The sequence below is a fragment of the Dokdonia sp. R78006 genome, assembly GCF_042466145.1.
Lineage (GTDB): Bacteria > Bacteroidota > Bacteroidia > Flavobacteriales > Flavobacteriaceae > Dokdonia.
Map to the genome: position 1 here is coordinate 871,030 of NZ_JAXHBU010000001.1, position 115,343 is coordinate 986,372.

At 37.9% G+C, this 115,343-nt stretch carries 111 protein-coding genes, 2 tRNA genes and 1 riboswitch (2 of these 114 only partly in view); of the genes, 55 read left to right on the forward strand and 58 right to left on the reverse strand.

From position 1 onward, the window contains the following. The 6 genes in view from SJY37_RS03895 to msrA are tightly spaced (at most 37 nt apart) and all read left to right on the forward strand, a layout consistent with a single transcriptional unit that may run on beyond the window. A protein-coding gene (locus SJY37_RS03895) for a DASH family cryptochrome (protein ID WP_298323755.1) crosses the window boundary here: on the forward strand, positions 1-220 show its 3' end. It extends 1,079 nt beyond the left edge of the window; only the last 220 of its 1,299 coding nucleotides appear in the window; its start codon lies beyond the left edge, outside the window; its stop codon occupies positions 218-220. Further along, on the forward strand, positions 221-1,756 hold the full coding sequence (locus tag SJY37_RS03900; protein ID WP_298323753.1) for a cryptochrome/photolyase family protein: 1,536 nt from the start codon (positions 221-223) through the stop codon (positions 1,754-1,756). Continuing rightward, the gene (locus SJY37_RS03905; RefSeq protein ID WP_298323865.1) at positions 1,710-3,251 is read left to right on the forward strand and encodes a cryptochrome/deoxyribodipyrimidine photo-lyase family protein; all 1,542 of its coding nucleotides are present in this window, start codon (positions 1,710-1,712) and stop codon (positions 3,249-3,251) included. The genes SJY37_RS03900 and SJY37_RS03905 overlap by 47 nt, the downstream gene beginning before the upstream one ends. A gap of 6 nt (positions 3,252-3,257) precedes the next feature. Further along, complete coding sequence (locus tag SJY37_RS03910; RefSeq protein ID WP_108877294.1) at positions 3,258-3,557, forward strand: TIGR03643 family protein; 300 nt, start codon at positions 3,258-3,260, stop codon at positions 3,555-3,557. 37 nt (positions 3,558-3,594) lie between these two features. Further along, a complete protein-coding gene (locus SJY37_RS03915; protein ID WP_035335400.1) occupies positions 3,595-4,029 on the forward strand; it encodes a DUF2452 domain-containing protein in 435 nt (144 codons plus the stop codon). Beyond that, on the forward strand, positions 4,019-4,558 hold the full coding sequence (msrA, locus tag SJY37_RS03920; RefSeq protein ID WP_298323747.1) for a peptide-methionine (S)-S-oxide reductase MsrA: 540 nt from the start codon (positions 4,019-4,021) through the stop codon (positions 4,556-4,558). Before SJY37_RS03915 ends, msrA begins: the two co-directional genes overlap by 11 nt. Positions 4,559-4,665: 107 nt before the next feature. Here the strand turns inward: msrA and SJY37_RS03925 are convergent, their stop codons facing one another. Next, positions 4,666-5,997 (reverse strand): M20/M25/M40 family metallo-hydrolase, encoded by a 1,332-nt coding sequence (locus SJY37_RS03925; RefSeq protein WP_298323745.1) that lies wholly within the window; start codon positions 5,995-5,997, stop codon positions 4,666-4,668. Between the two features lie 446 nt (positions 5,998-6,443). Between SJY37_RS03925 and SJY37_RS03930 the strand changes: the two genes are divergently transcribed. Together SJY37_RS03930 and SJY37_RS03935 are read left to right on the forward strand one after the other, a co-directional pair. Beyond that, positions 6,444-6,517: transfer RNA gene (locus tag SJY37_RS03930), tRNA-Asn, on the forward strand. 80 nt (positions 6,518-6,597) lie between these two features. Beyond that, positions 6,598-6,762, forward strand: coding sequence for a hypothetical protein (locus SJY37_RS03935; protein ID WP_298323743.1), 165 nt, complete (start codon positions 6,598-6,600; stop codon positions 6,760-6,762). Positions 6,763-7,012: 250 nt separating this feature from the next. Here SJY37_RS03935 and SJY37_RS03940 read toward each other — a convergent pair. The 8 genes from SJY37_RS03940 to SJY37_RS03975 all read right to left on the reverse strand — a co-directional run bounded on the left by SJY37_RS03940 (position 7,013) and on the right by SJY37_RS03975 (position 14,988). Beyond that, positions 7,013-7,086 (reverse strand) — tRNA-Asp (locus SJY37_RS03940). Between the two features lie 152 nt (positions 7,087-7,238). Beyond that, the gene (locus SJY37_RS03945; RefSeq protein ID WP_298323741.1) at positions 7,239-8,174 is read right to left on the reverse strand and encodes a DUF58 domain-containing protein; all 936 of its coding nucleotides are present in this window, start codon (positions 8,172-8,174) and stop codon (positions 7,239-7,241) included. Positions 8,175-8,277: 103 nt separating this feature from the next. Next, positions 8,278-8,826 (reverse strand): ClpP family protease, encoded by a 549-nt coding sequence (locus SJY37_RS03950; RefSeq protein ID WP_298323739.1) that lies wholly within the window; start codon positions 8,824-8,826, stop codon positions 8,278-8,280. A gap of 200 nt (positions 8,827-9,026) precedes the next feature. Continuing rightward, positions 9,027-9,344, reverse strand: coding sequence for a thioredoxin (gene trxA / locus SJY37_RS03955; RefSeq protein WP_035335387.1), 318 nt, complete (start codon positions 9,342-9,344; stop codon positions 9,027-9,029). Positions 9,345-9,490: 146 nt separating this feature from the next. Continuing rightward, a complete protein-coding gene (locus SJY37_RS03960) occupies positions 9,491-10,192 on the reverse strand; it encodes a zinc metallopeptidase (protein ID WP_013750843.1) in 702 nt (233 codons plus the stop codon). A gap of 189 nt (positions 10,193-10,381) precedes the next feature. Next, on the reverse strand, positions 10,382-11,488 hold the full coding sequence (ald, locus tag SJY37_RS03965; RefSeq protein WP_298323733.1) for an alanine dehydrogenase: 1,107 nt from the start codon (positions 11,486-11,488) through the stop codon (positions 10,382-10,384). Between the two features lie 125 nt (positions 11,489-11,613). Beyond that, positions 11,614-11,883, reverse strand: a complete 270-nt coding sequence (locus tag SJY37_RS03970; protein ID WP_298323731.1) for a SemiSWEET family sugar transporter — start codon at positions 11,881-11,883, stop codon at positions 11,614-11,616. Positions 11,884-11,973: 90 nt separating this feature from the next. Continuing rightward, a complete protein-coding gene (locus SJY37_RS03975; RefSeq protein WP_298323729.1) occupies positions 11,974-14,988 on the reverse strand; it encodes a leucine--tRNA ligase in 3,015 nt (1,004 codons plus the stop codon). A gap of 266 nt (positions 14,989-15,254) precedes the next feature. Here SJY37_RS03975 and SJY37_RS03980 point away from each other — a divergent pair, with 266 nt between their 5' ends. Continuing rightward, a complete protein-coding gene (locus SJY37_RS03980; protein WP_298323726.1) occupies positions 15,255-21,758 on the forward strand; it encodes a M36 family metallopeptidase in 6,504 nt (2,167 codons plus the stop codon). Positions 21,759-21,838: 80 nt separating this feature from the next. On the opposite strand, the gene SJY37_RS03985 is transcribed toward SJY37_RS03980, so the two are convergent. Further along, positions 21,839-22,762 carry a ketopantoate reductase family protein gene (locus SJY37_RS03985; RefSeq protein ID WP_298323724.1) on the reverse strand — a complete coding sequence of 308 codons (924 nt, stop codon included), beginning with the start codon at positions 22,760-22,762 and terminating at the stop codon, positions 21,839-21,841. Between the two features lie 110 nt (positions 22,763-22,872). Then, a riboswitch (TPP riboswitch) is annotated at positions 22,873-22,964 on the forward strand. A 159-nt stretch (positions 22,965-23,123) separates the two neighbouring features. Between SJY37_RS03985 and SJY37_RS03990 the strand changes: the two genes are divergently transcribed. Further along, positions 23,124-25,301, forward strand: a complete 2,178-nt coding sequence (locus SJY37_RS03990; RefSeq protein WP_298323722.1) for a TonB-dependent receptor — start codon at positions 23,124-23,126, stop codon at positions 25,299-25,301. A gap of 134 nt (positions 25,302-25,435) precedes the next feature. Here SJY37_RS03990 and SJY37_RS03995 read toward each other — a convergent pair whose 3' ends face one another. After that, entirely contained in the window at positions 25,436-25,858 is a 423-nt protein-coding gene (locus SJY37_RS03995) for a hypothetical protein (RefSeq protein ID WP_013750837.1), read from the reverse strand. Between the two features lie 189 nt (positions 25,859-26,047). On the opposite strand from SJY37_RS03995, the gene greA reads away from it, so the two are divergent. Continuing rightward, positions 26,048-26,524, forward strand: coding sequence for a transcription elongation factor GreA (greA, locus tag SJY37_RS04000; RefSeq protein WP_013750836.1), 477 nt, complete (start codon positions 26,048-26,050; stop codon positions 26,522-26,524). A gap of 145 nt (positions 26,525-26,669) precedes the next feature. Then, complete coding sequence (locus tag SJY37_RS04005; RefSeq protein ID WP_298323716.1) at positions 26,670-27,059, forward strand: HIT family protein; 390 nt, start codon at positions 26,670-26,672, stop codon at positions 27,057-27,059. A gap of 6 nt (positions 27,060-27,065) precedes the next feature. Here SJY37_RS04005 and SJY37_RS04010 read toward each other — a convergent pair whose 3' ends face one another. From SJY37_RS04010 to SJY37_RS04035, 6 genes are all read right to left on the reverse strand, one after another. After that, a complete protein-coding gene (locus SJY37_RS04010) occupies positions 27,066-27,410 on the reverse strand; it encodes a hypothetical protein (protein WP_298323714.1) in 345 nt (114 codons plus the stop codon). 22 nt (positions 27,411-27,432) lie between these two features. After that, complete coding sequence (locus tag SJY37_RS04015) at positions 27,433-28,020, reverse strand: NUDIX domain-containing protein (RefSeq protein ID WP_379952836.1); 588 nt, start codon at positions 28,018-28,020, stop codon at positions 27,433-27,435. Then, positions 28,017-29,210, reverse strand: a complete 1,194-nt coding sequence (locus SJY37_RS04020) for a PAS domain-containing sensor histidine kinase (protein WP_298323712.1) — start codon at positions 29,208-29,210, stop codon at positions 28,017-28,019. The genes SJY37_RS04015 and SJY37_RS04020 overlap by 4 nt, the downstream gene beginning before the upstream one ends. An 81-nt stretch (positions 29,211-29,291) precedes the next feature. After that, on the reverse strand, positions 29,292-30,020 hold the full coding sequence (locus SJY37_RS04025; protein WP_298323710.1) for a metallophosphoesterase family protein: 729 nt from the start codon (positions 30,018-30,020) through the stop codon (positions 29,292-29,294). Positions 30,021-30,046: 26 nt separating this feature from the next. Next, positions 30,047-31,183: an ATP-binding protein gene (locus SJY37_RS04030; RefSeq protein ID WP_298323708.1), complete on the reverse strand. Its 1,137-nt coding sequence runs from the start codon at positions 31,181-31,183 to the stop codon at positions 30,047-30,049. Positions 31,184-31,210: 27 nt separating this feature from the next. Next, complete coding sequence (locus SJY37_RS04035; protein WP_298323706.1) at positions 31,211-31,957, reverse strand: SDR family NAD(P)-dependent oxidoreductase; 747 nt, start codon at positions 31,955-31,957, stop codon at positions 31,211-31,213. Positions 31,958-32,105: 148 nt separating this feature from the next. Here SJY37_RS04035 and SJY37_RS04040 point away from each other — a divergent pair, with 148 nt between their 5' ends. Beyond that, a complete protein-coding gene (locus SJY37_RS04040; RefSeq protein WP_298323705.1) occupies positions 32,106-32,900 on the forward strand; it encodes a DUF4382 domain-containing protein in 795 nt (264 codons plus the stop codon). A gap of 71 nt (positions 32,901-32,971) precedes the next feature. Here SJY37_RS04040 and SJY37_RS04045 read toward each other — a convergent pair whose 3' ends face one another. After that, positions 32,972-33,838 carry an aldo/keto reductase family oxidoreductase gene (locus tag SJY37_RS04045; RefSeq protein WP_298323703.1) on the reverse strand — a complete coding sequence of 289 codons (867 nt, stop codon included), beginning with the start codon at positions 33,836-33,838 and terminating at the stop codon, positions 32,972-32,974. A 168-nt stretch (positions 33,839-34,006) separates the two neighbouring features. Between SJY37_RS04045 and SJY37_RS04050 the strand changes: the two genes are divergently transcribed. The 12 genes from SJY37_RS04050 (at position 34,007) to SJY37_RS04105 (ending at position 48,143) form a co-directional block, all read left to right on the forward strand. Further along, the gene (locus tag SJY37_RS04050) at positions 34,007-35,011 is read left to right on the forward strand and encodes a MoxR family ATPase (RefSeq protein ID WP_108877319.1); all 1,005 of its coding nucleotides are present in this window, start codon (positions 34,007-34,009) and stop codon (positions 35,009-35,011) included. 61 nt (positions 35,012-35,072) lie between these two features. Then, the gene (locus tag SJY37_RS04055; protein WP_108877320.1) at positions 35,073-35,939 is read left to right on the forward strand and encodes a DUF58 domain-containing protein; all 867 of its coding nucleotides are present in this window, start codon (positions 35,073-35,075) and stop codon (positions 35,937-35,939) included. A gap of 54 nt (positions 35,940-35,993) precedes the next feature. Continuing rightward, positions 35,994-37,658, forward strand: coding sequence for a hypothetical protein (locus SJY37_RS04060; RefSeq protein WP_298323698.1), 1,665 nt, complete (start codon positions 35,994-35,996; stop codon positions 37,656-37,658). Next, on the forward strand, positions 37,658-38,662 hold the full coding sequence (locus tag SJY37_RS04065) for a VWA domain-containing protein (protein ID WP_298323696.1): 1,005 nt from the start codon (positions 37,658-37,660) through the stop codon (positions 38,660-38,662). Before SJY37_RS04060 ends, SJY37_RS04065 begins: the two co-directional genes overlap by 1 nt. Positions 38,663-38,690: 28 nt before the next feature. Beyond that, complete coding sequence (locus SJY37_RS04070) at positions 38,691-39,725, forward strand: VWA domain-containing protein (protein WP_298323693.1); 1,035 nt, start codon at positions 38,691-38,693, stop codon at positions 39,723-39,725. A 53-nt stretch (positions 39,726-39,778) separates the two neighbouring features. Next, entirely contained in the window at positions 39,779-40,717 is a 939-nt protein-coding gene (locus tag SJY37_RS04075) for a tetratricopeptide repeat protein (protein WP_379952837.1), read from the forward strand. After that, positions 40,717-42,480: a BatD family protein gene (locus SJY37_RS04080; RefSeq protein WP_298323687.1), complete on the forward strand. Its 1,764-nt coding sequence runs from the start codon at positions 40,717-40,719 to the stop codon at positions 42,478-42,480. The genes SJY37_RS04075 and SJY37_RS04080 overlap by 1 nt, the downstream gene beginning before the upstream one ends. 1 nt (position 42,481) lies before the next feature. Further along, complete coding sequence (locus SJY37_RS04085) at positions 42,482-43,246, forward strand: tetratricopeptide repeat protein (protein ID WP_298323685.1); 765 nt, start codon at positions 42,482-42,484, stop codon at positions 43,244-43,246. A 256-nt stretch (positions 43,247-43,502) separates the two neighbouring features. After that, positions 43,503-43,802: a hypothetical protein gene (locus SJY37_RS04090; protein ID WP_298323683.1), complete on the forward strand. Its 300-nt coding sequence runs from the start codon at positions 43,503-43,505 to the stop codon at positions 43,800-43,802. Between the two features lie 124 nt (positions 43,803-43,926). Beyond that, a complete protein-coding gene (locus SJY37_RS04095) occupies positions 43,927-45,504 on the forward strand; it encodes a SulP family inorganic anion transporter (protein ID WP_298323681.1) in 1,578 nt (525 codons plus the stop codon). Positions 45,505-45,507: 3 nt separating this feature from the next. Beyond that, positions 45,508-46,134: a carbonic anhydrase family protein gene (locus SJY37_RS04100; RefSeq protein WP_298323679.1), complete on the forward strand. Its 627-nt coding sequence runs from the start codon at positions 45,508-45,510 to the stop codon at positions 46,132-46,134. Positions 46,135-46,265: 131 nt separating this feature from the next. Further along, complete coding sequence (locus SJY37_RS04105; protein ID WP_298323677.1) at positions 46,266-48,143, forward strand: SulP family inorganic anion transporter; 1,878 nt, start codon at positions 46,266-46,268, stop codon at positions 48,141-48,143. 56 nt (positions 48,144-48,199) lie between these two features. On the opposite strand, the gene SJY37_RS04110 is transcribed toward SJY37_RS04105, so the two are convergent. Beyond that, positions 48,200-48,754 (reverse strand): CvpA family protein, encoded by a 555-nt coding sequence (locus SJY37_RS04110; protein WP_298323675.1) that lies wholly within the window; start codon positions 48,752-48,754, stop codon positions 48,200-48,202. Positions 48,755-48,896: 142 nt separating this feature from the next. Here SJY37_RS04110 and SJY37_RS04115 point away from each other — a divergent pair, with 142 nt between their 5' ends. From SJY37_RS04115 to SJY37_RS04125, 3 genes are all read left to right on the forward strand, one after another. Further along, positions 48,897-49,259 (forward strand): hypothetical protein, encoded by a 363-nt coding sequence (locus SJY37_RS04115; protein ID WP_013750813.1) that lies wholly within the window; start codon positions 48,897-48,899, stop codon positions 49,257-49,259. A gap of 117 nt (positions 49,260-49,376) precedes the next feature. Next, the gene (gene pheS, locus SJY37_RS04120; RefSeq protein ID WP_298323672.1) at positions 49,377-50,393 is read left to right on the forward strand and encodes a phenylalanine--tRNA ligase subunit alpha; all 1,017 of its coding nucleotides are present in this window, start codon (positions 49,377-49,379) and stop codon (positions 50,391-50,393) included. A gap of 86 nt (positions 50,394-50,479) precedes the next feature. Further along, a complete protein-coding gene (locus tag SJY37_RS04125) occupies positions 50,480-50,875 on the forward strand; it encodes a hypothetical protein (RefSeq protein ID WP_298323670.1) in 396 nt (131 codons plus the stop codon). A 74-nt stretch (positions 50,876-50,949) separates the two neighbouring features. Here the strand turns inward: SJY37_RS04125 and SJY37_RS04130 are convergent, their stop codons facing one another. The 8 genes from SJY37_RS04130 to SJY37_RS04165 form a co-directional block, all read right to left on the reverse strand. After that, positions 50,950-51,951 (reverse strand): NAD(P)H-dependent glycerol-3-phosphate dehydrogenase, encoded by a 1,002-nt coding sequence (locus SJY37_RS04130; protein ID WP_298323667.1) that lies wholly within the window; start codon positions 51,949-51,951, stop codon positions 50,950-50,952. A 27-nt stretch (positions 51,952-51,978) separates the two neighbouring features. Beyond that, positions 51,979-54,147: a prolyl oligopeptidase family protein gene (locus SJY37_RS04135; RefSeq protein WP_379952838.1), complete on the reverse strand. Its 2,169-nt coding sequence runs from the start codon at positions 54,145-54,147 to the stop codon at positions 51,979-51,981. 109 nt (positions 54,148-54,256) lie between these two features. Next, positions 54,257-54,634 carry a DoxX family membrane protein gene (locus SJY37_RS04140; RefSeq protein ID WP_298323664.1) on the reverse strand — a complete coding sequence of 126 codons (378 nt, stop codon included), beginning with the start codon at positions 54,632-54,634 and terminating at the stop codon, positions 54,257-54,259. 58 nt (positions 54,635-54,692) lie between these two features. Next, positions 54,693-55,325, reverse strand: coding sequence for a CatA-like O-acetyltransferase (locus SJY37_RS04145; protein ID WP_298323662.1), 633 nt, complete (start codon positions 55,323-55,325; stop codon positions 54,693-54,695). Between the two features lie 90 nt (positions 55,326-55,415). Continuing rightward, positions 55,416-56,405: an aspartate-semialdehyde dehydrogenase gene (locus SJY37_RS04150; protein ID WP_298323660.1), complete on the reverse strand. Its 990-nt coding sequence runs from the start codon at positions 56,403-56,405 to the stop codon at positions 55,416-55,418. A gap of 230 nt (positions 56,406-56,635) precedes the next feature. Further along, positions 56,636-57,040: a large conductance mechanosensitive channel protein MscL gene (gene mscL, locus SJY37_RS04155; protein ID WP_298323659.1), complete on the reverse strand. Its 405-nt coding sequence runs from the start codon at positions 57,038-57,040 to the stop codon at positions 56,636-56,638. An 83-nt stretch (positions 57,041-57,123) separates the two neighbouring features. Beyond that, a complete protein-coding gene (gene alr, locus SJY37_RS04160) occupies positions 57,124-58,221 on the reverse strand; it encodes an alanine racemase (protein ID WP_298323657.1) in 1,098 nt (365 codons plus the stop codon). Further along, positions 58,221-58,880: a thymidine kinase gene (locus SJY37_RS04165; protein ID WP_298323655.1), complete on the reverse strand. Its 660-nt coding sequence runs from the start codon at positions 58,878-58,880 to the stop codon at positions 58,221-58,223. Before SJY37_RS04165 ends, alr begins: the two co-directional genes overlap by 1 nt. A gap of 113 nt (positions 58,881-58,993) precedes the next feature. Here SJY37_RS04165 and SJY37_RS04170 point away from each other — a divergent pair, with 113 nt between their 5' ends. The 3 genes from SJY37_RS04170 to rsmI all read left to right on the forward strand — a co-directional run bounded on the left by SJY37_RS04170 (position 58,994) and on the right by rsmI (position 61,293). Beyond that, a complete protein-coding gene (locus SJY37_RS04170; protein WP_298323654.1) occupies positions 58,994-59,842 on the forward strand; it encodes a hypothetical protein in 849 nt (282 codons plus the stop codon). Positions 59,843-60,214: 372 nt separating this feature from the next. After that, a complete protein-coding gene (locus tag SJY37_RS04175; RefSeq protein WP_298323651.1) occupies positions 60,215-60,577 on the forward strand; it encodes a DoxX family protein in 363 nt (120 codons plus the stop codon). Between the two features lie 41 nt (positions 60,578-60,618). Continuing rightward, on the forward strand, positions 60,619-61,293 hold the full coding sequence (rsmI, locus tag SJY37_RS04180) for a 16S rRNA (cytidine(1402)-2'-O)-methyltransferase (RefSeq protein ID WP_013750800.1): 675 nt from the start codon (positions 60,619-60,621) through the stop codon (positions 61,291-61,293). Positions 61,294-61,343: 50 nt separating this feature from the next. Here rsmI and SJY37_RS04185 read toward each other — a convergent pair whose 3' ends face one another. The 4 genes from SJY37_RS04185 to gdhA all read right to left on the reverse strand — a co-directional run bounded on the left by SJY37_RS04185 (position 61,344) and on the right by gdhA (position 68,273). After that, a complete protein-coding gene (locus SJY37_RS04185) occupies positions 61,344-63,755 on the reverse strand; it encodes a TonB-dependent siderophore receptor (RefSeq protein ID WP_298323648.1) in 2,412 nt (803 codons plus the stop codon). 1 nt (position 63,756) lies between these two features. After that, the gene (recO, locus tag SJY37_RS04190; RefSeq protein WP_298323646.1) at positions 63,757-64,476 is read right to left on the reverse strand and encodes a DNA repair protein RecO; all 720 of its coding nucleotides are present in this window, start codon (positions 64,474-64,476) and stop codon (positions 63,757-63,759) included. Beyond that, positions 64,476-66,755, reverse strand: coding sequence for a two-component regulator propeller domain-containing protein (locus SJY37_RS04195; protein WP_298323644.1), 2,280 nt, complete (start codon positions 66,753-66,755; stop codon positions 64,476-64,478). The genes recO and SJY37_RS04195 overlap by 1 nt, the downstream gene beginning before the upstream one ends. Before the next feature lie 174 nt (positions 66,756-66,929). Beyond that, positions 66,930-68,273, reverse strand: coding sequence for an NADP-specific glutamate dehydrogenase (gene gdhA, locus SJY37_RS04200; protein WP_298323642.1), 1,344 nt, complete (start codon positions 68,271-68,273; stop codon positions 66,930-66,932). Positions 68,274-68,483: 210 nt separating this feature from the next. On the opposite strand from gdhA, the gene SJY37_RS04205 reads away from it, so the two are divergent. Further along, positions 68,484-69,326 carry a glutamate dehydrogenase gene (locus SJY37_RS04205; RefSeq protein WP_298323640.1) on the forward strand — a complete coding sequence of 281 codons (843 nt, stop codon included), beginning with the start codon at positions 68,484-68,486 and terminating at the stop codon, positions 69,324-69,326. A gap of 67 nt (positions 69,327-69,393) precedes the next feature. On the opposite strand, the gene SJY37_RS04210 is transcribed toward SJY37_RS04205, so the two are convergent. Then, on the reverse strand, positions 69,394-70,536 hold the full coding sequence (locus SJY37_RS04210; RefSeq protein ID WP_298323638.1) for a cystathionine gamma-synthase: 1,143 nt from the start codon (positions 70,534-70,536) through the stop codon (positions 69,394-69,396). A 155-nt stretch (positions 70,537-70,691) separates the two neighbouring features. Here SJY37_RS04210 and SJY37_RS04215 point away from each other — a divergent pair, with 155 nt between their 5' ends. Then, positions 70,692-71,414 carry a hypothetical protein gene (locus tag SJY37_RS04215; RefSeq protein WP_298323636.1) on the forward strand — a complete coding sequence of 241 codons (723 nt, stop codon included), beginning with the start codon at positions 70,692-70,694 and terminating at the stop codon, positions 71,412-71,414. On the opposite strand, the gene SJY37_RS04220 is transcribed toward SJY37_RS04215, so the two are convergent. Next, a complete protein-coding gene (locus tag SJY37_RS04220; protein ID WP_298323633.1) occupies positions 71,404-71,868 on the reverse strand; it encodes a DinB family protein in 465 nt (154 codons plus the stop codon). The genes SJY37_RS04215 and SJY37_RS04220 overlap by 11 nt on opposite strands. An 84-nt stretch (positions 71,869-71,952) precedes the next feature. On the opposite strand from SJY37_RS04220, the gene SJY37_RS04225 reads away from it, so the two are divergent. The 4 genes from SJY37_RS04225 (at position 71,953) to SJY37_RS04240 (ending at position 74,983) form a co-directional block, all read left to right on the forward strand. Next, positions 71,953-72,306 (forward strand): arsenate reductase family protein, encoded by a 354-nt coding sequence (locus SJY37_RS04225; RefSeq protein WP_298323631.1) that lies wholly within the window; start codon positions 71,953-71,955, stop codon positions 72,304-72,306. 6 nt (positions 72,307-72,312) lie between these two features. After that, complete coding sequence (locus tag SJY37_RS04230) at positions 72,313-73,206, forward strand: DMT family transporter (protein WP_298323629.1); 894 nt, start codon at positions 72,313-72,315, stop codon at positions 73,204-73,206. Further along, the gene (locus tag SJY37_RS04235) at positions 73,199-74,329 is read left to right on the forward strand and encodes a peptidogalycan biosysnthesis protein (protein WP_298323628.1); all 1,131 of its coding nucleotides are present in this window, start codon (positions 73,199-73,201) and stop codon (positions 74,327-74,329) included. The genes SJY37_RS04230 and SJY37_RS04235 overlap by 8 nt, the downstream gene beginning before the upstream one ends. A 285-nt stretch (positions 74,330-74,614) precedes the next feature. Next, positions 74,615-74,983 carry a nuclear transport factor 2 family protein gene (locus SJY37_RS04240; protein WP_013750788.1) on the forward strand — a complete coding sequence of 123 codons (369 nt, stop codon included), beginning with the start codon at positions 74,615-74,617 and terminating at the stop codon, positions 74,981-74,983. 69 nt (positions 74,984-75,052) lie between these two features. Here the strand turns inward: SJY37_RS04240 and SJY37_RS04245 are convergent, their stop codons facing one another. Together SJY37_RS04245 and SJY37_RS04250 are read right to left on the reverse strand one after the other, a co-directional pair. After that, positions 75,053-75,526: a thioesterase family protein gene (locus SJY37_RS04245; protein ID WP_298323624.1), complete on the reverse strand. Its 474-nt coding sequence runs from the start codon at positions 75,524-75,526 to the stop codon at positions 75,053-75,055. A 93-nt stretch (positions 75,527-75,619) separates the two neighbouring features. Beyond that, positions 75,620-76,210 carry a TetR/AcrR family transcriptional regulator gene (locus SJY37_RS04250; protein ID WP_298323622.1) on the reverse strand — a complete coding sequence of 197 codons (591 nt, stop codon included), beginning with the start codon at positions 76,208-76,210 and terminating at the stop codon, positions 75,620-75,622. A 172-nt stretch (positions 76,211-76,382) separates the two neighbouring features. Between SJY37_RS04250 and SJY37_RS04255 the strand changes: the two genes are divergently transcribed. After that, on the forward strand, positions 76,383-77,357 hold the full coding sequence (locus tag SJY37_RS04255; protein WP_298323620.1) for a YheT family hydrolase: 975 nt from the start codon (positions 76,383-76,385) through the stop codon (positions 77,355-77,357). Positions 77,358-77,404: 47 nt separating this feature from the next. Continuing rightward, the gene (gene azu, locus SJY37_RS04260) at positions 77,405-77,920 is read left to right on the forward strand and encodes an azurin (RefSeq protein WP_298323618.1); all 516 of its coding nucleotides are present in this window, start codon (positions 77,405-77,407) and stop codon (positions 77,918-77,920) included. A 98-nt stretch (positions 77,921-78,018) separates the two neighbouring features. Here the strand turns inward: azu and arfB are convergent, their stop codons facing one another. From arfB to SJY37_RS04275, 3 genes are read right to left on the reverse strand one after another with little or no spacing between them, the layout of a single operon-like run. Then, a complete protein-coding gene (gene arfB / locus SJY37_RS04265; RefSeq protein WP_298323615.1) occupies positions 78,019-78,420 on the reverse strand; it encodes an alternative ribosome rescue aminoacyl-tRNA hydrolase ArfB in 402 nt (133 codons plus the stop codon). Further along, the gene (locus SJY37_RS04270) at positions 78,417-78,551 is read right to left on the reverse strand and encodes a DUF2256 domain-containing protein (protein WP_081804642.1); all 135 of its coding nucleotides are present in this window, start codon (positions 78,549-78,551) and stop codon (positions 78,417-78,419) included. Before SJY37_RS04270 ends, arfB begins: the two co-directional genes overlap by 4 nt. Positions 78,552-78,560: 9 nt before the next feature. Then, positions 78,561-79,511, reverse strand: coding sequence for an NAD-dependent epimerase/dehydratase family protein (locus SJY37_RS04275; protein WP_298323611.1), 951 nt, complete (start codon positions 79,509-79,511; stop codon positions 78,561-78,563). A 113-nt stretch (positions 79,512-79,624) separates the two neighbouring features. Between SJY37_RS04275 and SJY37_RS04280 the strand changes: the two genes are divergently transcribed. From SJY37_RS04280 to SJY37_RS04295, 4 genes are all read left to right on the forward strand, one after another. Next, positions 79,625-80,224 carry a hypothetical protein gene (locus SJY37_RS04280; protein WP_298323608.1) on the forward strand — a complete coding sequence of 200 codons (600 nt, stop codon included), beginning with the start codon at positions 79,625-79,627 and terminating at the stop codon, positions 80,222-80,224. Between the two features lies 1 nt (position 80,225). After that, positions 80,226-80,729, forward strand: coding sequence for a nuclear transport factor 2 family protein (locus tag SJY37_RS04285; protein WP_298323606.1), 504 nt, complete (start codon positions 80,226-80,228; stop codon positions 80,727-80,729). 142 nt (positions 80,730-80,871) lie between these two features. Continuing rightward, positions 80,872-84,267, forward strand: a complete 3,396-nt coding sequence (locus tag SJY37_RS04290; protein WP_298323604.1) for a T9SS type A sorting domain-containing protein — start codon at positions 80,872-80,874, stop codon at positions 84,265-84,267. 98 nt (positions 84,268-84,365) lie between these two features. After that, positions 84,366-86,426, forward strand: coding sequence for a M13 family metallopeptidase (locus SJY37_RS04295; protein ID WP_379952840.1), 2,061 nt, complete (start codon positions 84,366-84,368; stop codon positions 86,424-86,426). A 75-nt stretch (positions 86,427-86,501) separates the two neighbouring features. On the opposite strand, the gene SJY37_RS04300 is transcribed toward SJY37_RS04295, so the two are convergent. Continuing rightward, a complete protein-coding gene (locus tag SJY37_RS04300) occupies positions 86,502-87,305 on the reverse strand; it encodes an NAD(P)H-binding protein (protein ID WP_379952841.1) in 804 nt (267 codons plus the stop codon). A 91-nt stretch (positions 87,306-87,396) separates the two neighbouring features. Further along, entirely contained in the window at positions 87,397-89,766 is a 2,370-nt protein-coding gene (locus tag SJY37_RS04305; protein ID WP_379952842.1) for a M28 family peptidase, read from the reverse strand. Positions 89,767-89,895: 129 nt separating this feature from the next. Between SJY37_RS04305 and SJY37_RS04310 the strand changes: the two genes are divergently transcribed. Beyond that, positions 89,896-90,360 carry a CBS domain-containing protein gene (locus tag SJY37_RS04310; RefSeq protein ID WP_035335234.1) on the forward strand — a complete coding sequence of 155 codons (465 nt, stop codon included), beginning with the start codon at positions 89,896-89,898 and terminating at the stop codon, positions 90,358-90,360. 4 nt (positions 90,361-90,364) lie between these two features. Here the strand turns inward: SJY37_RS04310 and SJY37_RS04315 are convergent, their stop codons facing one another. Genes SJY37_RS04315 through SJY37_RS04325 form a run of 3 tightly spaced genes read right to left on the reverse strand, consistent with a single transcriptional unit; the run spans position 90,365 to position 92,400 of the window. Continuing rightward, positions 90,365-90,892: a GNAT family N-acetyltransferase gene (locus SJY37_RS04315; RefSeq protein ID WP_298323595.1), complete on the reverse strand. Its 528-nt coding sequence runs from the start codon at positions 90,890-90,892 to the stop codon at positions 90,365-90,367. Between the two features lie 30 nt (positions 90,893-90,922). Then, positions 90,923-91,270, reverse strand: coding sequence for a hypothetical protein (locus SJY37_RS04320; protein ID WP_298323593.1), 348 nt, complete (start codon positions 91,268-91,270; stop codon positions 90,923-90,925). A gap of 59 nt (positions 91,271-91,329) precedes the next feature. Beyond that, complete coding sequence (locus SJY37_RS04325; RefSeq protein WP_298323591.1) at positions 91,330-92,400, reverse strand: isoaspartyl peptidase/L-asparaginase family protein; 1,071 nt, start codon at positions 92,398-92,400, stop codon at positions 91,330-91,332. A 216-nt stretch (positions 92,401-92,616) separates the two neighbouring features. Between SJY37_RS04325 and SJY37_RS04330 the strand changes: the two genes are divergently transcribed. The 5 genes from SJY37_RS04330 (at position 92,617) to SJY37_RS04350 (ending at position 97,454) form a co-directional block, all read left to right on the forward strand. Beyond that, complete coding sequence (locus SJY37_RS04330; RefSeq protein ID WP_298323589.1) at positions 92,617-93,111, forward strand: CAP domain-containing protein; 495 nt, start codon at positions 92,617-92,619, stop codon at positions 93,109-93,111. A 122-nt stretch (positions 93,112-93,233) separates the two neighbouring features. Next, on the forward strand, positions 93,234-93,770 hold the full coding sequence (locus SJY37_RS04335; protein WP_298323587.1) for a 3-hydroxyanthranilate 3,4-dioxygenase: 537 nt from the start codon (positions 93,234-93,236) through the stop codon (positions 93,768-93,770). Between the two features lie 184 nt (positions 93,771-93,954). After that, positions 93,955-95,508 carry an aldehyde dehydrogenase family protein gene (locus tag SJY37_RS04340; RefSeq protein ID WP_298323585.1) on the forward strand — a complete coding sequence of 518 codons (1,554 nt, stop codon included), beginning with the start codon at positions 93,955-93,957 and terminating at the stop codon, positions 95,506-95,508. Positions 95,509-95,798: 290 nt separating this feature from the next. Next, a complete protein-coding gene (locus tag SJY37_RS04345; protein ID WP_298323583.1) occupies positions 95,799-96,749 on the forward strand; it encodes an OmpA family protein in 951 nt (316 codons plus the stop codon). A gap of 21 nt (positions 96,750-96,770) precedes the next feature. Beyond that, positions 96,771-97,454: a hypothetical protein gene (locus tag SJY37_RS04350; protein ID WP_298323581.1), complete on the forward strand. Its 684-nt coding sequence runs from the start codon at positions 96,771-96,773 to the stop codon at positions 97,452-97,454. An 80-nt stretch (positions 97,455-97,534) separates the two neighbouring features. Here SJY37_RS04350 and SJY37_RS04355 read toward each other — a convergent pair whose 3' ends face one another. From SJY37_RS04355 to SJY37_RS04380, 6 genes are all read right to left on the reverse strand, one after another. Next, positions 97,535-97,951, reverse strand: a complete 417-nt coding sequence (locus SJY37_RS04355) for an OsmC family protein (RefSeq protein ID WP_298323579.1) — start codon at positions 97,949-97,951, stop codon at positions 97,535-97,537. A gap of 177 nt (positions 97,952-98,128) precedes the next feature. Further along, positions 98,129-98,479, reverse strand: coding sequence for a tRNA-binding protein (locus tag SJY37_RS04360; RefSeq protein ID WP_298323577.1), 351 nt, complete (start codon positions 98,477-98,479; stop codon positions 98,129-98,131). A gap of 57 nt (positions 98,480-98,536) precedes the next feature. Further along, the gene (locus SJY37_RS04365) at positions 98,537-99,637 is read right to left on the reverse strand and encodes a DNA helicase PriA (RefSeq protein WP_298323576.1); all 1,101 of its coding nucleotides are present in this window, start codon (positions 99,635-99,637) and stop codon (positions 98,537-98,539) included. A 63-nt stretch (positions 99,638-99,700) separates the two neighbouring features. Beyond that, complete coding sequence (locus tag SJY37_RS04370) at positions 99,701-100,840, reverse strand: SPFH domain-containing protein (RefSeq protein ID WP_298323575.1); 1,140 nt, start codon at positions 100,838-100,840, stop codon at positions 99,701-99,703. 214 nt (positions 100,841-101,054) lie between these two features. Further along, positions 101,055-101,855 (reverse strand): hypothetical protein, encoded by an 801-nt coding sequence (locus SJY37_RS04375; RefSeq protein WP_298323573.1) that lies wholly within the window; start codon positions 101,853-101,855, stop codon positions 101,055-101,057. Between the two features lie 3 nt (positions 101,856-101,858). Next, positions 101,859-102,749 (reverse strand): hypothetical protein, encoded by an 891-nt coding sequence (locus tag SJY37_RS04380; RefSeq protein WP_298323570.1) that lies wholly within the window; start codon positions 102,747-102,749, stop codon positions 101,859-101,861. A gap of 584 nt (positions 102,750-103,333) precedes the next feature. Here SJY37_RS04380 and SJY37_RS04385 point away from each other — a divergent pair. The 4 genes from SJY37_RS04385 (at position 103,334) to aat (ending at position 105,767) form a co-directional block, all read left to right on the forward strand. After that, positions 103,334-104,209 (forward strand): flavin reductase family protein, encoded by an 876-nt coding sequence (locus SJY37_RS04385; protein WP_298323568.1) that lies wholly within the window; start codon positions 103,334-103,336, stop codon positions 104,207-104,209. Positions 104,210-104,245: 36 nt separating this feature from the next. Beyond that, positions 104,246-104,629 carry a DUF3127 domain-containing protein gene (locus SJY37_RS04390; RefSeq protein ID WP_298323566.1) on the forward strand — a complete coding sequence of 128 codons (384 nt, stop codon included), beginning with the start codon at positions 104,246-104,248 and terminating at the stop codon, positions 104,627-104,629. A gap of 84 nt (positions 104,630-104,713) precedes the next feature. Further along, positions 104,714-105,079: a hypothetical protein gene (locus tag SJY37_RS04395; RefSeq protein WP_298323565.1), complete on the forward strand. Its 366-nt coding sequence runs from the start codon at positions 104,714-104,716 to the stop codon at positions 105,077-105,079. A 31-nt stretch (positions 105,080-105,110) separates the two neighbouring features. Continuing rightward, the gene (gene aat, locus SJY37_RS04400) at positions 105,111-105,767 is read left to right on the forward strand and encodes a leucyl/phenylalanyl-tRNA--protein transferase (RefSeq protein ID WP_298323564.1); all 657 of its coding nucleotides are present in this window, start codon (positions 105,111-105,113) and stop codon (positions 105,765-105,767) included. Between the two features lie 20 nt (positions 105,768-105,787). On the opposite strand, the gene SJY37_RS04405 is transcribed toward aat, so the two are convergent. Beyond that, positions 105,788-106,354, reverse strand: coding sequence for a DNA-3-methyladenine glycosylase I (locus tag SJY37_RS04405; RefSeq protein WP_298323863.1), 567 nt, complete (start codon positions 106,352-106,354; stop codon positions 105,788-105,790). A 67-nt stretch (positions 106,355-106,421) separates the two neighbouring features. Here SJY37_RS04405 and SJY37_RS04410 point away from each other — a divergent pair, with 67 nt between their 5' ends. Further along, positions 106,422-107,036, forward strand: coding sequence for a thioredoxin family protein (locus SJY37_RS04410; RefSeq protein WP_298323563.1), 615 nt, complete (start codon positions 106,422-106,424; stop codon positions 107,034-107,036). Between the two features lie 4 nt (positions 107,037-107,040). On the opposite strand, the gene SJY37_RS04415 is transcribed toward SJY37_RS04410, so the two are convergent. Both SJY37_RS04415 and truB read right to left on the reverse strand, forming a co-directional pair. After that, on the reverse strand, positions 107,041-107,766 hold the full coding sequence (locus SJY37_RS04415; RefSeq protein WP_298323562.1) for a hypothetical protein: 726 nt from the start codon (positions 107,764-107,766) through the stop codon (positions 107,041-107,043). Between the two features lie 59 nt (positions 107,767-107,825). Continuing rightward, positions 107,826-108,533, reverse strand: a complete 708-nt coding sequence (truB, locus tag SJY37_RS04420) for a tRNA pseudouridine(55) synthase TruB (protein ID WP_298323561.1) — start codon at positions 108,531-108,533, stop codon at positions 107,826-107,828. Between the two features lie 210 nt (positions 108,534-108,743). Between truB and SJY37_RS04425 the strand changes: the two genes are divergently transcribed. After that, positions 108,744-109,616 (forward strand): hypothetical protein, encoded by an 873-nt coding sequence (locus SJY37_RS04425; RefSeq protein ID WP_298323560.1) that lies wholly within the window; start codon positions 108,744-108,746, stop codon positions 109,614-109,616. Positions 109,617-109,628: 12 nt separating this feature from the next. On the opposite strand, the gene SJY37_RS04430 is transcribed toward SJY37_RS04425, so the two are convergent. The 6 genes from SJY37_RS04430 to SJY37_RS04455 form a co-directional block, all read right to left on the reverse strand. Continuing rightward, entirely contained in the window at positions 109,629-110,429 is an 801-nt protein-coding gene (locus tag SJY37_RS04430) for an undecaprenyl-diphosphate phosphatase (protein ID WP_298323559.1), read from the reverse strand. A 38-nt stretch (positions 110,430-110,467) separates the two neighbouring features. Next, a complete protein-coding gene (locus tag SJY37_RS04435) occupies positions 110,468-110,731 on the reverse strand; it encodes a DUF3098 domain-containing protein (protein ID WP_013750750.1) in 264 nt (87 codons plus the stop codon). Between the two features lie 18 nt (positions 110,732-110,749). Then, on the reverse strand, positions 110,750-111,628 hold the full coding sequence (locus SJY37_RS04440; RefSeq protein WP_298323557.1) for an ABC transporter permease: 879 nt from the start codon (positions 111,626-111,628) through the stop codon (positions 110,750-110,752). Between the two features lie 190 nt (positions 111,629-111,818). Then, positions 111,819-113,993 carry a TonB-dependent receptor plug domain-containing protein gene (locus SJY37_RS04445; protein ID WP_298323555.1) on the reverse strand — a complete coding sequence of 725 codons (2,175 nt, stop codon included), beginning with the start codon at positions 113,991-113,993 and terminating at the stop codon, positions 111,819-111,821. Between the two features lie 56 nt (positions 113,994-114,049). Next, positions 114,050-115,000 carry a hydroxypyruvate isomerase family protein gene (locus SJY37_RS04450; protein WP_298323553.1) on the reverse strand — a complete coding sequence of 317 codons (951 nt, stop codon included), beginning with the start codon at positions 114,998-115,000 and terminating at the stop codon, positions 114,050-114,052. Between the two features lie 67 nt (positions 115,001-115,067). Next, positions 115,068-115,343, reverse strand: partial view of a gluconate 2-dehydrogenase subunit 3 family protein gene (locus SJY37_RS04455; protein ID WP_035335199.1) — the final stretch only. Its footprint extends 369 nt past the window's final position; 276 of the gene's 645 nt are visible here — the last part of the coding sequence; the start codon falls outside the window, past its right edge — the gene reads right to left on this strand; it ends in the stop codon at positions 115,068-115,070.

The window sequence follows — 115,343 nt, forward strand, 5'->3', positions numbered from 1 at the left end:
TTGGGCAAAAGAGCAACAGCAAGACTGGCGCGTAGGTGCTGCTTACTTTGAAAGTATGCTCATAGATTATGACGTACATAGCAACTGGGCAAACTGGATGTACAACGCAGGCGTAGGAAACGATCCTAGAGACAGAAAATTCAATATCAAAAGGCAGCAGGAAATGTATGACGGGAATGGCAAGTTTGTAAGACTGTGGACTCAAAATGAATTATTTTAAATGAGCACATTACGACTTATTCTGGGCGATCAGCTCAATCACAAGCACTCCTGGTATCAAGAGCAATCTGACGATGTTATTTATTTCATGGCAGAAATGCGCCAAGAAACAGATTATGCAACCCATCATATTCAAAAAGTTGTCGCCTTTTTTAAAGCAATGCGCGAGTTCTCTGATTGGCTTACATCCCAAGGACACAAGGTCATTTATTACACACTAGATGCTCTTGAAAATACCCAAAGTCTCATTGACAACGTTGAAAAACTTATTAATGAAAAAAATATATCACTATTTGAGTACCAACTTCCAGATGAATACCGCCTGCACGAAATGTTATCACGCTTTCGCGAAAGCGTAACAATCGAAGTAAAGTCATACGATACAGAGCATTTTATGACTTCTCGTACCGACTTGTCTTCTTTTTTTGAAGGTAAAAAGCTCTTTACTATGGAATATTTTTACCGCATGATGCGCAAGAAATATGACATCATGATGATTAATGATAAAGATCCAGAGGGTGGTAAGTGGAACTTTGATCACAGTAACCGCAACAAATGGAAGGGAGACACTTTAATCCCTATTGAAAAGACATTTGACACCAACGTATCATCTATTGTAAAGCTCATTGAAAGTGCTGGAGTTAAAACCATAGGACGCATAGACGAAAAGAATTTTGCTTGGCCTACTACACGCACTGAATCACTTGAAGTGCTCAATTATTTTTGTGAGCACTTGTTAGTTCATTTTGGCGACTATCAAGATGCCATGGATCCAGATCAAGCCTATTTATATCATAGCAGATTAAGCTTTGCTATGAATAGTAAGATTCTAGATCCTCAAGAAGTAATTGAAAAGGTTATTAACTACTGGAGAGCGCATCAAGAAGAAATAAATATAAGTCAGGTAGAAGGTTTTGTAAGGCAAATTTTAGGATGGAGAGAGTACATGCGAGGCATGTATTGGAAAGAGATGCCAACATTTGCAACGACTAACCATCTTGAGAATCATAATGCGTTGCCTGATTTTTATTGGACTGGAAAGACTAAGATGAACTGCCTTAAGTGCAGTATCAATAATAGTCTCGATAACGCTTATGCACATCACATACAGCGATTAATGATTACTGGCAACTACGCGCTTCTCACCATGTGTGATCCAGCACAAGTAGATGAGTGGTATTTGGGCATTTATATAGATGCCATAGAATGGGTTGAAATCACAAACACTCGCGGGATGTCTCAATGGGCAGATGGTGGTAAGATTGCGACAAAACCCTATGTGTCTAGCGGAAGTTACATCAACAAGATGTCTAATTACTGTAAAGGATGTCATTATAAAGTGAGTAAAAAAACAGGCGAAGATGCATGTCCTTTTAACTCCTTGTATTGGAACTTCTTAAATGAAAAACAAGAATATTTTAAAGGAAACAATCGCATGAGTATGATGCTTAGTCTTTTAAATAAAATGGATAAGAAGACATTACAAGCTCATCAAGAACGCGCAGAAGACATCATTAAAAATCCAGCAAATTATTAAAAAAGAGGTAAACATAATATGGTTTAAGAGGGACTTGCGCTTGCATGACCACCTACCCTTATACAATGCTGTGCAAGAGGGTAAGCCGCTGCTTTTACTTTACATTTTAGAACCTTCACTAGAAGCAGATCCTCATTACAGTGATCGTCACTTTAACTTTATTAAAGAGTCATTGCAAAATTTACAGCGTGAATTAACGGCCTTCGATTCTAAGGTTTTGATTGTCCATGACGAAGTAGTCTCTACTTTTAAAGAACTCATTAAACATTATAAAATTCACACCGTTTTCTCACATCAAGAAACTGGACTGCGTATTACCTATGATAGAGATCTTGCCCTAGAAGCATATGCAAATAATCTAAAAATAGCGTCACCAGAAAATAAATTTGGCTGGGTAGAATTTGCAAACAACGGAGTGCAACGTAAACTAAGAAATCGTGTAGGATGGAGCGAAGACTGGGAGTGGTTTATGAAACAACCACAGATTCCTTTTCAGCCAAGAAAAGATCAATTACTATCAATAGAAGATATTAATGCTCTAGAAGACAATTTTAAAAAAGTCTCTTTACAAACACCTGCATCTAGTCCTTTTCAAAAGGGAGGGACAACGATGGCGATGCGATACCTAGCGTCATTTTTGCACGATAATCGATACCTAAATTATGCAAAACATATTTCAAAACCTAGCCTAGCTAGAAAGAGCTGCTCTAGATTGTCACCTTACATCGCTTGGGGAAATGTGAGCATACGCCAAGTATATCAAGAAGCAAAACATTTTCGCGAAAGCTCTAAAAATAAACGTGCCATCGATGGGTTTACTTCACGATTGCGATGGCAAGCACATTTCATTCAGAAGTTTGAAATGGAGGACTCGATGGAATTTGTGAGTGTAAACAAAGGATATCACAAGCTCTCAAAAAATGTGAATGTTAAGTATCAAAAAGCTTGGAAAGAAGGCAAAACAGGATATCCTCTAGTAGACGCATGTATGCGATGTCTGTGTGAGACCGGCTATCTCAACTTTAGAATGCGTGCTATGACGCTATCTTTTTTTACACATAACTTATGGCAACCTTGGCAAGATGCCACGTATCACCTAGCTCAGCAGTTTCTTGATTTTGAACCAGGTATTCACTACCCTCAAATACAAATGCAAGCGGGTGAGACGGGAATCAATATGCTGCGCATATACAATCCGGTTAAAAATAGTTACGAGCATGACGAAAATGGTGAGTTTATAAAAAAATGGATTCCAGAATTGGTAAACGTACCTGTTGCATACATCCATGAACCGTGGACGATGAGTGCTCTTGAACAACAATTTTGCAATACAGTAATAGGTGAAAATTATCCTGCGCCTATAATTGACATAAAAAAAACGGCAAAACATGCGGGAGACGTATTGTGGAAGCTTAAGGAAGATAATATTGTAAAGCGAGATGCGTATCGTATCTTAAGACGACACACGCTCGCAAACAGAAATAATTTTGATTAAAAGACTATGAAAAAGCAAGAAATACCAGAATTTACAGAACGCGAACTAGACCGTATCATAGAAATGGCTTGGGAAGATAGAACTACCTTTGACGCAATAGAAATGCAGTTTGGGATCAAGGAACAACTTGTAATCGAAGTAATGCGTCGTGAGATGAAGGAAAGTAGTTTCCGTATGTGGCGTAAACGAGTGCAAGGACGTAAGACAAAGCATGAAGCAAAACGTGCTTATGGCATGGATGATGCACGTTTTAAATGCAGTCGTCAAAAACAGATTACACATAATAAAATTTCAAAAAGAAGGTAATATTATACTATTTACTTTTAAGTAAGAGATCACCACTATGACAAAGAAAAAACCAGACCAGGTCGTTTATAATGAAGAGAAGGGTAAGTATGATGCTGCACTTACTCCTTATGCAACAAACTTAGGAGCGCCAGCTATCGTGACTGACGATGTTACTACATGGAAAAACTCAAATATCAGTAAGGTTAACCATCAATTTAAGACTGAATATGAGGAGTTAAAGGCGCAGTATGAGGTGATGATGAAAAAATTTGAATATAACAATCTCATCTATGCTGCAAAGTTCTCTTTCGAACCGATTGTAGGTGCTATTTACCATCTATATCGTTCTAAAAATGGAGAGCCATTTTTGTCTTTAATTTCGCCAGAAGAATGTAATTGGGATTTTGCCGGAACCTTTGAATTAAAGGCCGATAAAATCTGGAACCGACTAGACACTCCAAAAGAGGAAGAAGAAGAAAATGAAAAATAATTTACAACAAGCCACGATAGGTGGAGGATGTTTCTGGTGTGTAGAAGCTGTTATACAACGCTTAAAAGGTGTTTCTAATGTGGTTTCTGGATATGCTGGAGGGCAAGTCCCTGGACACCCTACCTATAGAGAGATTTGCTCCGGACTTACCGGACATGCAGAGGTGATACAATTTGATTTTGACCCTGCAGTAATTACCTATGCAGAGATACTTACTGTATTTCTTACCACACACGACCCTACAACCCTTAATCAACAAGGGGCAGATCGTGGGACGCAATATCGCTCTGTAATTTTTTACCACAACGATGAACAAAAAGCACAAGCAGAACAAGTGATTAAAGTAGTACAAGAGTATTATGAGGATCCAATAGTTACTGAGGTTTCAGGGCTACCTACCTTTTACGATGCTACGCAGGAGCATCAAGATTACTATAATGAAAACAGACAACAAGGGTATTGCCGTGTTGTCATAGATCCTAAAGTAGCTAAGCTCAAAAAGTTTTATGAGCATTTACTCGCTTCTTAATACTGCAATAACAAATCATAAGAAAGCCACATTACTCATAAATATAGAGCAATGTGGCTTTTTAAGTTGTGGTGGGGATTAGTGCGCTTTCGCGAAAGCGTAACTCATTATCTTTCCATATTGATCAATCTGTAAATAAGAATTGCCGTACGCTTTGTGAGCATTTCTATAGTTTTAATATTTACAGTCTCGCTAGGAGTATGCGCTCCCGTCCCCATGGTTCCCAGACCATCTAGGCAAGCCACATACGCTGCCACAAACGAAGTATCTGCTGCACCGCGCTTTCCAGGATCATAGGCCGCAACAGCAGGACCTCCCATATCTTGACTCACTTGGCTTAAAATTTCTAGTACCTCATAATTTTGAGAAGTAGGTTGCATTGCTGGATAACTATCTTCAAATTCGACAACGGCACTTGTATGCGGTAAATTATTTGCTACAATCTCACGCATTTTTGCACGTGCTTCTTCCTTCTGCTCTTCAGAGATAAAGCGAAGACCTCCTTGCACGTATGCCGTTTGTGCAACTACATTACCTTTGCCAAAAATACCTCCTTTACTCTCCTCTGGGTTAAGCTCCATTGTGGTACCGCCCAGCATCATCCCTGGATTAAAAGACAGTAATTCTGGACCTCTTACCTCATTATAGAATCCGTTGAGGATACGTGCAAGTTCAAAATTTGCTCCTGCCCCTACGCTTTCGCGAAAAATTCCGCTTGAGTGTGCTCTCTTTCCAGTAACTGTAACTTTCCAGTTAGAAGATCCTCGTCTTGCTACGGTAGCATTATCAAATCCTGTCGAAGTTTCAAAACCTAAAGCGATATCCGAATTCTTTGCAGCATCTATCAAATCTTTTCTGCTTATTGTGAGTGGTTTTCCGGTACTTTCCTCATCTCCTGTAAAGGCTACGGTGATTTGCGCATCGTCAAGCAATCCTGCTTCTCTAAGAGCCTTAAGTGCATATAGCACTACTACGTTACCACCTTTCATATCATTTGCGCCAGGACCTTTTGCAATAGAATCATTCACCATTTCAAATTGCTGAAACTCGCTATCGTCCTCAAAAACGGTATCTAGATGCCCTATAAGAAGCAATCGCTTGCCTCTTGTTCCTTCTGTAGTAGCAAATAGATGCCCTGCTCTATTCATCTCGGCAGGCATATCAATCCAATTTGTAGTAAAACCTATCTCTTTAAAAGATGTAGAGAATACATCGCCCACTTCTTTCACCCCTTTTGTGTTGAGTGTTCCACTATTAATGTTTACTACATTTTTGAGAAACTCAATACTTTCCTCTGTATGTGTTTCTACGAGGTTTACAATTTGTAGCTCCTCTTTTGATAATTGTTGTGTAGAAGATTGCGCATGGAGTACTCCTGTTTTCGCGCAAGCAATCATTAAACTGATTACAATTAGAAATAATATCTGATGGTTCTTCATAGGTTTTATATTTAAGAGGCGATTATCTCAAAGATAGTCAATGCTCAATGATTGAATTTTTGGGTTATTATTCTTTTTTTTTCAAATAGAGGGTAGGAGTTTTTATAATTGGGCGGTTATATAACAAAGAATTAATCCTACTAAAAACAATGTTCCCCCACTTTTTTGGATTAGTGAAAACTACTTTTGAGTACAATTTCAAAAAAAAGCTGAAAAAACCCTAAGAAATATTTTTCTTGGGGTTTTCTCTTTTTAATTACTCTTCTTTTTGAAAATACCTGATTCTGAACACATAAGAATCACGATGATTATTTAAGCTCAAGAAACGCATTACTCCCAGGTAAGCATGATGAAAAAAAAGTCAAAAAAAAGTCAAAAAAATGCTTGATTTTTTTGGACGAGTGTAAAAAAGTTTTATATTTGCATCCGCTTACAAAAAGTAACACTCCTCAATAGCTCAGTTGGTTAGAGCATCTGACTGTTAATCAGAGGGTCCTAAGTTCGAGTCTTAGTTGAGGAGCTAGTAAGTAAAAGCCATACAGTCCGTATGGCTTTTTTTTGTGCCTTATTTTAAATGCGCTAAGTGACAAGCATTAATAAATGCTCAATAATACAAACTCTTGCATAGCCACCACCATAAGACCTAGCGCTTGCAACCTCTTGAGCCAATTAAAGCGTTTTTACGGCATCATCAGCCCCGCCGAAAGCATCATTACTAGAAATATTAAAAAAGATGATCAAGAGCTCTTGTATTTGCTAGCATAATGACCATACAAAGATTTAAAGATATATCAAGAGTTGTCGTGAAAATCGGGAAACTATAAAGGAAGATTCACTTCTAGTCTAAGCACCTAAGATTGCTCTAAAACAAAAAAAGCCTTTCCTACAGGAAAAGCTCTTCATCGGATTCAACTACAAATCCTACCACATGTGATGTGGCCAACACAACATCGTTAAAAGTAATCAATTACTTCTATAAACCAAAAAAAGCCCACGGACTGTGAGCTTTTTGTTGCGGTCTGGACGGGACTCGAACCCGCGACCCCCTGCGTGACAGGCAGATATTCTAACCAGCTGAACTACCAGACCGTTACTCCACTTTTTGAGACTTTGAGTATGTCTTAAATTTTTCAGTTTTTCAATCTCTAACTTCTTAATTAGAGAAGCAACATTGCTTTTGCTTCGTTGCGGGTGCAAATATACACTCGTTTTTTGATTACACAAACAAAAAATTAAAATTTTTAAATAAATTTTTGACGCTCTACTAAAAACGTGGTGAGTATAGGTGCAAAACCTTTTTCAATTACTGCTGGAATATACTTGATACGATACTGAGCACAACGTAGTTGCAAGTTTTTAAAGTACGTTTCTACCGCGCTTGTATAAATATCTCTAATATTATCTGCATATAAATTAATTGATGATCCACTCTCTACATCTACAAATTTACGCGGGCTATTATCAAATTTAAAGTCATATTCCTTCTCTTGACTATATGTATGTAAAAGAATCACCTCGTGTTTATTGTATTTAAGATGTTGCAATGCTTCAAATAATTGTTCTTGCTCTACATCATCTTGTAGCATGTCTGAAAATAAAAACACCAGAGATCTACGCTTTAGCTTTTCTGCAATGAGATGGAGGTGTTTATAGGTAGCTGTTTTCTTTTCTGCTTTTGCAAGAGCGGGATCTAGCACACCATTTAATTGATCTAATAACATATGGTGGTGTCTATCACTTCCCTTCTCTCCCGTGTAGAATTCATAGTCGTCACTATAAATACTCATTCCTACAGCATCACGCTGCTTTTTCATGAGATTCATAATAGCGGCACTCGCAAGTGCAGAGAAGCTTATCTTATTAAGATCTGAAACGCTGTGCTCCTTTACAGCGGGATAATGCATAGAACTACTATTATCTAATATAAGGTGGCAGCGTAGATTAGTTTCTTCCTCATAGCGCTTTGTATACAGTCTATCTGTTTTTGCATAGAGTTTCCAGTCTATATGCTTTGTACTCTCTCCAGGGTTATAGATTTTATGCTCTGCAAACTCTGCCGAAAATCCATGAAACGGACTTTTATGCATCCCAGAAATAAAACCTTCCACTACCTGACGCGCCAGTAACTCTAAGTTTCCGAAGCCCGAAGTTTTATTAAGTTCTGATTTGATATCCATTATGGGTACAATTTAAGTAGGTAAGATATATGTTTTGATACATTAAACACAAAGTGCGGAATAAATTCCGCACTTTGTGTTACTCATAAAACTATAAAGGAGATTATCCCTCATAAACCCCATCTGCAATCCCGTAAGCTACAGACTCCTCTGCACCCATCCAGTGATCACGCTGGAAGTCTTTCATTATTTTTTCAAATGATTGACCACAATTATCTGCAAGGATTTGTGCGCTCAATTCTTTTGTTTTTACAATTTCTTGTGCTGTAATTTCAATATCAGAAGCTTGACCACGTGCTCCACCAGATGGCTGGTGTATCATTACACGTGCGTGTGGCTGTATAAAACGACGCCCTTTCTCTCCTACAGATAAAAGTAGTGACCCCATACTTGCCGCTAGACCTGTACAGATAGTAGAAACTGGACTTTTAATCATTTTAATAGTGTCATACATTGCAAAACCAGATGTTACATAACCACCCGGGCTATTAATAAACAGTTGGATCTCACCATGACCTTGTGCATCTAGGTATAAAAGGCGATCTATTACGTGCTTTGCACTTTTATCATCTACCATTCCCCAAAGGAATATCTTTCTATCATCAAGCAACTGACTGTCAATTGCGTCTTGTACTTTCATTTTCTTTTCCATAAACATATGCCGCGATTACGGCTATTTATCATTCCTGCCTAGACAGAAACCTCATCATTATTTTCTTTTAGTAATCAAAACTGCTACGTGTTGTATTGTTTTGCTTTCGCGAAAGCGTACTCTAGTAACAGCGCTCTAAAAATACAAAAAGGCTTGGCACAGTGCCAAACCTTTCTGATAATCTTATAAAAAGCTTGGATCTATAAAAGTCCGTCGATAGCTTCTGTGTAAGTTGCCTTAGGAGCAACGCCTACTTGACGTCCTACTACCTCACCGTTCTTAAACATAAGAACTGTAGGTATATTACGTACTCCGTATTTTGCTGCAAATTCTTGGTTTGCATCTACGTCTACTTTACCTACGATGGCTTTACCTTCGTATTCTCCTGCGATCTCCTCGATAACTGGTCCTACCATACGGCAAGGTCCACACCAAGCAGCCCAAAAGTCTACTAATACAGGCTTATCGCTGTTTAATACTTGCTCTTCAAATGTCGCATCTGTGATTTCTAATGCCATAACTATATATTTTAATTGTAATTCTATTTAATTCCACTATGCAAACTTAGTCAATAATTAATCCAAACCTTACAACGCTTATATCAGCTTTGATTATAGCGTCATTGTGACAGTTTATCATAAGGTATTTGACAGTATAACACATCCTATCGTCTGTTGCCAAAAACTTGTAATGCAAAGTACAATAAGGTAGCTAGCGACCCTATAGCAGCTACAAGATATGTTCTTGCAGCCCACTTTAATGCATCTTCTGCTCCGTCATACTCTTGTGGTGTTACCATATTTTCTGCCTTAAGCCATGCTAATGCACGATTACTAGCATCATACTCTACTGGTAATGTGATGAGACTAAATATAGTCCCCATTGCGTATAATGCAAGACCTATAATTGCCACAGTACCACCTATTGCGGTAGAAGCCATTAATGCAACACCACCCATTATAACCCACATACTCATTTTTGACGCAATGTTTACAATAGGTACAAGCTTAGATCGCATTTGCAACCAACTGTAAGCTGTAGCGTGTTGTACAGCATGACCTACCTCGTGTGCAGCAACCGCCGCTGCCGAAGCATTGCGCTGCCCATAAACCACGTCACTAAGATTTACTGTCTTATCTCTAGGGTTGTAATGATCTGTAAGCTGTCCAGCTACAGAAATTACTTTTACATCTGTAATTCCATTATCGGCTAGCATTTTTTCGGCAATCTCTGCTCCAGACATCCCGTTGCGCAATTGCACTTCTGAATAATGTTTAAATTTACTTTTGAGCTTGTTGCTTACTAGCATACTCACAAGCCCGATAGCTCCTACAATAATATAGTAGCCCATATATCCTCCTAACATAGTCGTTTATTTTAAAGTTGTTTTAGGTTTCTAAAGTTACAAAAGTATTATGCACAAATTAAGCCAAGATTACAATTCATCTTTTTACTATCAAGAGCCTTAAATACTCGTTGTAATGACAACTACATAAGATTATGGAATACATATGTTGTTTTAAAAGTTCGCTTTCGCGAAAGCGTAACCCACAACCTATATTGCTAGCGGAACATATGGCACATCAAAAACCTCCGAAATCTCTTGATACACAACATCACCTCCGACGATATTCACTCCTTTTTTAAGAGTAGCATCTTTAAGACATGCAGCTTTCCAACCTTGGTCTGCAATTTTTAACACATAAGGCAGTGTTACATTGGTAAGCGCTACGGTGGAAGTATAAGGCACTGCACCAGGCATATTTGCCACACAATAATGCACCACATCGTCTATAATAAAGACTGGATCTTCGTGCGTAGTAGGTTTTGATGTTTCCACGCAGCCACCTTGATCTACAGCAACATCTACAATTACGGTACCTGGACGCATCTCCTTGAGCATGTCTCGAGTAATAAGCTTTGGCGCTTTTGCACCAGGAATAAGAACACCACCTATAATAAGATCGTGCGTTTTTATATGTTTACGGATATTAAATTCATTTGAAAATTCTGTCACCACGTGTGGCGGCATGATATCGTTTACGTGACGCAGTCGCTTCATACTAATATCTAGGATGGTTACATGGGCACCTAATCCCGCAGCCATTTTTGCCGCTTGAATTCCCACTACTCCTGCTCCTAAGACTAACACCTTACCAGGACTCACTCCAGGAACTCCACCTAGAAGTACGCCTCGCCCTTTTACAGGCTTCTCTAGATATCGCGCTCCTTGCTGTATAGACATCCGACCTGCCACTTCGCTCATAGGCGTAAGCAACGGGAGCGAACGGTCTTCCTCTTCAACCGTTTCGTAGGCTATACAAATAGATTTACTGGCAATCATCGCTCTGGTGAGCGGCTCACTAGAGGCAAAGTGAAAATAAGTGAATACGATTTGATCTTTCTTAATGAGCTTATATTCTGGTTCTATGGGCTCCTTAACCTTTACAATCATCTCTGCGCTTGCATAGACCTCCTCAATCGTATCAAGGATTGTTGCACCCGCATCTATATAATGTTGATCTGTAAAACCACTATTAAAGCCAGCTCCTTTTTGAAGATGTACGCTATGACCTCTCTTTACGAGTTCATAGACTCCGCCGGGTGTGATACCCACCCTGTTTTCATTGTTTTTGATCTCTGTAGGAACACCTATTACCATTGCTTAAATTTTGGCATCAAGGTAACAGTAACTTAAAAAAATGCAGATTATAAAATGCTAAAAATCAAAGGCTCTCATAATGATATTATTAAAAATAGCTATGAATTTCTAGTAATCTGAAAATGCTATTTTTTATCGTATTTGATTTTAAAATAAAGTAGTAAGAAAGAAGAAATCACTGTAATAGCATTTGCTAGGATGATAGCGAGACTTTCTTTAAGAACGCCATAAACGAGCCAGAATACAATCCCTACAAAAAACATAGTAAACATAGGAAGACTCAAACCAGAGACATCCTTAGTTTTCCAAGTTTGATACACCTGAGGCAAGAAAGCCGCCGTAGTAAGTGTGGCTGCAACCAGACCTATAATTTCTATGTTATCAATTCCTGCCATAGCGACAACGTATTATTAATGTAATTACAAAACAAAAGCCTGCTCGTGAGCTATTAGAACACAAGCAAGCTTTATATTACAGCTAGGTTATTACCCTACTATATTTACAATCTTACCAGGCACAATAATCACCTTTTTAGGCGTACGACCATCTAGATACATTTGTGTTTTCTCGTTTGCCATAACTACTTTTTCTATCTCATCTTTAGATAGATCAAGTGGTAATTCTAGCGTAAACTTCATCTTCCCATTAAAAGAGATAGGATAGTTCTTTGCACTTTCTACAAGATGACTTGCATCAAATATTGGGTAAGGAGCCTCAGAGATACTTTCTGAGTGACCAAGCTTGCTCCAAAGTTCCTCTGCGATATGCGGAGCATAAGGAGCGATGAGTATTACCAGAGATTCCAGCACTTCACGAGAAGTACATTTTTGTGCTCCTAACTCATTTACAGCAATCATAAATGTAGATACTGAAGTATTGAAACTAAAGTTTTCAATATCCTCTTCTACCTTTTTAATTGTCTTATGTAATGTTTTGAGGCTGTCTTTACTTGGCGCCTCATCTGTTACATTAAAAGCTTCGTCTGCTCCATTGTGGTAGAGCTTCCAGAATTTCTTTAAGAAGTTATGTACTCCTGTAATTCCTGCCGTGTTCCAAGGTTTTGCTTGCTCAAGTGGGCCTAAGAACATCTCATACATACGTAGCGTATCTGCTCCGTATTGCTCACAGATTTGATCTGGATTTACTACATTATACTTAGACTTAGACATTTTTTCAACCTCACGGCCTACTTTGTAAACGCCATCTTCTAAGATAAACTCAGCATTTTTAAATTCTTCACGCCAGTTCTTGAAAGCTTCTACATCTAACTCATCCGATGCATTAACTAAAGCAACGTCTACGTGGATGGAATTAAAAGTCACACCTACTATATTTCCTAAAGCATCAGATTCAGGATTTGTGGTTTCAATAAATTTTTCAACCCTACGAATAAGTTCTTTATTTGTAAAATCTTCTTCTTTTCCTATTCTTTTATACTCAGAGTGAGTAATGAAAATATTTGTTGTTTGAAGAAATTCTGTGTTTTTTATAGTTGTACCAACCACCCTATACACAAAAGCACTCGTCCCTAAAATCATCCCTTGGTTGATCATCTTTTGGAAAGGTTCATCTACACCTACGTGACCTCTATCTTTTAAGAACTTCACCCAGAAACGTGAATACAATAAGTGCCCAGTTCCGTGCTCAGATCCTCCTATATATAAATCTACATTACCCCAGTAATCCATTGCTTCTTTTGAAGCAAAGACTTCATCACGCTGTGCTTTCTCCATGTATCTAAAGAAATACCAGCTACTTCCTGCCCATCCTGGCATGGTGTTGAGTTCTAGCGGGTAAATTCCGTTTTGAGACTTCTCGACTGCGCTCGAAGTGACAAGATCATTAGAGACAACGGTATTTGTATTTGTATCCCATGCCCACACATCTGCTCGGCCTAATGGTGGTTCACCTTCTTCTGTAGGTAGGTATTTTTCTACTTCTGGAAGTTTAATAGGTAAATGAGCAACGTCAATCATCTTTGGGATTCCGTTCTCATAATACACTGGGAAAGGTTCTCCCCAGTATCGCTGGCGGCTAAACACCGCATCACGCAATCTATAGTTTGTTTTGCCCGCTCCTGCGCCTATTTTTTCTAACTCGTAAATCGCAAGTTTTACGGCTTTCTTATATTTTAATCCGTTTAAGAAATCTGAGTTTGTGATAACCGCAGTTGCCTTGTCTGAAAAAGCTTCTTCTGAAATATCTACGCCTTCAAAAACGTTAGGAATTGCAATATCAAATTTCTTTGCAAAGTCATAATCGCGTTGATCACCACAAGGAACTGCCATCACGGCTCCTGTTCCATAACCAGCAAGTACATAATCTCCTATCCATACTGGAATAGGCTCCTTTGTAAAAGGATGCTCTGCATAGGCACCCGTAAATACACCAGATATTGTTTTTACATCTGCCATACGCTCACGCTCAGAACGCTTTGCAGTTTTTTCAATGTATGCTGCTACTGCTTCTTTTTGTTCTGGAGTAGTGATTTGAGCCACTAACTCATGCTCTGGAGCCAATGTCATGAATGACACTCCAAAAATAGTATCAGGGCGAGTTGTAAATACTTCTACCTTTTCTGCATGATCCTTAAGAGGGAACGTAACCATCGCTCCAACAGATTTACCTATCCAGTTGCGCTGTGTTTCTTTTATTGATTCGCTCCAGTCTATTCCTTCAAGTCCTTGAATTAATCGTTCTGCATAAGCAGAGATACGCATAGACCACTGCGTCATTTTCTTACGTATCACAGTGTGACCACCACGCTCAGAAACGCCGTTTACAATCTCATCGTTTGCAAGTACGGTTCCAAGTGCTGGGCACCAGTTTACTTCCGTTTCTGCTAGATAGGTTAAGCGGTATTGTAATAGTATATCTTGTTGTTCTTTTTCTGTAAATGCATTCCACTGCTCAGCAGTAAATGGCGTGATATTATCATCACAGGCAGCGTTTATCTCGGCATTTCCAGTTTTCGCGAAAGCGGAAACCAACGTTTCTATCGCTTCTGCTTTATCTGTATCCTTGTTGTACCAAGAGTTAAAAAGCTCTGTAAAAATCCACTGCGTCCATTTATAGTATTCAGGATTTGAGGTACGCACCTCACGGCTCCAATCAAAAGAAAAGCCAATTTTATCCAGCTGTTTTCTATAACCGGCAATCACATTACCTTGGTTATCTACACCACCCTCAATATTCACCTTTGTAGTCACCGCAGGATGCTGCCCCGTCTGGATTGCATATTGCTCTGCAGGTAATCCAAAAGAATCATATCCCTGTGGATGCAATACATTAAACCCCTTTAAACGCTTGTAACGCGAGTACACATCACTTGCAATATACCCAAGTGGATGACCCACGTGGAGCCCAGCCCCAGAAGGATAAGGAAACATATCAAGCACATAATATTTAGGTTTATCACTGTTATTTGACGCGTGAAAAGTGCCTTTATCTGCCCAGTATTGTTGCCATCTGGCTTCTATCTCGTTAAAGTGGTATTTCATGGTATATGTATTATTTATACGCTTTTGCGAAAGCGTGCTCTTCCTCATTTAAGGGGGCAAATTTACAATTAATTATGGGGAAACACTTTACCAAAAGAATCAATAGCTACTAACTTTTAAAATAGAATATTACTAATAGATAAAGTATAATCATTTAAAAAGGTGATAGTTAAGAACAAGAAAATAAATAAAACAGAACATGTAAGTGTAAGAAATTTCTTAGATTTAACCCTTTAAGTTATTTACATCAATCAATCAACCTTTTCATGATCAAAAAATTACACACAATTATTGTGGTTTTATGTCTATTACCTTTTGCCGTAAATGCGCAATCCACTTCAAGAGACATTGACAAGATTCTTGTTTCTCACATTGCAAAACAACAGCTCAAACCCTCTGACATCGCTGCTTATCAAATCACAAGTCAGCACACTAGTTCTACAAGCGGTATACAACACATTTATTTTAGGCAATCCTATAATGACATTGAGGTTATTGGAACAGAAAGCAGTGTCCACATTAAAAACGGTAAGGCAGTACAGAGTCACATTAACTTCTATAGGGATATAGAAACAAGGGTAAAGTCCACTTCTCACATACTCAATGAAACTGCCGCAATACAATCTGTGGTGACTAAAATGGGCTACGCATCTGGTGGACTAAATCAAATATCTTATGATGCAAAAACAAACACTAGGACATTTAAGAGTCCGTACACATCTCGTGACCCTATTCCAGTAAAAAAAGTATATACTGTTACAAATCAAGGAGCACTAATTGCTACTTGGGAACTTTTTATAAATGAGACCCAAAGCAAAAATTGGTACAACTTTTTTGTTGATGCCACAAATGGTAACATTCTTTCAAAAAAGAATAGGACTTTAACCTGTACTGTAAATCACGATCATAGTAAGAGTACTCATACAACCGCTTTCGCGAAAGCAAAAAAAACCACCCTTAAAGTTTCTCCTTCCGTAGATGCTGTTTTTATGGATGGTACATATACTGTGTATCCGTTACCACTGGCTTCACCTTTTGAAGGGGATCGATCTCAAGTTTCTGGGGTTTTTAACACTGTGGCATCACCATTTGGATGGCACGATACAAATGGGGCAACAGGTGCTGAATACACGGTCACTAGAGGAAATAATGTAAATGCATATGAAGATGGTGACAATACAGGATTTCAACCAGATGGAGGTTCAGACCTTTTCTTTGATTATCCTATAAACACAGTTTTTAGTAATGGAAGTCAATCTGAAAGCGCTGCTATTACAAATCTTTTTTATTGGAACAATATTGTGCATGATGTTTTATACCAATATGGTTTTGATGAGGCTAGTGGAAACTATCAAGAGAACAATTATGACAATGGCGGTGTAGGTAATGATCACGTAAATGCTGAAGCTCAAGACAATTCTGGAGAGTGCAATGCAAACTTTAGCTTTTCTCCAGATGGAGTTTCAGGTAGAATGCAAATGTATACTTGTGGCTCTAGGGATGGAGATTTAGACAACCAAGTAATCATACACGAATACGGTCACGGCATCTCAACTCGTCTTACCGGTGGGGCTGCAAACTCTGACTGTCTATTTAATGATGAACAAATGGGGGAAGGATGGAGCGACTGGTATGGCACCGTTATGACTATTAAGCCAGAAGATGTAGGAACAGACTTAAGACCAGTGGGTAATTGGTTATTCCAGCAAGGTCCTGACGATGGAGGTATCCGTGATTTTCCATATACTACAGATTTCTCTCAAGACCCGCGCACCTATAATAGTATTCAAAACACTTCTGTCCCTCACGGCGTTGGTTCTGTGTGGGCAGCAATGTTATGGGAAATGACTTGGAATCTTATAGAAGAGTACGGTTTTGATCCAGACATTTACAATGGTACTGGCGGAAATAATATTGCAATAGCTCTCGTTACAGAAGGACTTAAATTACAACCGTGCAACCCTGGTTTTGTAGATGGTCGAGACGCTATACTCGCCGCAGACCTTACACTATATGGAGGAGCTAATCAATGTCGTATTTGGGATGCCTTTGCAAAGCGAGGTTTAGGGCTAAGTGCAGACCAAGGCTCTTCTTTTAATCTTTTTGATGGTACAGAAGCTTTTGATTCTCCAGCAACCTCTTTTCAGCTAAATGAAGAACCTATATGTCTTTCTGCAGATGTTATTGTATTAGGAGGAGGTTTACCTACAGGCGGTGTATACTCTGGTACTGGTGTAACAGACAATGGGAATGGGCAAACCTTTACATTTGACCCTACTATAGCTGGTATAAATGATCACCTTATATCATATGTAGCAGACTCCCCTTGCGACGATGGAGGTGATACAGCAACTGCAATCCTTAGTGTTAAATCTGACGACCCTATTATTATATGTCAAGACATCACAGTAACACTTGATGCCGAAGGAAATGCACAAATCATTCCGGAAGACGTAGTAACCAATTTTTCACCTGGGAATGGGTATACTATAAGTCAATCTGGTGTGTTTTCTCCTGAAGACATTTCCGGAGGCACTGCATTAAACTTATCTGATGATCAGACTTCAGACCCAGTATCTCTTGGATTTGATTTTAATTTTTTTGGAGACACATATTCAACAGCTCGTATTTCATCTAATGGATTTTTAACTTTTGAAAACACGGGTAATTCAGGATGTTGCTCTGGAGAATTTATTCCATCTCAGAGTGCAATTAACAACTATATCGCTTTTGCGTGGTCAGATCTTTTTCCTCCAGGTGGAAATGGAATCGTTAGATACACAACAATAGGTGCAGCACCTAACAGAATATTTATATTAGACTTTATTGACATATCGTTATGTTGTGATTCTACTCCAGAGGTAACAACACAATTAAAGTTGTTTGAGGGTAGCTCAGTGATAGAAATTCATACCACTGAAATCACACAATCTGGGATAATGAGCCAGGGGATTGAAAATGCTGATGGTACCGAAGGTTACGTTCTTGATGAGCGTAATAATACGCAGTTTACCCTAACAAATGATTTTATAGCATTCATTCCTAATACAGGAGATTTTCCTGATAATTGTGGAAATGCGACAACTGTAGCTATAGATATCGACACTTTTACCTGCTCTGACTTAGGAGAAAATACAGTAACAGCAACCGCAACAGATAGTGAAGGCAATACATCAAGCTGTACAGCTACGGTTACTATAATTTCTGACGTTTCTGTAACATTTGAACAAGAAGAGATATTATGTGCTGATCAAATTAGCGTCACTTTAGGAGGAGGGCTTCCTACTGGTGGAGTATATTCTGGAACAGGTGTTACAGATGATGGAAATGGGCAAACATTTACAATTGACCCATCTATGACAGGCGAGGGTTCTGTAACAGTATCTTATGAATCTGAAAATTCTTGTGGCTTAAATGGTACAGCCGCTGTTACACTAGAAATTATATCTAGTATTCCTGATGTGTCCTGTCAAGATATTACCATTTCATTAAATGACGAGGGGACAGCAACAGTGTCGTGGGAAGATGTTTTCGACTCCAGCACTTTTACGGGGAATCTTGAAAGTACTTTATATGCGTTAAATCCAAATTCTGGTATATTGAATATAGCCGAATATCAATTTAATCAAACTAGTAGTAACCTTGAACTTAATTCAGGTTTTAACTACTCTACAGGGTTAGACCGAAATTACGGTTTTGACAAACACCCAGAAACAAGTGAAGTATACCTAGTAGCCTCTGAAGTTGCAGGAGGTGTAAGGTCTCTTTATAGGATTGATCTTAACAACCCCTCTATAGATCCACAACTTATTTCTAGTTTAACCTCATCAAATGGTAGTAATCAAATAATAGACATCACCTTTGACAACAACGGTAGCTTATACGCTATTTATAATAATGGGGAACTTGAAATTATAAATACAGAAACAGGGGCTTCATCTCCTTTTGCGTTTATAAATATTTTTGGAGCTACAGGAATAACATATGATTTTGATAATGATCGTTTATTGTATGCCACAGGTACAGGTCCTGTGAATATTTATGAAGTAAATCTCTCTACTGGAGGTTCCAATAATATAGGGGTGTTTTTTACACCAGGGCCCAACGAGTTTTGTTCGGCACAAGCGTTGGAATACATAGGAAACAACACTTTAATGGCAGGAGCAACATCTTCTTGTGACATTCTTTATGAGATAAACCTCACCTCTTTTGAGACATCTCTTCTAGCCAACCCTACTGGATCATACCCCAATATCAAAGACCTGTTGTTATACTCTCAAAAACCTCTTGACAGTTGCACCAACGAACCATTAACTCTAGTGGTGACTCCTAGTACTTTTGACTGTTCTAATTTAGGAGAAAATGTAATTACTCTTACAGCAACAGATAGTCTAGGGAATACTACATCTTGTACTAGTACAGCAGTTGTCACAACAACAGTTGATGTTACATTTGCAACAGAAAGTACATTTTGTCTAGATCAAGGTGAAATTATTTTGGGTGGAGGATTTCCTTCTGGAGGAGTATATTCTGGCTCAGGAGTAACGGATAATAATAATGGTATAGATTTCACACTAAACCCATCAATAGGAGAAGGATTTTACGAAATCACCTACTCGTACACTAATGCCTGTGAACTTCAAGACCAAGCAACACAAACTATAGAAATACTTGGTGTAATTCCAGATTTAGAATGTACTGATATAACTGTAAATCTTGATGAAAATGGTATAGTTGTTCTAGATGCTGCGCTTTTACTGGGTGCTGCTGGCGAATCTGAAATAGGGACACTCTACGCTTTAAACCCTTTCTCTGGTAATCAAAACATTGCAAAATATAGTTATGATACGATTACTGATGACTTAACTTTAGATTCTTCTTATTCTTATAGTACTGGAGCAGACAGAAATTATGGTTTTGATCAAAATCCGTTAACTAGTGAATTATATCTATTAAGAAGAGTGCCAGAAACAGGAAATAGAGCACTCTATAGTATTGATTTACAAGAAGAGGAAGGAGAACCTACGTTTATTTCTGAAATAATTTCTGTAAATGGATCAAATCAAGTTCAAGATATGGCCTTTGGTATAGACGGAACACTCTATATGGTATTTAATGGTGGTGAGATTAATAGCTACAATATCGATTCTGGTAATACAGAAGTTATTGCATCTGTCAACTCTTCCGGAGCTGCTGGAATGACCTTTGACACTGATCAAAATAGACTTCTATACTCCACAGGATCTAATCCTGTAAACCTTTTTGCAATTGATACATCGACTGGTACAGTAACAGAGTTATTTTCTTGGTTTACGCCAGGAAACGATAATAGCTGTAGTGCTCAAGGCATTGAGTATGTCGGACAAGGAAAAGTAATTGCGAGCTCAACATTTGGCTGCGATATTATATACACTGTTGACCTTGAAAGTCAAGAGACTGAATTACTAATAAATCCTACAGGTTCATATTCTGATATAAAAGACTTGATGTTTTTAGGAACATTACCTGTAGATAATTGTAATGGTGAAGCGCTTACTTTTACGGTAACTCCTAATCAATTAGATTGTTCTAATATTGGTGAAAACATAGTAACTGTAATAGCAACAGATGTAGATGGGAACACGAGTGAATGCACCTCTACAGTTACTGTAATTGACACTACTGCTCCTATAATAAACTGTTTATCTTCTATTGATGTTGTTTTAGACAGTTCTGGAAGTATTATACTAACTGCAGAGGATCTTATTACAGGAAATATCATAGACAATTGCGATACAAATCTCCAAATAGATATCTCGCCATCTGAAATCACTTGTGATAATTATTCTACAATTGCACTTGCGGAACTAGTTAAAAATGGCAGTTTTGAAAACGACTTAAACTTCTGGGAATCAACAATTGAAAATGGAACAGATGATGGATCGTGCTCTCAACCTTGGAAAGCTCAACCAGATTCGCAAAATATATGTTGTTGTGTAGACGAAATATTTCCCACCGATGGTTTCTCCGCTGCATTTACTTCATTTGATGGCTTTGGCAATAGTTTTTATAGATTGTCCCAAGATATTCTTATTCCTACAAGTGAAAATGAAAGCGACTTTGAAGCCCTTTTGAGTTTTGATTGGGTTGCAAACTTTAATTTAAGCGGATTTGAAAACAGAAAACTAGAAGTAATTATTTACGACGATTCTGGTGCTGAAATCGAAGTTGTTTATGAAGATATCATCCCAGCAGATGGGGAGTCTTTTAGGAATGAAACCATTTCTCTTGATTTAACTAACACACTACTACCTTATCGCAGTGAACAAATTACACTTGAGTTTAGCGCTTTTATTCCTGAAGAATTTTTAGGACCTGCTAAAGCAATGATAGATAACGTTTCACTTTTAGCAAATGCAACTACCAGTATTGTTGATGTACAAATTACAGTGACAGATGTTTCAGGTAATAGCTCGGTATGTACAGTACAGGTTAATGTTTCAGACCCTAATAATGTTTGTGCATTAAGCACAGATGAATTTTTTAATAATGACATTAAAATTTTCCCAAATCCAGCGTCATCAAATTTTAAAGTCACTTGGAATAGTACATATAAGCCAGAAAAAATTAAGATTTACGACCTCCTTGGCAAACATATTCTAACGAAAAGAATACAAGAAAATCAACTAGATACGAGCTTCAATATTAGTGAGCTTAAAACTGGTATTTACTTGGTTCAATTGATTCATCAATCAAACCAGATTATCACAAAAAGGTTAATAGTAGAATAGGTTAGAATACTACTATTATTTTTTAAATAAAATACGCCTGTAGCTATTGCTTCAGGCGTATTTTGCTTAATCTTATATCTTTAATTTCTATGATCCCTTTCCATAGGCAATAACAACTGATAAATCATCTCGTTTACTGGCGTAGGCACTCCAAGTCGTTTACCTTCCTTCATGATATAACCATTAAAGTTTTCTAGTTCGCTAGGTTTTCCAGCCATGATATCGCGTTGTGTTGAAGCTGTAGTCTCATGCGCTTGCTTGCTAATGGCTTCAAAGATGTTTTCAATGGTTTTCTCTGGGAGTATAATCCCTTTTGCTTTTGCAACCTCAAATACTTCTTGCGCGGTCTTGCGCATCAGTTCTTTTATATACGGCTGCTCTCTCATCACTCCTATAGGTACTCTTGTTAGTCCGCCTATGGCGCTTATAGTTGTTATAAAAAGGAACTTTTGCCAGATGGCTACTTGAATATTATCTGGAACAGCCGCATTAATTCCTGCATTTGTAAATACAGACACTATTTTTTCTAAACGTTCTGTCTTGATATTATCCTGCTCTCCAAAAAGTATTGCAGGCGCTATATCTGGATTAGAGATCACTCCTGGCGCTTCAATAAAACTAATCATACGGCAAAGTCCTGCCAGTACTTGTGACTTAGGAACCACCGAATTAAGGACCTCTACGTTACTTGCTCCGTTTTGTAAAGGCAGATATAATGTGTTTTCATCACAATATTGCAATATATCTTTTACAGCACTCTCTATTTGATATGACTTCACTCCAAAGATGACTAAATCTGGTGTTTCAATCTGACTAAGATCATCTGTTGCTAGATACGGAGTCGCTTTAAAATCTCCTGTTATACTTTTTACCTCAATACCGTTTTCTTGTATGGCCTTAAGGTGTTCTCCTCTAGCAATCATGGTTACTTTATTTCCAGCAAGTGCGAGTTTCCCTCCAAAGAATCCCCCCACGCCACCGGCTCCGTAAATTAAAATATGCATCGTTTTATAATTTTATAAGAACTAGAGAATGCTAGTCAGTTTAAAAGTACAGTAAGCGGATTTATTTTTTCTTTATAATATCTTAATTAAAAACTCTAGTATATCTTTGCAAAATCTCAAAGGGGTGCTTTTTACGAAGCTGAGATTATACCCATTGAACCTAGAACAGGTAATGCTGTTTAGGAATGAGGAACATGTCTTTCCAGATAACGCTATACAAATTAGCTTTTCTAGTGTTACCATATTTCTCTTGAGAAGCACTACGGTGCACCCTCTTCAATATGTGCTCACGGCACAGGTATGTAAATGCTAACTCATTTAGAATATTTGCCCTTTGTATTCGTAACTAAACCATATACGGATGAAAAAGATCCTATTGAGTATGATTGCGCTTGCAGGAATTACAGCTAGTGCACAAGAGAAAACAGTGGTAGACACTACAAAAGTAGAGTCACTTGATGAAGTTTTAGTACGCTCTGTACGAGTAAAAGCCGACTCACCAATTACGCATTCCAACTTAACCAAAAAACAAATTGCAGAGCGCAACTTAGGACAAGACATTGCTACGCAGCTCAACTTTTTACCAAGTGTAGTAACAACCTCAGATGCAGGTGCAGGAATAGGGTATACAGGTTTTAGAGTTCGCGGTACGGGTAATCAAGGTATCAATGTTACTATAAATGGAATCCCATACAATGATGCAGAGAGTGCAACGACGTTCTTTGTAAACCTTCAAGATTTTAGCTCTTCTGTAGAGAGTTTACAGCTACAACGTGGTGTAGGATCTTCTACTAATGGACCTGGAGCCTTTGGAGCAAGTCTTAATATTCTTACAGATGCAATTTCTAACGAGGCATATGGTGAGATTTCTAACTCTTTTGGGTCTTTTGGTACGCGACGTCACAATGTTAAGTTTAGTACAGGCTTGCTCAACGATCACATAGAGATATCTGGTCGTTTGTCACAGATCAAATCTGATGGTTACATCGACCGTGCGTCATCTGATCTTAAATCTTACTTTTTGCAAGCAGCATACAAGGATGATAATACGCTCATCAAGCTTATCAACTTTGCAGGGTCTGAAGTTACATACCAATCTTGGTTTGGGATAGATGCAGAGACACTAGCCGAAGATAGAACCTTTAACCCTGCGGGACAGTTTACGGATGAGAATGGTGAGACACGCTTTCACGAGAATCAAGTAGATGATTACAAGCAAGATCATTATCAACTACACTGGAATCAGCGTTATGACAATAACTGGAGCACACAATTGAGCCTAAACTACACCTATGGTAGAGGCTTTTTTGAAGAATATAAAGAGGATGAAGATCTTGCATTTTACAGCATTGCCCCAGTAGTTATAGGTAGTGAAACCATAGAAACATCAGATATTATAAGACGTCGCTGGCTAGACAATGACTTCTATGTGGCAAGTGCGACAGCAAATTACAAGGACAACAAGATTGACTTTGTAGGTGGTGCTTACGGTAGTATTTATGATGGAGACCATTTTGGCGAAGTGATTTGGGCGCGTTTTGCTAGTGATAGTGAGACTGGTGATAATTATTACTTCGGGACTGGAAAGAAAAAAGAATTTTCTGCTTTCGCGAAAGCGAACTACCGCTTCAATTCTAAATGGAGTGGATACTTAGACTTACAGCAGCGCTTTATCTCATACACTACAGACGGAATCAACTCTGACGTTGCCGAATTTATTGTAGACGAAGACTATAGTTTCTTTAACCCGAAAGCAGGTCTTTCTTATAAAATAGACAGCGAAAACCAATTATATGCATCTTTTGCAAGAGCAAATCGCGAACCTAACCGTACAGATTTTGAAAATGGAGCACCGCGTCCAGAGCGTCTTAACGACTGGGAATTAGGATGGAGATACAACACGAGCCGCGTGTCGCTTAATGTAAATGGATATTATATGGGATATCGTGACCAGCTAGTTCTTACTGGAGCGCTAGATGATGTAGGAGCACCTATACGTGCAAATAGCGGTGAGAGTTATAGAGCAGGTATTGAAATAGATGCTGCAGTTGCGATTACTGATAAGTTGATGATACAACCTAATCTGGCGCTAAGCACAAATAAAAACAAAGACTTCGTTTTTGAAAGAGATGGTGTATTAACAAACCTAGGCAATACAAATATCTCTTATTCTCCAGATGTAGTAGTGGGTAACACCATAAGCTATAAACCTGCAGAAAATCTAAGATTGAGCTTCTTATCTAAGTATGTAGGAGAACAATATCTAGGAAACATCGATAGCGATTTCTCAAAGCTAGACAGTTACTTTACGAATGATTTAAATATAAGTTATGAGATAAAGGATGTGTCTGTTTTTAAATCAATTATCCTTAACGGATTAGTAAACAACATCTTTAATATAGACTATGTGTCTAACGGGTATTTCTTTACGTATGATGATGATTTCTCAGTACCTAATGAGATTACAACCATTGAAGGAGCGGGCTATTATCCGCAGGCGGGAATTAACTTCTTAGTAGGAGCTACACTCAAATTTTAAGGGATAAAAGGTCTTATTATTTAATTTTCGCTATATTTAAGTCGCTAAAAATAAACAATATGTAATCAGTTGGGGGACTGAACTACAAATTGTAAGTGAGAAGCCGCCTCTTTTGAGTCGGCTTCTTTTTTCTTTTAGTTAAATACTGTGATGCTATTACCAGAAGCATTTACTCGGTAATTAAGCATTGTGTATTCTAGCACTTCATTATTAGACTGCCCAGTAAAGAGATTGTAACTATTATCATCGTCACACTGGCATTTTACATTGATACCATCTATAACCATAAGTGAGCAATCATTGGGCGCATGGTTAGGATCTGATGCTTCCCACGCAACAATGCTGCTACCTGTATTAATAACAAAAAGACCACGTATACCTCCGTTTTGAACGTAGATAGGGTTACTTGGGATTTCTAAATCTAATACTTGAATAGCACTCAATTGTGTAGAAAAGTTCACATCTAGTAAGAAAGGATTACGCTGGTTTCCATCATCACTATTTGTACATGAAAAGCAAAGAGTAGTAAGAAGAACAAAGGTCAATATCTGACGCATAGAAGTATTTTTTTTACGCTTTCGCGAAAGCGTGATTTCAATAATTTAGGCTCGCAAGGTACCATAAAACGGTAAAGGATTTAAAATATTTTGTATATTCGTGAGACACGTCCCGAAGAGGGACTTTTTTTATGTGTATGCATAAAATGACAACATTTTTAAACTAATTATACTTAAACCGGATCTATTATGAGTAAGGTAAATTATTATACACCAGAGGGCTTAAAGAAGCTTAAGGACGAACTAAATCACCTACGTGATGTGGAGCGCCCTAAGGCGTCACAAGATATTGCAGATGCTCGTGACAAAGGGGATTTAAGTGAGAACGCCGAATATGATGCTGCAAAGGAAGCACAAGGTATGCTTGAAATGCGTATTGCAAAACTAGAAAACCTAGCCTCAAATGCACGTATCATTGACGAGTCACAACTAGACACATCTAAAGTACTTGTGCACTCTACGGTAAAAATTAAAAATCAAATTAATGGCGCAACCATGACCTACAAACTTGTAGCTCAAAATGAAGCCGACATTAAAAAGGGACTCATCTCTGTAGACTCACCTATAGGTAAAGGACTGCTAGGCAAGGAAGTAGGCGAAGTAGCTGAGATTCAAGTGCCAAGTGGCGTAATGAAATTTGACGTTGTTTCTATCTCAAGGGACTAAGTTGAACTCGAAATTGAAGTTGAAGTTGAAGTTGAAGTTGAAATCTTTATACTTCTTTAACAGCATTAAAAGACTAAAAGTTACCATGTAATTTTTAGTCTTTTTACTTAATAGATTTGCCTATCCATTTCATAAACACATTCATATGCCAAGCATTTTCACGAAAATTATAAATAGAGAAATCCCAGGGCACATCGTTGCCGAAGATGATAAGCACATCGCCATCCTAGATGTAAATCCTAATGCAAAAGGACACACACTTTGTATCCCCAAAAAAGAGGTAAATAAAGTATTTGATCTTGAAGAACAAGAATATCTTGACCTCATGCTATTCTCTCGCAAGGTTGCAATTGCTCTAGAAAAAGCAGTGCCTTGTAAACGCGTAGGCGTTTCTGTAATAGGTCTTGAAGTTCCTCACGTGCACGTACACCTTGTACCACTACAAACTATGGAGGATATCCAGTTTAAGAAAAAAGTGACGCTTAGCGATGGTGAGTTTAAAGAGCTTGTAGAGATTATAAAAAGGGAGTTTTAAGACGTTTTACAAACTACTAACCAACGCAAAAACCACAATAGCGATAACTGCTACAGCTATTGCCCCTATCACATAGGTTTGTGATTTTACTTTAAAGAAGGTTTCCTTTTCGGCGCGTTTTAGGTTGTACTCATAGAGGCGCTCAATATCTGCGGTCCATTTTACGGGATAAATAGGAAACTCACAGTGCTTGCAGTATATCTCTTCACGCACAACATCTGTCGCTTTTTGTACCCAGAAAGTATCTTTCCACTCTTGTTTGAAACTTAATTCAAGGCCACTATTACTGTAGCATTCTGGGCAGTTGCACTGTAAAATAGTCGTTTGTATGGTCTTTAATTCGGTTGTCATAAAAGAAGTACGATGTATATGGCTAGTTAGATCTTTCCATGATTCCAGAAAGCGCCAAATTTTGCAGCAAGATTACGGTTTTTGCATCTCTTATCTCACCATTTTTTAATGCTTTTAACGCTTTCGCGAAAGCGTACTCAACCACAGTGATATCTTCATGCTCTGTTGCCAAACCACCACCATCACTAACTTTTTGCCCTTCCTCATATGACGCAAGAAACATATGAATGCGCTCTGTACTTGCGCCAGGAGTCATAAAAAAATCACCCGCCTTCGTAATGCTATCAATGCGGTAACCCATCTCCTCTTCTATCTCCCTAATAATCGTTTGCTCTGGGGTCTCATCTTCTATCATGCCTGCACAAGCTTCTATAAGGAAACCACTATCCTCATTAAGATATGCTGGCAGTCTAAATTGTTTTATGAGCAATACCGTTTGCCTTTCCACATTATAAAGCAGTGCGCAAGCTCCATCACCACGGTCATAGACCTCGCGTCGCACCTGATCCCAAGAGCCATCTTCATTCTGATAATCAAAATAGACTTTTTTAAGCGTTGCCCACTGGTCACTTATGATCTCTTCTTTTATATTTTTTATACGTGTATTCATTCGGCTAGTCGTAGGGAGATTTGCATAGTGGTTCCTTTGTTCAATTCTGATTCCAGTACTCTTATGCGTCCGTCATGATACTCCTCAACAATGCGTCTTGCGAGCGAAAGTCCAAGACCCCAGCCACGTCTTTTTGTAGTAAAACCTGGTTCAAAAATATTATTAAACTTAGATTTTGGGATTCCTTTACCTGTATCTGTAATTAGAATTTTGGCAAATCTAGTGTCACGTGAGATTGCAATGGTTAACGCTCCCTTACCCTTCATGGCATCAATAGCATTTTTAATGAGGTTCTCAAAAGTCCATCCATACAGCTCTTTATTGAGCATTACAGGCAACTCCCCTTGAGGAACATCTAGTGTGAAGTTAATGAGCTTAGAGCTTCTCTTGCTCAAATAATCATAAGCTTCTTGCGTCTCTGCTATGATATCTACTTTTTCTAAATCTGGGACAGAGCCTATCTTACTAAAACGATTTGTAATGGTCTCTAGCCTATTGATATCCTTAGTCATCTCTGCAATATAATCTGGGTCTACATTTTCTGTTTTGAGAATTTCTGTCCAGCCTACAAGAGATGAAAGTGGTGTCCCTATTTGGTGTGCAGTTTCCTTTGCCATACCTGCCCAAAGCAGATTTTGAGCTCCAGCTTTTGAGGTTAAGTAATAGAAGTATATCAATGCCACAAAGAGAATAACAATCACAATAAGCGCAATAGGAAAATACTTAAGCTGATTAATAACAGATGAGTTTCCGTAATATAAAATCTGACTATCAACTCCGTCGTAACCTATCACAATAGGCTCATTAATGAGCGCATACTCTTCTGCAAGTCGTTTAAAATCTTCTTGAGAGAGTTTATCTTCTTTATTGATGTTTCTAGGGGTGTAATGGTTTTCTTCTATGCTGTATAAAAGTATAGGGATGGTTCTATTATCACCTATTATAAATTGCTGCAGAGATATAAGCTCGTCAGAAACAATGCGTGTATCCCTGTTTCTAGTTTCTAGATTAACATCACTTGTATTTGCAAATGCCCTGTAAGCAGCGGCATAAATCTCCACTTTAGAACGCTCTGCATCCTTGAGCTGATCAAAAAACAGCGACACATTCCACAAGATAAGTGTGGTAATGATAAGCGAAGCGATGATGATAAACCATCTCGCAATGTGCGGCTGGGCGCTAAAGTTCATAAAAGATTCTTTGTGTTAAAGATACGGGAGAAATTAAAAACGCCGGACCTCCTTATTAATTGCTTCTTGCAATGCCAACTCTTAGTTTCTACCTATTTCATCTGGGTATAACGAAGGAAGTGCATCACTTTGCCAAAATTCCTTTGTATCCACATCCATTACCGTAAGTGAACCCTTAAAAGCTGCTCCAGTGTCAAGATTCCAGATGTTTGCTTTATTTACAGGAACAAAGGAATTAATGCGCGTAGTGGGTGTATGACCTATATAAATCTCTTCAAATAGTTGTAAACGTTTAGGATATAGTGGGTCTTCCTTTTTGAGATCTTCTCTCATTGCACAAGCCATTTCCCAGAGTGTACGATCCCAGTAAAATGCAGTACTATGCCACTCGTATTCTGGACCGTTTAAATTTTGAAAACCTGCATGACAGAAAAACCGATTTTCATCATCTAAATAGTAATCCTCAAAAGTCTTATAAAATTCAATATGCTCTTGAATTTCTTGAGCAGATCTCTTCTCATAGCAATCTATTGTACTTTGCCCGCCATGCTGTAACCACTTAGGAGACATTGTTTTTCCTTCTAGCCATTGCTGCACAAGGTCGTCATGGTTACCACGTATTAAAGTGACTTTTTTATATTCTTTCTTGAGGCGCATTAACTCATCTATAACTGCATCACTCTCACTCCAGCCGTCCACATAATCTCCTAAAAAAATGAGATGATCATCTTGTGTGACATTTGCTCTCTCCATTACCTGCACTAAGGCTCTATAACCTCCATGTATATCTCCGAAAACTAATGTTCTCATACTCTTATTCTTTCTTTTTTAATTTTTCATTCATAACGCACCTTTCTCAGAATACGCATGGCTTCCTTATATCTTCCGTAGACAGCGCCATCTAAAACTTTCAAATAAGGTTTCAATTCTACCAGCTTCTGTATGGCTGTTTCAAAACCATTGAGATAACAAATCAAGTAGGTATTAGCTAGATTATATAAATCATTCCACTCCCCTTGATTAAGGTTTATACCTCGCTTCAGCTTATAAAAAATGACATTGTTATTATTAAAAATATGATACAAGGTCTTCTTATCTATCACTGGTGGTTCAAAAATAAGCGTTGTATCAATGGTATAAGTACCGCTTTCGCGAAAGCGTATCACCACCTCCTCTAGTGGATAATATTTAAATTGCTCTTGTACTCCCAAGTGCACGAATTCTTGAATTTTGAAGCAATCCTCATCATAAGTAATAGTTACCTCATCTAGTGTTGAGTAAAATAGTTTTACTTGTTCATTAATGAGCTCTATATCTACCCGAGAGTAATAGGTCTGACCTTTAACCACCTTTTTATTTCCTGCCCAGCACAACACAAACTGCTCTTTAAATACCTTATAAGTGCTCTCCATGTCCTTATGACGATGATTTACAAAGTCCATTACACCATCAAGCGTGAGACCTATGCTGTTTTTTGCGTGATTTTCTATTGCCGCAACAATCTCACTATTTACATCTACAATATCTGACTTGAACGTCTTAGGCATAGACATACTCCCATCTCTAAAAAAGACCGTGCCACCCCAATATTTCCAGATATTACGTCGTAACGCTGTAAGCTTATCTTGTGCTCGTATGGTAACAAGTCCCACTACTTTGTCCTGCGGCAAATTAGGAAAAGGAATATTCTCATAAGATATTATAGGAGGATTATCTAAGTATGCATTTATGAGATTCTGCAGTTTGCTGTCATCAAAAAATGGCACACCTATAATAGCATTTTCGCCATCATCTACGCCTATTACTATGAACGAATTGTTCTTTGGGTTACTATTGGAAAGCGCACAAATATGCTTTAAAAACTTTGCCTTCCCTTCTTTGTTACTGATGTCAATCTTACGCTTTTTGTCGTAGAAACTGTTCTCGTCATTATGAGCGAGTAAGTTCTTTACGAGAAGGCGTTTATTGATCATCGCATTATTTTATTAGTCAGCTTGCAATCAACTTTTATTTACAATAGTAGAAGATGCTTGTGCAGTGCTAAGCACAACTAAATCTGCTATGTTCACATGATAAGGTCTTGATACTACAAAATGAATAATATCTGCAATATCTTCTGGTTGTAGGCAATCAAAACCTTGATACACCTTATCTGCTCGCTCGTCATCATTTTTAAAGCGAACTTTACTAAAGTCTGTTTCTACCATTCCAGGATGCACTGCTCCTACTCTGATGTTAAATTTATTTAAATCAATGCGCATCCCTTGGTTAATAGCATCTACGGCATGTTTACTTGCACAGTATACATTTCCGTTAGGATATACTTCTTTGGCAGCGGTAGACCCTATGTTGATTATATGTCCGCTTTTACGTGCGGTCATTTGTGGAATAATCGCCTTACTCACATAAAGCAATCCTTTTACGTTAATGTCAAGCATGGCGTCCCAATCCTCTATAGATCCGCTTTGTATAGGATCGAGTCCGTGAGCATTACCTGCATTATTAATAAGGATGTCTATTTGTTTGAAATCTTCTGGTAGGTCTAAAATAGCTTTTTGTACATCTTCATTATTTCTCACATCAAAATTGAGCGTATGTACTTGCACGAGCTTACTTAATTCATTTTTGAGAGTATCTAATTCTTCTTGACGTCGCCCGCAGAGAATAAGATTTATAGATTCATTTGCAAAGCGTATTGCTGTTGCTCTTCCTATCCCGCTGGTTGCGCCTGTTATAAGTGCTGTCATTAAAATTACGTTTTTTTAAAAGTACCTTTTTATCACTGAATTTGAAAGTTAAGATATTCTTATAGCCCCAGTTAATAAGTGTTAAGTCTAAATGTAGGTTTTAAAACGTATAATAGTTTTACACAACACATTAATAAACTATCAAATTATGAAGACTTATTTAAAATATGCGCTTATGAGCGTACTTGCTTTTGGAATTGTTTCTTGTGACGATGACGATAACAGTTCAGAAAGAGGTGAAGCTCGTATGGCTGTGCGTCTTACAGATGCTCCTGGAGATTATGATGCTGTATTTATTGACGTACAGGATGTAGTTATTAAATACAACGGAAACAACGATGATGATGACGATATAACAATAAGCAACGACGTAAATGCTGGAGTATACGATCTTCTCGAGCTTACTGCAGGAACTAACGTATTGCTAGTAGATGACCAAGTAGAAACTGGAAACTTAAGTCAGATTAGATTAATACTAGGTTCTGACAACACTATCGTTGTAGATGGAGAAACATTCCCTTTACAAACGCCAAGTGCACAGCAAAGCGGTCTTAAAGTTCAAGTTAATGAGACATTAGAAGACGGTATTTTCTATGAGTTTTTATTAGATTTTGATGTAGATGAATCTATCGTACAGCAAGGAAATGGTGGTTACTTATTAAAGCCAGTAATTAGAGCTAGTGTTGAGGCAGAATCTGGAGCTATCTCTGGAACTGTTCTTCCTTTAGACTTTATTACTGAGGTAACTGCAACAAACGGAACAACAGAAATTTCTGCCTTTACAAACGAGACTGGACAATTTTTACTTGCAGGAGTGCCTTCTGGAACTTACACACTGACTTACCAAATCGATGCAGCAGCTGGATTTGAAACTATTACTGTTACAGACGTAAATGTAGAAGTAGGCGCTATTACAACTGTAGACGCCGTAACTTTTCAATAAAAAATAATCATATTATTAAATAGAGGGCTGCATATTATGCAGCCCTCTATTTATTTTTAAACAACGCTGTACTAGGCTACTTCTTCTCCTGTACTAGCTTCCAGCAATTCAAACCAATCTTTTCTTTCAAGATTAATCGCCACTGCTTTTACAGCATTTGTGATTCGGTCTTTATTTGTGGTTCCTATAACTGGGTGAATATTTGCTGGGTGTTTGAGTAACCACGCTAGTAGTAGTTGGTCTTGAGTTGCGTTATACTTATCGCCTAGCTCTTTCAATTTTTTCTTGATACGCATATTCTGCGGGGTGTCTTCTCTAAAAACAGACCCCAGCGGACTCCAACTCATAGGAGTTATATTGTGAGTCATCATGTAATCAAGCGTTCCATCTGTAAGTGAAGACCGTTCTGTGATAGAAATTTCAATCTGATTTACAGTTACCTTACTTTTTGTAGCCAGTAAATCTACAGTTCGCGGTGTAAAATTAGACACCCCAAAATCCCTAACCTTCCCTTGCTGTTGTAATTGACTCACTGCCTCTTGCACTTCATCTGGATCTAAAAGTGGGCTCGGTCTGTGTAATAAAAATAAATCTAGGTATTCAGTACGCAGCTCCTTTAATGATCTTTCGGCGCTTGAGATGATGTACTCTTTATCATATTGATAATGCTTGATGGTATTTTCTTTGCGAGCATCTCCTTTCATCTGGATACCGCATTTGCTTATGATCTGTATGGTGTCTCTGGAGATATCCGCTTTCGCGAAAGCGTTACCCCATTCACCCTCAGTCGTGTAATCCCCATAAATATCTGCATGATCAAAAGTGGTGATACCTTTCTCCAAACAATGATTCATAGTCTCAATCATTTGCTGCTCGTTGAATTGCTTACCCCAAACGCCCCACGTCATACAACCTTGAATAATTCTTGAAAATTTCATTATCGTTTTTTAATTTGCATTCTGAATAAAATTACTACTTCTAAAACTACCTAAATGTGTGCGAAGCCCTTTATTTTCCTTTATTTTTAACCAAATGTTAACAAGCTTTATAGGAATAAAATGTGATTTTGCGACGTTAGAAGTATCTGCTTAATAGAATTTGAAATTATGGAAGAAAATACTACTGCTATTGATATACAGGCTATCAATGAGAAGATAGAAAGAGAGAGTGCCTTTGTAGACATTCTCGCAATGGAAATGAACAAAGTAATCGTAGGTCAAAAACACATGATCGAGCGTTTACTTATAGGTCTTTTAGGTCGTGGTCATATTCTCTTAGAAGGAGTTCCAGGACTTGCAAAAACGCTTGCGATTAATACGCTTGCACAAGCAGTTGACGGGTCTTTCTCTCGTATACAGTTTACTCCAGATTTACTTCCAGCAGATGTAGTGGGAACACTTATCTATAACATGAAGCTTGCAGACTTTAGCATCAAGAAAGGTCCTATTTTTGCAAACTTTGTTCTTGCAGATGAGATTAACCGTGCTCCAGCCAAAGTGCAATCTGCACTGCTAGAGGCAATGCAAGAAAAGCAGGTAACCATAGGTGATGAAACCTTTATTCTTGACAAACCATTCTTAGTAATGGCAACTCAAAACCCTGTAGAGCAAGAAGGTACGTACCCACTTCCAGAAGCACAAATAGACCGTTTTATGCTTAAAACGGTAATTGATTACCCAACAATAGCAGACGAACAACTCATTATACGCCAAAACTTAAAGGGTTCTTACGAGAAAGTAAATCCTGTAGTTACAGTGGCGCAAATTTTACGTGCACAAGAAGCCGTAAAAGAAGTATACATGGATGAAAAGATTGAGAAGTACATCCTCGATATCATCTTTGCAACTCGCTATCCAGAAAATTATGGACTAGCAGATCTTAAGCCTCTTATTAATTTTGGAGCATCTCCTCGTGGTAGTATTAACCTTGCAACTGCTGCAAAGTGTTATGCTTTTATAAAGCGTAGAGGATATGTAATTCCAGAAGATGTAAGAGCTGTAGTACACGATATCTTACGCCACCGTATAGGAATCACCTACGAGGCAGAAGCAGAAAATATCACCTCTGTAGATATCATTAACAAGATTGTTAATCAGATTGAAGTACCATAGTCTTTAGATTAAAAAATCATTTGTAACCCTCATATTATTACACAAAAGGCAACAAGAACCATTGGATACTAAGGAGCTCTTAAAGAAAGTACGCAAGATTGAGATAAAGACACGTAGACTGTCTGATCATATCTTTGGTGGTGAGTACCACTCTACGTTTAAAGGACGTGGTATGACTTTTTCTGAGGTGCGCCAGTATCAATTTGGCGATGATGTGCGTAACATCGATTGGAATGTAACCGCTCGCTATAGTGAGCCCTACATTAAGGTCTTTGAAGAAGAACGCGAACTCACAATGATGCTTGTAGCAGATGTTTCTGGGTCAGAATTTTTTGGTACAGATAAGCAATTCAAAAACGAGATTGTCACAGAAGTTGCTGCGACGCTAGCCTTTAGCGCCATGCAGAATAACGATAAAATAGGTCTCATCCTTTTTACAGATGAGATAGAATTATTTATACCTCCTAAAAAAGGAAAGTCCCACGTACTCCGCATCATACGCGAACTACTAGAGTTTAAGCCAAAATCTAAGAAAACAGACCTTTCTCAAGCTATTAAGTACTTAAGCAATGTAATGAAGAAGAAAGCAATTGTTTTTGTGCTTTCAGATTTTATTACAGATGGTTACGAGCAAACGATGAAAATCGCTGCAAATAAACATGATATTACAGGCATACGCATTTATGACCAGCGTGAAGAAAGCATCCCAAGTCTAGGTATTGTACAGATGGAAGATGAAGAAACTGGCGAACTCATGCTTGTAAATACAAGTTCAAAAAAGGTGCGTAATGATTACACTAATTATTACCGAGAACGTGTAGATTATTTTAAAGAAACCTTTAAACGTAGTGGTGCAGGAGTGATAGACGTAAGGACAGATGAAAGCTATGTAAAGAAGCTTCTAGGCTATTTTAAGAGAAGAGGGTAAGGTTAAAATAAAAAGCTAGATTAAAAATAATCTCGCATTAGATGACAAAAATTAATGAATAACAACATAACATACATAACAACTCCTAAGAATGCGATTCTTCGTGCGTTATCGTTAGTCTTATTGCTATTTATTTCTTCACTACAGGTTCAAGCGCAAGATGATGTGCGTGCAACCATAGATTCTACAAGTATTCTCATAGGCCAGCAAATCAATTATACAATTGAGGCGCTAGCAAATGATGGTGAAGCTGTTATTTTTCCAGAAGGACAAACTTTTAGTCCGCTGGAGGTTATTGAGAGTTATGCTATAGATACAGCAAGTTCTACCTCTGCTAGAATGAAGCTTATTAAAAAATATGGCTTGACACAGTTTGACAGTGGTCGCTATGTAATCCCAAAGCAAAAAGTAATAATAGGTACAAGAACGGTTGAGACAGATACTTTTCTTGTTGAGGTAAATAATGTGATTCTTGACACCGTAAATCAAGGATTATATGACATCAAACCTATTATAGACCTACCCAGAGACTACAGCAACTGGTGGAAGTATCTATTATGGATTATCCCAGTAGTGGTAGCGATTTCATTGTTTTTATGGTGGTTATTACGTCGCAACAAGAAACAAAAAGAAGCAGAGCAATACATCCCTCCTTTTGAGCAGGCAATGGCTACGCTTACAGCGCTAGATAGTAAAAACCTCATTGCCGAAGCTAAATACAAAGAGTACTACTCTGTACTCACAGACGCCATACGTCGCTATTATGAAGAAAAGGTGTATGATCGCTCTATGGAAAGCACCACAGACGAGCTTATTGCCCGTCTTGAGATGGAACGCGATAGTGGTCATATAGATTTCAGCAAGCATACTATTGCTAGTATTAAAGATATTTTTAAACGTGCAGACCTTGTAAAATTTGCGCGTGTGAATCCGCCAGAAGGAAAGGCACAAGCAGATAGACTTGCTGTAGAAGATATTGTAAAACAAACCAGAGAAGCATTACCACCTCCTACTGTTGAGGAATTAATGATGCAGGAAGATTACAGAGAGGAGCTTTCGCGAAAGCGTAAAAGGAAACTTTGGCTTTCTGGAATAGGCGGTATCCTCGCAATTTTACTACTCGCTACAGGAATAGGAATCGCTATTAAAGGATATAGTGAAGTGAAGGATTTTGTTTTTGGAAACATGACAAGAGAGCTCGCCGAAGGTAACTGGATTACGAGTGAATATGGCATACCTTCTATGGTAGTAAGTACTCCAAAAGTACTTACACGCCAAGAAGTTCCATTACCACCAGAGGCTCAAGGAAAGATTGAAGCAACGGCATTTGGATGGCAAACGTTCCCTGCAAATGTGACTATTGGTGTATACCAATTCAAGTTCCCAAAAGGAGCCGACGTAAAAGTGGAGCAATTAATATCTAGCCAACTTGCTATGTTTGAAGCAAACGGATTCTCGGCAGATATTCTTAAGAGTGAGAAGTTTGCAACGCCTAATGGTGCAGAAGGTATTAAAACCTTTGGTAGTGGCTCTCAAGTAATTGATCAAGAAAAAGGAACTGTAGATGCTGGAGAATATGCGTTTATAACGTTTCAAGCAGAAAATGTGATTCAGCAACTATTTATTAGTTGGCACGATGAAGACCCCTACGGAAAAGAAATCGCAGAGCGCGTGATGCAAAGTATCGAACTCCAGGCTAAAGAAAAAGAAGAGAAATAATGCTAAGCAATTTTGAATTTACTAATCCTGAGTTTTTCTGGCTGTTTCTAGCAATGCCAGTTGCCATTGCTTGGTATTTATGGAAGCGCAAGAAGCAAACCCCAGCGGTAAAGCTTTCAAGCATTAAAGGTTTTAAAACTGGAAGCAGCTTACTACCTAAACTTAGACCGTTATTATTTATACTACGCCTCGCTGCATTAAGCTTAATAATCGTCGCACTAGCAAGACCTCGTAATGTGGAGGTATCTACTAAGACTAAAACCACAAAAGGTATAGATATTGTAATCGCAATAGACGTATCTGCCAGTATGCTTGCAAAAGATTTACGTCCTAATAGACTTGAAGCTCTTAAAAAGGTAGCTGCGAGCTTTATAAATGGACGTCCTAATGACCGTATAGGTCTTATAGAATATGCAGGGGAGAGTTTTACAAAAACGCCTATTACCAGTGATAAAAGCATTGTACTTAGTGCACTTAAAAGTATCCAATACAATAACATTATAGAAGGAGGAACTGCTATAGGAATGGGACTTGCTACTGGTGTAAACCGTCTTAAAGACAGTAAGGCACTAAGTAAGGTGATTATTTTAATGACAGACGGTGAGAATAACGCAGGGCAAATAGATCCTCGTATTGCTGCAGAACTTGCTCAAGAGTTTGGAATTAAAGTGTATACCATCGGGATGGGAACAAACGGGATGGCATTATCACCGTACGCTCGTAATGCAAATGGAACTTTTGTGTATGAGAACATCCAAGTAACCATTGATGAGGAGCTACTAGAAGAAATTGCAGCCACCACCGGTGGGCAATATTTTAGAGCAACTAATAATGAGAAGCTACAAGAAATCTATAATGAGATAGATAAGCTTGAACGTACAGATGTAGAGGAGTTCAAATACACGAACTACGAAGAAAAATATCGCCCGCTTGTGTTACTAGCTGGGTTACTACTACTCATAGAATTACTGTTGAAATACACGGTCTTCAAGAGTTTTGTTTAAAAATAAATAGCGCTTCAAGAAAGCAACTATGTATCTATTAGAAGAAAAAATATGGTTTTGGTTACTGCTGGCTATTCCGGCGGTGATACTCTTGTACCTTGGTGTAATAATCTGGCAACGCAATGCACAGAAGAAATTTGCCAATGCTAAATTACTTAAGAAACTAAGTCCCAACAGATCTTACTTTAAGACTGGTCTTAAAGTCATAGTAGTATGTTTTGCCATATTATTTCTAGTCGTAGGGCTTGTAAATCCTAAAATAGGAACCAAGTTAGAAACTGTAAAAAGAGAAGGTGTAGATGTGGTTTTTGCCATAGATGTATCAAAATCTATGCTTGCCGAGGATATAGCTCCTAATCGAATAGAAAAATCAAAACAACTCGTTACTCAGATTATTAATAATCTAGGCAGTGATCGTATAGGTATCATCGCATATGCTGGTAGTGCTTACCCGCAGCTTCCTATTACTACAGATTATAGTAGTGCAAAGCTCTTCTTAAGCCAGATGAACACAGATATGCTATCTAGTCAAGGAACAGCTATCGGAGAAGCCATAGAACTTGCTAAAACCTACTATAACGACGAGGAGCAAACAAATAGAGTATTATTTATCATTTCTGACGGAGAAGATCACGTAGGTGAATCTTCTAATATAGCAGAGCAAGCAAACGAAGAAGGTATACGCATATTTACGATAGGTGTGGGTAAACAAGAAGGTGGACCTATACCACTTAAACGTGATGGTATCGTACAGTCTTACAAGAAAGATCAAAATGGCGAGACTGTAATTACCCGTCTGGATGATACTACATTAAAAGCGATTGCCTCAGGAGCAAATGGAGAATATATTGATGGGAGCAACACTGCCACAGTAGTAGAAACGGTACAGAATTTGCTTAACGGAATGGATAAGAAAGAGTTTGAAGCAAAGCAATTTGCAGATTTTGAAGATCAGTTTCAGTGGTTTTTGGGAGCTGGATTATTACTATTGTTTTTAGACATTTTCTTACTAGACCGTAAGACTAGTTGGCTTAAAAAACTAAACCTATTCAACGATAATTAAACATCCTCATTAAATCACTCCCTCACAAGAGTGAAGTAATAGTGAAATGTACAATGAAACAGTTTATAACTAACATATCGCACAAAACGATGGCTCCTTTACAAGGTGCTAAGGACACACTATTTATAGTTGCCTTGCTCCTTTCGTTTACCATCACAGCACAAGATAAAAAAGCGACTCCTCCAGAGAATCCTTATGCAGATCAAGCTCGAGAGCTCATTGTAGAAGGGACAGAAGCTATGGTTAATCAAGAAGGTGGTGTGGTTGATTTTAACGCTTTCGCGAAAGCGGAATCAAATTTAAGAGCAGCAATTTCATTGACACCAGAGAGTGTTCCTGCAAAGTATAATGCGGGTAACAATTACTACAAGAACAAAAGATGGGAAGAAAGTACAGATGCGTTGGTTAAAGCCACTGCAGTTGCTCAAACTAAGAAAGAGAAACATAAAGCGTTTCACAATCTTGGGAATGCTTTATTCCAACAAGAGCAATGGGATGGCGCAGTAGAGGCTTATAAAAATGCGTTGCGTGCAGATCCTACAGATGAAGAAACTCGTTATAATTTACAACTAGCCAAGAAAGAGAAAGAAAATGACGGTGGCGGCGGTAGTGATAATGACGACAAGGAAGATCAAGACGAGGATAAAAAAGAAGACGAAAAGAAGGAAAACGAAGAAGGCGACGGAGATAAGAAAGAAGGAGAAGACGGTGATAAAGATGAAACCGATGATAAAGGAGAGGAAAAAGAGGATGATGGAGAAAAGAAGGAAGATGACAATGGAAAGCCTGAAGACAAGGATAAAAAGCAAGATGGTGGCGAGGGTGAAGAAGATAAAAAACAACCTCCACCACAGCCTAAACAGGGACAGTTATCTCCTCAACAAGTGCAAAGCTTACTAAAAGCTATGCAAGATCAAGAGAAGAAAACGCAAGAAAAGATGAACGCACAGAAGGTGAAAGGTGCTAAAGTCAAAACAGAGAAAGACTGGTAATGAAGATGAAATTAAACATACTAATTCTATTCTTACTCGCAACAATAACAACGGTTGCACAAGATGTACAGTTTAACGCAAAACTGAGTAAAAACAGACTAGGCGTAAACGAACGTTTACGTGTAGATTTTACCATGAATCAAGATGGTGACAACTTTAAGTCGCCAGATTTTGACGGCTTTACAGTAGTGGGTGGTCCTAGTCAAACTACAAGCAGACAGTGGATTAATGGGAAAGGTAGTTTTTCAAAAACATTTTCTTATTTCTTAACCCCTACACGACAGGGGAATTTAGAAATAGGCCAAGCAGAAATAACAGTAGGTGACCAGGTTTATAAGTCACCCGCGGTTCCCGTAGTAGTCACTAGCGCTGTAGAAATACCTAAGGACCCGAACGACCCTACCTACCTAGCCAAAGAAAATGTACACCTCGTTGCCGAAGTTTCAAAAACAAGTCCTTACCTCAATGAGGCCTTTACGGTAGTATATAAACTTTACGTGTCTGAAACTACATCTGTAAATAATTGGCGCGAGATTGAATCACCAAAATTTGCAGATTTCTGGAATCAAAGTGCAGATGAGAAACAGTTTAAAATATATGATGGCACCTATCAAGGCAAGCCTTATAGATATGTCATCCTAAGACGAACTGTACTTTATCCTCAAAAAACTGGTAAGTTAGAGATAGAACCTCTTAGCCTCAGCGTGGCTGTGAGCGTTCCTACAAGTCGTAGAGACATTTTTGGAAGGCCACTCAGTAAAAGTGCAAATATTACAGTAAGTGCTGCAAAGAGAACTGTAGATGTAAAACCACTTCCAGAAGCGGGTAAACCCGAGTATTTTGGTGGAGCCGTAGGAGAATTTGAATTTGCAGTAAGTACAGATAAAGACTCCCTAGATGCTGGTGAAGCATTCCAAATGAGTGTAGAGGTCAAAGGAAAAGGAAATTTAAAGCTGTTTGAGCTTCCAGAGCCTACCCTTCCTAGCTCTCTAGAAGTTTATGAACCAGAAAATGGTGACCAGATACGCACTAACCTTGCAGGTATGAGTGGTATGAAAAAGAATTCTTACACGGTGGTTCCTCAGTATAAAGGAACCTACCCTATACCACCACTCTCTTTTTCTTATTTCAACCCTAGGACTAAAACCTATGAGCGTCTTACATCTGATGATATTGTCGTTACTGTAAATAATGGGCCTTTAGAAAACCCAGTGACCACAGATGCAAATACAGCAGATGGTGATCAGGTAGTTGCAGCGCAAAATCAGTTTCAATATATTAAGACAAAAGCCAACTTAACTCCTGTCTTAAAGGAACAGTTTTTTAAAAGTAATACGTTCTGGACCTTAGTGATTGTCCCTTTTCTATTAATTCCGCTTGCGATGATTATTCGTAAAAAGCGTGATGCGTATGCAAGCGATGTCACTGGTAATAGAATTAGAAAAGCAGATAAGCTAGCTCGTAAATTTTTAAGTACTGCAAAGAAAAGTCTAGGTAACCAGAAAGAGTTTTATATCGCAATGGAGCGAGCACTTCATAACTATCTCAAAGCAAAGCTTAGCATTACTACCAGTGAGATGTCTAAAGATCGTATCACAAGACTTCTAGAGGAAAGAAATGCAGAGACTGCTACTAATATTGAGTTTATAAGCTTACTAGAAAGCTGTGAGTTTGCAAGATACACTCCTACTGGAGACGTAGCTATGCAACAAGATTATGACAAGGCGGTACGAGTAATAAGCACTTTAGATAAACAACTGTAACATGAGAAACGTAATCAATTATCTCGTAGTGACCGTTTTTATGCTAGCGGCCATTTTTACCACTGCACAAACACCAGAGCAGCTCTTTGAGCAAGGCAATAACCATTATGCAAATGGCCAATTTCAAGAAGCCATAGATGCTTATAAAAAGGTGCTAGACGCAAATCAAGAAAGCGCTGCCGTTTATTACAATCTTGCAAATGCACATTTTAAGCTCAATAATGTTGCTCCCAGTATCTATTATTATGAGAAAGCAAAACAACTAGCTCCTGCAGATCAAGAGATAAAAAACAATGCCTCTTTTGCAGAGAAGATGACCATAGACGCCATCACACCGTTACCAGAAAACACGTTTAAAAAGTGGTACAATAGCGTGCTTACATTACTCACTACAGACGGATGGGCGTATGCAACGGTAATATTTGTTGCGCTGTGTACACTGCTATTTTTAGGGTACTACTTTACCGCTAGTTCTACTAAGAAACGTGCTTTATTTGTGTCATCATTAGTTAGTCTAGTGCTTGCTGTATGTTCTTTATTATTTGCGTATTCCGCTTTCGCGAAAATATCCAAGGACAACCCAGCCATCGTATTTGCAAAAGAATCTCAAGTAAAAGGAGAGCCTACTTTATCAAGTCAAGAAGCATTCTTATTACACGAAGGCACAAAAGTAATGGTGCTGGAAACTGTCGACAATTGGAAAAAAATACTTCTTGTGGATGGAAGAACGGGCTGGATTCCTACTACAGATATAAGAGAGTTGTAAAACAACTCTTGCTCCTTTCACTCCACTACAAGAACAAATAATACACCTTCTCTAGCCAATAGAGTAATACTATCAATCCCACAACTACGTTTTGCTCAAGCTTATTAAGATTAATAGCCCTTATAGGTATGTAATTAACTTAACTATTCCCTAATCAAAGCCATAGTTATAAAAGCCTGAGGCAATCATAAAAACTATTTTATGCCTTTTAGGAGGTATTAAATTTATTTATCTTTATCATTAATTATATTAAACAATGCTCAAGGCTTTTATCTTGTATTCACTAGCGTTAATGCTGTCCTTCTCTATTTTGGGCCCAGCGTTTCTTGCGTTACTTGATAACGAAGCAGATATAGAGGTTGTACAGGACATTGAAGAGGAGAAAAACGAGACCAAAAAAGAACTTGAAGAGTATGAAAAATTCTTCAGCGACCTTGCTTTTTTCCCGATTGAAGTAGACGAAACTGCTGAGCTTTCTAGCTATTCCTACTTTATGAGTACTTATGATTATACTCAGGATATTAATATTCCACCACCAGACTATAGATTATCTTAACCCTGACTCTTTATCAGGTATATGTAGAGGCGTAAACTTACGTTTCGTTTTCGCGTAAGCAAACCCACAATTTTTATTTAAAAACTGCACCTCTACCTTAATAGAAGTGTTCAAATCACGAATTATGTTCAAATATTTAAAAAACGACTTACCCGCAAGTGTCGTTGTATTTTTTGTTGCATTACCACTATGTCTTGGTATTGCTCTCGCCAGTGGTGCTCCGCTATTTTCTGGTCTTATTGCAGGTATTATAGGAGGTATTGTAGTAGGAGCTTTAAGTGGCTCTAAAATAGGAGTAAGTGGTCCAGCTGCAGGACTTGCAGCGATTGTTCTTACTGCCATTGGTGCTTTAGGTGGTTATGAAAACTTCCTTGTAGCAGTAGTATTAGGAGGAGTTATACAGTTAGTGTTTGGATTTTTAAAAGCCGGTGTGATAGGATATTACTTTCCTTCATCAGTAATTAAAGGAATGCTCACGGGTATTGGTATCATTATTATTTTCAAGCAAATCCCGCACTTTTTTGGGTATGATGCAGATCCAGAGGGAGATTTTGCTTTTTTTCAAATGGATGGCGAAAACACCTTATCAGAACTAGGAAATATCGTCGGATCTATAAGTATAGGAGCAACATTAGTAGGAGTACTTGCCTTAGGAATACTCATATTATGGAGTAATGTTCTATCTAAAAAGGGAAAGATATTCCAACTTGTGCAAGGACCACTTGTTGCAGTTGCTGTAGGTATCATATATTTTACAAGCACTCAAGGATCTGAATATGGAATAAGTGCAGAGCACTTAGTAAGTGTACCAGTACCTGATAGTGTAGACAGTTTTATAGGTCAATTTGCTTTTCCAAACTTTGCAGCAATAACAAACCCAGCGATATGGGTAACAGCATTTACCATAGCACTTGTAGCAAGTTTAGAAACCTTATTATGTGTTGAGGCTACAGATAAACTCGATCCAGATAAAAATGTAACTCCTACTAACAGAGAGCTGCTAGCCCAAGGAACAGGAAACATCTTATCTGGTATGATAGGAGGACTTCCTGTAACACAAGTAATCGTAAGATCATCTGCAAACATACAGTCTGGAGGAAAAACTAAAATGGCAGCAATCATTCACGGTTTCTTATTATTAATCTCTGTAATTCTAATACCTACACTACTTAACAAAATACCATTATCAGTACTAGCAGCAATTTTACTAGTTGTGGGATACAAACTAGCAAAACCGTCTACTTTTAAAGCAATGTGGAGTGCTGGTTGGAAACAATTTGTACCGTTTATAGTTACTGTAGTAGGAATTTTCTTTATAGATTTATTATGGGGTATAGGCCTTGGTCTTGCCGTAGGGATTGTTGTGGTTTTATTTAAGAGTTACAAGAACTCACACTTCTTACATAAGGAAGATATAAGTAATGGAGCTTCAAAAATGAAAATGACACTTGCCGAAGAGGTAACTTTCTTCAACAAAGGTGCTATTCTCAAAGAACTAGACAATTTACCTGAAAACTCGTATCTTGAGTTAGATGTGCGTAAAACGCGCTTTTTAGACAATGATATTATAGAAATTCTAGAAGATTTTGCTGGCAAAGCAAAAAGTAGAAATATAAATATCAAACTTATCTCAGAACGTGGTATTGTAGAGAACCCACCTAGTTATATTGAATTCTTTAAACTAAGACCAAAAACAGCATAAATTATGAAAGCACATACTAAAATTTCACAAGCAAAAATGACCCCGGATACTGCATTAGAATTCTTGCAAGAAGGGAATCAGCGTTTTTTGCAAAATTTAAAAGCTAATCGTAATCTACTTGAACAGGTAAATGACACCTCTGACGGGCAGTATCCTTTTGCAACAATCTTAAGTTGTATAGATTCTAGAGTATCTGCAGAGCTTGTGTTTGATCAAGGGCTAGGAGATGTTTTTAGCGTGCGTATCGCAGGAAACTTTATTAATGAAGATATCTTAGGAAGTATGGAATTTGCTTGTAAAGTAGCAGGAACTAAACTTCTTGTAGTATTAGGTCACACTAGTTGTGGAGCTATTAAAGGAGCCTGTGATCACGTGAGATTAGGTAATCTTACTGCTCTTATCAATAAAATAGAGCCAGCCGTAGCAGCTGTAAAAGAGCCTAAAGATGAGGCTTTAAGAACTTCGGCAAATTTAGATTTTGTTGATGAAGTATCTCGTGAAAATGTAAAAATCGCCATCGACAATATTAGATCAAGAAGTGTTGTTTTAAATGACATGGAGAAAGATGGTGAAATCAAAATTGTAGGCGCTATGTATGATATTACTGATGGAAGAGTAACTTTCATGTAGTAAAAACGCTTTCGCGAAAGCATACGCTTGATACAAACAAAAATGTTAAATTAGTAGGGTGGTTCCGTTAAGAAGCCACCCTATTTTTATGCGATGAATTAACTTTCTATTTTGACACCAACCTAACCATTATGAAAAACTTCTTTAAACACCTTAAAGGCGATGCCTTTGGAGGAATTACAGCAGGTATTGTAGCCTTACCACTAGCACTAGCCTTTGGTGTATCTTCTGGTCTAGGTCCAAGTGCCGGATTATACGGTGCTATTTTTATTGCTTTTTTTGCTGCGCTGTTTGGAGGTACTCCTACTCAAATCTCTGGACCTACAGCTCCTATGACGGCAGTAAGCATGGTGGTTATTGCAGGTATTATTGCAACTTTTGATGGTGATGTTGAGAAGGCTTTACCCGCTATACTTACGGTTTTTTTACTCGCTGGACTGTTTCAGATAGTGTTAGGAGTAATGGGTATAGGTAAATACATCAAATACATTCCCTACCCTGTTGTATCTGGTTTTATGACCGCCATAGGTATTATGATTCTTATCACACAGCTCTTGCCTGCAGTAGGTTATTACCCTAATCAAGATGAGAGTTATGTAGATAGTTTTAAGCCAGAAGCGCAAGAGATTGTGCTCAATAAAATTTTAGAGAATGAAGCAGGAAAAGGTCTCTTAGTTCTCGAAAATTTTGAAGAAACTATACGCAAAGCAAAACTCACAGACGATACAGATGTATACAAAGAAGCGATTACACTTGCAAAGGCATCCTCGTCTGGAGTAGTGGGCACCTTTAAAGTAATGGGACGTGCCTTGCAGAACATAAACTGGATAGAGCTTACCCTCGCACTTGCTACTATCTTTATTATTTATGGTTTTAAACGTATCACAACCATTGTGCCTAGTACACTTGTTGCACTGCTTGTCGTGTCTGGAGTTGCATACGTCGCGCCCTTCGAATACAGAGCAATTCAAGAAATCCCGAGCGGATTTCCAGTGCCTAAGCTTTCTATTATTACAGACTTTAAGTTTAGCATCATATCACCATATATACTCACGGCACTGTCGCTTTCGTTTTTGGGAGCAATAGATTCGCTGCTTACATCTGTTGTGGCAGACAATATGACGAAGACTAGACATAAACCTAATAAGGAACTTATAGGTCAAGGTATAGGTAATACGATTGCTTCCTTCTTTGGCGGGATTCCTGGTGCAGGAGCAACAATTAGAACGGTAGTCAATATCAACTCTGGTGGTAGGACTAAACTATCAGGTATGATTGCTGGCGTCTTGCTACTATTTATTTTACTTGCTTTAGGCCCTATAGCTTCACAAATACCCGCAGCTGTACTTGCTGGAATCTTAATTACAGTTGGTCTCGGCGTTATGGATTACAAAGGGTTAAAAGCAATCCCTAATCTTCCTAAAGACATAAAACTTGGTCCTATCAAACTAAGTTCTGAAGTTATTATAATGCTTGTGGTACTCGTGCTATCTGTAGTGTGGGACCTAGTGGCAGCAGTAGGAATTGGGCTTGTGCTATCGTGCCTTATGTTTATGAAAAAGATGGGTGACTTTACCGCTAGACAGTCTAAAGTTTTTGACCTACGCGCCGCAGAGAAGAATAAAGTTTTATGGAGTGATGAACTTATTTTTCCAGATCACCTTAAAGAGGAAGTATTTATAAAACACCTTCGTGGTCCGTTATTTTTTGGGTATACGAGTGACTTCTCTGCACTAACTAAGCAGATACCTGCTACTGCGTCAGACGTTATCTTGCGTATGGGTCGTGTACCTTATGTAGATCAGTCTGGTGTATATGCTATAGAAGACACGATTCTCCAACTTAACCAAGGCGGAATTAATGTGCATATTGTAGGCTTAAGGAAACAGCCTAAATATATGCTAGAACGCATTAAAATTATCCCTGAGTTAATACCAGAAACAGAGGTTTACGATACTTTTGAAGAGTGTATCAATTCCCTTAACAAGCAAGTAAAAGATAGATATTAAATAGATGGTGTAGGGTGTAATTACGCTTTCGCGAAAGCGTAACTAAACACATTCCTTTAAATATTAGAAGAGTCGCCTGTTTCAGTCGGCTCTTCTTCTTTATTGGGGTTGTAGATATCTTCATCCTTTGCTTTTTTGAGAATAGAAGGAAGAAGTGCAGGTGCCAAAGGTTGAATGATGGGATATAACACCGATTGCTCTTTTTTATCATCACCTATAAATGATATCTGACGGTCTGCGGCATCTATAAACATGAGTACTACGCTAATTAAGAAACCAAATTTGAGTACTGCAAAGGCTGCTCCTACTATCTTGTTTACAATGCCAAGCATTGCGAAATTTGCCACTTTGGTAAGTAATTTTCCTGCAAGAGAGACCACAAGTACAATAATGATAAAAGTCGCCGCAAAGGCTGTGAGGTTAATGATTTGCTCGCTCCATGCTGTTTTTTCTACAAGCCAGTCCCCTACGTAATGTGAAAAGTGGATTGCTCCGTAAATTCCAGCAACAAGCCCTACAAGAGATGCTAGCTCTACAAATAATCCCTTGCGCAATCCTTGAATAGCGCCTAGTATTAAAATAATACCAAAAATGATGTCAATAGTGTTCATGCGCTAAAGATAGTAATTTCAGTTAATGGTGGTATTTTTGCAGCTTAAAATTGGTATAGATGCTATTTCATGGCATTACTCAAAAGCTTTCATCTAAGGAAGCTTAACCGCGTGAATAAATTCACGAACAGAAGAGAAATATATGGCTAGAGACGAACAACTCAAAGAACGATATGCGGCGGTAGTTGACAAACTATCTACCCGTTTTGCAGATGGTGATAAAGGCGCTATGGATTTAGATAGCATAATCTACCTCATAGGTATACAAGAATTAGGACAGCTGGATAAAACTTTTAAAAAAGACGAGAAAATGAACTTGATGCATATTGCCATCTGTCGTTTACTTGAACCTTTTGGGTATTATCAGTATGATTATGATGATCCAGAAGGATGGCCTCACTATAAAGTGCTAGAAGCACTGCCACCACTTAAGGCTGGCGAGCAACAAATACTCATGAAAGATGCGATTGTGCAATACTTTCTTGAAAAAGGCTTAATCTCTTAAAAACTAAACACGGTAGCGACTATATAATCTTACTGCTTTTACGGCTTTGTTATACTGCTACACCCCAATTTTATTCTTAAATTTGCCATTTCCTTTTAGAGGGTTAAAAGACGTATTATGTTAGATAAAATCAAAGAACACATTGAAAAAGTAAAGGCCTTTAAAGCCGAAACTTTAGAAGAAGTTGAAGCATTCAGAATCAAGTATTCTGGAAGAAATGGACTTGTGAATGATTTTATGGCAGACTTCCGTAATGTGCCTAATGAGATGAAGCGCGAGTATGGACAAGTAATTAATACACTTAAAGCAAGTGCCCTTGAAAAGGTAAACGAGCTTAAAGAAAAACTAGAAGGAGCAGAAGAAGCTACCGCTACTGGTGATTTATCACGTCCAGGTGAACCTATTGAAATAGGAGCACGCCACCCTATCTCTATTGTAAAAAATCAAATTATTGATATTTTCTCTCGCATAGGATTCAACGTTTCTGAAGGTCCAGAAATAGAAGATGACTGGCATAACTTTACTGCCTTAAACCTTCCAGAATATCACCCAGCACGTGATATGCAGGATACATTTTTTATACAAACAGATCCAGACGTATTACTACGTACTCACACCTCATCTGTACAGGTGAGATATATGGAAAATAACAAGCCACCTATACGTACGATCTCTCCAGGTCGTGTATATCGTAATGAGGCTATAAGCGGTCGTTCACACTGTTTCTTTCACCAAGTAGAAGGATTGTACATAGACAAAGACGTCTCTTTTGCAGATCTTAAACAGACGCTGCAACACTTTACTACAGAAATGTTTGGTAAGAGTAAGATACGCTTACGTCCATCATACTTTCCATTTACAGAGCCTAGTGCCGAAGTTGATGTATACTGGGGTCTTGAGACAGAGACAGATTATAAAATGACTAAAGGAACTGGATGGCTTGAGATCATGGGCTGTGGTATGGTAGATCCTAATGTACTTGAAAATTGCGGTATTGACTCAAAAGAGTACAGTGGTTTTGCATTTGGGATGGGAATAGATCGTATTGCATTATTATTACACCAAATCTCAGACATTAGAATGCTTAGTGAGAACGATGCTCGTTTCTTAGAGCAGTTTAAATCTGCTTTTTAGAGTCACACTGTCCCCTCGAGCGCAGTCGAGAGGTAAATTATTTCTTAATTAAATAGGTCACTACTGTGTCTGACCAGATTATAAATATGCGTAAAGACATTATCATACCAGAAGTTAAAAACGTCTACGTAGCTGCTGTAAAAGAGCTACACGAGGAGTTTAAAACAGAAGATTGGAATGCTTATATCATAAACGATAATCTTGAGCCTTTAGAAATGGTACTTCTTACCGTGCAAGGCTATAATGAGAAACAAATGACTACGCATATGCGTCACACAATCAAGCTACTTCCTGCTAAGGGATTTGCTAAGATTGAATTCATGCAAGAAGACATCTTTAAACTAGACAACTTCTACTCTGTTACTTATTTTCTAGACAACAAGATGTATGAAAGACGCTTTGAGTTTCCAGCAAACTCAATCCAAGAAGACAACACAGTCAAAGTACCTGTAATGGGAAAGAGTGGCGTACTAGCGGTGTAACTTTTTACGCTTTCGCGAAAGCGTAATCAAAAATATATTTCAATAAAAAAAGCACCCTTAATGGATGCTTTTTTTTAGTTAAGCTTTTCAGTGAGTTTACTAAACACTTTCTTAGGATCTTTGCCCTTATAAAGAATACTGTGTACCGCCTCTATAATAGGCACACGTGCTTTCTTATCGCGTGATTCGTTGAGTTCTAAAGCGCTTTTTGCAGCATAGTAACCTTCGGCTACCATAGACATTTCCATCTGTGCGCTTTTTACCGTGTAGCCCTTTCCTATCATGTTACCAAACATTCTATTTCTACTAAAAACAGAATATCCCGTCACCAATAAATCTCCTAAATAAGCAGACCCATTAATGTCACGCTTCATCTTATGAGCACGTTTTACATAGCGCTTTATCTCACGTATGGCATTACTCATCAATAACGCCTGGAAGTTATCTCCATAGCCTAGACCGTGTGCAATACCTGCTGCAATGGCATAGATGTTTTTGAGTGTAGCCGCATATTCGATACCTATAATATCGTCACTCGTGGTACATTTTATATAATCACTTGATAAATGCTTTGCAATTACTTTTGCATTTTCCTTTTCGGCACATGCAATCGTGAGGTATGAAAGTCGCTCTAGCGCAACCTCTTCTGCATGACAAGGTCCTGCTATAACCGCTATATTCTCAATAGCAACATTGTGCTCTTCATTAAAATGAGAGCCAACGAGTTTACCACTCTCAGGCATAATTCCTTTTATGGCAGAGACTATGACTTTATCTTTTAGTGACACCGTAAGATTCTTAAGCTCACCTCCTATAAAAGCAGAGGGAACGGCAAAAATTACATAATCTGAGTATGCTACAATCTCATTAATATCATTGCTCAACATAAGCTGCTCCGGCTTAAACTCGACAGAACTCAAATAACTAGGGTTATGCTGCTCACGCTTTATATGTTCTAAAGCATAGCTGCTACGCATGTACCAACCTACGGTGTCAAGATTCTCACAGAGCATCTTTACAATCGCTGTTGCCCAGCTACCTCCTCCTATTACGCCAAATGTGGGTTTGCTCATCATCAATCTGTTTAATTCTAATTATGCTAATTACTTCTTCATCACGTTGCCTACCTTTTCTGGTAGTACCTCGTAGCCCATGTTGTATAATGTGAAGCCAAAGATATCTGCATACTGCTCTATGGTTTTTGCTACTGGCGTACCAGCACCGTGACCAGCGTCTGTCTCAATACGTATAAGTACTGGGGCATCTCCTGCTTGTTTTTCTTGAAGCTCTGCAGCAAATTTAAAAGAGTGCGCTGGCACTACACGATCATCATGATCTCCTGTAGTTACCATAGTTGCTGGATATGAAGTTCCTGCTTTTACGTTATGAACTGGCGAGTATCCTTTAAGATAGTCAAACATCTCTTTACTATCTTCTGCAGTACCATAATCATAAGCCCATCCCGCACCTGCTGTAAAGGTGTGGTAACGCAACATATCCATTACTCCTACCGCTGGTAATGCTACCTGCATAAGATCTGGACGTTGTGTCATTGTTGCTCCTACAAGTAAACCTCCGTTAGAACCACCGCGTATTGCTAAGTATTCTTTTGAGGTATATTTATTATCTATTAGATACTCTGCTGCTGCAATAAAATCATCAAAAACGTTTTGCTTTTGCATTTTAGTTCCTGCATCATGCCATTTTTTACCATATTCACCACCACCTCTTAAATTAGGTACTGCATATACTCCTCCTTGCTCCATCCACACGGCATTTGCAATGCTAAAGCTAGGTGTAAGGCTTATATTAAACCCTCCATAAGCATAAAGAATAGTAGGGTTCTTGCCATTAAGCTCTGTTCCTTTTTTATACGTGATAATCATCGGTACTTTAGTACCGTCCTTTGAGCTATAAAACACTTGCTTGCTCTCATAAGCTTCCGGATTAAAATCGATGTCTGGTTTGATAAACAGCTCAGAAGTTCCAGATGCGATGTCATATTTATAAATACTACCTGGCGTCTTATAATTTGAGAAGCTAAAGTATAGCTCCTTCTCATCTTTCTCTGCTCCAAAACCTCCTACAGTACCTACTCCTGGAAGTTCTACATCACGTACAAGCTCACCGTCATAATCATACTGTTTTACTTTTGATACCGCATCCACCATGTAACTCGCAAAAAAAGAACCTCCTCCCGTACTTGGACTTAATACGTTTTCTGTTTCTGGTATAAAATCTACCCAGTTTTCTGGAGTAGGGTTTGATGCATCTACTGTTACTACACGCATATTAGGCGCATCAAGATTAGTTGCTATAAAAAGCTTGCTCCCCATATTTTCCATCACGTAACTATCAGAATCTTCGTGATCTAATACAGTTACAAAATCACTAGCTGGCTTTGTAAGGTCTTTCATGAACATCTTTCCTCCAGAAGTAGAGTTGCGCGCACTTACTAGCAAATAGCGGTTATCCTCTGTAACTCCACCACCTACATATCTATGCTTCTCTGCTGCTGTACCGCCAAATATTAGCTTATCTGTAGACTGTGCAGTACCTAGCTTATGATAGTATAATTTGTGCTGATCCGTCTTTGCCGATAATTCGCTGCCCTTAGGCTTATCGTAACTAGAGTAGTAAAAACCTTCATTTTTATACCAAGACATTCCAGAGAATTTTACATCTACCAGCGTGTCTTCTATAATTTCTTTTTTCTCTGTATCCATTACAAGAATCTTACGCCAGTCACTTCCTCCTTCAGAAATAGCGTAGGCAAGTATAGAACCATCTTCAGAGAAGCTTGCTCCTCCTAAAGAGATAGTACCATCTTCGGCAAAGGTATTTGGGTCTAAAAATACAGAAGCAGTACTTGGATCTTCACCCGTTTTGTAACGATAAATAACGTACTGATTTTGAAGTCCGTCGTTTTTATAGAAGTACGTATAATCACCTTCTTTAAATGGCGAACCTACTTTTTCATAATTCCACAAGGTGGATAAGCGCTCTTTGAGCTCTTCACGAAAAGGGATATTCTTTAAGTAATCTTGCGTGGTATTATTCTCACGTACAACCCAATCCATCGTTTCCTCACTACGATCATCCTCCAGCCATCGGTAAGGATCTTGTACTTCTGTGCCAAAATAGATGTCTACAGTATCTACTTTTTTAGTTTCGGTATAGTTCACAGCAATAGTGTTTTTTGGTGTCGCCGGCGTATCATCACAGCTTATAATAGCGGTTGTAGCAAGAGCGAGAAGAATCAATTTTTTCATAATACGGGTTGTGTTTGATTGCGTATTCAAGATACGAGTTATTACGCTTTCGCGAAAGCATAAAAAAACCCACTCAAAAGAGCGGGTTAAATATAGTATTAAGCATTTTCTAAGAAAACAAATGTCTGTAATTATTCCAATTACGATATATAAAATACCCATTGAGAACTGCTACCAAAAGTGCAGGCATAATGTTAGGTGGGTCTAGTACTGCGTGGAAAAGAACAATATTTACAGAAATAGGAATTAATGCGAGTAACGCCACAGGAAAAATCTTCTTTGTTATAAAGAGAAGTCCTACAATCACTTCTAGTCCTCCTACTAACGGCCACATGTAACCACTATCTGTAAATGCTTGAAAAAGATTTGCTGCGCCTACATTATCTCCAAATTCAAAATCTGGCATAAACCAGAAAAATTTATTGAGTCCAAAGACAAGAAGCATTAAGCCTAGTCCTATGCGTATAATTGTGTTTACTAATTTCATAATGGTTGTTTTTAAATTACAACCTTAGACGATAGACAAAGCGCATAATTACAAAGACCTACTCTTTACCGTCTAGAAGTTGCTGAAACATGTCTTTATATCGAGATACATGTAAACCATCTATGAGACCATGATGCACGTACAATGCAACGGGCATTGTAAAGGTGCCGGGTGATTTTTCTGTAATTTGCCCGTAAGAGATTTTAGGAACGCTATCCTTTGCCTTAAAGAGTCGCGAGTGTGTAATAGATGAAAAATCCATCCACGGTATTGCAGAGCAATGCATGACATCATCCGTATTAATAGGCGGAAAAAGGTCGTCTGTATTTTTGATGCGCTCAACCTCACTCTGCACAGACTTTGTAAAAACCGTTATATCTGCATCATATGGAATATAACTAAAACCAAAGGTTTCATTATCTCTCATGAGCGTTGCACTAGCGCTTATAGTATTTAGTAAAATCACCTCATTATCAGATGTAATGCGATATTTAAAATTCTCAATAGCCATCGCAGCTTCTAGCGACTTGTAGAGGTAATAGATAAATAAAGATACTCCTTGCTCTTTTGCATGCTGCTTTGCGAGCGTCATATCTACTTGCCAAGTGATCCCGAAATAAGGCTCCTCAAATTGTGAGAAAAACTCAAAATGTGCACGGCGCTTCCAGGTAGAGATATCTATTTTATTCAAAGTAGTTGTGTTTTACACAAATATAAAAAGTCCCTCACGAGGAAGGACTTTTTATAGTATTAAATAAAGATATTCTTAATAGTGTAGGATTTACACTAAGCCATTAGCTACTAGATATTCTCCTATCTGTACCGCATTTGTTGCTGCACCTTTACGTAAGTTGTCTGATACAATCCACATATTAAGCGTGTTTTCTTGAGAGTAATCACGGCGTATTCTACCTACAAAAACATCATCTTTACCCTCTGCATAAATAGGCATAGGGTATGTATTTGTATCCGGATTATCTTGAACCGTTACTCCAGAAGTTTCATTAAGAACCTTACGAATATCCTTCTCTTCAAAAGGCGCACGCAGCTCTACATTTACAGATTCACTATGACCACCTACCACTGGAATACGCACTGCTGTTGCAGTTACCGCAATAGATCGATCATTTAAAATTTTCTGAGTTTCATTTACAAGCTTCAACTCTTCTTTAGTGTAACCGTTATCATCAAAAACGTCACAAGCCGGTATTGCATTACGGTGTATAGGGTAAGGATAAGCCATTTCTCCCTTCTCATCTGCATATTCATTTTCTAATTGCTGCACTGCTTTCACTCCAGTACCTGTAATAGATTGATACGTAGAGATTACTAATCTCTTAATACCATAATCTCTATGTAATGGTGACATTGCAAGTACCATTTGTATCGTAGAGCAGTTAGGATTTGCAATAATCTTATCTTCCTTAGTAAGAGAAGTTGCGTTAATTTCTGGAACGATAAGTTTCTTAGTAGGATCCATTCTCCATGCAGAGCTGTTGTCTATCACGGTTGTTCCCACCTCTGCAAACTTAGGAGCAAACTCCTTAGATGTATCTCCTCCTGCCGAGAATATGGCAATATCAGGTCTAGCTGCAATTGCATCATCCATAGAGTGGATGGTATATTCCTTCTCTTTATATAGTACCTTCTTACCTACAGATCGCTCTGAGGCTACGGGTATTAATTCCGTTATAGGGAAATTACGTTCTGCAAGAACTTTTAACATCACTTGGCCTACCATCCCGGTGGCTCCTACTACCGCTACTTTCATAGTATCGTTTTAAAGAGGTTGTTTTAAAAATGAGCTTCGCTTTCGCGAAAACTTTATAAAACGTCAAAGTTAGTACGCATTAACGATTTATAAGCCGTTGAAACCTTAAAAGTTAGTTAGATATATAACAATACGTCAAACTTTGTTTTAATTACATAAAAAAACCACCTTGTTAGATAAACAAGGTGGTTTAAGTTAGAATATAATAGTGTAGCGGTTGCTACGAGTAATTATTTCTTAAGAGAATCTCTGATTTCTTTTAATAAATCGATTTCAGATGGTCCTGGATCTGCTGCTACTTCTTCTACAACAGGCTTCTTAGTTTTGTTGTAAGCTTTTACAATCATGAAAAGTACAAAACCAACGATAATCAAGTTAATGATTGCATTAATCCAGTTTCCGTACATAATTGCATTTTCTGGAATAGATACTGCTCCGTCAACCATTACTGCTTCATCAAGAACTACTTTCAAATCTGAGAAGTTTACACCTCCAGCAAAGTGTCCTATAATAGGCATCATGATGTCTCCTACAAATCCTTTTACTACAAGTCCAATCGCTCCAGCAAGTATTACTGCTATTGCTAGGTCAATGACGTTACCCGTCATGATGAAATCCTTAAATTCTTTTAACATTGTCAAGTCTGTTTTTTAGGTTAATATGAATCGAAGGTAACTATTTTTCTCAAACCACTTAACAAAAGTTTAAGAAACACGCTTTATCGAAGAATGACACGTTTTACCCGTTGACCGATCGCTGTTAAGATTTCGTATGAAATAGACTGCATCTCGCCTGCCAGTGTTTCGGCACTTGTAGTTTCTCCAAAAACCTCCACATCATCTCCCTCTTTACAAGCTATACCCGTGATATCGACCATTACCATATCCATACAAACGTTACCTACAATGGGTGCCTTTTGTCCAGCAATCATCACATAGCCTACCCCGTTTCCTAGCGATCTAGAGATCCCATCTGCATGACCTATAGGCAATGTAGCAGTAACAATTTCTTCGGTTGCTTTATATGCTCTATTGTATCCTATACTCTGACCAGCCTTAATATGATGGATCTGTGAGATTACAGATTTTAATCTTGCTACTGGTTTTAAATTTTTTGTCTCCTCATTATTATTACCGTAACCGTACAGCCCTATTCCTATGCGCACACAGTCAAAATGGGCTCTATGATAGTTAATAACTCCAGAGGTATTAGTCATGTGCATGAATGGCACATAATCTAACGCTTGTAAAAGTTCCTTTGAGATGTTTGTAAACTGTAATATTTGATTTAATGTAAATTCTTCTTCGGCAGGATCTTCACTGGCGACAAGATGTGAGAAAAGAGACGCTACTTTTACACTCACATTTTCGCGCAAGCGGTCGAGAATCCATGATACGTCTGTATTTAAGAAGCCTAATCTATTGAGTCCTGTGTTAAACTTTAAATGAATAGGGTAATTTTCTTGGCCTTTTCCTTTTGCAAAAGCTGTAAATAACTCCATCATTCTAGCGCTATAGATACTAGGCTCCAGGCATCGCTCTATAAGCTCATCAAACGTATCTGGCTGCGGATGTAATACTAATATAGGTGTTGTTATGCCAGCATCTCTAAGCGCAACACCTTCTGAAACGTATGCCACAGCAAAATAATCTACTCCTAGCATTTCTAGTTCTTGAGCCACAGCTCCAGCATCACTCCCGTATCCAAAGGCCTTTACTACTGCCATCATCTTGACCGAAGGCGCTACCTTTTTTCTTAAATAAGAATAGTTATGACGTAAGGCAGCTAGATCTATTTCTAAGCGTGTTATTGCCATTAGTTAGGATCTTGAGGGGTTTGCCTTGCATTATTTGTTGTGATTTCTTCGGGAGTTTCTACATCCATCTTACGTAATCTGTCTCGTAACATGGCCTTGAAGTATGCAGCACGAGAGAGTGGTTCATACTCTTCTGTCTCTCCTAGCATCACGATATCCTCGCTTTGTGCTTTTCTATAACTATATTGAGCAAGGTTACCAGTACGAGTACAAACTGCATGAACCTTAGTCACATACTCTGCCGTTGCCATTAAATTAGGCATAGGCCCAAAAGGGTTTCCTTTAAAATCCATATCGAGACCAGCGACAATTACTCGTATACCGCGATTTGCAAGATCATTACAAACCTGCACAATCTCATCGTCAAAAAATTGCGCCTCATCAATCCCCACCACATCACAACCATCTGCAAGCATAGGTATGTTTGCAGCTGCGGGAACTGGTGTAGAACGTATTTGATTTGAATCATGCGAGACCACCATTTCTTCATCATAGCGGGTGTCTACGGCAGGTTTAAAAATCTCAACTTTTTGTTTTGCAAACTGTGCGCGTTTGAGCCTGCGGATGAGTTCTTCTGTTTTACCAGAGAACATAGATCCACAAATGACTTCAATCCAGCCAAATTGCTCTTTATGATTTACTGTATTTTCGAGAAACATTTTGTACTTTTCTAGACCAAAACGGCAATAATTCCGTTTTATTAATCCCAATGATTAAGGCAGAGGTAAATGTATCAAAATTACGTTGAAACCGCTCCACATATCTCAAAGTTATGAAGAAAACTATAAAGGCAGAACTCGTAAGTATAGCTCATAAAATTCTACAACTACGCGACAATGCAGATTATAAACAACTGGCAGATACAACTAGAAAACTGCATGAAAAGCTCACCGTTCTTGCCTATGCAGAACAGCTTGAAAATGCGGGAAAACCTACCTTGGGACTTAGAGAACTGGAGGAAGTAATGGTAAATGAGGAACTTGCGCCAGCAAGCAAACCATCGCCAGCTAATCTAGAAACTCAAACTACTAGCACACCTTCTCCTACAAGAACGCCTGCCGAAATACTAGCAGACAATCAAGCTAGATATGCCGAAGCAAAAGGAACAGATGATTACCACAGACCAGATGGCACTCAATATAATGATGACGATGAGCCTGTACATGAGCCTGTGATTGAAAAAATTAAAGATATGTGGCCAGAAATGACTCCTGAGGCTGCAGATATTGATAAGGTAATAGACGCAATCATACCACCTCAACCAGCAGTAGGAAAAGCAGATAGTTTTGAAATAGGAAATGAATATGGCCAAATGCCCATTTTTGAACCTAAAGAAATTACTAATGAAGAAGTGGTAGATGATAAGCCTAAGAACCTTAATGACCGTTTAAAAACTGGTTTAAAAATTGGACTTAACGACAAGCTCTCCTTCATAAAACATCTATTTGCTGGAAGCACCTCAGACTATAATAGAGTATTAAGCCAACTAGAAACCTTTGGCTCTGCAGCAGAAGCCAACACTTTTATCTCTCAGATGGTAAAACCTGATTATAATAACTGGGAAGGTAAAGAAGTACAAGAAACTCGCTTTCTAGAGATTGTGGAAGGAAGGTATTCATAGACAAATGCCCTATTGACTTTTGCAAACAACTATCTTAAAGAAGAAATCTGCATCCAAGTTCTTAGAGAGTGCGATTATAAATAATAATATTTTTTTATCACTATTGTTAACCTTCAAGAAAGCTAAGGTTGATAAAATCACTCTTTCCGAGACTAATCTCATGTTTATTATTGAAAACAAAATTGTACTGGATAAAAGATTTCAGAAAATTAACTCTGTAAATTATAACGGTCTAAGGGAACAACTTGTAATTACTACCAATACTGGAGTTTTTACAAATTCATTAAAAGCTTTTAGGATTAGTTACGACGAAGGCAAAGTTCTTAAAACAAAACTCAAAGAGTTCAATTCTAAAATCAAAACTAGCTTACCATGAAAGTACAACGTATTCTTTACTGGATCACCACAATAGGCATTTGTGCTATCATGCTCTACTCTGCTCAAATGTATTTTAGAAATACTGAAATGGTTGAAGGTTTTTTTAAGGCTCTAAATCATCCTACATATGTTGTGATACCATTAGCCATATTAAAAATATGTGCAATCCTTATGTTATTATGGAGAGGGATTCCATGGCTTACAGAGTGGGCTTATGCTGGAATATTTTTTGACGTAGTTCTCGCAACTGCCGCACACTACAAAGCAGATCATGATATCACTTTGACATTAGTTGCATTAGTATTACTACTTGCTTCTTACTTTTTTGGGAAAGAAGTTCGACCTATGTATCGTTAGTTTTACAACTACAAACTATCATTAATCACTAACTTTGCGGCATGTCAAAACTCTACTTAGTCCCTACACCTATTGGTAATCTTGAAGATATGACCTTCCGTGCTATTCGCATACTTAAGGAAGCAGATCTTATTCTAGCCGAAGACACTCGCACGAGTGGTAAGCTACTTAAGTATTATGAAATAGGCACGCAAATGATGAGCCACCACATGCATAATGAACACCAGACAGTGGATACCATTGTAAAGCGTATTCAAGCAGGTGAGGTAATTGCATGTATAAGTGACGCAGGAACTCCCGCCATTTCTGACCCTGGATTTTTACTCACTAGAGCTTGTGTAGAGGCAGGTATAGAAGTAGACTGCTTACCAGGTGCAACAGCATTTGTACCTGCACTTGTAAATAGCGGCTTCCCTAATGATAAATTTATTTTTGAAGGATTTCTTCCTGTAAAGAAAGGGCGCCAAACTCGCTTTCTAGCACTTCAAGAAGAAACGCGCACGATGATTATTTATGAATCACCTCATAAACTCATAAAAACACTAGGACACTTTATAGAGTATTTTGGTGCAGATCGTCCGGTTTCTGTCTCTCGAGAGATTACAAAATTACATGAGGAAACCGTGCGCGGGACTGCTACAGAAGTACTTGCCCATTATACAAACAAACCTCCTAAGGGAGAAATTGTCATTATAGTAGGTGGAAAAAGCAAGTAGTAAGCTCGTTGAATTATTGTTGTTTGGTACGCTTTCGCGAAAGCGTAACTTTAAAAATTATAAGTCGCCGCCAGTATTAGATTTCTTCCCGCAGCAGCTATTCCAGATGAATATGTACGGTATCGCTGGTCTGTGATATTATCAAGATTTGCTGTAAAAGACCAACTATCTGAAAGCACATAACGGCTACCTAAACTAAGTTCATACCAGCTAGGCGAGTAAGGGTTACCATCACTATCAAGAGCATATAGGTGGTCATTACTTTGCTGACTAGGAGCAAGTTCATCAAAATCAAAAGAGCCACTATAAGCCACCGAAGCATCTAGCGTCCATTTATTACTAGTCCATATTAAATGGTTATTACCAAAAAGCGGCGCCACGTGCCTAAATGGAATGTAACTACCATCTTCATCTTGTTCTACACCACTCGTATAATTAAACTGCCCTGTAAGCTTTAAGGTTTTAGAAAGCCTTGCATCTGCGCCTATTTCTATACCATAAACCTCAGCTTTTGAGGCATTCTGTATTGCTTGTACGTTGCTTAATTCACCTTGATATGATATCTCTGTTACGCCATCAAGATCAAAATCACGACGTACTAATGCATTCTCCAGCAATGTGTAATAACCGTTTACATCCAGCCTTAGTGCGTTAGAAAAATTGAAATTAAATCCTAGTTCGCCATTGTAAGCATACTCAGATTTAAGATTAGGATTAGGCACTACCACAGATCCTGGCTCGCTATCAAAAATCTTACCCACATCATCAATGTTAGGTGCTCTAAACGCTGTTCCTAGATTTGCTTTGAGGCTTACTGCCTTAGAAATTTCATGAGTGACACCTATACTTCCTGTAAGATTTCCAGTACTTAAATCTGCTTTATCAAAAGGCAGTGCAAAAAACTCATTATTATCAGAAAAATCGGCTGCAAGTAGTATGTGATTATATCGCAATCCAGATTGCAGGCGTGTCTTCTCTGTAAGTTCTAATTGAATGCTTCCATAAGCAGCAAGAGACTGCCATGTAGATCCATCTGGATAACGAGAAGCTTGATTGCTTATAGTTCCCGTAGTGATATCTGTTACTTGACCATTAGATCCTACTTTATTATGTACATACTCTAGTCCATAAAAGACTTTATTACGCTTTGACTTCAGGTTTTTTGTAAAATCTAAGCCTACAGAAAAAGCATCTACATTCTCGTCTGTTTCAAAAAAATCTGTCCCGCCAAAATCGCGATCATTTCTACTTTCCTTAGAGTTTTGGTACGTAATCGTTGCTCTTGCACGATTGTAAAAACTCCCATATCCTTCTTTATCAATCTGAAGGTTAGTCATAAACCACTGTTGCGGACCATAAAACCACTCTGCCGCCCTAAACTCTCCATCTCTTTTTCTCGTTAATCTATCATAACGATCATAATCTGATGTAGTGGCATAAATAAGACCTAGGTTAAAATCCCAAGTATCGTTAGGCCTAAAACGCACTTTTTGCATCAAGTTTAATGAGTTAAAAGCTGAGCCTTCCTGCACTAAAGGATCATCATTAACCACTGCAGTATCTACACCATCTATAATTTTTACAAAATCAGTACGTAAGTAATCATCTGGGCCATGCTTCCCTTGACGCTGGTCATCATAATCTGAGTAGCTTGCACTAGTAAGAAAAGACCAGTTGCGCTTCCCTATATTGATATCAAAATGTCCTGTTCTTTCATTATTTGCAGTGTTTACACGTGCAACAGCAGTACCAGTAACTAAGTGATTTTCTGTAAATGAAAGCTTGGGTTGCTTTGTATAAAAGTTCATTACTCCTCCCACGGCATCACTACCGTAAATTACGGATCCTGGGCCTAGTAGCACCTCTGTGCGATCTATAGTAAATGGATCTATTGAGATTACATTCTGTACGTTTCCACCTCTAAAGATTGCGGTATTAAAACGAACGCCATCTAACGTGATGAGTAACCTATTTGTAGAGAATCCTCTTATTAAAGGACTACCTCCTCCCTGCTGACTTTTTTGAACAAATACAGAGCCACTTGCTTGTAGCAAATCTGCTGCTGTTTGTGGGTTTGCGCGCTGTATATCTTCAGAAGAGATTCCTACTATTTTTTGAGGAACATTCTTTCGGCTTTGTGCAAATTTGCTTGCAGAGAGCACAATTTCCGTAAGCTGATTGTCCTTCTGCTTTAAGAAGATTCTGTTAGAAAGTGCTATGATCTGAGCTTTGCTGTATTGCGCGTCTTTATGTGCGACTTCCTGAAAATAAAGGGTTTCCGCTTTCGCGAAAGCGGTCACATCTGCTCTCCCATCAAAATCTGTGAGAGCACTTTTACTTTTATCTTTATTAAAAATAGCAACTCCTATTATAGGTTCGCGCGTGTCTACATCAAGCACCGTGATTTTTTGGGCTTGTACAGAGACAGCTACTAATAAGAGTAGGGTAAAAAGTATGCGCATTTTAGCTGAAAATTGAGTTGAGCACCGCTAGTGATCTAGGTTTTTTAAAACCGTGTAAATGTAACTCATAATACTGTAATAGCATGTTGAGAAAAGAGGTGCGCTGTTTTTGGTTTAGTTTGATAGAAACTAATGCATCAAAATTTGTGCCCAAGAATAACTTTAACAACTCGATATCATGCCCAGAACGGCAGTAAATACTTGCTCCCAGATTTTCAAACATCCCGTCCATCAAGTTAAAGTACTCATGCTGAACCTCTGAGTCATCAGGATAAAAACCTAAGTAGCTGCTTAGCTTCAAAAGAAATAACAAATGAAAATTTGCAATCGTATTATTTAAATCTAGCCATAAGCTAGCGTTCACTATAAAATCAAAGAGAGGTACATTTTCTTCCTCCTCTTGCACAGAAGATCTAAGTACATCTGCAATAAAAAAAACAATGGCACTTTTTGCCACTTCCGTATGTAAACTCGTGTAATGCGTGACCACTTTTGCCTCGCGTATACTTTCTAAAGTTCCCTTATCCTTATGATTTGCTTCAATCTCTAAATGCGTGAGCGGCTGGAACATGGCAACTCGAAGCTTACCCTTCTTTGATTTTAATACTCCTCTAATAAGGTAAGATTTGAGTCCGCTACTTTTTGTAAATGCTTTTACAATGAGATCTGCCTCTCCATATTTGAGAGCAGAAAATACGATGGCTTCTGTTTTTACTAGCATTATCTAATAATCATGACTTTCTCGATGGTAGTTTCTTGCAACTCTTCTGGAGGTCCCGTAATAATAATGAGGTAGACTCCAGAGGCAACTTTATGTCGCCCAAAAGCAGTAGTATCCCACTCAATGCTTCCCCCAGTGGTATTTTCTTCATAGACCAGATTGCCCACTAGATCTGTAATTTTCACATTAGTATTTGCAGTAAGCCCTTCTATACGCATATTACCGTTAAACCCAGGCCTTACGGGGTTTGGGTACACGAGCACTTCTTCAAGATTTTCGGCTGGTGCGGTGGAAGAGCCGTCAAAAGCTACCATTCCTCTTATAGTACCAAAGTACACACTACCAGTTTCTGGATCGATTGCTACAGATTGTACCGTGTTTGATGGCAGTGGTGAATTATCTGTAGTAAAATGAAAAATCGTTTCTTGACCATTAGGACTCACATAAAACACTCCTGAATCTGCAGTGGCAAGCCACTTATTATTTGCGCCATCTACAATAATATCTGTCACCACCTGATCATTAAGTAGCTCTTGAGCAATACCATCTTGTAATATTATAATAGCATTTGCACTTACCTGAGGATTTTCAAATAATTGTGAAGGACCAAATAGCACTCGCAAACCTAATCTTGTGCCTATCCAGAGCGCTCCGTTTCTATCTACGGCTAGTGATCGTATATCATCTATGGGTAAGTTTCCAGCACCATCCTCGCCCGCTAGACGAGCAAATGTATTTGTACCTGGATTAAAAGCAATAACACCTCTTCTATCTGTTCCTACAAAAATATTACCATCTGGGGTAATAGCAACGGCATCCAAATTTGCATCTTCACCAGCAAGAATCTCTTCTGTATTAAATGGAGTAAACTGTCCGCTAGGAGAAACCCGTTGTAAGCCTAGTACAGAACGCGCATTAGTCATCCAGAAATTACCATCATTATCAAATGCTCCTCCATTTACTCTTACATCATTTGTCGTGGTAGCCACCGGTAATAGCGGACTATTATTTTCATCATAGAGAATACTTGGAGTTTCATCTATAATCTCCACAAGTCCTCCATTAAAAGAGCTAGCATATAATCGTGATGAATCTTGATCATTGATGGCAATGTGCACAAAGTTGCTCGCCCCAAAGAAATCTTCCTGCGGAATAAAATTCCATCCATCTGCTTCAGTATAACGACTTATTCCTTGGGTTTTAAGTGGAAATGGATTGTATGAAACAGTATAATCACCAAAAACAGACCACACAGAACCTGCGCTTGCTGCTACATCAAAATGAGCATTTTCTAAAGGTCCATTAGGTAGTAAACGGGTTATGTCTCCCGGAGTTGTGATGTCAAAGAGAGCCACACCAGACCCTAGAGTACCTATATACACAGCACTATCTTCTACAAGTGCAGTGGCATATTTAGGATTGAAATCTTCTATAGCCCCATAATTTTGAACTTGGGTACCATTTACATCATACAGAAACACACTAGCGTTGAGTGTTACTATAATATTCTCTGCGCTAGATCGCACATCTATAATGGAAGTTGGAAAATTTTGAAAAACAGAAAAATCTAATCCGTTAGATGAGACTAGAAGACCATTATCCTCTTGTAAGTAAAGGTTATTGTCAAATTCTATAATTTTCTCAAAAGCGCCATTTCGAGTTGTCTCCCAGTTATTAAAGTCTATAAGGTTATCGTTTGCTACGAGTGCCCTACGTAATCCGCCATCTAGGGTTGCGGCATAAATATATGGTTCATGTACAACAGTACTACCTATATCTAAAAGCCCTCCATTATTGCCAATAAAATAGGAGTCATCAAACTCAAGCCTCTCTACATCATAAAGTGATACCCCAAAACCTGTAGCTATATAGACAAATCCGTTATATTCTTCAAAGTGGTTGATACGCTTGCGATCTGGCGAAATGGCTGGTTTATTGAAAATATCTACAACCGTAAGTACATCAGAAGTATTACCTACAATTACATCTATCACTCCATTTTCATAACCCACGAAGAGCGTGTCAAAACTCTCACTATAATATATAGAAGAGATTAAATTACCAGAAAGACCATTTACCGTAGTTCGGTTTGTAGTAGTACCATCTAGTGTATTATAAATAAAAACCGCATTCTCAGATGCTACATACACCTTATCATTACCAGAGGTGACACCTACGGTTTGGTTATAAGAAAAATGTGCTGTCCAATCTTCAGAAAAATCTTGTGCCACCGCAATAGATGAAACCAAGAATACAATAAGAAGAAGACGTATGTTCACAGCAAGAAAATCTTATTTATTTAAAACGATCAAATGTACAATTATTGCACTATGAATCGAAATGAGGCATTTACATATATTAGTACGATTTTATGTAGAGGTACGCTTTCGCGAAAGCGTAACAAAAAAAAGGGTAGCCTAAGCCACCCTTTTAAAAACTATATAAAGCAGTTATTATACTACTCCTTGTGCTAACATTGCATCTGCGATTTTTACAAAACCTGCAACGTTTGCTCCTTTTACGTAATCTACGTAACCATCTTCATCTTTACCATAAGTTACACATGCTTCATGTATATCAAGCATAATGTTGTGTAGCTTCTCATCTACTTCTTCTGCTGTCCAGTTGTAACGTAAACTGTTTTGTGACATTTCAAGTCCAGAAGTAGCAACTCCTCCAGCGTTTGAAGCTTTTCCAGGTGAAAACAAGATTTTTGCTTTGTGGAATACTTCAATTGCTTCTGGCGTACAAGGCATGTTTGCTCCTTCGGCAACACAGATACATCCGTTATCTACTAAAGTTTTTGCTTCATCACCGTCAAGCTCATTTTGAGTTGCACAAGGTAAAGCCACATCTACTTTTGTTCCCCAAGGTCTCTTACCTTCATGGTACTCTGCAGAAGTATACTTTTCTGTGTACTCGCTTATGCGGCCACGTTTTTCATTTTTAAGCTCCATTATAAATGCTAGCTTCTCTGCATCAATACCATCGTTATCTACGATATATCCTCCAGAGTCTGACATAGTGATTACTTTACCACCTAATTGAGTTACTTTTTCTGTAGCATATTGAGCAACATTTCCTGATCCAGAAACTGCTACTTTTTTACCTTCAAAAGTTTCTCCTTTAGTTTTAAGCATACTTTGTGCAAAATATACGTCTCCGTATCCTGTTGCTTCTGGTCTCATTAATGAACCACCGTATGATAATCCTTTTCCAGTAAGAACTCCCGTAAATTCATTACGAAGTTTCTTGTACTGTCCAAACATATATCCTATCTCACGGCCTCCTACTCCAATGTCTCCCGCAGGGACATCTGTATTAGGACCTATGTGACGAGAAAGCTCGCTCATAAAGCTTTGGCAAAAACGCATTACTTCTGCATCAGATTTTCCTTTTGGATCAAAATCAGATCCACCTTTACCACCACCCATAGGTAATGTAGTAAGGCTGTTTTTGAAAACTTGCTCAAAACCTAAAAACTTAAGAATACTAAGATTTACAGATGGGTGGAAACGAAGACCCCCTTTATAAGGACCAATAGCGCTGTTAAACTCTACACGGTATCCTCTATTAACCTGTATCTCTCCAGAATCATCTGTCCACGGCACACGAAACATAATCGTACGCTCTGGTTCTACCATACGCTCAAGAAGTTTCTTCCCTTGATATTTAGGATTTTCTTCTATAAAAGGTATTACAGTTTCTGCTACCTCGTGAACGGCCTGCATAAATTCTGGCTCATTCGGGTTGCTCTTAGCAACATAATCGACAAATTTTTTAATGCTGTCTGACATAAGTTTAATCTATTGTGAGAATGTATTTTACAAATCAATTTTTACTGGTTACAAATATACGGTATCCTTGATTTTATGCGCATTTTTTTTAGAATATCACAATGAACAAATCAACAAGTAAGATTAAACTTACAAGAAATGGGGAATATACTTGGAAATTTCGGTGTTTGACATTATTTCATATATTTGTCTCACTCAAATTACCTACTTATGAAAGCCAAGTACCTACTGTTGGCATTGCTATCTTTTATGATGGCGCATCAGAGCTTAAATGCTCAATTTGGATTTTCGCACGAACTTGGCGTGATTGCGGGTCCAGTTGCATTCCAAGCAGACTATGGTGAGCGTGGTAATCAAGAAACAAATATAGGCAATACAGGATTTGGAGTAGGTATCGTTCACTACCTCAACTTCTCATATCAAGCAGATTGTAATTGCTACTCCCGATACACGTATTTTAATGATCACTTTAAAGTTCGTAATGAGATAGATTATCATTTTACAAACCTTAATAATTTTGGTCCAGAAACAGACGACAATGATTTTGGTGGTTTAAGACTACGTAATCACAAAGGAAAAGCGAGCGTTTTAGAAATAGGTTCTCATTTAGAATATTACCCACTTAGCATAAGAGATTTTGCAGCAGGAGCTTTTAAATTTGCTCCATATGTGAGTCTTGGTGCCCACTTTGTTTCTTATAATCCTAGTGCAACTACTGATTTGAGAGCAGATGGGAATATTTTTGGACAAGTGCTCAACCCCTACACTCAGGATCCTTTTGACACGGGACCTGCCATAATCGAAGGCTTTAATGTAGGTGATGGCGAGTTTGGGACAGGAGTTGACACACAACCTGGAACAACCTGGGCAATCGCAGGAAGTATAGGGACACGATATAAACTAAGCGTACTAAGTGATCTTAATTTAGATTTGAGATGGCACTACTACTTTTCTAATTGGGTAGATGGGCTTAATCCTGATCCAAGACCTGTAAATAAGGTCAATGATTGGATCTTCTGGATGAATGTAGGTTATATCTATTATCTAGATTAACTTATTACAAAGAATAAATAGAAAAGCGACTTTGATAATTTCAAAGTCGCTTTTCTGTTTTACAAGGTTAGTTTTCTAGTGCCTGTTTAAGATCTGCTATGAGATCTTCTTCATCTTCAATACCCACGCTTAGCCTCACCAAGGAATCTTTAATTCCAAGTTTTTCTCGTTCTTCTTTAGGGATAGAACCATGAGTCATTGATGCTGGATGACCTGCAAGCGACTCGACACCTCCTAGGCTTTCAGCAAGCGTGAAAATTTTTAATTTCTCTACAAAGCTTACAGCACCAGCTAGCGAATCTTGCTTAGTAGTAAATGAAATCATAGCTCCGTAGTCCTTCATCTGTCTTTTAGCAATGAGATGATTAGGATGATCTTCAAAGCCAGGCCAGTATACCTTATCAACCATAGGATGTGATTTTAAATAGAAGGCAACTGCTCTACCATTTTCACAGTGTCGTTGCATGCGCACATGTAAGGTTTTTATACCACGCAATGCCAAGAAGCTATCTTGAGGTCCACTTATCGCCCCACTTGCGTTTTGTATAAAGTACAATCTATCTGCCAGTTCCTTATCCTTAACAATAAGAGCACCCATAACCAGATCGCTATGACCCCCTAAATACTTTGTGGCACTATGCATCACAATATCCGCACCTAGATCTAGTGGTAATTGCAAATAAGGTGTTGCAAATGTATTATCTACCGCAAACAGCAACTTGTGCTTTTTTGATATTGATGAAACTGCCTCAATATCAATAATACTCATCATCGGATTTGTAGGCGTCTCTATCCAAATGAGCTTTGTTTTTTCATTTATATATGTCTCTATATTCTTTACATCTTGCATTCCAACAAAGTGGAACTTTATGCCAAAACCTTCAAATATCTTAGTAAAAAGCCGATACGTACCGCCATAAAGATCACTCGTTGAGACCACCTCATCACCCGGCTTAAGTAATTTCATTATTGCATCAATTGCAGCCAGTCCAGATGCAAAAGCAATTCCGTAGTCTCCATTTTCTATACTCGCAAGCGACTGCTCAAGTGCGTGACGCGTTGGGTTTGCAGAGCGACTATACTCATATCCCTTATGACCGCCTGGAGTAGACTGTGCATAAGTAGAAGTTTGATATATGGGAGGCATAACAGATCCATAAGCCTTATCTGGATTCTGTTTACCATGTATTGTCTTAGTATTAAATTTCATTGTAGTGTTTTTTTAAGTAAAAAAGCTCTTTCTCCTTACAACATGAGGAATATAAAAATACAATAACTGATGAGAAGCTATCATGATTATTAGAAGGAGTGGTCCCCTAGTATATGTTGCTTTTATTTTGAGAGCATATCAACTACCTTTATCTTATGAAAAAACTGCTCCCTTCCATACTTGTAATTATTCTTTTTATAAGCTGTGAAAAGACAATCACCTATACATCTAGTACAGATAGTTATTCTACAAAAGACTTTACTATTTGCAATAGCCAGCCATGTCCAGAAATTGCACTATCGATTCTCAATATGGAAACACCAGAAGAAGCTGCTGTCACCGTTAATAACTGGGTTCAGACTTCTACTATAAATACACTGTATAACGAGACAGAAAGTTTACCTAGCTCCATTAATGATGCTATTGAACTCTATATTAATAACTCACAAATATCATATCCAGAAACCACAGAACTTTCGGACGCTCATGAAATCACTATAGATTCTGCGATATCATTTGGTTCTAACAACTTACTATCAGTAGTATTCTATTCATATCAATTTATGGGTGGCGCGAGTGGTTTTGATAACGAAATGTATCTCAATATCAATCCACAAACTGGTAAGGAATATAGTGATGACGATTTGCTTGATGATAATTTTTACGCTTTCGCGAAAGCGCAATTTGAAAAAGAATATCCGCAAGAAACATTTGACATTACACTATCAAACCTTCCCGATAGCTACCTAAAAGAAGTAGGATTTACCGAAGAAGGTATTGTTCTTATTTATAATGATATGGGTGTGTCCTCATTTAATATGGAAGACAAGCAAATAACAATCCCATGGGAGCTTTCTCAAGATTACCTTAACCTTTAACGAGTTTTGATAGTTGGATAATACAACCTAGGTGTAATCCTTCATGAAAGTTATTAAAATCAAGTCCATGCTCTACTTTTGACAATGTTCCTCCCGAGGTAGAAAGCGTATATTCTTTAAAATCTTTAAAAATACCCGCCTCATAATCTTTTTGAAGTGTCTTAAGAGTATCAAAAAGCATCTCGTTTATAAGGCTTAGCTCCTCTTGAGTTACATCTTTTTCTGGCTTTGTACCCTTCTTATAACTATTAATAAACTCCATAGATACAGGTGGCGTGAGACCAGAAAGTCCGTAGGTAAGAAGTTGTTGTGTAGCAATGCTATGACCTATATTCCAGATAATATTATTGTTGAAACCATCAGGTATTTTATTAAGCTCTTCAAGTGTGTGACTCTTAATAAAACGCTCTAGAAGGTGGCGGTTTTTTAGGCAAATATCAAAGGTGTATTCCATTGGGTTTAATTTTCCCTAAAAATAATTCATTTTAGTAGAGATAGGCGGTATTTTTATACTGTAATTGAAATACACCACCTTATTTTGAAGAAAATCTACCACCTCTCTACTTGTAATACTTGCCAGCGCATCATTTCTGAAATTAACCCTAGTGATGATGTCATTATGCAAGACATTAAATCTGAGCCTATGACGTTATCTCAAGTAGAAGAGATGAAAGAAATGGAAGGGTCTTATGAAGCTCTTTTTAGCAAGCGAGCACAATTATATCGTAAACGCGGTCTTAATGAACAGACACTATCTGAAGATGACTATAAAAATCTTATTCTAGAGCATTACACTTTCTTAAAACGACCTGTAATGATTGTAGAAGATAAAATCTTTGTGGGAAACAGTAAGAAAGTAGTTGCTGCTGCCGTTGAAGCATTTGCAAAATAGTTAAATATGAGTAAGCGTCATCTCGCCTTTCTTGCAGCCTTTGGCGCTAGTTTTATTTACGGTATTAATCACACGCTAGCAAAGGATTTGATGCCCACCTACATCGAGGCGTACGGATTTATTATGCTTAGGGTTCTAGGAGCAGCGCTTCTATTCTGGATTACAAGTTTGTTTTTTCCTTCAGAAAAGATAGAACGTAAAGACTGGTGGCGTATGCTACTTTGCGCACTCTTTGGGATGACCATAAACATGCTCATGTTTTTTAAAGGGCTGCAATTATCTACTCCCATAAATAGCAGTGTGGTGATCACACTATCTCCCGTCATATTGCTTGTGCTTTCTGCTATATTTTTAAAGGAAAAGATCACTTGGCTTAAAGGTTCTGGTATTGCTATAGGTCTAGTGGGTGCACTAGTTTTGATCCTCTTTGGCGCCAAAACACAAGAAAACGCCCCTAACATTACGCTAGGTAACATGCTCTTTATGATTAATGCTACCGCGTACTCTGTCTATTTAATTCTTGTAAAACCACTCACTGCAAAGTACTCGTCAATTACCTTAATGAAATGGTTTTTCCTTATTGCGGTATTTACAAACGCACCTATCGGGCTTCCTCAATTTCTTGAGGTATCCTGGAGTACATTACCTCCTAATGTCATAGGAGTAATGGCTTTTGTGGTAGTAGGGACGACCTATCTTACATATCTCTTTAATGTGTTTGCTTTAAAGCAGCTTAAACCATCAACTATAGGCGCATTTATATACCTGCAACCTCTTATCGCAACCATTGTAGCGATTATCTTAGGTGCAGATACGCTTACTACTATTAGAATTATTGCTGCTGCACTTATTTTCTTAGGTGTATATTTAAGTACTAAACGAAAAAAAGCAATTGCCTAAAATAACCACTCAAGAGTTTTTTACTATAAACGACATCCCTGACACCACCTTCAGAGAATTAGGTTGTGATCAAACCTTTTACTTTTCAAAACTATTTTTGGCTTCTTTTGAAGAGGCAAATAACACGATAGATTATCGGTATTTAGTTTTCATGAGTAGAGAGAAACCTATCGCTATCGCTATTCTCCAACGTGTGCGAGTTTCTCTTGAGAGCGCATCAAGTAATCTTCCCTATTATCAAAAACTAGCCAAATCTGTACAATGCTACCTAAGCAATAAAAAAACGCACATTCTAGTTTGTGGGAATGTATTTTTAAGCGGGGAGTATGGGATATGGGTTAAACAAGGAATAGATAGAAGACGTATTTATGATATGCTTTCGCGAAAGCTTAAAACACTACAAAAAACCACTAAATCAAGTGTTTGCTTTTTGAAAGACTTTAATGCCACACAAGACACCGCTGCCAGTGTAGTAGAAAAACAGCACTTTCAATCATTTGCCGTCGAACCTAACATGCACGTAAATGTTACTTGGAAAGATTTTGAGGAATATAAAAGCTCTTTAAAATCAAAATACCGTATAAAAGTTAATAAGGCTGACTCGTCTAGTAGTGCTCTTGTACAAAATTCACTTACCGCAAACGAAATAAGAACTCATAAAGAAAAACTTAAATCCTTATATCTAGATGTTGCAGAGAAAGCCTTGTTTAACACTGCTTTTATTGACATTGAAACCTACGCATTACTTAAAGAGCGGTTTCCCGAAAATGTAATCATTAGCACCTATAGTAAGAAAGGGAAAATAGTAGGATTCTCAACCGCTTTTTTACATGACGAACAGCTCAGTGCTCATTATGTGGGGCTTGATTATAATACAAATAAAACAGATGCTATCTACCCAAGAATGTTAAACGATTATATTCGATTAGGTCTTTTACTAGGGGTGAAAGACATTAACTTAGGCAGAACTGCATCTGAAATTAAAAGTACTCTAGGAGCAACGCCAGAACACTTAAGATGTTATATAAAACACCGTCGTACTGTGGCAAATATGTTTTTTAAACCATTTATACGCCAGATTAAAATGACAGAATATAAAGAGCATAACCCATTTAAAATTTAAATTCAATAGCAACTACTTAGCGTAGATACTATTATATCTTCATTAAATTATGGTTATCAATCTACATTAATATTGAAAAATTTAAGTAAGCTGCTATTCATTTGATCTTCGTCAAAATCTCAGTAAACTCCTCTCACATCTATATTTTTATAAACTATATATTGCTAAATATAGTAAAAAACTGTTAAAATTTTTAACAGTTTTTTTAACATTCACATAATTAGCAAATATATTTCTAAAAAAACTTCACTACATTTATTGCGAACAACTTAAAATCAAAGACTTATGAAGACTAATGAAATTGCAAATAATTTAGTGAGCTGGTGTAATGAAGGTAATTATGAGCGTTGCTATAAAGAATTATACAGCCCTAATATTGTAAGCTTGGAACCCGCTTGGGCAGAAAATGCGCGTGCAGAAGGAATGCAAGAAGTTGCAAAGAAAGGAGAATGGTGGGAAAATACTTTTGAAGTACACAGCAGTAAAGCCAGCGAGCCTACAGTGGCAGATAATTGGTTTTCTGTGCGTTTTGATATGGACACTACACATAAACCTAGCCAGCAGCGTTCACAAACATCAGAGCTTGCCGTATATCAAGTAAAAGATGGAAAGATTGTACAGGAGCAGTTTTTCTATGATATGCCTGGACAATAAATAAAAAATCCCGGGTATATAATGCGTTTGTACATTATATACCCGGGATTTCCATATTAACGCTTGCTATTACTTATCTATAGGCATTTGCCCGTGTGAGCGCATGTCTTCCTTAGTAAGAATTTTAAAGTCTGGTGTTTTTGGTGCATTTTCGAGCATAGGTGTTAATGCTTCTGGTAGTCCGATAGTTTTACGAGTAGTAAGATCAATCCAAGCTCCCATCATGCTTCCGCGAGCTAGGTTTCTTCCTTTATAATCGTAAAAATTGTGTACAAACTTAAAGAACATACCATCTTCACTAGCTCCACCTAGTTCAAACGTTACGGTAATAGGTTTACCTTGAAAAGCTTCTTTAAAGAAGAACAACTGTTCATGAAAAATTACTGGTCCTATATTATGAGTTACCATTTCTCGCTGGCTTAGTCCGTTCTCAATCATAAAGCCCATACGAGTATGAGACATAAAATTTACATATGCAGAGTTTGCTAGATGACGATTTGCATCTATATCACTCCATCGTATATCAAATTCCTTCGTGTACATATTATAATTATTTAATGCGCTTAAGCGCTATGGTTAGTCCTGCTTAGTTTGTAAAATTACAATTTCAAAATCTTTTATAGACTTAAGAATAGGTTAAGAATCCCGACGCAATACCCCAAGCGCGTTGTGTACGATTTGCTGTAAAATATCGCGATTTCTCAAAAACATCCCTGTAGTACGCATTCCTTGAAAAGTGCAGAATAGAAAATAAGCATACTGTGATGCAGACTGCTTTGCATTTATAAGGTGTGCATCTTGTCCTTCTTGCACTAAGCCTTTAAAGAACTCTATTCTGTGCTCTTGCATCTTCTCAAGGTAATCTCTTATTGACTCGTCCTCCCTACTAAGCTCCACTTTACAGTTTATACTAAAGCAACCTCGTCCTTGGGTATCTTTTACAATCTCCTCTATAAAATTTTCAAATACAAAACGAATTCCCTCTAGCGGATTAGATGCTCGTACTAAAGCATTTGTATATAACTTTTCATTTTCTTCTTGGTACTGTATTAATAAGGTTTTATAAATGGCTTTTTTATTGCCAAACGAGTTGTAAATACTAGACCTATTAAGCCCCGTAACTTCTACAAGATTACTCATGCTCGTACCGTTATATCCTTTTTGCCAAAACAAATCTCTTGCTTTTGCTAGTATAATTTCTCTATCAAAATCTTCAGTTCTAGGCATTTTATGAGGTTATAATCTTGATAAATATAATTGGAATGTTTGTTTCATAAAAGAAAACATTAAATAAAACTACTTTCTATAGGTTTGATTATTACGCTTTCGCGAAAGCTTAATTCTACCTATTTTTATAATCTCTTAATAGTTTTTTACTAATAGTACACCACCTTACATAATGCCCATTGTACCCTCACGTTTTCGCGCAAGCGGACTTTTTAAAGACCCACATTTTTCGACCATTTATTCTGCAAAGATTAGACGTGTAAAAGGGATCACGCAGACTCGTGAGCGCATGGAGCTTCCCGATGGAGATTATATAGATATAGACTGGACACTGGCCGCGACACCACAAGAAGGTAACATTAAAAAAGTTGCAGTATTACTACATGGACTTGAGGGAGACGCACAGCGACCTTACATACTAGGCACCGCAAAGTTGTTGAGTAATCATGGTTATGATGTGGCTGCCATAAACTTTAGAGGATGCAGCGGTAGCCAGAATAGACTGTATAGATCATATCACAGCGGCGATACTGGCGATATTAGATTTGTAGTAAACACGCTCGTTACTAGAGCATACAGCCATATTAATCTATATGGAGTAAGTCTAGGTGGCAATGCAGTACTCAAGTATCTAGGAGAGCAAGATCACATACCCTCACAAGTGACTTGTGCTGCCTGCATAGGTGTTCCTGCAGATCTTAAAGCCTCTCTTGAACAACTTATTAAGAGAGAAAACATCGTATATCGAACCTCATTTTTAGTGCATCTTAAAGCAAAGTATCGCAAGAAAATGCAGCAGTTTCCTGAGAAGATGAATAAGGAAGACTATAAAAAAATCAATAGTTTAAAACGCTTTGACGATCTGTATACCGCACCCGCACATGGCTTTGAGGATGCACTTGATTATTATGCCAGAGCAAGCAGCTTTGACTACCTTGATAAGATTACTGTACCTACCCTTATTCTCAATGCAAAGAATGATAGCTTTCTTCACGGTGATTGCTATCCTATTGCACAGGCAAAAAACTCTAATATTATACACTTAGAAATGCCAGACCATGGAGGTCATGTAGGATTCTATATGAAAGGAGAATTTTACTATAATGAACTGCGTACTCTAGAGTTTTTTCAAAAAAATATGGAGTAAAAAGTATGCGTTAGTTATCTTTATATTAATAAACAAAACTATAAATTATGAGAATTAAAGGATTTTTAGCAGTGATTGCACTAGCTACTATAATGGTAAGTTGTGGAGAAGGAGAGAAAAAAGAAACTAAAGAGACTAAAGAGACTGTAAAAATAGGATCAAAAAAAGCTGCTACAAAAGCAGATGAGAACACTGTAAATCTAGCACTTGCAGGTAATGACCTCATGAAATATGACAAGAGCGAGCTTAAGGCAAAAGCTGGACAAGAGGTAACTCTTACCTTCCGTCATACTGGAAAAATAGGGATTAAGGTTATGGGACATAACTTTGTATTACTTAAGCAAGGTACGTCTATACCAGAATTTTCGGCAGCAGCAGCTACCGCTGGCGAGGCAAAAGACTGGATTGCAAATGAAGACCAGATTATAGCACACACAAAAATGATAGGTGGCGGCCAGACTACCTCAGTAACATTTACTGCTCCAGCAGCTGGAACTTATGACTTTATCTGTAGTTTCCCAGGGCATTCTGGATTAATGAAAGGAAAGTTTATTGTGGAGTAAATCACACCACATGTAAATTAAAAAAAGCCATCACGAGTTATAACTCATGATGGCTTTTTTTAATTACTATATTTCTTCTATAGTAAACCGAATGTCAATTAATACGACGGTTTGCGTCTGTTTACTTTCTTTTCAGATTGCACCTTTTTAGCATTAAGGCGTTTGAGTTTTGCCATCTTAGATGGACGTTTCTTTATTCTAATTTTAGGTCTTTGTACAGCTACCTCTAGTAATGCAAACAGGCGTTTTATCACATTCTCTTTGTTTTTATGCTGACTACGTGAAGTTTGAGAAGCGAGCAACAATACCCCTTCTTTTGTAAGCCTATGACTAAGTTTTTCTTTGAGTAACTCAAGCTCTACCTCTGTTACTGCAGCAGATTCATACATAGCCCAAGATAACTCTACTCTTGAACTTGTTTTATTTGCATGCTGTCCTCCAGGGCCGCTACTTCTCGTTGCCTTAAATGTAAGTTCGGTAAGTAGTAACTCCTTGTTCATTGGTTTTTATTTCTTCTACATCGCTCACTGCAATAAATAACTTCATCCCAGTTTTTCTCCCACTTCTTTCGCCATGCAAAAGGTCTTTCACAAACAGGACATACTTTTGTAGGAAGGTGCTGTTTTTTCAAAATATGAGCTTAGCTATATTGTAATTTAAGATTATCAAGCATAATCTTAGTTATGGCATCAAGGTCAAATTTATGTTCCCATCCCCAGTCTTTACGAGCTTCACTATCATCTATAGAACCTGGCCAAGAATCTGCTATGGCTTGTCTAAAATCTGGTTCATATTCGATCTCAAACTCTGGAATTACCTTTTGAATACTTTGAGCTACATCTTCTGGCGCAAAGCTTACTCCTGCAAGATTATATGACGAGCGTATTTTTACATCCTTCTTAGGAGCATCCATGATATTTATAGTTGCTCTAATTGCATCCTCCATATACATCATAGGTAACACTGTTCCCTCCTGTAAGAAACAACGGTAGTTACCATGTTTAAGTGCTCTGTGGTATATATCTACTGCATAATCTGTAGTTCCTCCGCCAGGTTCTGTTGTATAACTTATAAGTCCTGGATAGCGTATGCTTCTCACATCTACACCGTACTTTTTATGATAGTACTCACACCAGCGTTCCCCAGTTTGTTTTGATATTCCATACACGGTTGATGGTTCCATAACCGTAAGTTGGGGAGTATTTTCTGAAGGAGTAGTTTCTCCAAAAACAGCAATACTTGATGGCCAAAATACCTTTTTAACCTTCTTGTCTTTTGCTAAGTTTAAAATATGAAACAGCGTTGTCATATTAAGATGCCAAGCTTTGGCTGGAAAACGCTCTGCAATTGCAGATAGCATGGCTGCCATTAAGTAGACAGTATCAATTTTATATCTAAAAATTACATCTTCTACCGCAGCAAAGTCTGTTGCATCCAGAAGCTCAAAGTGCCCCTCACTCATAAGCTCTTCGTTTCCTTCCCTGATGTCACTTGCTACAACCTTATCTGCACCAAATCTGTTACGTAAAGCAATGGTAAGCTCCGTTCCTATCTGACCGCAAGCTCCTATGATGAGTATTCTAGATTTCATATTATGTGTTTTTAGTGGTACGCTTTCGCGAAAGCGTATGCAAACTTAATCATAAATATTGCGCGTATATACCCAATTAACCTACTTTTGTTAAGCGCTCAGTATAAGATTTTATGAAACAGTTACTTCCTTTTTTAATTATTCTTTCATTTATTATCACCACTTCTTGTAGCCAAAAAGAAGCTTCTCCAAAACCAAAAGAGAATGTAATATTAGTGGGCAATGACACCATACAGCTTCCCACTCCTAAAAATCTTAAAGCCACCATACGACTCACACCACAAGCACAAGAAGGAGTTAAAAACTGGTCATTTTACAATGACCTCTCTGCCGCTGTTGATAGCTTACCATCTAACACTCTAGGTGAATTACGCCTCAAAATAATAGATGTAGACGCATTGTATATCAATCTAGAGCAAGCAGAAGAAGACCTAGCTCCAGTTACCCCAGAAGCAGTAAAGACTAAAGCAGTAAATGCGCGTCTCGTTGCTATAGAAACTAAGGCAAAAGTGCTCCAAAACAGCGCCCAACTCAACACTCCAGTGGCAGAGGATATTTCTAAAAAAATTGGCGAACTGTATAATGCCTACCAAGATCTGAATTTACAGCTTAACGAACTTTTTGATACTAGCTTTAAAGACTTGCTAGAGGAGATAAAACAAGAAAATGAACAGGCTGCTAGCGAAAAGGCAGACGAGCAAACACCTAACTAACATGAAAATCTTATTTGTATTCTTTGCGCTAACAATTAGTACCGCATACGGTCAAGACACATCTATTATAAAAAAGGATATAGAAGTCTCTCTTAACTCTTGGCACAAAGCAGCTGCAGATGCTGATTTTGAGGCGTATTTTGGGCTAATGACCAGCGATGCTGTATTTATAGGTACAGATGCAACAGAAAACTGGCAGCTAGAAGAATTTAAATCATTCTCAAAACCTTATTTTGACAAAGGCAAAGCATGGAGCTTTACAGCTATTGAGCGTAATGTATATTTATCTACTAGTGATGATACCATCGCTTGGTTTGATGAACACCTTAGTACACAAATGGGTGTATGTAGAGGATCTGGAATTATGAAGAAAGTAGATGGGCAATGGAAAGTACAACACTATGTCCTTTCTATCGCAGTACCTAATGAAAATGTCTCAGCACTCACTACTCTTAAAAAGGAATGGGATACTGAGTACATAAAAAACAGGTTTAATAAAATTTAAGCTGAACCCTGTCGTTCATTGTTAAAATCTCACCTTGAGATTGTATTTATTAGATTTTTCATAGCTTTTTAGGCATTTTACATCGATATAATTATGCAATAATGACTATGCGTATTATATTTGATATTCAATAAAATAAACTATGAAAAAACTACTACTATTTACATTATGTTTGGTCACATTTATGACCAATGCTCAAATAGGATCGACTGCGCCATGGATGGCTCCGTTTAATGATTCTAGCAGAAACACGGAACCTACTTTTCAAGAAATTGTTGACTCCTTTAATACATACTGGGAAGGAAAAGATGAAACAGTCAAAGGAAGCGGTTATAAGCCTTTTAAAAGATGGGAATCTCTGTATTCAAATTACCTAAATGAAGATGGCACTGTCATGTCACAAAAGCAACTTTGGGATGTCTGGCAAGAAATTAATAGTCAATCAAGGTCTACGCAAGCAGATGATAGCGACTGGAGAAATATAGGCCCGCTTACACATACTAATACTGGCTCTTGGTCTGCTGGTCAGGGACGTGTTAATGCATTTGCAGTAGATCCTACAAATCCAAATACACTCTTCGTAGGAACACCTGCAGGAGGAATTTGGAAATCTACAGATGCTGGAGACTCTTGGACCCCACTTACAGATCAACTTCCTCAAATAGGGGTTTCTGGTATTGCTATCGATCCTACCGATACTAATATCATATATATCGCCACTGGTGATGATGATGCTGGAGACTCAACAAGTATAGGTGTTATGAAATCTACAGATGGCGGAGCTACATGGAGCACTACGGGCCTTAATGAGAGTAATAGTCCAACGACTATGAATGAAATATACTTAGATCCTGCAGATAGTAAGACATTGTGGGTTGCTACAAGTACTGGTATTTTTAAAACAGTAGATAGTGGTGCAAACTGGAATAATGTACTCGGCGGAAATTTTGATGACTTAAAAGTTAAACCAGGTAGCTCAGATGTTTTATATGCAGCAGATGCATCAAGAATATTTAGAACACTAGATGGAGGAGATACTTGGTCAAATATATCTACCGGATATATTACCGGTGCCGCAAGATTAGTAATAGATGTTACGCCAGCAAATCCTGATGTACTCTATGTATTTAGATCGGATAATACTTTTGGAGCTGGTAATATTTACAAATCATCAAATAGTGGAGATTCATTCAACCAAACTTTTGCTGGTGGAGAAGATATCTTTGAAAGTACTCAGGCATGGTTTGACTTTGCTTTTGCTGTATCAGATACTGACGAAAATGAGATTTACACAGGGGTGCTCAATGTATGGAAATCTACTAATGGAGGTGTTAGCTTTACAAAATTGAATAACTGGAATGAACCAAATACACCTTCTTACACTCATGCTGATATTCATAATTTAAGATTCATAAATGGAACTTTGTATTGTGGGAGTGATGGCGGTTTTTACAGCTCTAATGATGGAGGAGTAAACTTTACTAGCCACACAGATGGTTTAGCCATCGGTCAATTCTACAGAATTGATGTAGCACCAGAAGATGCTTCTATTATATCTGGAGGTCTTCAAGATAATGGTGGTTACGCACGTAAAAATGGTATGTGGCAAAACTATTACGGAGCGGACGGTATGGAGAATATTTATGATCCGAACGACCCATCTAAAGTGTATGGTTTTATACAATCCGGAGGTGGACCTTTCTTCTCAAATGATGGAGGTGCTTCTCTTTCTGGATCTTTTGCTTCTCCAGAATCTGGTAACTGGATAACCCCACTTGCCTTTGCTAAAGATAAACGCCTGTATGCGGGTTATTCTAGGATTTATGAACTTGACTTTTGCTCTAACTCTTGGGTACCAAGATCTTCGTCATTTGGTTTTAACATAGATCTTTTAGAAACAGATCCTAATAACGCTTCAATTATGTATGTAGCAGTTAATGGAACTTTATATAAAAGTTCAAATAGAGGTGTAGACTTCACCGTTTTAAGATCATTTCCTGAAAATATCTCATCATTAGAAGTGAAGTATGGAGATAGTAATACGCTATATATAGTTACTGCAGGAACATCTGGTAAGGTATATAAAGCAACAATAACAGATAATACAATTACGGTAAATGATATTACAGGTTCTCTGCCAGATGTGCCTAAATTGGTTTTAAAACATCAAAGTAATCATTCTGACAACCCACTGTTTTTAGGGACTGCACTTGGCGTTTGGAAATATGATGACATCACTAATGACTGGGAAACATTCGATAATGGACTGCCAAACACAGCCGTACGTGACTTAGATGTTAACGAATTTAACGGGGTTCTTACAGCAGGAACTTATGGACGTGGTATCTGGCAAACAGATATTGATACACAGCCGCTATCTTCAGACGTTGCAGCGACATCGCTAGCGCCTCTAAACAATCAAGTGATATCCTGTGGAGAAAATCCTACAGAAATAACATTTAGAAATAATGGAACCTCTTCTATAACGGAAGCAACTATAACTTATGAAGCTGGAGGCATTCAAAACACAATGCAATGGACAGGGAACCTTGCTACTCAAGAAGAGACTACCATAGAGTTACCAGTATTAGGACTACCTGTAGGAACCTATGAATTAATAGCTCAAATAACTACTAATGGCGATCAAGTAGAAGATAACAATGAGAAAAGAACTTCTATAGCTATCAATGAAGTGGGTGAAATCTATGTAGTGAATGATTTTGAAACATCAGAGAATAATTTACTTGTTCTTACAGACAATGCAAGTGCGTCTTGCGATACTTCGGCACAAACATGGCAGAGAGGAATTCCTAGTGGAACTTTATTAAATCAAGCTGCATCTGGTCAGAATGTTTATGCTACAAATCTTAGTGGTGACCATGACAGTAACATTAAAGAATATCTTACCACAAAATGTTATGACATATCATCCTTAGAAATACCAGAACTATCTTTCAAAATGGCTTTCGAATTAGAATTGGATTGGGATATTATGTATGTAGAATATACTCTAGATGACGGATCTACTTGGAACATTCTAGGTACAGCAAATGATCCTAACTGGTATAATAGTGATACACTTCCAGACACTAACTGCTTTAATTGCCCTGGAGCACAATGGACTGGAACTAATGCATCATTTAATGATTATAGCTACGATCTTAGTGCATTTGCATCAGAAACTAGTATGATCTTTCGTTTTGTATTTCATTCTGATCAAAACACCGTGGAAGAAGGCGTTGTAATAGATGACTTACGAATTGGGGCTGAACAGCTTTCTATTGACGATACCGTACTAGAAGGACTAAGTATCTACCCGAATCCATCTACCGCTATATTTAATATACAGTGGCCTGCGCAAGAATCATTATCTATAGAGGTGTTTGATATATTAGGAAAGTCTGTTGTTAAAAAGTTTAAAATGCCTCAGGGATCAAGTAACTACCCACTTGACATGAGCACATTTGCATCAGGTTTATATCTCATTAAACTAAACACTGACCAACAACAAATTACTCAAAAATTAATTTTAAAATAACTACAAAAGCCCTCTTCTCAGAGGGCTTTTTTGATTGTTTATGTAACATTTAAAATTTAATTTCGTCCTAATTCAAAATAACCTAATAACGTTACTCTATGAAACTCTATAAATCGGCTGCAATCGTGGCTACTTGTGCTCTTACGCTTGTAAGCTGTAAGACAGAAGAAACTAAAGAGACAGCTCAAGTTGAAAAAATTCCTGGTATTGTACTAGAGAATATGGATACTACGGTTGCTCCTAATCAAGACTTTTACAATTATGTAAATGGATCTTGGATGAAAAACACTGAAATTCCAGATGACCGCACTAGCTGGGGAGGATTTTCTGTACTGCGTAAAGCTACAGATGCAGATGTTTTAGAAATACTTGCAGAGGCTGAAAAAAGCGGAAAATACACTGCGGGAACAGACCAAGCAAAAGCGCTGGCAATTTATAATACAAAGTTAGATACCGTAGCACGCAATAAAGCTGGGCTTACACCACTACAACCTGCACTAGATGCAATTGCTGGTGTAACTAACTTAAATGAATTACAGACAGTACTAGCTACTAACCCTGCTGTATCATCACCTTTTTTAAGTATAGGAGCAGGAGCAGATCTTAATGATAGCTCTATGAACACTGTGTACTTAGGTGCAAATGGTCTTGGTCTACCAGATCGTGATTATTACCTATTAGAAGATGGTAAGTCTAAGGAAATTCGTGTAGAATATGTAAAACATATCTCACGCATGCTTCAAATGCTAGGAGATACTGAAGCAGATGCAACTGCCGCTGCCGATAAAATCCTTGCAATGGAAACTGCACTAGCTACTCCAAGATTAGATAAAGTAGAGAGCCGTGACGCTCGTAACTTTAACAATCCACGTTCTGTCGCTCAGGCAGATGAGATGCTCACATCTATCGATCTTAAAAAGATGATCGCAGATCTTGGTATTAAGAAAGATTTTGACACGCTTCTTGTGACACAATTAAAATATACTGAGGCTCTAGATACATTCCTTAAAAAAACTTCTCTTGAAGATATCAAAACGCTAGTTCGTTGGGATACATTTAATAGTTCTGCAGGCAGATTGAGTACAGAAATAGAAACTGCAAATTGGGAGTTTTACAGTAAGTACTTAAGCGGTGCAAAAAAACAACGCCCAGCAGATGAGCGCGCACTAGCAACAGTAAATGGTTCTGTAGGAGAAGCGCTAGGTCAGCTATATGTAGACGCTAAGTTCCCGCCAGAAGCAAAGGCAAAAGCAGAAACAATGATTGCAAACGTTATTGATGCTTACAAATCTCGTATCCAAAAATTAGATTGGATGGGTGAAGAAACTAAAGAAAAAGCTATCGAGAAGCTTGATAAATTTACCGTTAAGATTGCATATCCAGATAAGTGGGAAGATTACTCAACAATGGACGTAGCGGCAGATAAGACGTATTTTGAGAATATGACGGCTGTAGGTAAATGGGGCCAACTTAAAAATTATGATGAGATAGGCGAGCCAGTAGATAAGTCTAAGTGGGGAATGTCTCCTCAGACTGTAAATGCTTACTTCAATCCACTTAACAATGAGATTGTATTTCCAGCAGCAATACTTCAACCACCATTTTACAACTATACGGCAGATGAGGCTGTAAATTATGGAGGAATTGGAGCTGTAATAGGTCACGAGATCTCTCACGCTTTTGATGATAGCGGATCACGTTTTGACGCAGATGGAAACCTAAAAAATTGGTGGACTGCCGAAGATCTTGAGGCATTTACAATTCGTGGTAATGCACTTGCAGAGCAGTACAGCGCTGTAGAGGTACTTGATAGCGTTTACGTAAACGGAAAATTCACGCTAGGTGAAAACATAGGTGACTTAGGTGGTGTACTTGGAGCTTATGATGGATTACAGAAATACTATGCAGAGAATGGACGTCCAGAAAACATTGACGGGTTTACTCCTGAGCAACGTTTCTTTATGTCTTGGGCAACAGTATGGAGAACTAAGAGCCGTGATGAAGCATTAAGAACACAAGTAAAGACAGACCCACACTCTCCAGGAATGGTACGTGCGGTACAACCTTTATTAAATGTTGATGCTTTCTACGAAGCTTTTGATATTAAAGAAGGAGATGCAAATTACCTAGCTCCTGAGAAGAGAGTTCACATCTGGTAATATAATATACTCGCTTTCGCGAAAACAAAAACCGCCTCAATCGAGGCGGTTTTTTTATGCTTATTGCTTTCGTTATTAAAGCTGTACCGTAAACTCGTAATTTAAAACACTCTCTACCGTGATACTATCTATCTGCTTAAAGGATAAGGAATCTTCTTCAGTGTATTCTGGTGGCTCGAGACCTAACTCAATAGCCTGTTTTGTGTAATACTCTTTTTTTGTAGGATGATTAGGGGACACCGCATTTATAATGTGACCAAAGGCATCTTGCTTGATTATCGCAGTCAAAATTCCAATGCAGTCATCGCGATGTATCATATTAACTGGAGCATCACCATTAGTGAGTCCCTTTCGTCCAGCAAGAAACCTCACAGGGTTTCTACTACCACCAAACAATCCTCCAAAACGAACAATCGTTGTCTCAAAAGCCGGCGTGTTAAAAAATATATGTTCTACATCATATAACTGCTTAGCCGCATTTGTATCGGGTTGTGGTGCATCTTTCTCTGTCACCATACCTTGAGCGTCATCATAGACGGAGGTACTACTTATAAGAATCACTTTTTTAACCTCAGACCGTTCAATCACGTGTAGAAAATGCGCCATTTTAAGAGCATAGTTTGCACCTGTGTTCTTTCTCAAACCTGGCGGGATCATAATGAGTAGCACATCTGTATCTGCAAGCAAAGTTTCTACTAAACCTGAGACACCACTTTCCGCTATTATTACGGGATATGCAGCGATATTACTTCTCGTAAGATCTTTTGCCTTCTCTGCATCTGTAACACTTCCTTTTACCGTGTACCCCATAAGCTGGAGCCTCGTGGCAAGTGCTTTACCAAGCCACCCTAAACCTGCAATTGTAATTTTTTTATTCATCTATTTTCTAGCAATAACTAGGGTTTTTCGTTTAAATCTTCAGCAGCAGCTATAATAATTGGCTACTTCTATACTCTTATCGAGAATTACATTACTCTTCTACACCAGCATTGATGGTATCTTTTTTCGCTTTCGCGAAAGCGTACTCAGAAATATCAATCGTACGCTCTACTATGATAGCATCGTTAGGTACAAATGGTTTTGGCATCGTAGTATTAGGTCTCGCCGAAACTGTAAATTTTGGGTTTTCTAATAAATCGTACGAGAACTCCTTGAGCGTAAATTTAGGATTTACACCTTCTGGCACGGCAAATTTAAACTCCAGCTTGTCATTTTTCCCTCTGTAATAGCTTAAAATTCCTTTGCTACCTCTTTTCTTATAAAGCGTCTCAGTACTATCTGCTTTTACAGCAACGCCGTTCCAAGAGATATGCTGTAAAGGAGTTTCTATAGCTGTGTACATACGCATTTGATGCACAGTACGATTAGGTGTGACTGTAAGTGTCATATACCTCAACCCATCTACCAGCGTGTCTTTATCTAGCTGCACCGTACTTTCTGGCAAATCGATTACAGCAGTTTCCTTTGCATAGGTATATGGAGTATTGTATTTACTACCTGCAGCATTACCTATGTACATAGCAGCTTGTTCTGGGTTTTCGCCTAGGTATCCTTTGGTCCAGTCATCAAGTGACTTATTATATGTTGCCCAGTAGGCTCGATTTGTATCTGTATTTTGATAATAAATAAGACTATTAGGTGCTTGACGATCTACGGCAGCATCTGAGTTCATGTGTGCAATCCCAAAACAAACGAGCGCTCCTAGCAAACTCAAATATGCTAAGAACTTCTTGTTTCTATATAAACCAAATACTGGCAATACTAGTCCAAAAAGGAGTATCAAAAAGATTACACTCGCATAGAGCATATCTGGTCCTAAACCTACAGGAAAGAACTGTACTAGGGGAGCTAATAAAAATATAGCTGGAGCACACAGTAAGACAAGTAACAACACACTAGGCTTGCGTTGTGCTATAAGTACATAAAAAGCAATTAATCCAAAATATACAGGAATAATAAAAAAGGCAGCGCCTTTTAAATAAACGGCAACAACTATATTGATAACGAGCCACATCATGAGTGGAGCTACCATATTACTTGCCGTGTTTTGTGCCACGGTGAGCCTATGATAAATACCCATGCATAAACTAAAACCTAGTAACGCAAAGGCAATAATATACCAGTGACCATTATAGATAAAAACAGGCAACATGTCTTCATAACTAGGATATACATACTTTAATAACTCCCATAATAGATAAAAAAGCCCTCCTCCTAAGATTAATGTAAGGAAGAAAGTGCTGAAACCTCTAGCGACATATTTTCTCCTCAATTGTTCCTTTTTAAATCCATAAACTAGCAATGCTATAAACAGAACAATTGCAATTACTACCATAGGCCAGATCCATGAAAATGGATATGCAACAAAGTTGGCCACTGCGGCATCAAAGTACACATAATCTTCATCAGACTTTATATTGGTAAGATCTGTAGCTGCAAAGTACTTGAGTAATGGCATTAAGTAAGTTCCTTGGTGCTCTAGTGTCTTGCGATCCAAGTTTTCAAAAGTATCATTTACCGTATGATAGTCAAAATGATCATCTATAAATGCAAAGAAAAACCCATCAATATCACCATCTTCTCTTAAGACAGTCGAGTCCGTATCATTAGGCAACGTTTTGTAAATACTATACATTAATGAAGTCCCTACGGGATACTCCACTCCTGCTTCCATAAATCCATTAATGAGATTTTTATTACCGTGATTAGTCTCTACAATCATATTAGAAGGACCACCACTACCACGTGCTTCAAAGTTGAGCGCAAGTCCCACGTCTTTTGCCCATGGGTGTTCATCTACAAAAAGTTGAGCGCCATCTAAGCCAATTTCTTCGGCGTCTGTGATGCAGATTATGATATCATTTACAGGAGTGACTCCGCTTGCAAGGTAAGCTCGTACACTTTCTAGTATAGTTACCACACCAGAACCTGCGTCACTTGCGCCATGAGATGCACTGTGTGGCGCACTATCATAATGTGACATAAGTAATAGTGCCTTACCATCACCACTTCCTTTTATGCGCGCTAGGATATTTTGAGGCTTTGTAAGATTACTGTATCCATTCCATTCCTCATTTACAAAACCTTCTTGCACTTGCGGCTCTAGACCTAGCTTGCGAAGTTCTTGTACTATATATTGCTGCACTTCTGTATGTGCCGCTGTACCCACAAAATGTGGCTTTGCCGAGATTACTTTTAAATGTGACAATGCTCTTGCCGTAGAAAATTCTGTAAGCGGAGTTTCTTTATCACTTATAGTCTTAGGCATGAGTGAGTAAAAGCTCACAAATACTAAAAACAACACTAGAATAAATGAAATAATATGGGATAAACGTTTCATTGAGAAGGCAATCTATTGGTTTGGTGCTTGTAAAATACGAATTTATGAGCTTGAGTACGCTTTCGCGAAAGCGTAACCTCAGAGATTAAAATTAAATCACTAACTTTAAGAGAACAAAATCAGTAAGTTATGGCAATTAAAAGTTTTATGGGTAAGCGCGCAAAAGATGTTAAAAGCAACGCTACAGACATTAAGGTAAGTGATTACATGAGCCGAAAGCTCATTACTTTTTCTCCTGATCAATCGGTGCTTGAAGTGATGAACAACTTAATTAAACACAAGATTTCTGGTGGTCCCGTGGTTAATGAAAATAACGAACTACTGGGTATTATCTCTGAAGGTGACTGTATGAAGCAAATTTCTGAAAGCCGCTACTACAATATGCCTATGGATAATATGAAGGTATCTAATCACATGGTGACTAATGTGGATACGATAGATGGTAATATGAATGTTTTTGACGCTGCAAATAAATTTCTAGAGTCAAAACACAGGCGTTTCCCTATTGTAGAAAACGGCAAGCTTGTAGGCCAAATAAGCCAAAAAGATGTTCTTAAAGCTGCTCTAGCGCTCAACGGTCAGACTTGGAAATAAGCTGTTATGGCATTTTTTCAAACCAAGCGAGTTCTACTTGCTGGGCTTCATATATAAAATTATTCTTGCGCTCGAGACCTATCTTTTCTAGTACTCTGCAAGATGCTTTATTCCCTAACTCTGCCATGCCGCAGAGTTTTGTATTTGGAAAATGTTCAAAAAAATAATCTCTAGCAGCAATTGAAGATTCGGTTGCATAACCTTTACCCCAATACTCAGGCATAAAACGATAGCCTATATCATAAAAGTTAGTGTGGCCATTCATTTCCTGCTCAAAGTTATATTTGAGTCCGGTCCACCCTATCCAATTTCCTGTGCTTTTCTCTATCGCTGCCCAGCGACCTATACCGTAGGTTTCATATTGCATACGAATGTAGTCTACATATGTTCGCGCCTTTCCCATGCAAGTAATAGGATTTTTACCTAAATATTCATGTACCAACGCATCGCTATCTAATCGATACATGTCTCCTGTATCTTCTATACGCACCTCACGTAAGATTAAGTGTTCTGTTTCTATGTGGTAGGTCATAATTAATTTAGAATTGAATACGCTTCAATTTTATGCACGCTTCACAAGCGCATAAAAATCACCTTCAAGCGGTAAGTACCCTTGATCATACACAAAGTAATATACTGTACCGGCTTTTGTAGTATAGATACTTGTAAATAGATTAAAGTCAAACCCAGCTGCATTGAGCTTAGATTTGGTTGTTCTCGTTTTATCCTCTGGATTAAGACGCTCTAAAATGCGATAATTCTTGCGCAACACATTATTAGTATTGCGCATGATATTTTTTGAGTCCTTATTTTGATTATTGTTGTGCGAATTACGGCATGAGTCGCTACAGAATTTTTTATCTGCGCGACCTATGATTTTATCTCCACACTCGGGACAAGCTCTTTCCATATACTTGCTAGATACTTGAGCTCAAAGCTCAGTTGTCCATATTATGAGGTTAGTACTCTTTAATTATTCTTATAAATCTTAATATCTAAATCTCCGGTAGCATTCATATGAGCGCGGTACATTCCTGCAGTGTTGAATTCCATAGCTACATTTCCATCTTTATCGATTGCTACAATTCCTCCATCTCCACCTAAAGCTGGAACTTTCTTTTGGATAACTTCGCTAGCCGCTTCTTGGAGCGTTACTCCTTTATATTCCATCATTGCCGAGATATCATGAGCTACCTGCGCACGTATAAAAAATTCTCCCCACCCAGTACTACTTACTGCACACGTAGCATTATTTGCATACGTACCAGAACCTATAATAGGAGCATCACCTATACGATTGTAACGTTTATTAGTCATTCCTCCTGTAGAAGTTCCTGCAGCCAGGTTGCCATATTTATCTAACGCCGCACAACCTACGGTTCCAAATTTACTGTCCTTTATATAAGGATCCATAAATGCCACCTTCTTATCACCATCATGATCGAGTTGTGTTTTTTCTTTATCTATTATTTTCTGTAATGACTGGAAGCGCCTTTCTGTATAGAAATAGGAAGGATCTACAATTTCTAGTCCTTGCTCTTTTGCAAATTGCTCTGCTCCTTTTGCGCTTAGCATCACGTGTTCAGACTTATCCATTACAGCTACTGCAAGATCAATCGGATTTTTGACCGTTGTTACTCCAGAGATGGCTCCCGCATTAAGCGTCTTACCATCCATCACACTTGCGTCAAGCTCATTTGTACCATCATGAGTAAAAACTGCACCTTTTCCAGCATTAAATAAAGGACTGTCTTCCATAATATTTATAGCTGCTGTTACGGCTTCCATACTAGTTCCTCCATCGGCTAGAATTTTATGACCAGCCTTTGTAGCTTCTTCTAGTTTAAGACGATATGCTTTTTCTAGTGAATCTGTCATATTCTTTTTAAGAATAGTACCAGCTCCTCCATGTATAACAAGACCAAATTTTTGATCTACGGGGATAGTACTTTCAACTTCCTTAGAAGCTTCTTCTTTAACTGGCATATTACAAGACATGATTAAAAAACACGAAATAATGCCAAAAACTAATTTTTTCATAGAGATTACGATTTTGTAAGTGCCTAAATATAAGGAGAAAGAATCTGTAAAGCGAACTTCATTTTTTAAAAACATCGATGAAATACACAGCATATTCTTTGAAATTTCTTACAAATCAACTTTTTTTGTGTATTTCATCGATTAAATACACAAAATATACGTTTAAGTGCAAAATAGTTTTATATTGCAGTCATAATAAACTCATAACCCCAAATTATGAAATTGATTAGCCAAACTTTATACGCACTAGTTGCGTTGTGCCTCCTAAGCGCGTGCACCAGCGAAGAATCTACAGAGATAGATACTCTTGCAAATTTAGAAACTACTATTGAAGTAGAAAACAACATTGAGCTTGCCGAAGAGGTACTTGATGTACTTAATGACTATAGGGCATCTCTAGGTCTCAATGCACTGCAATGGCACACAGATTCAGAAAACCTTGCCGTAGGACACTCTAGTTATATGGTAGCTCAAAATGCTGCTAGTCATGATAACTTTTATGAGCGTGCTGCTATATTGCAAGAAAATGGGGCAGACATGGTGAGCGAGAATGTTGCTTATGGTTTTAGAGATGCAGAGTCAGTTCTAGAAGGATGGCTTAACAGTCCAGCTCATAAGCAGGCAATAGAAGGTGATTACACTCATACAGGTGTAGGCATCGTCATGACAGAAACAGGAATACCTTACTATACACAATTATTTATACGATAAAAAGATACCCCCAAATCAGTTTTGATTATCAACCCCGTTTACAATAGTAGACGGGGTTGTTTTTTTACGCTTTCGCGAAAGCGTACTTCTATAAATTGTATTTTTATACAAAGAATAAGATTATGGCAATTCAACAACCGTTTAATTTAAATAAGTGGATTGAGGAAAACAGAGATCTCCTCAAGCCACCCGTGGGCAATAAGAACTTATACAAAGACGCAGGTGACTATATCGTAATGATTGTAGGTGGCCCAAATGCTCGTAAAGACTACCACTACAATGAGACCGAAGAACTATTTTTTCAAATAGAAGGCTCTATTGAAGTGCACGTGCAAGATGAAGGAGTAAAGCGCACCATGCACCTAGGTCCTGGTGATATGTATTTACATCCCGCTGGTGTGCCACACTCACCCGTGAGGCATGAAAACTCTATAGGTCTCGTGATAGAACGCAAGAGAGTAGACCTTGATGGTAAGGATGGTTTATTATGGTTCTGCGATAACTGTAATCATAAATTATATGAAGTTTTCTTCAAGCTTAATGATATTGAAAAAGACTTTTTAGGTCACTTTAAAGATTTCTACGGAAGTTTAGAACATAGAACTTGTAATAACTGTGGGACTGTTATGGAAGTAGATGAGCGATTTACTACAGATTAGTAAAAAAACAGAATAATTTTTAGGGTGTGTTTAATAACACGCCCTTTTTTATGGAAGCCTTTGAATTATCCTTAGATTTGACTCAGGACAACACCTCTATTGCAGCAGGTGTATATTAAAGAAATTATTAACCATTGAGTAAGATCGCTATGTATGTTTTCTTCACTCAATTATTCAAAAAATTATGAGCACAGTAGCAAAAAATTTTGGAATGGACGAAGCGCTTAAAATACTTGGCATTTCTGGTATAAATGAAGGAACCTCTACAGGTCAAAAAAGTTTTGGTAATGGTGACATTATCGAATCTTACTCTCCAGTAGATGGGCAATTAATAGGTAAAGTAAAAACTACCACAAAAGAAGATTACGAGAAAGTAATGACCTCTGCGACTGCAGCGTTTAAAGACTTTAGAACAATGCCAGCTCCAGCACGTGGAGAGATGGTACGTCAGTTTGGAAACAAGCTTCGTGAGGTTAAAGAACCATTAGGTAAACTCGTTTCTTATGAGATGGGTAAATCATATCAAGAAGGACTAGGTGAAGTACAAGAGATGATAGACATCTGTGACTTTGCAGTAGGTCTCTCACGCCAGTTACATGGTCTTACAATGCACTCGGAGCGTCCTGGACATAGAATGTATGAGCAGTACCACCCGTTAGGTGTGGTTGGTATCATTTCGGCATTTAATTTTCCAGTAGCTGTTTGGGCTTGGAACACAGCACTTGCTTGGGTTTGCGGAGATGTATGTGTATGGAAACCATCAGAAAAGACACCGCTTTGTGGTGTTGCTTGTCAAAACATAATCGCCGAAGTTCTTAAAGCTAATGATATGCCAGAAGGTATCTCGTGCCTTATAAATGGAGATTATAAAGTAGGTGAGATGATGACTACAGATAAGCGTGTCCCTCTTATTTCTGCTACGGGTTCTACTCGTATGGGAAAAAAGGTATCTGCAACTGTAGGAGAACGTCTAGGGACTTCACTACTTGAGCTAGGAGGAAACAATGCAATCATTGTAACTCCAGATGCAGATATTAAAATGACAGTAATTGGCGCTGTTTTTGGTGCTGTAGGAACTGCTGGACAACGCTGTACATCTACTAGACGTCTTATTATACATGAGAGTATGTATGACAAAGTAAAAGACGCCGTTGTAAAAGCATATGGCCAGTTGCGCATAGGTAACCCTCTTGACGAAAATAATCACGTAGGACCATTAATTGATACAGATGCAGTTGCTAATTACAACAGCGCACTGGAACGTGTAGTTGCAGAAGGTGGAAACCTTATTGTAGAGGGTGGTGTTCTTAGTGGAGAAGGTTATGAGAGCGGTTGCTACGTAAAGCCAGCGATTGCAGAGGCTAGTAATGATTATGAGATTGTACAGCACGAGACTTTTGCTCCTGTATTATACTTATTAAAATACAAAGGAGATGTAATGGAAGCCTTAGAGCTTCAAAACGGCGTTGCACAAGGGCTTTCGTCTGCTATTATGACTAACAATCTTCGCGAGGCAGAGCGTTTCTTAAGCGTTGCCGGTTCAGATTGTGGTATTGCAAATGTAAACATAGGTACTTCTGGTGCAGAAATAGGTGGAGCCTTTGGTGGTGAGAAAGACACTGGAGGAGGCCGTGAGTCTGGATCAGATGCTTGGAAAGTATATATGAGAAGACAGACTAACACTATTAATTACACAACCGAGCTACCGCTTGCTCAAGGAATTAAATTTGACTTATAAGAGACTATATCTTTTAAGTAACTACTTATTTTCAAAACCGTTTCCCATTAAAGGAAGCGGTTTTTTTATGCGCTTTCGCGAAAAATTGAACACATCAAGCCCACTCTTCTCACAATAAGCAAAACAGTATATAACCTACGTTTTGCGCTTCAACTTGATAATTTTTACTCGATTAATCTCTTAAAATTATCGGGGAAATACATAATCTGCTGAATATCAAACCTAAAAAGTTGTAAGTGTTAATATTTTAACTAACTTTAAGAAACAGTAATCACCTAAAAAACAACCAAATGAGTAAGAAAACGGGATACCTACTAGGTATGCTGCTTACGATTGTTATTTGTATGATTCTCGCATGGATTTTTTGTTGCAACACCACTGGAAATAGTGATTTGCAAAACAATCAAAGAGAAAAAACTATTGACAATCCTCCTGCAGTAGCTACTCCAAAAGTAGCAACCTCAATGGCCTTTAACCTTAAAGGACCTGATGGTAATTTTGCTTTTACAAGCAATGACAATTTTAACTTCAACACTTCATCATTTTCAATACTACCTCCTATTTCTGGGAAGGTTACAGATGGCGTAGCTGAGCTCAAAACATACTTTGAGACCACAGGTAATGAAGATAAAATGATAGACATCACAGGATATTATGACAGTGAAGAAAAAAACACCTCAGCATTTGCAGATCTTGGACTTGCGAGATCTAATTCTGTAAAAAACTATTTTGTTGACAAAGGAATTCCTTCTAGCCGCATTAATACGTATGGAGAGCTACGCTCATCACTAGTTCCTGATGGCAACGTGTACAAAGGTCCTATGGAATACAGGATCTTTAATCAGGCAAATGGAGATCTTGATGCTACTAATACGGCACTACAAGATATAGAGAATAGCCTAAGAGCAGACCCACTAGTATTGTACTTCGATTATGGAGAAGCCTCCGTAACGCTAAGCGAGAAACAACGCTTACAAATAGGAGACATAAGCCGTTATCTAGATAAAAAAGAAGGTGCAACCATCACTGTAGAAGGACACACAGATAGTCAAGGTAGCCTCACAACTAACGATAGATTAGGATTAGAAAGAGCAGAGTTTGCTAAGGCATACCTCGCAAACAACGGTATTCCGGAATCAAAAATTAAAACAGTTTCAAAAGGAGAGCGCAGCCCTATTGAAACAAATGATACCGAGGAGGGACGTAATAAAAATAGACGCGCAGTCATCACATTAAACTAACAGACCAAAAACAAAATAATTATGGATTTTTCAAACATAGCTTGCTGGATATGGCCACTCATCGCAGGTGTCATCTGCGGTATTTTAGGATATTTATTGGGTCGCCTTTTTGGCAGTAGTACTAATAAAACAATAGACTACAGCGCAGATCTTGAAGATTGCAAGCGTAAAACAGCATCTCTACAAGCAGATCTAGATGCGTGTACTCGTAAAACTGCATCCTTAGAGGCAGATTTAGCTTCAAGTGAGTCTAAGCTTAGTCTAGCAAAAAAAGCTCCCTTGGCGGCAACTAGTACCGCGAGCATCGCAAGTTCATTTGCGGCAGGGGCAGCTACAAGTAAAACAGTTATTGAAAATACAAATACGAGTGAACCATCACCATCTATAGGTATTATAGGCGTACCGTTTGATGCAGCAGCTGCAAAAGGTGCCTACGGGAAGAAAAAAGTAAGAGAGAATGACCTCACCATTGTAGAGGGTATAGGTCCAAAAATCTCAGAGCTCTTCCATAATCACGATATTAAAACATGGGCATCACTAGCAAGCACCTCTGTAGAGAAGTGCCAGAAAGTACTTAATTCTGGTGGAAAACGCTATGAAATACATCGCCCAGGGACATGGCCTATGCAAGCAGAAATGGCAGCACAAGGAAAATGGGCAGAACTCAAAAAATGGCAAGATGAACATGATTACGGTAAGGCGTAAATAGCTCTATATATTCCATATAAAAAAAGTCCGCTATGATACATTTCATAGCGGACTTTCATTTTGTAAACAGTTGTTTTCTATAATAGTGTAGCGTCTAGTGTGATTTCTGCTTTCATAAGCTTAGAGAGTGGACACACTTCCTTTGCTTTTTGAGCAATCTCTTCAAATTTCTCTTTTGAGATATTTGGCACTTTACCTTTGGTTACTAACTTGATTGTGGTGATTTCGCCGTCTTCAAAAGTTACGTGAGCGTCTGTGTCAAGACTCTCTGCAACAAAATCTTCTTCATTTAATAAGAAACTCAATTGCATCGTGTAACATCCTGAATGTGCTGCACCTATAAGCTCTTCTGGGTTAGTCCCTACTCCATCTTCAAATCTTGTCCCAAATGCATATTGTGCTTTATCTAATACAGTACTCTCTGTTGATATTGATCCTTTACCTTCTTTCCCACTTCCTGCCCAATGAGCGCTTGCTTTCCTTGTAAATTTCATAATTGGTAATTTAAAACGACAAGAACATGTCCTTATCGCTGTTGTTAATATGAAGTAAAAGTAATTAGATTACGCTTTCGCGAAAGCGGTATTAACAGCATATAACATCATCTTTAACAAAGGTTTATAATGACCTCAACTAATAGTCTACACTTGTTTTAAGGAAGTTGAAAGTCATTAACCTATTTGAGTGCCATTTGCTACTTCTCTATCTGGAGCTATTAAAATAACATCCTTATCATTGCCCAACCCTCCCAAAACGAGACACTCACTCATCATCGTTGCAATTTGCTTAGGCGGAAAATTAAGGACTGCAACCACTTGCCTTCCCACTAGTTCTTGAGTAGTATATAACTGAGTGATTTGTGCAGATGTTTTTCTTTTACCGTGCTCACCAAAGTCCACAACCATTTTATATGATGGATTTCTAGCCTCTGCAAATACCTCTGCAGATAAGATGGTGCCTACTCGCATTTCTACCTTAGTAAAATCACTCCAAGTTAAATTTTTATGTTGCTTATCTTCCATAGTTGACTTTTGAAACAGAAACTAAATAGCTCATACGTTAGTTAATAATCCACATTACTATTGGCCATTATTTGCTAGCATAACAATAACTCCTATCACAATAAGACCTGCTAGTATCGCAAAGAAAATCTTCCAGAATGAATACGGTCGTTTTCCAGAGAGTGCTCCCGTTTCTCCATTAACAAAGAAGTTATATTCCTTACCGTTATAGCGGTATGAACTCACATAAACAGGTAATAAAATGTGTTTAAACGTCTCTTCTGCAAGCTTCATGTCTATAGATGACACTCGTTGTGTATCACCACCTATGTCTCTAGCTGCCCACGTGGATGCTATTTGCTTTGCAACATCACGAGATTTACCATAACCATCTTTAAGAGGAATAGTATATTTTTCTGTCACAAAACCAGATAAAAATCCGCTATTGAAGGGTTGTAATTTTTTAAGATCCCATCTAGCAATTTTGGAAGGAACTCTTCCTGCTCGCTGTTTTGAGGCTTCTATCAGGGTGTCATCTACAAATCCAGATACACTGCCAGAAGCAGGATACCATCGCGTTTTTTGCACTTGTCTAGATTGCGTTTTTCCTTTACTATCTCGATAGGTTTCTGTCACATAGTAGTACTCCCCTCTCTGACCAGTATAATCTGCAGCAAGTTGCGCATCAAAGGTCCAATAAGGCAAGTACAATCCCTTTGTAAATTGTGGATCTAGTGAAGCTTTCTTTAATTTATTAGGAGCCCACCACAACCCATTTACCCACTTTTTAAAAATAGTAAACGAGGCACCCTGATCTATTTGAAATGGTAATACAGCTCCTGGTAAAATCCAGTTTTCCTTACGCATATCTTCAAGTATGAGCGGCATGCTGCAATACACGCAATGCAGGGATTTATAATGCTCTTCTACATGCTGGTTTGCCCCACAGTTTTTACAGTGAAGCATTGAGATTTCTTCGCTGTTTTTTTGATCTCCCATTTTATCCAGGTAAGGATAAAGCTCTAGTTCTTCAAACTTACTGGTCTCAAGTGATATTTTCTCTTGATGCCCGCAGTACTCACATGTAATAGACGTTGTACCTGGCTTATACTTAAGCTCTGCACCACAATTGATACATGCCTTTTTAAGTTCAGTTTTATGAATGGGTGTTTCTTCCATATAGGAATAATAATAGGTGCGTATGTAGAAATACGCACCTCAAAAAGTTTTAGTTATAAAATATTATTGTGGTAACGGCGGCGGTGTGTTACCTCCTAAGAAAGACTTAAGCTCTTCCACCTCTTGCAATGCAGTCCATGCAGCCATTCCCTGTTTCCACACAAGGCTCTCCTTATTGATAGTGCGGTTTGCAAATAAAGCCTTGAGCTGATCGATACCTACGGGTCCTTGTTGCGCACCGTTTACAGCATAAAAATATTGTACTGCGGCTGGCATAGGTGGAGGCATCATTCCTCCTTGATTCATTTGGGGTTGTGCTTGTTGTTGTCCTCCCATTTGTGGAGACATCATTCCGCCCATTTGTTGCGCAAGTACAAAGCCCATTCCCATACCCATTCCTGCGCCTGCAGTACCACCTTCATTAGTAGCTGCAGCTTCTATTGCTTTTGCAGTTTTAAACTTAGTAAGTTTATCTAGGTCTATTTTATCCAGACGACTGTATTCAAATATTTCTTTCTTGAGGTCTTCTGGCATCGACACATTCTCGATGTAAAACTTCTCAAGAGAAATACCTACAGACATGAACTCTGGCTTCATTACCTCTTGGCACGTCTCAGAAAGCTCTGAAGTATTTGCAGCATACAGCTCTATAGGAAGATTTGCTTCTCCTACCGTATCTGTAAATCTTGTTGCAATGAGACTTTTGAGATGCTCATTAATCTCAAAATTAGTAAAGTTGTTATCTGTCCCTACGATGTCTACAATAAACTTCCCAGCATCTGCAATTCTAAAGGCGTAGGTTCCAAAAGCACGAATCTCAACCAGTCCAAAACGGTCATCACTTAATGTAATTGGGTTTTTAGTTCCCCACTTTTCGTCTGTAAATAAGTGTGTGTTTACAAAATAAACTTCTGCTTTAAATGGAGAGTTAAAGCCATATTTCCAACCTTTAATAGTAGATAATATTGGTAAATTTTGAGTAGTCAGGTCATATGTTCCTGGTGTAAAAACATCTGCCAAATGGCCTTCATTTACAAACACTGCCGTCTGTCCTTCACGTACAACAAGCTTTGCACCATTTTTTATCTCATTTTGATAGCGTTCAAAACGGTGAGCAATGGTGTCATCTGTATAGTCTAACCACTCGACAATATCTATAAACTCATTACTGAGTTTCTCTTTAATTTTACTAAAAATATCCATAGGTTGTGTTGTTTTATTTTGTGTTTTAAAGTTATGAAAAAATAGTGCACAAAAAATCGGCTATTGTTAATCCTAACATAGCCGATTCAAATAGGTTACTTTATAATAATTAGAGTTCCGTCGGGTAATAATATACTGATGTCAGTAATTTCTAACGGAAGGTATCTTGCGAGATTCACAAGATATTTAAGTTCGTGTATGATTTCTTCCATTATTACACCGTTTTAAATCTTATTGTAACCTCACTATATAATGTAGCATTACTACTAGCACTTTTTGTACTAGCAGGCCTTGCAATAATTCTAACAGAAGGAATGGAAGCTCCTATAGATCCTTTTTCAATCATTGCTGCCTTATCTACCATAATAACCTTGGTATTTCGCTCAGAATCGAATACCTCTTTAATAGAAATTCCTTTGATAGAAATTGGAGTTGCTTCAAGATTTACAATTGATTTTATATCGTCTTTGTCTATTACTATATCCTTAGCTTCAACTTTTGACTTCATTTTTTTAGCAAGGATAGGCTTAGAAACTTGAGACTCTTGATAGTAATTAGAAAGTTCAAGCTTTGCTTTGATTTCTCCAGAATCAACAACTAATTGGGTAGACTCAGCTCTATTAAGGAGTAACTCAATAGAACCTTTATATTCATCTACCAGATTTTCTATCATGAGGTTTTTAACCTTTTGAACACCGTCCTTAGTCAATTTACCACGATACACAATCCCTTTAAGACTATCAAATTGAGTTTCAAGATAGCTTAATTGATCATCTGTAATTACACCTAGATTTTCAATAAGCACTCCAAATTGAGCAAGCTCTTTATCAGCTATCATTTCTGCGTTGAGGTAATCTTTTTTAAAGGCATCAGATGAAAGATTTAATGCTTCTTGAAGCTCTCTGTATTTTTCCAGTTGGTGATTTTGAGCGGAAAGGGTAGCGTCAAATGTTTCTTGTAACAGCTGCCCCACAAATTCTGAAAATCCTAAACCTACTTCGCTAAAATTTTCCATATCCTATCCGTTTAATGGAGCATAATCCGTTTTGAACTTGATTAGTACTCGTCCAAAGATGTCAACTTTAGTTCCACTAGAATCTCTTTGATACGACTTTGCTGTGTTTACAGTAACAGTTCTACTCACATTTTTTCTTTTTCTCTTTGATCTAAAAATCCCGATGATTCCCCCACCTCTCACATCCTTTGCTTTGGTCTTAACCTTTGCTTTTTGGTTATAGCCGCTACTACTCCCTGAAGTACTATTATTCCAGGTAGAAAAAGTAATCTTAGTCTCTATTTCTCCTTCAGTTACTACTAATCGCATTACACCTTGCTTTGCTATGGTTTGTAACAGACCATACTTGTTTGAAGCAATGAGTGAAGCAATAGCATCGTTTATCTCATTATAGGTGGGAAGGTGATCTGCGATAGCTTCGGCTCCCTCAAGCACTTTTTCATTATATTTATTAAGCGCGTCAAGACCTTGTATTTCACTAGGATCGTTAATTTTATCTACAAGTCCTGTGGCTACTGGAGCGAGTGCATTAATAAGACCTCCCCACCATTTATCGTCAACTGCTGGCTTATCTGCAGCGGCTGGTGCTCCAGGTGCGCTGGGAGGTTGTAATTTATCCAAGTGTTCTGTTATGGCGGTGGCGTCTGGTTCAGGGAGGTCATAAGCTAGTACAAACTCAGATATTTGATCAAAACTAACGTCGTCTTTTGTGTTGTTGATATAAGTAGATAAATCATCTGTAAGTGAAGATACAAATGCTGCATACTCTTCCATTTGTAGAATATGAGCTTCTACTAAAGAATCAAAAACACCTGTAACTAGTTCTTTTGTAAACTCTACAAATGGAATATCTCCAAATCTTGAAGCTGTGTCGATTGCATAATTGTCATTCATAATATTTAGTTTAAAAGATTAATTTGTACAAATATGGCTTAATAATACAACTACCTCCATCTCTAAAAACCTATTTGTCAATAGGTTAAATACCTGTTAAAAAAAAGAGCATAAAAAAACCTACTATTGTTCCCTCAAACAATAGCAGGTCTTAATTACCTATATAAAGGCAACTCAAAACAATGTATAGTGGCTTATCATCTATCCTTGGTACTCATATGAGCTGCCATCTGGAAACTCTATTGAGAAATAAGAAACATCAAATTCCTCATCTTGAAAAATTTCTTCTAGAAGTCCCCACTCTTCCGTATTTGTATTCATGACATATCTTTTTAAGTGAATAATACATTACAAATATGAACCAGATTTATGGATCTCTAAGGGATATAATGGCGTGAATGTGTAAGGGTTTATACCCCTATATTTATAAGTGGTTTTTAAGTGCGTCATACAAAACCTTACCAATAGAGCTGCTAGCTACCTTTTCAAGCAGCGCAATAGAGGTTGTTGTTAAGCTTTCGCGAAAGCGTTATTAATACCCTTAAAGAATTCCTATTTTTGATACACTTTTAAAATCAATATGTATGCTCACGATAGATCCTAAAGAAATTCCAGTTCCACAATTATTTGCTCACCTTACGGGTGCTGTGGGACCTCGTCCTATTGCATTTGCAAGTACTGTAGATAAAGATGGTAAAGTAAATCTTGCTCCTTTTAGCTTTTTTAATGTCTTTGGGGCAAATCCTCCTATTCTTGTGTATTCACCTTCTAGAAGTGGTCGTGATAACACCACAAAACACACGCTAGATAACGTACTTGAAGTACCTGAATGTACTGTAAACATTGTAAACTATGCAATGGTGCAACAAATGTCACTGGCAAGTACGGCTTATGCAAAAGGTGTAAACGAGTTTACAAAGTCTGGACTTACTGAAAAACCATCTGAGATGGTGCAACCTCCTTGCGTTGCAGAGGCTCCTGTACAGTTTGAGTGTAAAGTAATTGAGGTAAAGCCACTAGGTGATCAAGGTGGCGCGGGAAATCTTGTGATTTGCGAGATTTTAAAAATGCATATTGATGAGGAGATACTAGATGCTCATGGAGCAATAGATCCTCTCAAGATAGATCAAGTCTCACGTATGGGTGCAAACTGGTATAGTAGAGCAAAAGACGGACTTTTTGAAGTGCCTAAACCTGTTTTAAGAACTGGAATAGGGGTTGATATGATCCCTCAAGAAATAAGAAATAGTACGATACTCACTGGTAACGATCTAGGTATGTTAGGTAATGTAGAGCAGCTACCTACCGAAGATGAGATTTCTGACTTTATAGCACAACATGAAGATTTAAGAACAAATCTTGCCACAGCAAGTGAGGAAACGGTGCATAAACTGGCAAAGGAATATTTAGATAAAAAAAATGTGGATAATGCGTGGAGAGTTCTGCTCGCAAAACGCTAGGATTTTCATAAATTTACACCCTAATAATTGAACGCGATGGAAGTACAAGGTAAAGTAAAGATGGTCGGTGAGACTCAAACATTTGGGAGCAACGGCTTTAGAAAAAGAGAACTTGTCGTAACGACAGAAGAGCAATACCCACAGCACATTATGGTGGAGTTTGTACAAGATAAAACAGATCTTTTGAACAACTATGCTGTTGGTCAAAATGTAAAAGTGAGCATTAACTTAAGAGGACGCGAGTGGGTAAATCCACAAGGTGAGACTAAGTATTTTAACTCTATACAAGGATGGCGCATTGAGAATGTAGCTGCTGAAAATGCAGGTGGTGGTCAACCACTTCCTCCTATGCCTCCTGCAGATTCATTTGAGCCTGCAACAAACCTTAATAGTGACGATCACGACGATCTGCCATTTTAAGCCGATAAAGGTCAACGTATTGATATTTGAACCCAAAACAATTAACTTGTTTTGGGTTCTTTATTTTTACACCTTTATCAACCTATGATTGTATACGGAGTTTGTAAAAGTTGCCATAACCACTTGAGCCTAAATGTTCTTGCGGATACACGCACAGAACTCTCAAAACAAATAGGTGCAAGCATTTCAAAAAAATGTACCCGATGCGGGGTCACTACCACCTTTGCTGCAAATCAACTTAAAGCCAAACTCTCAAAACGCATACGTCATGCAGTTTTGGAGGTTGCAATTGTAGGTGTTTTAATATTATCTTCTGCCTACTACTTTCTCACAAATATCACCTATATCGCCTTAATTATTGCACTTTACACGCCACTTGCAATAGGCTATGTGTGGCATACAAGAAGAAATTTTAAGTTAATTGATACTTTTAATAGAAGCAAAGCCTAGTTATCTTTGTGTATAGCTATTAATTATACTCGTGCTTTTACTCCCAGAAGATCAACATTGGAATAATGAACCTTGGTTTCCAGAACACCATCTGGCAGACGAGGAAGGGCTACTTATGGTAGGTGGTGATCTCACTACAGACTGGTTATTGCTTGCTTATAATTCTGGCATCTTTCCTTGGTATAATGAGGGACAGCCTATTTTATGGTGGACACCAGACCCACGTATGGTAGTAAAACCTAGTGATGTACACGTATCAAAATCTATGCGCAAAGTGTTACGTGACAATCACTATACGGTTACCTACAATAAAAATTTCTTAGAAGTAATTCTTGCCTGTAAACGCATTAAACGCAACGGTCAAGACGGCACGTGGATCACTAATGATATCATAGATGCATATCTCAGACTACACGAACTAGGTCATGCAATCTCTGTTGAGGTTTGGCATGATGAAAAATTAGTCGGAGGTCTTTATGGAATAGATCTTAAGGAGAAGGGAATATTTTGTGGAGAAAGCATGTTTACAACCATGAGCAATGCCAGTAAAGTGGGATTTATTACGCTTTCGCGAAAGCTAGAAAAAGAAAATTACCACCTCATCGATTGCCAGATGTATACAGACCATCTAGCGAGCTTAGGTGCCGCAGAGATTCCGAGAGATTTATTTCTTGAATATCTACAGTAGGGACGCAATGCCTTGCGTCCCTACTGCACCTTATTATATCTGAAGCAGCTTACTTCGTGGTCATTTACCATACCAATAGCTTGCATGAATGCATAGATAATGGTGCTTCCCACAAATTTGAATCCGCGTTTTTTTAGGTCTTTTGATATGGCGTCACTCAGCGGAGTATTTGCTGGTGCTTCTTTGTACGACTGCACCTCATTTTGGATAGGAGTATTATCTACATAAGCCCAGAGATACTTAGAAAAACTCCCAAACTCTTCTTGAATCTCCATATATAGCCTAGCATTTGTGACTGTACCACGCACTTTTAATTTATTTCTGATAATGCCCGCATCTTGCAATAATGACTGGATTTTATCTTCATTATAAGCTGCAATACGCTTGTAATCAAAGTTATCAAAGGCTACTCTAAAGTTTTCTCTCTTCTTTAAAATGGTAATCCAACTCAATCCCGCTTGAAAAGTTTCTAATACAAGGAACTCAAAAAGTAAATCCTCATCTCTCAAAGGAGTTCCCCACTCATTATCATGATAAGCTTCATAGAGATCATCACCTACACACCAACCGCATTTGTTTTTTGTCATCATTGATCATTTGGGATTCTAAGGTGAAAGATAGTAAGTTTGTAGCAGAGCTCACGACATATGTGCTATGGAAACAATGGAAAAAACAAGAACACAATTAATAGCAGAGGGTCTCTCTCAGGCTATTTCATATCAAGATTATAGAGTACTTACAGAGACTCACGCCCTAGAAGGAACTAATACAGGTCCAGAAGTGACAGAGGCGCTACATAACTATACAATGCTTAATCACAAGCGCATGAAACGTCTAGACAAGACACTCAAGCTCTCTGATGATGTACAGCAGCAAATAAAAGATTTTAAAGGAGATGTATCCTGGCTAGTACTTACAGAGAGCTGGTGTGGTGACGCTGCTCAAACGATGCCTATGATGCAAAAGTTTGCAGACCTCAACCCTAACATTAAATTTAAGGTTGTTCTTAGAGATGAGAATCTTGATCTTATGGATCAGTTTCTATACAATGGAGGGCGTTCTATTCCGAGACTTATCGCTGTAAATAGCAACACAAATGAAGTGATAGCAGACTGGGGGCCACGTCCATCTGAGGCTACAAAAATGGTTAATGACTATAAGGAAGCCCACGGTAAGTTAACTCCAGAATTTAAAGAAGATTTACAAGTGTGGTATAATAAAGACAAAGGACAAGGAACTGCCCAAGATTTACTTAAACTACTTAAGTAATCCGTTACCCTTGAAAATCAAAAGTCACACTCCCTAGTTGTGTGGCTTTATTTCCTTTATCAAAGTAAGCTCTTGTTAAATACTCCATTGCCTGATCTATCAGACATCCATTTGAGCTTGTAGAGGCACTTTTATTATAATCCTTATCTATGATAGTTCCTTTATCGTTCACAGTGATATTCACTACTATTTTACCGTAAGCATCGCAGGTATACACAGGATTAGGTAAAACTATTGCAGTACGGCCTACTAGATCGTAAGAAACCGTACTCTGTCTATAAGCACTTTTCTTTTTCTTATTACGTGCAGCTTCTCGAGCATCTATAGCCGCTTGTACCTCTTCTCTTTTTGCTTCTAGATTACCTTCTCTAGCTTCTTGAAGCGCCTTAAGCTTAGCCTCATTGTCGTCATTAAGTTGCTCTACACTATTCTGCTGTTGAGCTTCTATTGCTTTTCTAATTTCGTCATCATCTTGAAAGCTTTTGTTTTCTTCCCTAAGTTGAGCGGTATTGTAGGCTTGGTTGGTTTTTGAAATACGACGCTCTTGAACTTGATCTTCTTGTTGCTCCTCAAGCTCCTCTACTATCTCCTCAGTAATTACAGGAATCTCAATAAACTCCTCTATCTCTCCTTGATATGGTTTTACTCCCAGAAAGAAAAAAACGAGCACAAGTAAACTTGCCCCCGTAACGGTAATTAGTAAAGCCTTATCAGAATGAGAAATCTTCATAAAGAACTAAAATAATAAAAGTAAAATAGCTGAATCGCCTAATAACAGTGTTTCACAAATTATTCTTCTGTGGAACCAGCTGTAATTTCGGTTATAAATCCATCAAGAGACTGTGCATCATCTACGTTGTAATCACCTATTTTGGTTCTTCTCAACGCACTTAAGTGAGCTCCACTTTTGAGTCCTTCGCCAAAGTCAAATGCCAGCGATCTAATATATGTTCCTTTACTACAGCGCACTTTAAAATCTACTTCTGGCATTGCTATGCGAGTGATTTCAAAAGATGAGATATTAATCTCTCGTTTAGGAATATCTACTTCTTCTCCTGCTCGTGCAAATTCATACAAGCGTTTCCCCTCCTTTTTGAGTGCAGAAAATACTGGCGGGCGTTGCATGATGTTTCCTTGGTACGCTTTCGCGAAAGCGTAAATATCCTCATCAGTAATATGTTCTGTAGAAAAAGTTTGATCTACTTCTGTCTCAAGATCATAACTAGGCGTAGTACCACCTAAAACAATGGTGCCCGTATATTCCTTTTCTTGTCCAACAAACTCATGTAAGCGCTTTGTAAACTTACCCGTACAAATAATCATAAGGCCAGTTGCCAAAGGATCTAACGTACCTGCATGACCTACTTTTATCTTCTTTATATTAAGATTCTTACGTATAAGCCAGCGCACTTTGTTAACCAGCTGGAATGAGGTCCACTCTAGCGGTTTATCAAAAATGAGTACTTGCCCATCTTTATAATCTTGGTCTGTAAGCATATCCAGCTTGGTTTTGTAGTTTTTGTTAGGGACTAGGAGGCAAAGTTATCAAGATAATGCTATTTAACTAGAAATATCACGCATAACTTATTATGCTTTTTATGATATCAAAATACTCTTATTGTGGTTTAATGATATATTTTTATAAGAAATCACCTCCTTATCTCCGTAATAAATAAGAGATATACTTTAAAATAAAATATGTCCCAGTTGCAAAGAATTATTGTTTTAGTAGGTTTAATCCTAATGTGCACGCAATGTTCATCTAATGATGGGTCGTCTGATGATGCGGTAGAAGTTACTGTTCCTGTAGTTACACCCACAGATGAAACAGATGACGATGGTACAACAGATGAAGACAATGCTCTAGACACCGAGGCCTTCTCATTTGAGCCAAATTTAGTTATAGAAAATAGTTTCAATACGGGTGGTTGTATACCAGGACCTTGTGATACAGACGATGAAAATCTCGATGACATTTTTGAAAGTGGACAGCCAGATGACGAGTATTTTTATTCTTCTAATAACGGAACCATTTTAAATTTGAAGTGCCAACTAGAAAAAGGAAGAAGAACAGAGTTTAAACAATCCTCAGAAGGTCCATTAACAACACCATCTCGCATGGAATTTGAAGCGGTATACTTAGATATTCCTACAGAAGGAATAACCATTGCTCAGGTTCATAATAGAGGTGGTAGTTCTAATAAGCCGTTTTTTAGACTTGAATTGCATAATGATGAACTAGAAACTGTCGTACGAAGAGATCCAGAAGTAAGCTCGAGTGATACAGAATTTGATAAAGATTTTTACTCTTTTGTCAATGGTGCAAACTATAATGCTGAGCCTTTAAAAATCATTATTGAAAAAGGTAATGGTGTTGTACATCTTATTGTAGCCCAGGGAGGTCAAACGCTCATAGATGATACTTATAGCCCTGAGGTAGGTACAAACTGGATAGAAGATAATGGTATTGCAAATGGATATTATCTAAAGGCTGGAATCTATAATCCAGCTGCAAACCATACTGAAGCTATTGAATTACAGTATTCAATGTTTCACTTTACATCAGAAGACGAGAACTAGAGATAGAACGTATTAAGCTTGATTATAGATGGAAAATCCTATTGCAATTACTCCTACAATGAGACAGTAAATAGCAAACCAAGAGAGTTTACTTTTCTTAACAAGTTTAATCATCCACGTACAAGCTACAAGTCCTGCTACAAAGGCAGCTACAAAGCCTATTACTAGTACAGATACGTTACCCGTTTGTGTGGTAAGCGCTCCATCCATAAGGTCTTTTGCAATCTTCCCAAAAATAAGTGGGATCACCATTAAAAATGAAAAACGCGCTGCTTTGCTCTTATCATTACCCAATAACACAGAGGTAGATATAGTTGCTCCACTGCGAGAAATACCAGGAATCATTGCCACGGCTTGAGAGACACCAATTATGAACGCATTTGAAAAAGTAACATTCTTTTGAGTGTCTTTTGCTCTATCTGCGAAGTATAATAGTACCGCAGTTACAAGAAGCATACAGCCTACGAGCATGATATTTCCTCCAAAAAGCGCTTCTAGCTGTTCTTCAAAAAACAGCCCTACAATTACTGCAGGAATCATGGATAACACGATTTTTGCCGAAAATTGTGTTTCTTCATTCCACTTGAATGAAAACAATCCGTTCAAAATTTCTACAATATCTTTTCTAAAAACTACGATGGTAGAAAGTGCCGTGGCAAAGTGCACAACAACGGTAAACATCAAGCTTTCTTCTGGGACAGAAGTGTCTCCTAAGATTGCCTTCCCTAGTTCTAAATGACCACTAGAAGAAACTGGTAAAAACTCTGTGAGTCCTTGAATAACACCAAGGATTAATGCGTCTAAGTTATCCATAACCGCAAAGATAAGATTGTCGTTATAAGGGGCAAGTGTTACTTCCCTTTATTAGGGTTAAGTAGTATCGCATATACTTCTATACCAAAACCTATGAGAATCACAGCAGGTGCTAGACGTATACGTCTCCATGAGTAGATCTCAGGATTAAAAACATTAGGGTCGTCACTACCACCACCAGACATTAGTATAAAGCCTAAGGCAATCACACCAAGTCCAATAAGCATCCAGGTAAAGTTCTTCTTACCAAAGATAAATTCGGTTTCCTGTTTAATGACTTCTTTACGTTTTTGTTCTCCCATAGTAATACTTTTATACTGCTAGTAGTATAATTCTTCTGTGCGCAAATTTAAGAAACGTTGTGTTGCAAGGAAGGTGCTAAACCAAGTAATCACGATACCCATCATAAATACCCCTCCAAAAAGTGCTCCCAGTAGAAGTGGATCATCAAGTAATGTGAGTTGAGGAAAAGTCTTGTTTGCATAATACAATACTCCAGCCATCCCTGCTATAGCTATAAGCGCTCCTATAATCCCTAAACGCACACTTTTCCAAACGAAAGGCCTGCGTATAAATTTTTTAGTCGCTCCAACCATCTGCATGGTTTTTATGGTAAATCTCTTAGCATACACGGATAATCGTATAGAGCTATTAATAAGCAATACTGCTATAAAAGTGAATATCCCTGAGATAATGAGAATCCACAGGCTCATTTTCTTAATGTTGTCGTTAAGAAGTGAGATTAAGGGCTTGTCATACGTCACTTCCTCTACAAAGTTTTTAGAAGCAATTTCTGCTGCGATTTCTGATACTTTCTCTGCCGACACGTAATCTGCATTAAGGTATAAATCTATGCTATTTTGTAGTGGATTTTCTCCAAGATAGTCTACAAAGTTTTCTCCTAAAGCCTCGCTATGTGCTTCAGCAGCTTCTTCTTTTGATACAAACTGTATAGATTTTGTGTATTCTGCCAGTGATAAAGACTTCTCAAGCTGCTTCATCTCCACATCTTTTGCTCCATCTTTAAAGTAAACACCTACTGCAATAGTCTCCTTAAAATAGTCGGCTACTTTTTTGGTGTTAAGCACTAGTAATCCTAGTATTCCCAATAGAAACAGTACCAAAGCAATACTAATCACCACCGAAAAATAGGAAGTAATTAATCGTCTTTTCTGGTATTTCTCAAAGGATGAACTCATCTGCTAGGGTTTTGAGTAAAAGTAGTAAATCCTACACACTCCGTTATCAAACGTATAGATTCTGATTGTATTATTTTAAAAAATAATTTACAAGAAGAGATCACTCTCCATGCGAGAGCTAATTACAAGATATTTCTACCACTTAACATAACAAACGACCTGTAATACTTTAAAACTAATAAGCAAAGACTTATATAACTATCCTGCCTAAAGTAACCCTTGATGAATTTTCATTGAGGCTAAAAAACTTTACCTCCGTATTCTCTGTAGGCCTTCCCAAATCTTTAGTAATTGTCATTTTTAAAAATGAGTTTGGACTTCTTTCTTTCTTCTCGTCCATTAGAATATTGAAAAACCACTCTCCTTTCTCTGCATTTATAAGTTGAAATTCTTGAAATCTTGTATCATGTTTCAACTCATTATTCATTTCATTTTGACTCCTAAAACTATCATGCTTCCATTGATGATAATTCTTTGTAGGATTAACAAATTGAAAGGAAAAATTCTCATTAGGCACATTCCACTCTAACGTTACAAGACCATCTAATGCTATTTTGGAAGGTTTAAAAGTAGAGAGGCTCCATGGTAATACAACGCTCGGAAACTTGTTATAAATCCCTCTAATTTCAGTTGTAATCGCCATTTTAAAATCTTCAGAAAGTGGAAAGGTGCTTAAGATTTCTTCATAAAGTACACCTGCACTTTCAAAATCATTCAAATGTATGTAGCTTTTTGCAAGATCACGTTTAAGTTGCAAGGAACTAGGATACTCTTTAGAAAGTTTTGAAATCAGATTATGAGCATCAAGATGATACTTTTCTTTCTCAAATTTATAGGTCAATGCAATCAATGCATCTTTATCAAATTCATAAACTTCTTCGATATTAGACAATACTCGCTTAGCTATTTCAAGTTGCCCTTTTGCTTTAAATGCATCAAATGCATCAAAATAAAAATCTACATCTCCACCTGCTATCAAACGTTCTTTCAAATAAACAGAGTAAGCCTCCTGAGACGCTATTAACTTAACTTTTATAGCATTGAAATTATTGAGGTCAATAACTTTTAGATCCCCTTTCATTCTTCTAGTGGTTCCTCTACGACCACTTTTCTTTTCTTCCTTATTGATTATACCACTCTTAGTAGTAATTAATACTACCCCATTTACAGCATTAGGTCCATAAATTGCAGTAGCAGCTAGACCTTTGAGGACCTTAACATCTTTAATAGTTGAAGGATCAATATATGAATAATCTGTTTTACTACTTACTTGGCTTTGCTCAGTAATTATTCCGTCAATATAAACAACGGGATGATTTGTGTTTACGTATGAAGAAAAACCTCTTATTATAGCACTTCCTAAATCTTGTTTACCTTGGTATTTTACACCTGGCACTTTACCAGATATAAGTTGGCCTACATCTGTATGTCCCGTCTTATATTGGTCTGATGTTACTCTCACAATAGAATAACCTTTTGAACGATCTTCCTCCCAATATTCATTTTCCGATAATCTTGCTTTTTCTTGTTTATCAATAATAACAACTTCTTTAAGTTGATTCATTTTATCTCCAAAATCTAGCTGAATTTCCACATCGCCTTTATCTTCTATTTTTATAAGCTGTTCTTTACCTCTTACAGTTTTAACACTTACTATATCCTTAGTGTAACTCTGAAAAGTATACCAGCCATCCTTATTTGACCTTGTACTATTCTGTTGATCATAAATAGAACTTATTTGAGCTCCCTCTATAGCTCCATCCTCGTTAAAAATATAACCTGATACTGTGATTTCTTTTTTTAATGTGGATTCCGTTTGTTGTTTTTTTAAATATTTATCAACTATTTTTTTTGAAAAATCATTTACAACAATTTCGGATAGGTGTTCTTGATCTATATTATAAAGTGGCAAGTACTTTACTTTGACATCTTCAAGATTATTAGGTGTGCTATTTACAATGATAAGTTTATCCGAAAAGTCACCCATCTTAGGCAATTGATCTGAAAAGTAAAGGATCTTTCTAGATTGTCCTGATCTTAGAAGAATGTCAGGATGTTTAGTTGACCCATCATAATTAACCATTTTGAGAAAATCTAAAAATTCTCTGGTATTACTATTTACGTCCGAAAACATTTTTTTTTCTAAAACAGTATTAGCAAATACTGTTATTTCAATATCGTCAACTGAATTTATCCGAATATATTCTTCGAGTACATTAATCTCTAGATCAAGGTTTTTTTCAATCATAGAAAATGAAGCATCCCAATAAACGGAAAGTTTATTAGGTGCTTCTTGAGACAAAACCGTTAAAGAGAGTATAAGAAAGAAGCTAAGTAGTATAGATTTTTTAAATATAATTATCATAGTTGCTTATTTATAAAGGTTTGTAAGTTTCCTTATCACACGTCAAAATCTTTAATTTATAAGAAGAGATCACTCTCCACATACGCATCTATTACACGCTGCTCGCCTTCCTTCCCTTTTATACTATTGCCATGCTCCATTCCTAAAACTCCTTTGAAATCGCGGCTATGAATGTATTTAAATACATTTTTATAGTTAATCTCTCCAGAAGTAGGCTCATTGCGCCCCGGGTTATCTCCTATCTGGAAATAAGCAATCTCGTCCCAGCACTGTTCTATGTTCGGGATTAGGTTTCCTTCTTGAATTTGCTGATGGTAAATATCAAATAGAATCTTGCACGACGGACTATCTACTGCTTTACAAATTTGATATGCTTGCGGTGACTTAGATAAAAAGAGTCCTGGGTGATTTCTAAAATTGAGTGGTTCAAGCACCATTACAATTCCATGTGGTTCTAGAATGGCCGCAGCTTGTTTTAAAGTCTCTACCACGTTTGCCGTTTGATATGCCATGTCTTGACGCATATCCACATGACCAGGTACGACTGTCATCCATTTTGCATTTACACGTTTGGCAACAGTAACAGATTTCTTAATATCATCTAGAAACTCTTCTCTCCATTCTTGCTTTCCGCTCGCTAGATGGGGAGTTGTCCAGTGTATTTTATGAGCTACAAAAACTCCCATAGTCATCTCGCGTTCTTTCATAACAAGTGCCATGGCCTCTTGTTCGACAATGGGACGGTTGCGCATCTCATTATCTTCGAAGGCGGTAAATCCTTGATCTGCCATAAAGTTGAGCTGATCGATCACATTTTCGCCAGCGAGCTCTTTAAAAATCCCTACATGTGGTGCATAATTGAGATTAAAAGAATGTGCTCCATTTTTCGCTTTCGCGAAAGCGGAAACATCTCCTATCCCATTAACCATAGCGTTTACCCCGATACTACCTAAACCTAAAAAGGAACCCGTGAGAGCTCCTTTTTGTATAAATTTCCTTCTGTCCATAACTTATTAAAATTCTTGCAACATTGTCATTTATAGCATTCCATTTATTAATTACATCTGGTGTAATTTATAGAGAATATGTCTTTCCTCCTGTTGCTTCCTCTAGTGGCAAGCAACCTACTTGTTTACCTGGAATAGGCTCATAAGCGAGTACATTTTCTCCTATTTCTTCTGAGGCTTTCCATCCCCATATAGTCATTCCTCTTATATTTCCTAAAAGGCTAAAAGAACCAGCATCTGGATCTACTTTTACCGTCTTATCGTTCTCATAAACTTGATAGAACTCACCTAAACCTTTATTGTAAATAGCTTGTTCTTCTTGAGATGCATTAAGGTACTTTGT

What these genes read in the sequence shown, in the direction of transcription:
- SJY37_RS03900 (WP_298323753.1), top strand. Translation starts at nt 221, where the DNA reads ATGAGCACATTACGACTTATTCTGGGCGATCAGCTCAATCACAAGCAC.
- SJY37_RS03910 (WP_108877294.1), top strand. Translation starts at nt 3,258, where the DNA reads ATGAAAAAGCAAGAAATACCAGAATTTACAGAACGCGAACTAGACCGT.
- SJY37_RS03915 (WP_035335400.1), top strand. Translation starts at nt 3,595, where the DNA reads ATGACAAAGAAAAAACCAGACCAGGTCGTTTATAATGAAGAGAAGGGT.
- msrA (WP_298323747.1), top strand. Translation starts at nt 4,019, where the DNA reads ATGAAAAATAATTTACAACAAGCCACGATAGGTGGAGGATGTTTCTGG.
- SJY37_RS03925 (WP_298323745.1), bottom strand. Translation starts at nt 5,997, where the DNA reads ATGAAGAACCATCAGATATTATTTCTAATTGTAATCAGTTTAATGATT.
- SJY37_RS03935 (WP_298323743.1), top strand. Translation starts at nt 6,598, where the DNA reads ATGCTCAATAATACAAACTCTTGCATAGCCACCACCATAAGACCTAGC.
- SJY37_RS03945 (WP_298323741.1), bottom strand. Translation starts at nt 8,174, where the DNA reads ATGGATATCAAATCAGAACTTAATAAAACTTCGGGCTTCGGAAACTTA.
- SJY37_RS03950 (WP_298323739.1), bottom strand. Translation starts at nt 8,826, where the DNA reads ATGGAAAAGAAAATGAAAGTACAAGACGCAATTGACAGTCAGTTGCTT.
- trxA (WP_035335387.1), bottom strand. Translation starts at nt 9,344, where the DNA reads ATGGCATTAGAAATCACAGATGCGACATTTGAAGAGCAAGTATTAAAC.
- SJY37_RS03960 (WP_013750843.1), bottom strand. Translation starts at nt 10,192, where the DNA reads ATGTTAGGAGGATATATGGGCTACTATATTATTGTAGGAGCTATCGGG.
- ald (WP_298323733.1), bottom strand. Translation starts at nt 11,488, where the DNA reads ATGGTAATAGGTGTTCCTACAGAGATCAAAAACAATGAAAACAGGGTG.
- SJY37_RS03970 (WP_298323731.1), bottom strand. Translation starts at nt 11,883, where the DNA reads ATGGCAGGAATTGATAACATAGAAATTATAGGTCTGGTTGCAGCCACA.
- SJY37_RS03975 (WP_298323729.1), bottom strand. Translation starts at nt 14,988, where the DNA reads ATGAAATACCACTTTAACGAGATAGAAGCCAGATGGCAACAATACTGG.
- SJY37_RS03980 (WP_298323726.1), top strand. Translation starts at nt 15,255, where the DNA reads ATGATCAAAAAATTACACACAATTATTGTGGTTTTATGTCTATTACCT.
- SJY37_RS03985 (WP_298323724.1), bottom strand. Translation starts at nt 22,762, where the DNA reads ATGCATATTTTAATTTACGGAGCCGGTGGCGTGGGGGGATTCTTTGGA.
- SJY37_RS03990 (WP_298323722.1), top strand. Translation starts at nt 23,124, where the DNA reads ATGAAAAAGATCCTATTGAGTATGATTGCGCTTGCAGGAATTACAGCT.
- SJY37_RS03995 (WP_013750837.1), bottom strand. Translation starts at nt 25,858, where the DNA reads ATGCGTCAGATATTGACCTTTGTTCTTCTTACTACTCTTTGCTTTTCA.
- greA (WP_013750836.1), top strand. Translation starts at nt 26,048, where the DNA reads ATGAGTAAGGTAAATTATTATACACCAGAGGGCTTAAAGAAGCTTAAG.
- SJY37_RS04005 (WP_298323716.1), top strand. Translation starts at nt 26,670, where the DNA reads ATGCCAAGCATTTTCACGAAAATTATAAATAGAGAAATCCCAGGGCAC.
- SJY37_RS04010 (WP_298323714.1), bottom strand. Translation starts at nt 27,410, where the DNA reads ATGACAACCGAATTAAAGACCATACAAACGACTATTTTACAGTGCAAC.
- SJY37_RS04015 (WP_379952836.1), bottom strand. Translation starts at nt 28,020, where the DNA reads ATGAATACACGTATAAAAAATATAAAAGAAGAGATCATAAGTGACCAG.
- SJY37_RS04020 (WP_298323712.1), bottom strand. Translation starts at nt 29,210, where the DNA reads ATGAACTTTAGCGCCCAGCCGCACATTGCGAGATGGTTTATCATCATC.
- SJY37_RS04025 (WP_298323710.1), bottom strand. Translation starts at nt 30,020, where the DNA reads ATGAGAACATTAGTTTTCGGAGATATACATGGAGGTTATAGAGCCTTA.
- SJY37_RS04030 (WP_298323708.1), bottom strand. Translation starts at nt 31,183, where the DNA reads ATGATCAATAAACGCCTTCTCGTAAAGAACTTACTCGCTCATAATGAC.
- SJY37_RS04035 (WP_298323706.1), bottom strand. Translation starts at nt 31,957, where the DNA reads ATGACAGCACTTATAACAGGCGCAACCAGCGGGATAGGAAGAGCAACA.
- SJY37_RS04040 (WP_298323705.1), top strand. Translation starts at nt 32,106, where the DNA reads ATGAAGACTTATTTAAAATATGCGCTTATGAGCGTACTTGCTTTTGGA.
- SJY37_RS04045 (WP_298323703.1), bottom strand. Translation starts at nt 33,838, where the DNA reads ATGAAATTTTCAAGAATTATTCAAGGTTGTATGACGTGGGGCGTTTGG.
- SJY37_RS04050 (WP_108877319.1), top strand. Translation starts at nt 34,007, where the DNA reads ATGGAAGAAAATACTACTGCTATTGATATACAGGCTATCAATGAGAAG.
- SJY37_RS04060 (WP_298323698.1), top strand. Translation starts at nt 35,994, where the DNA reads ATGAATAACAACATAACATACATAACAACTCCTAAGAATGCGATTCTT.
- SJY37_RS04065 (WP_298323696.1), top strand. Translation starts at nt 37,658, where the DNA reads ATGCTAAGCAATTTTGAATTTACTAATCCTGAGTTTTTCTGGCTGTTT.
- SJY37_RS04070 (WP_298323693.1), top strand. Translation starts at nt 38,691, where the DNA reads ATGTATCTATTAGAAGAAAAAATATGGTTTTGGTTACTGCTGGCTATT.
- SJY37_RS04075 (WP_379952837.1), top strand. Translation starts at nt 39,779, where the DNA reads ATGAAACAGTTTATAACTAACATATCGCACAAAACGATGGCTCCTTTA.
- SJY37_RS04080 (WP_298323687.1), top strand. Translation starts at nt 40,717, where the DNA reads ATGAAGATGAAATTAAACATACTAATTCTATTCTTACTCGCAACAATA.
- SJY37_RS04085 (WP_298323685.1), top strand. Translation starts at nt 42,482, where the DNA reads ATGAGAAACGTAATCAATTATCTCGTAGTGACCGTTTTTATGCTAGCG.
- SJY37_RS04090 (WP_298323683.1), top strand. Translation starts at nt 43,503, where the DNA reads ATGCTCAAGGCTTTTATCTTGTATTCACTAGCGTTAATGCTGTCCTTC.
- SJY37_RS04095 (WP_298323681.1), top strand. Translation starts at nt 43,927, where the DNA reads ATGTTCAAATATTTAAAAAACGACTTACCCGCAAGTGTCGTTGTATTT.
- SJY37_RS04100 (WP_298323679.1), top strand. Translation starts at nt 45,508, where the DNA reads ATGAAAGCACATACTAAAATTTCACAAGCAAAAATGACCCCGGATACT.
- SJY37_RS04105 (WP_298323677.1), top strand. Translation starts at nt 46,266, where the DNA reads ATGAAAAACTTCTTTAAACACCTTAAAGGCGATGCCTTTGGAGGAATT.
- SJY37_RS04110 (WP_298323675.1), bottom strand. Translation starts at nt 48,754, where the DNA reads ATGAACACTATTGACATCATTTTTGGTATTATTTTAATACTAGGCGCT.
- SJY37_RS04115 (WP_013750813.1), top strand. Translation starts at nt 48,897, where the DNA reads ATGGCTAGAGACGAACAACTCAAAGAACGATATGCGGCGGTAGTTGAC.
- pheS (WP_298323672.1), top strand. Translation starts at nt 49,377, where the DNA reads ATGTTAGATAAAATCAAAGAACACATTGAAAAAGTAAAGGCCTTTAAA.
- SJY37_RS04125 (WP_298323670.1), top strand. Translation starts at nt 50,480, where the DNA reads ATGCGTAAAGACATTATCATACCAGAAGTTAAAAACGTCTACGTAGCT.
- SJY37_RS04130 (WP_298323667.1), bottom strand. Translation starts at nt 51,951, where the DNA reads ATGATGAGCAAACCCACATTTGGCGTAATAGGAGGAGGTAGCTGGGCA.
- SJY37_RS04135 (WP_379952838.1), bottom strand. Translation starts at nt 54,147, where the DNA reads ATGAAAAAATTGATTCTTCTCGCTCTTGCTACAACCGCTATTATAAGC.
- SJY37_RS04140 (WP_298323664.1), bottom strand. Translation starts at nt 54,634, where the DNA reads ATGAAATTAGTAAACACAATTATACGCATAGGACTAGGCTTAATGCTT.
- SJY37_RS04150 (WP_298323660.1), bottom strand. Translation starts at nt 56,405, where the DNA reads ATGAAAGTAGCGGTAGTAGGAGCCACCGGGATGGTAGGCCAAGTGATG.
- mscL (WP_298323659.1), bottom strand. Translation starts at nt 57,040, where the DNA reads ATGTTAAAAGAATTTAAGGATTTCATCATGACGGGTAACGTCATTGAC.
- alr (WP_298323657.1), bottom strand. Translation starts at nt 58,221, where the DNA reads ATGGCAATAACACGCTTAGAAATAGATCTAGCTGCCTTACGTCATAAC.
- SJY37_RS04165 (WP_298323655.1), bottom strand. Translation starts at nt 58,880, where the DNA reads ATGTTTCTCGAAAATACAGTAAATCATAAAGAGCAATTTGGCTGGATT.
- SJY37_RS04170 (WP_298323654.1), top strand. Translation starts at nt 58,994, where the DNA reads ATGAAGAAAACTATAAAGGCAGAACTCGTAAGTATAGCTCATAAAATT.
- SJY37_RS04175 (WP_298323651.1), top strand. Translation starts at nt 60,215, where the DNA reads ATGAAAGTACAACGTATTCTTTACTGGATCACCACAATAGGCATTTGT.
- rsmI (WP_013750800.1), top strand. Translation starts at nt 60,619, where the DNA reads ATGTCAAAACTCTACTTAGTCCCTACACCTATTGGTAATCTTGAAGAT.
- SJY37_RS04185 (WP_298323648.1), bottom strand. Translation starts at nt 63,755, where the DNA reads ATGCGCATACTTTTTACCCTACTCTTATTAGTAGCTGTCTCTGTACAA.
- recO (WP_298323646.1), bottom strand. Translation starts at nt 64,476, where the DNA reads ATGCTAGTAAAAACAGAAGCCATCGTATTTTCTGCTCTCAAATATGGA.
- gdhA (WP_298323642.1), bottom strand. Translation starts at nt 68,273, where the DNA reads ATGTCAGACAGCATTAAAAAATTTGTCGATTATGTTGCTAAGAGCAAC.
- SJY37_RS04205 (WP_298323640.1), top strand. Translation starts at nt 68,484, where the DNA reads ATGAAAGCCAAGTACCTACTGTTGGCATTGCTATCTTTTATGATGGCG.
- SJY37_RS04210 (WP_298323638.1), bottom strand. Translation starts at nt 70,536, where the DNA reads ATGAAATTTAATACTAAGACAATACATGGTAAACAGAATCCAGATAAG.
- SJY37_RS04215 (WP_298323636.1), top strand. Translation starts at nt 70,692, where the DNA reads ATGAAAAAACTGCTCCCTTCCATACTTGTAATTATTCTTTTTATAAGC.
- SJY37_RS04220 (WP_298323633.1), bottom strand. Translation starts at nt 71,868, where the DNA reads ATGGAATACACCTTTGATATTTGCCTAAAAAACCGCCACCTTCTAGAG.
- SJY37_RS04230 (WP_298323629.1), top strand. Translation starts at nt 72,313, where the DNA reads ATGAGTAAGCGTCATCTCGCCTTTCTTGCAGCCTTTGGCGCTAGTTTT.
- SJY37_RS04240 (WP_013750788.1), top strand. Translation starts at nt 74,615, where the DNA reads ATGAAGACTAATGAAATTGCAAATAATTTAGTGAGCTGGTGTAATGAA.
- SJY37_RS04245 (WP_298323624.1), bottom strand. Translation starts at nt 75,526, where the DNA reads ATGTACACGAAGGAATTTGATATACGATGGAGTGATATAGATGCAAAT.
- SJY37_RS04250 (WP_298323622.1), bottom strand. Translation starts at nt 76,210, where the DNA reads ATGCCTAGAACTGAAGATTTTGATAGAGAAATTATACTAGCAAAAGCA.
- SJY37_RS04255 (WP_298323620.1), top strand. Translation starts at nt 76,383, where the DNA reads ATGCCCATTGTACCCTCACGTTTTCGCGCAAGCGGACTTTTTAAAGAC.
- azu (WP_298323618.1), top strand. Translation starts at nt 77,405, where the DNA reads ATGAGAATTAAAGGATTTTTAGCAGTGATTGCACTAGCTACTATAATG.
- arfB (WP_298323615.1), bottom strand. Translation starts at nt 78,420, where the DNA reads ATGAACAAGGAGTTACTACTTACCGAACTTACATTTAAGGCAACGAGA.
- SJY37_RS04275 (WP_298323611.1), bottom strand. Translation starts at nt 79,511, where the DNA reads ATGAAATCTAGAATACTCATCATAGGAGCTTGCGGTCAGATAGGAACG.
- SJY37_RS04280 (WP_298323608.1), top strand. Translation starts at nt 79,625, where the DNA reads ATGAAACAGTTACTTCCTTTTTTAATTATTCTTTCATTTATTATCACC.
- SJY37_RS04285 (WP_298323606.1), top strand. Translation starts at nt 80,226, where the DNA reads ATGAAAATCTTATTTGTATTCTTTGCGCTAACAATTAGTACCGCATAC.
- SJY37_RS04290 (WP_298323604.1), top strand. Translation starts at nt 80,872, where the DNA reads ATGAAAAAACTACTACTATTTACATTATGTTTGGTCACATTTATGACC.
- SJY37_RS04295 (WP_379952840.1), top strand. Translation starts at nt 84,366, where the DNA reads ATGAAACTCTATAAATCGGCTGCAATCGTGGCTACTTGTGCTCTTACG.
- SJY37_RS04300 (WP_379952841.1), bottom strand. Translation starts at nt 87,305, where the DNA reads ATGAATAAAAAAATTACAATTGCAGGTTTAGGGTGGCTTGGTAAAGCA.
- SJY37_RS04305 (WP_379952842.1), bottom strand. Translation starts at nt 89,766, where the DNA reads ATGAAACGTTTATCCCATATTATTTCATTTATTCTAGTGTTGTTTTTA.
- SJY37_RS04310 (WP_035335234.1), top strand. Translation starts at nt 89,896, where the DNA reads ATGGCAATTAAAAGTTTTATGGGTAAGCGCGCAAAAGATGTTAAAAGC.
- SJY37_RS04315 (WP_298323595.1), bottom strand. Translation starts at nt 90,892, where the DNA reads ATGACCTACCACATAGAAACAGAACACTTAATCTTACGTGAGGTGCGT.
- SJY37_RS04320 (WP_298323593.1), bottom strand. Translation starts at nt 91,270, where the DNA reads ATGGAAAGAGCTTGTCCCGAGTGTGGAGATAAAATCATAGGTCGCGCA.
- SJY37_RS04325 (WP_298323591.1), bottom strand. Translation starts at nt 92,400, where the DNA reads ATGAAAAAATTAGTTTTTGGCATTATTTCGTGTTTTTTAATCATGTCT.
- SJY37_RS04330 (WP_298323589.1), top strand. Translation starts at nt 92,617, where the DNA reads ATGAAATTGATTAGCCAAACTTTATACGCACTAGTTGCGTTGTGCCTC.
- SJY37_RS04335 (WP_298323587.1), top strand. Translation starts at nt 93,234, where the DNA reads ATGGCAATTCAACAACCGTTTAATTTAAATAAGTGGATTGAGGAAAAC.
- SJY37_RS04340 (WP_298323585.1), top strand. Translation starts at nt 93,955, where the DNA reads ATGAGCACAGTAGCAAAAAATTTTGGAATGGACGAAGCGCTTAAAATA.
- SJY37_RS04345 (WP_298323583.1), top strand. Translation starts at nt 95,799, where the DNA reads ATGAGTAAGAAAACGGGATACCTACTAGGTATGCTGCTTACGATTGTT.
- SJY37_RS04350 (WP_298323581.1), top strand. Translation starts at nt 96,771, where the DNA reads ATGGATTTTTCAAACATAGCTTGCTGGATATGGCCACTCATCGCAGGT.
- SJY37_RS04355 (WP_298323579.1), bottom strand. Translation starts at nt 97,951, where the DNA reads ATGAAATTTACAAGGAAAGCAAGCGCTCATTGGGCAGGAAGTGGGAAA.
- SJY37_RS04360 (WP_298323577.1), bottom strand. Translation starts at nt 98,479, where the DNA reads ATGGAAGATAAGCAACATAAAAATTTAACTTGGAGTGATTTTACTAAG.
- SJY37_RS04365 (WP_298323576.1), bottom strand. Translation starts at nt 99,637, where the DNA reads ATGGAAGAAACACCCATTCATAAAACTGAACTTAAAAAGGCATGTATC.
- SJY37_RS04370 (WP_298323575.1), bottom strand. Translation starts at nt 100,840, where the DNA reads ATGGATATTTTTAGTAAAATTAAAGAGAAACTCAGTAATGAGTTTATA.
- SJY37_RS04375 (WP_298323573.1), bottom strand. Translation starts at nt 101,855, where the DNA reads ATGGAAAATTTTAGCGAAGTAGGTTTAGGATTTTCAGAATTTGTGGGG.
- SJY37_RS04380 (WP_298323570.1), bottom strand. Translation starts at nt 102,749, where the DNA reads ATGAATGACAATTATGCAATCGACACAGCTTCAAGATTTGGAGATATT.
- SJY37_RS04385 (WP_298323568.1), top strand. Translation starts at nt 103,334, where the DNA reads ATGCTCACGATAGATCCTAAAGAAATTCCAGTTCCACAATTATTTGCT.
- SJY37_RS04390 (WP_298323566.1), top strand. Translation starts at nt 104,246, where the DNA reads ATGGAAGTACAAGGTAAAGTAAAGATGGTCGGTGAGACTCAAACATTT.
- SJY37_RS04395 (WP_298323565.1), top strand. Translation starts at nt 104,714, where the DNA reads ATGATTGTATACGGAGTTTGTAAAAGTTGCCATAACCACTTGAGCCTA.
- SJY37_RS04405 (WP_298323863.1), bottom strand. Translation starts at nt 106,354, where the DNA reads ATGACAAAAAACAAATGCGGTTGGTGTGTAGGTGATGATCTCTATGAA.
- SJY37_RS04410 (WP_298323563.1), top strand. Translation starts at nt 106,422, where the DNA reads ATGGAAACAATGGAAAAAACAAGAACACAATTAATAGCAGAGGGTCTC.
- SJY37_RS04415 (WP_298323562.1), bottom strand. Translation starts at nt 107,766, where the DNA reads ATGAAGATTTCTCATTCTGATAAGGCTTTACTAATTACCGTTACGGGG.
- truB (WP_298323561.1), bottom strand. Translation starts at nt 108,533, where the DNA reads ATGCTTACAGACCAAGATTATAAAGATGGGCAAGTACTCATTTTTGAT.
- SJY37_RS04430 (WP_298323559.1), bottom strand. Translation starts at nt 110,429, where the DNA reads ATGGATAACTTAGACGCATTAATCCTTGGTGTTATTCAAGGACTCACA.
- SJY37_RS04435 (WP_013750750.1), bottom strand. Translation starts at nt 110,731, where the DNA reads ATGGGAGAACAAAAACGTAAAGAAGTCATTAAACAGGAAACCGAATTT.
- SJY37_RS04440 (WP_298323557.1), bottom strand. Translation starts at nt 111,628, where the DNA reads ATGAGTTCATCCTTTGAGAAATACCAGAAAAGACGATTAATTACTTCC.
- SJY37_RS04445 (WP_298323555.1), bottom strand. Translation starts at nt 113,993, where the DNA reads ATGATAATTATATTTAAAAAATCTATACTACTTAGCTTCTTTCTTATA.
- SJY37_RS04450 (WP_298323553.1), bottom strand. Translation starts at nt 115,000, where the DNA reads ATGGACAGAAGGAAATTTATACAAAAAGGAGCTCTCACGGGTTCCTTT.